Raw genomic sequence first — 112651 nt, 5'->3', positions numbered from 1 at the left:
GGGCGGGTCGACGGGGGCTCGCTGGGCCGCGCTGAGCTGGGCGAGCCAGGGCTTGGCCGCGTAGCTCGATCCGGTCATCGCGCGCCGCCTTCCCACTTCTGCTGGACGCGGTTCATCGTGGCCAGCCAGCGGTCCGGGTCGGCCGCGCGTGCCTGGTGGAAGCCGGCCACCTCGGGGTGCGGCAGGACGAGGAACCGGTCCTCGGCCATGGCGGCGAACAGGGCGTCGGCGACGGCCGCCGGCTCGATGGCGGTGGAGCTGAGCACCAGCTCGCCGGCGCTGCCGGAGGCGGTGAGCATGTCCGTACGGACACCCTGCGGGCAGATGGCGTGGACCTTGAGGCCGCGATGGCGGTAGGTCAGCGAGAGCCACTCCGCGTAGGCCAGTGCGCCGTGCTTGGTGACGCTGTACGGGGCCGCGCCGATCATGGTGAGCAGACCGGCGGCGGAGACGGTCGAGACGAACCGGCCGCTGCCGCGCTCCAGCCAGTCGGGCAGCAGGGCGCGGACCGCCCGGACATGCGCCATGACATTGACGTCCCAGGCGTCCGCCCAGACGTCCTCGCCCGACAGGGCGTCGCCGGGAGCGCCGAGGCCGGCGTTGGCGCAGTAGATGTCGACGGCGCCGCCGAGCGCCTCGCGTGCGGTGTCCACGATCAGGGAGGCGTCGCCGGGGACCGCGAGGGCGCCGATCTCCGCGGCGACCGCGTTGGCCTTGGCCGCGTCGAGGTCGTTGACCACCACGCGGGCGCCCTCGGCGGCGAATCTGCGGGCGAGCGCGGCGCCGATGCCGCCGCCGGCTCCTGTGACCACAACCCCTGCGCCGTGCACCGTACTCATCGGGACCTGCCCTTCCGGCCTTCCGGTTTCTCGCCGGCCGCTCCGCCGACCTACGCAGACTAACCAGTCGGTATGTGGTGAGGGAAGGGGCCTGCCCGGACGGAGCGGGGTGCGCGCCGGGCGTCGGTCGCGAGGGGGCGGACGACGCGGGCCGGACCGCGAGGTGAGCGGTCCGGCCCGTGGATCACACCGTCACCGGTGTGACGGGAACTCCACGACCTGCTGATAGGTCGGCCTGTTCTGCCAGTTGACCGTGGGATGGCTGATGCCGCCCAGCGCCCGGTGGATGATCGCGTCCGTGCACCACTGGTCCCCGGCGGAGCAGTTGTCGTCCCCGGGATAGACCTCGGTGGCGGGCGCCGCCACGGCCGCCTTCAGGGTGGTGAGCAGCGTGTCCCGGCAGGCGCTCAGCCCGCCGTTGCCGCAGTACGTGGCGGCCGTCGGGGACTGTACCGGCTCGCCGAGGACCTGCCTGAGGTCCTTGTCGACAAATCCCCACCAGCCGTACTGGAAGGCGGAACCGCCGTGCGCGCCCGTCGCCCCATGGCTCGCGGCCGGTGATTCGTCGATCGCGAGCGAGGCGGTGAGCGCCTGGTACAGCCCGTCGCCGAGCCCCGGTTCGAACTCGGCCTCGACCAGCCGAGGCCACCAGGCGTCCATGATCCGTACGGCGGCGGAGTGGCCGTAGGTGTGCGAGCCCTGCGCGGTCTCCTTGCGCGGGGAACCGCCGGCCCGCCAGGACTCCAGCTGCTGCACGGCGGTGTTCAGCTGCGGATCGGTGACGGGCGCGGAGCGCACCACCTTCAGCAGCTCGGGCAGCACCTGCTCGCCGCGCAGATCGGTCACGGCGGCCTCGGCCATCGCCCGGGTGAGGGAGGCGCGGGTGACCCCGCCCTGCTTCACCAGCGCCTGGACCCGGTCGTCGAGCAGATCGGCGCGGTGCACCGCGCCGAAGCCGAACCCGGCCGCGTCGTACCCCTTGGCCTGCCGGTTGTTCCAGGAGATGTAGTAGTCCTGGCCGACGGACTGCGGATGCTGGGAGAAGGGCGTGTAGGCGGCGGTGTTGTACGCCGGGTCGTAGCCCCGCCATTCGTACGCCTGCTCGGCCTTGACCGGCAGCGCCGGGTCGACGCCGCCCGCCCGCACCGGGTTCATGCCGCTGTTGAAGTAGGCGGCGGTGCGGGAGTCCGCGTAGAACCAGTTGAAGGCGTAGTCGATGTTCTCGGCGGCCCGCTGGAAGGAGGCGGCGTTCTTGGTGTAGGCGGGGTCGTTGAGCATCTGGAAGCCGATGATCGAGTCGGCCTCGTGCCGGTAGGTGGTGCGCAGCGAGGTGTACGCCACGGGCTTGCCGCCGACCGTCGCGCGGTGCGTGACCATGCCGTACTTGGTACGGAAGACCTGGAGCCGGTACGAGCCCGCCGCGGTGGAGTCGGCGACGGTCGGCTTCCAGGAGTTTCTGCGTTCCATCTTCTCCATCGGGGTGCAGACGGAGCGGTAGAGGTAGTGCGTGGACGCCTTGGTGGCCGCCGAGCCGTCGGGCTCGCACAGCTCGATGGCGTACGTGTCGGTGATGTCCTGGCCCGCCGAGGTGGCGCTCCAGGCGTAGTCCTGGCCGCGGCCCATCTGGACATACATCCCGACGCCGGCGAAGGCGACACCGCGGGCGCTGATCCCGGGGCCCTGGAGTTCCTGGAGCATCATCAGCTGTGGCGCGAAATAGCCGGTCTGCGGGCCGAAGACGGCGACGGGGTTGCCGCTCGCGGTGTGCTCGCCGGAGACCAGCAGGGCGTTGGACATCCCGCGTTTGGCGTTGAGCGATCCCGAGGGGACGACGCCGTCGTCGAAGATGCCCTGGGCGGGCTTGAGTTTCGCCGGGGCGATGACCGGGGCCTTCGCGTTGGTGCCGGCCGAGCCGGTCTTGTCGTACACGAGCTGCTCGGCCTGGACCGAGCCCGCGTCGGGCAGGGCGGTGCCGCGGGGCTGCGCCGGCTTCTGCGCGTACGGGAAACTCGTGCCGTCGTGGACGGTGAGGACGGCCTCGGGGTCGTCGCGCTGGCGGAAGGACTCCCAGACCTCGGTGCCCTTGACGACGCCGTACTTCTGCTGCGCGGCGAGGAGCGAGAGGGCGGCCTGCACCTCGCCGCCGCCTCCGCCGCCGAACTGGCCGCCGACGACGGACGCGATGGAGATCAGGTCGGTGATCTTGAACGGCTGGATCTCGCCGATGTTGGTGATCGCGTCGATCTTGCCGGTGAGGACGTACTCGCCCGGGAAGTAGCGGCCGTCCTTGGCCTTCTGGCGGTAGGCGTTGATGCCGTCGATGTACGCCTGCGCGTCGGCCATGGCCAGCGCGCCGCGCTCGCCCTCGGTGGTCCTGATCCGTTCCACCTGGGCCTCGTAGTCGGCTTCGGTGTACGGCGCCGAGGGCCAGAACTGCTGCTCCAGGCCCTGGTTGCCGAGCGCGCCGCCCGCGAAGGAGGTCAGCTCGCCCCGGCCGATATGACGGAAGAGATCCATCATCCAGAGCCGGTCCTGTCCCGCGGCGTAGCCGGCGCCGAACTCGGTGCCGTAGCGGGTGGTGCCCTTGATGTGCGGGACGCCGGTCTTCTTGTCGCGGGTGATCGTGACGTCCTCGCGCGGGGCGGTGACGGATTCGATCTGGTTCCCGGGGACGCCGAAGGAGGAGTCGTTGAAGAAGTCGGTGAGCTTCTCGTCGGTGAGCCCGCCGTGGCCCGCCACCAGCGCGTCGTACCGGCCGAGTTGGTCGGAGGCATGCGCGGGATAGGTGCCCAGGAGTTGGTGGGCGAGGATGTCGGCGAGGGTGGCGTTTCCGTTCTGGCCGGGCGGCAGGATGTCGTCGCACTGGCCCTGGCAGTGGTCGGTGACCGGGTCGGCGGCCGCCCTGGCGCCGGACAGGGCGCCGGATCCGGTGGCGGGTGCGCGTGCGGGGTCGGCGGCCGCCTGCGGCAGGGGCGTCAGCAGGGCGGCGCCCAGCGCGAACACCGCGGCGGCGGTGGCGCTGGTAAGTCTTCCGGTGCGTCGTGGCATGGGTGCTCCTCGGGGAGGCCGGTGCGCCGGAGGTTACTGATGGTGTGACCGCTCAGTAAGGTGAACATCAGTCACCTTTTCCGAATCACCACAAGGGGATTCCTGAGAATCGCCTTCGAATTCTGCTCGATATCGGGCGGTATGCCGGACTCGTGGACGCGATCTGTTTTTTGATGGAGCCGAATGGGGCAGGCGTACGTCCATTCCACAACGCCGAAGTACCAGCGACGGAGGTGGCGGCGGTGGCCGGATTCCGGAGTCTTGCGAGACAGGTGCGTGACCCGCGGTGCGATCTGGCCTTGCGACGGTATTCACTGCGCAAGTGCCTGGAGCGGTTTGCCCCTTATGGGCACCGGGCGACCTGGGATCATCTGTGCGCGAGGCACAGCATCGAACCCGAGGACAGGGCGCCCGACCCGGCGCGGCTGATGGCCGCGCTGGATGAACTGGAGGAGGCGCGGGCCGTATGGCTCACGTACGAGATGGAGTTCGCGGAGCGGCGCAAGCGGGAGAAGCATGACGGGCTACGACGGCCCGGGAGCTTCGACGACTGGCACCGGCGGACTTGGGGCGGCAACGGTGTCGCCCGGTGCGACGATCCGGCGGTCCACCCGTCGGAGTCGCTCGCCGAGGTGCTGCGCCGGCTGATCGCCGGCCTGGAGACGGGGCCGGGAGCGAGCTGCCCGGTGTGCGCGGAGCGCGGAATCGTCTGGCGCCCCGACCTGTCCCACGAGCCGTGGTCGGGGCCGGTCTGTATGGGCTGCGGCATTGTCGTACCGCAGCCGGTTCTCACATCCGAGGCCCTGGACCGGGCGAAGCGGGTGCGTCTGAAGGAACTGGCATCAGTGGCATGAGACGTGTGGGGGCGGGCCCCGGAGCCGGTGCGCCCCCGCGGCGCCGGCGGTGACCGGGCGGCCGTCGCCGCTACCGCTACGGCCGCGCGCGGCCGTCAGGAGCCCCCCGGCTCCCGCGGTGCGCGGCGTTCCGGGAGGCGTTCCGGGAGGCGTTCCGGGAGGAGGCGGGAACCCGTCATACGGTCGCCGAAGACATCGTCCGGGTTGGAGAGGACGCAGGTCTCCAGGGAGAGGCAGCCGCAGCCGATGCAGTCCGTCAGATGGTCCCTGAGGCGGCCCAGCTGTCTGATCCGCTCGTCCAGCTCCGAGCGCCAGGCTTCGGAGAGCCGGGCCCAGTCATGGCGGTTCGGGGTGCGTTCCTCGGGGAGCTCGGCCAGGGCGTCCCTGATCGTCGCGAGCGGGATACCCACCCGCTGGGCGGCGCGCACGAACGCCACGCGGCGCAGCGCGTCCCGGCCGTAGCGGCGCTGGTTGCCGCTCGTCCGGCGGCTGCTGATCAGCCCCTTGGACTCGTAGAAGTGCAGGGCCGACACCGCGGCGCCACTGCGCGCGGACAGCTGGCCGACGGTGAGCTCATGGATCTTCTCCGGAATCTGCGGCACCCCTCGAAGCCTACTGTCAGGGCCCGCCGTCCAGGACTGTCAGGGTCCGCCGTCCAGGACTGTCAGGACCCGCCGTCCAGGACCGGTGTCCGCGTTGACAGGAGCGCGCCCGCCCACCCATGCTGAGCAAGCGCTTAGACATGCGCGGTGGACGCTTGACGGGCTTGAGAGGCAGGGAACAGGGACATGGCTGAGCCGAGGATCTTCACCTCCGCCGAGGAGCTGCGCGCCGGGGTCGGCGAGCAGCTGGGTCACAGCGACTGGCTGGAGATCGACCAGAAGCGGATCGACCTCTTCGCCGACGCCACCGGCGACCACCAGTGGATCCATGTGGACCCGGAGCGGGCCGCGGCGGGGCCGTTCGGCACCACGATCGCGCACGGCTATCTGACGCTGTCCCTGCTGCCGGTGCTCGTACCGCAGATCATGCGGGTCGAGAACGTGAAGATGGGCATCAACTACGGGACCAACAAGGTCCGTTTCCCCTCGCCCGTGCCCGTCGGCTCCCGGCTGCGCGCGTCGGCCGTCCTGAAGGGCGTCGAGGATGTCGGTGGCGGTGGCGTCCAGATCACCACGCTCGTCACGATCGAGCGCGAAGGCGGCGACAAGCCGGCCTGTGTGGCGGAGTCCGTGTCCCGCTTCTATCTCTGAGCCCTCGCTGAGCCATCTCCGAGCCGGGGCGCGGCCGCCTCCCGCCGGGCCGCTTGCGGCGCGAGGCTATGTCCGCACCGCGACCATGCGCAGGACGAGGTCGGCGTAGAGCGCGCCGACCTCGTCGGGCGTCCGCCGCCCCGCCGCGTTGAACCAGCGCGCCACATCGATGCAGAGCGACAGCACCGCGAGGGTGGTGCCCGGTACATCGGGGACGTCGAACTCCCCGTCCCGTACGCCGTCGCCCAGGATGCGCCGTACGACGGCGTCACTGCGCCGCCGCAGCTCGACGATCTCCACGCGGTGCTCGTCGCCGAGCGCGTCCAGCTCGTACTGGACGACCCGCGCCGTGGTGTGCCGCTCCGCGTGCCAGCGGACGAAGGAGCGTACGGCCTCGGCGAGCCGCTCCGCCGCCGTGCCCTCCCCGTCGGCCGCGGCCGTCAGGATCTCCAGGGCCTTGTCGTGGCCGATCCTGCTGATCCGGTGGAGCAGCTCTTCCTTGGTCTTGTAGTGGATATAGAGCGCCGCCGGGCTCATCCCCGCGCGTCCCGCGATATCGCGGGTGGTGGTGGCGTGATACCCGCGCTCGGCGAACGCCTCGACGGCGGCGACCAGCAGCTTTCTGGCCGCCTCCGGGGTGACCTCGCCCCACGGCGCGTTCTCACCGTCCGCCGTCTGCTCCGCCGTACGCATCGCTCGCCCCTTCCACTCGGCAGGACGGACACCATACCCCGAAGCTGAGCAAGCGCTTAGTGCCGGTGACGACGGACCTCCGGATCGGAGCCCCGGGGTCAGAGCTTCTCGCCTCGGGGGTCAGAGCTTCTGGAAGGGGTCGTGCTCGGCGAGCATCTTCTCCAGCCGGGCCTGGTCGACCCGGCTGACGATCTGTCCGGCCTCCTGCCGGTCCCTGACCACCTTGGCCAGCGTGAACGCCGAGGTCGTCAGATAGAGGACGGCGATGCCGAGGAAGCCCCGTACCCACGCGCTGGCGTCGAGCTTGAGGATGCCGATGGTCACGGCCGCCAGGGCGAGGGCGAAGGAGATGACGGCCTGTCCGTAGAACGCCGCCGTGTTCTGGTGTTTGACGGGAGAATCAGTCATAGCGGCAGCATCGGCCGCCGGGGCGCGGACCACATCCGCATCCGTACTCAGATCGTACTCAGAAGGCCGAAACCCCCGTCAGCGCCCGCCCGATGATCAGCTTCTGGATCTGGCTGGTGCCCTCGTACAGCGTCATCACCCGGGCGTCGCGCAGCAGTTTGCCGACCGGGTACTCGTCGATGTAGCCGTAGCCGCCGAAGACCTGGAGGGCGTTGTTGGCGGCGCGTACGGCGGCCTCGGAGGCGAAGAGCTTGGCCTTGGAGGCGGCCGTAGCGAACTCCTCGCCGCGGTCGATCAGATCCGCCACCCGCCAGGTCAGCAGCCTGGCCGCGTCCACATCGACCGCGATGTCGCTGATCAGTTCCTGGACCAGCTGGTAGTGGGCGATGGACTTGCCGAACTGCTCGCGCTCCGCCGCGTATCCCACGGCCGCTTCGAGGGCCGCCCGCGCGATCCCGACGCAGCCGGCGGCGACCGACATCCGGCCCTTGGCGAGCGCGGACATGGCGAGGGAGAAGCCCTTGCCCTCCGGGCCCAGCAGGGCGGTGGCCGGCACCCGGACCTCTTCGAGGACCAGCTCCGCGGTGGCCTGGCCGCGCAGACCGAGCTTGCCGTGCAGGGTGCGGCGGGTCAGCCCGGGGCTGTCGGCCGGCACGAGAAAGGCGGAGATGCCCTTGTGCCCGGGGGTGTCATTGGTCCGCGCGAAGAGCAGGACGACATCGGCCCAGGTGCCGTTGGTGATGAACATCTTGGAGCCGTTGACGACCCAGTCCCCGCCGTCCCGTACGGCTTTCGTCGTCAGGCTGCCCGCGTCGGAGCCCGTGCCGGGCTCGGTGAGCCCGAAGCAGCCGATGGCCTCGCCGGAGGCCAGCCGTGGCAGCCACGCGCGCTTCTGCTCCTCGTCCCCCCAGGCCAGGATGGTTTTCGCGACCAGACCGAGCGAGACGGAGACGATGCCCCGCACGGAGGAGTCGCCGCGCCCCAGCTCCTCCGTGACCAGGCAGTACGCGAAGTGGTCGCCGCCCGAGCCGCCGTACTCCTCGGGCACGGTCAGCCCGAGGAAGCCCAGCGCGCCCAGCTTCCCGACGATCGCCCGGTCGACGCTCTCGTCCCGGTCCCAGTCGACGGCGAACGGAGTGACCTCGCGGTCGACGAAGTCCTCGGCGAGCCTGCGTACGGCCTCCTGCTCCTCGCTCAGCCCCAGATCCACGGTCGGCACCCCGCCCTTCGGTCAGACCTTTAATTAGCACTGCTAGTTTCCAGTCGGCAGGCCCTACTATGTGCGCCATGGCCAGACCGCGCAAGCCCCTGCTCAGCAGAGAACGCATCGTCGTGACGGCGAGCGCGCTCGTGGACGCCGAGGGCCTCGAAGCGGTCTCCACCCGCCGGCTCGCCGCGGAGCTGGGGGTGAGCGGTCCGTCCCTCTACAACCACTTCCGCACCAAGGACGAGATCCTCGAAGCCGTCGCCGACGCGGTCAGCGCCCAGGTCGATCTGTCGATGTTCGAGGAGAGCGACGGCCGTGACTGGCACACCGCGCTGCACGACTGGGCCGTCTCCTACCGCGCGGCCCTCACCGCCCACCCGCACATCGTGCCGGTCCTCGCCCGGGGCCCCGGCCGCCGCCCGGCGGGCCTGCGGGTCGCTGACGCCGTGTTCGGCGCGATGGTCCGGGCCGGCTGGCCGGCCGCCCAGGCCACCCATATTGGCGCCCTGATGCGGTACTTCATCACCGGCTCCGCGCTCGGCTCGTTCGCCCTGGGCTTCGTCGACGACGCGGCGGCGTACGACCCGGCCGACTATCCGCACCTCGGCCAGGCCCATCTGCTCGCCGAACGGCAGCAGCAGGTGGACGAGGGCTCCTTCGAGACGGGTCTGCGGGCGCTGCTCGACGGCCTGTCCCTCCAGTACGACCGGTGCGAGCGGCCCGGCACCATGCCTGGGCCCACGCCGAACCATCCCTGACGCGTCCTGGGAGTACGGCACACCCGGAGCACGCGATATTGCGGTGAGGACCGAAGCTCCGTCCGCGTACGTTCACCCCATGACATCCTCCTCGCAGGCCGGCTCCCCGCCGCCGGCTTCCCCGTCCTCCCGCGCGACCTGGCTGCCCCTGGCCGCCGCCGGTGTGACGGTCGTGCTCTGGGCCTCGGCCTTCGTGTCGATCCGCAGCGCGGGCACCGCCTACTCCCCCGGCGCGCTGGCCCTCGGCCGGCTGCTCGCCGGCGCTCTCACCCTCGGTCTGGTCTGTCTGGTACGGCGCGAGGGACTGCCCCCGCGCGCCGCCTGGCGCGGTATCGCGATATCGGGGCTGCTCTGGTTCGGCGTCTACATGGTGGTGCTCAACTGGGGCGAGCAGGAGGTCGACGCGGGCACGGCGGCGATGGTGGTGAACATCGGACCGATCCTCATCGCCCTGCTCGGCGCACGGCTGCTGGGCGAGAGTCTGCCGCCACGGCTGCTCGCGGGCATGGCGGTGTCGTTCGCGGGCGCGGTGGCCGTGGGTCTCTCGATGTCGGGCGAGGGCCATGCCTCGGTGCTGGGGGTGCTGCTGTGCCTGCTGGCGGCGGTGGCGTACGCGGGCGGAGTGGTGGCGCAGAAGCCCGCGCTGGCGCGGGCGAGCGCGCTCCAGGTGACGACCTTCGGCTGTCTGATCGGCGCGGCCGGCTGTCTGCCGTTCGCGGGACAGCTGGTCCACGAGGCCGGCAGTGCCCCGCTGTCGGCCACGCTCAACATGGTGTATCTCGGCGTGTTCCCGACCGCGCTGGCATTCACGACCTGGGCCTACGCCCTGGCCCGTACGACGGCGGGGCGGATGGGCGCGACGACGTACGCGGTCCCCGCGCTGGTCGTCCTGATGGCCTGGCTGGCCCTCGACGAGATCCCCGGCGCGCTCACGCTCGGGGGCGGCGCGCTGTGCCTGGCCGGGGTGGCGGTGGCCCGGTCGCGTCCCCGCCGGTCCACCGTCGTGGCGCGCAACGACGGCGGTACGGCGGCGGGAAGCGCGGCGGAAGGGAACGCCGAGGCCGGCCGGCCGAGCGCCTAGACCGGCTCCAGACCGGCTCAGGCCCTGAGCGGCACTAGAACACGACCAGGGCGCGGCCTCCCCGGCCGGCCAGCATGTTCTCGAAGGCGGCGGGGATGCCGTCGAGACCGATCCGTTCGGTGACCATGGCGCCCAGGTCGAACCGTCCGGCCCTGATGTGTTCCGCGAGCACCGGCAGGTCCTTGGCGGGGTCGCTGTTGCCGTAGACGCAGCCGGAGAGCGTACGGCCCCAGTGGAACAGCTCCAGGGCGTTGAAGGTGACCTGCTGGTCCTTGCCGCCGATGCCGACGACCGTCGTACGGCCGCCGCGCCGGGTGGCGTCCCAGGCGGTACGGATGGTGGCGGCGCGGCCGACGCACTCGACGGCCACATCGGCGCCCCGGCCGCCGGTCAGCCCGCGGACCTCCTTGGCGGTGGTGCCGGAGGCGACCAGATACTCGGTGGCCCCCGCCGCACGCGCCAGGGCCTCCTTCTCCGGGGAGACATCGACGGCGATGACGGTCGAGGCCCCGGCGATCCTGGCGGACTGGAGGACGGCCAGGCCGACCCCGCCGACGCCGAGGACCACCACGGACTCGCCCGCGCGGACCCGTGCGGAGTGGTGGACGGCGCCGTAGCCGGTGAGGACCGCGCAGCCGAGCAGGGCGGCGTCGGTCAGCGGAATGCCGTCCGGCAGCGGCAGGACGCAGTTCGCGGCGACGACGGTCTCCTCGGCGAACGCCCCGACATTCAGGCCGGGGTGGAGTTCCGTGCCGTCGGCCGTACGGGCATGGATGCCCGCCGCGCCCACGAGCGCGTCGGCGCAGAGCCAGACCTCACCGATCGAGCACGGGTGGCAGATCCCGCAGGACGGGGCCCAGTTGAGGACGACGCCGTCGCCGGGCGCCACATGGGTGACGCCCTCGCCCACGGAGACGACCGTGCCGGCTCCCTCGTGGCCGAGGACGGCGGGTACCGGCACCCGCATCGTGCCGTTGGACAGGGACAGATCGGAGTGACAGACACCGGCGGCGGCGAGGCGTACCCGTACCCGGCCGGGACCGGGCTCGGGAAGCTCGATCCCGGCGATCTCCAGCGGGGCTCCGACGGCGGGCAGGATGGCGGCGCGGACCATGGGTTTCTCTTCCCGGCTCAGAACTGGAGGGACTTGGTCTGGAGGTACTCGGCGAGCCCGTGCGCGCCCAGTTCGCGGCCGACGCCCGACTGTTTGTAGCCGCCGAAGGGCGCGAGCGGGTTGAAGCGGCCGCCGTTGATGTCGACCTGTCCGGTGTCCATCCGGCGTGCGAAGGCCACGGCCTCGCTCTCGTCCCCGGCCCAGACCGCGCCCGCGAGGCCGTAGACGGTGCCGTTGGCGATACGGAGCGCGTCTGCCTCGTCCTCGTACCGCAGGAGGGAGAGGACCGGTCCGAAGATCTCCTCCTGCGCGATGGTCATCTCGGGCGTGACCTCGGCGAAGACGGTCGGCGCGATGTAGTAGCCGGTCGCGTGCGGGGCCTCGGGGCCGCCGGTGACGAGCGTGGCGCCTTCCTTGATGCCCTTTTCTATGTAGCCACGTACCCGTGCCCGCTGTTTCGCGTTGACGACCGGGCCGAGGCGGTTCGCGGTGTCGTGGGGGTCGCCCGCGAGGTAGCCGCCGGCCGCGGTCCTCGCCAGCTCCACGGCCTCGTCGTACTGGTCGGTGTGGACCAGCATCCGGGTCCAGGCGCTGCATGTCTGGCCCGAGTTGGACATCACATTGGCGACGCCGACCTTGACGGCCTTGGCGAGATCGGCGCTCGGCAGGATCACATTGGCGGACTTGCCGCCCAGCTCCAGGGCGACCCGCTTGACGGCGGCGCCCGCGGTGGCGCCGATCCGCTTGCCGACCGCGGTGGAGCCGGTGAAGGAGACCAGGTCGACGCCCTCGTGCTCGGCGAGGGCCTGCCCGGCGACCGGGCCGAGGCCGGTGACGAGATTGAAGACACCGGCGGGCAGGCCGGCTTCATGGACCAGCTCGGCGAAGAGCCGCGCGACCAGCGGGGTGTCCTCGGCGGGCTTGACGACGACCGTGCAGCCCGCCGCCAGGGCGGGGCCGACCTTCGCCACGATCTGGTGCAGCGGGTAGTTCCACGGCGTGATCGCGCCGACGACCCCCACCGGCTCCAGCAGCACGGTGGAGTTGCCGACCTTCTCCTCGAAGGGGTACGTGGCGGCCAGCTCCGCGTAGGAACCCGCGACCGCGATCGGCGCGCCCGCGTGCACCTTGCGGGACAGGCCGATGGGCGAGCCGAGCTCGGCCGTGACGGTCTCGGCGATCTCGTCCGCGCGGGCCGCCATGGCGTCGCGCAGGGCGGCGATGTACGCCGCGCGCTCGGCCGGCGGGGTGGCGGCCCAGCCGGGGAAGGCCGCCCTGGCCGCCCGTACGGCGGCGTCGATGTCCTCCGCCGTACCGGCCGGGACGGTGGCGATGACCCGCTCGTTCGCCGGGTTCACGACATCGATCGTGTCCGTCCCCGCCGCGGGCCGCCACCGTCCGCCGATGTACATCCCGTCGTATGCCTTCATCGCCATTCCCTCCGGGCCTGCCGAGCCGCCGTCGCCGTACGCGACCACACTGCCGTCGCACCCAAACTAGCGGTGTTAGTTTTTCGGCGCCAGAGCGGCCCGGCTGACGGCGTACGCGGCTCAGCTGACGGCATACGCGGCTCAGCTGTCGAAGCCCGGCAGGTCCCTGGGTGCGGGGCAGATCCGGCGGCCGTAGTGGTCGAAGACGTACAGATGCGCGAGATCGACCAGCAGCGGCACCTGGGCGCCCGTCCGCAGCCGCATGTCGGGGCCGGTGCGGACGACCAGATCGCTCGCCGCGATGGCGGGCCGGTCGGGGCTGTGGGTGGCCGGCCTCTCCGGCTCGTCGAGCACCACGACCGGTCCGCTGACATGCCCGCCCGCGCGCTCCCTGAGCCGTTCCAGCACGCTGGGTCCGCTTCTGCGGCGGCGCGGAGCGGGCTTGGGCCGGGGGGATTCGAGATCGGTCACCACCGCGGGCCGGGAGCCGGTGTTGAGATGCACCAGCGCCTCATGACCCTGGTACTCCACGTGCTCGACGATGCCGCTCAGCGCCACCTCACCGGGCCGGGCCTGGCTCGGCGGTGCGATACGGGCCGCCTCGGACCGCAGACCGACGATGACCTGCCGGCCCTGCTGGATACGGAGCAACTGGTGGTCGGAGCTGAGGGGTTCCGGCAGCGGAAGCCGCTGCCTGCCGAGGTCGATCGACATCCGTCCCTCCAGCGGCGCGTACACCACGGCCTGGAGCAGATTGATACGCGGCGTGCCGATGAACGCGGCGACGAACACGTTCTCCGGCAGCGCGTACACCTCGCGCGGCGCGCTGACCTGCTGGAGCACTCCGCCGCGCATCACGGCGACCCGGTCGCCGAGCGACATCGCCTCGGCCTGATCGTGCGTCACATAGACGGTGGTGACGCCCATTTCCTGGGTGAGCTGGGCGATCTCGGCGCGCAGATGGTTGCGCAGCTTCGCGTCGAGATTGGACAGCGGCTCATCCATCAGGAAGACCGAGGGCCGCCGGGAGATGGCCCGCCCCATCGCGACCCGCTGGCGCTCGCCCCCGGAGAGCTGGCTCGGATAGCGGTCGAGCACGCTCTCGATGCCGAGCATTCTGGCGGTGGCCTCGACGCGCTCCGTGTTGTCCTCGCGCGGGTTCTCCAGCCGGAGCGGAAACCCGATGTTGTCGCGGTTGGTCATGCTCGGATAGAGCGCGAAGTTCTGGAACACCATGGCCATGCCGCGTTCTCGCGGTGGCATGAGGTTGGAGTACTCGCCGTCGAGGAGCAGTTCGCCGTCGGTGATGTCCTCAAGACCGGCGATCATTCTGAGCACCGTCGACTTGCCGCAGCCCGAGGGGCCGAGCAGCACCACGAACTCGCCCGGCGCTATGTCGAGCGAGAATCTGTCGACGGCGCGGGTGGCCCGTCCGTACACCTTGCTGACGCTGTTCAGAGATATGGCGCGAGTCATGTTGGTTCCGCCCGGGAAGGAGAGGTGGAGCGACTGCGACGCCTGAAGCTAGCCGACTAGTCGCGGTCAGGGAATGACTCGCGCGAAGGTTGCGCCGCGCGACGCCACCGCTTCCGGCGGCGCCGTCGCCTCCGACCGGGGGTAACGGGCGCCGCGGGCTGTCGCCGTGACACGGCGCGGACGGTCGACGGAAGACACTTCCGTCCACTCCCTCGACTCCGTCCGCTCCCTCCGCTCCCTCCACAAGCGCATCGTCATGAACGCGGCGTGCGGCGGTGCCCGGAGCGCGGGCAGGAACCGATACCCTTCTCCACCCGGAGAGCGCCGCTGGGCGTAGCGCGAGGTTCACCACCGACCACAGGAGCCACCGCCTAGATGATCTCCCTTCGTGAAGTGCGCGACAGTGACCTCTCCGCCTTCTGGGAACACCTTTCCGACCCTGCGGCGCAGCACGTGGCCGCCGTCACCCGGAAGTACCACTACGACCGGGGGCACTTCGACGACCACTGGGCGAGGATGCGTGCCAACCCTGCCGTCCTGGTGCGCACCGTGCTGGCCGACGACGAGGTGGTGGGCCACGCCGCTGTGTACGGACCGCCGGATGAGCGCGAGGTCACGTACTGGATCGGCCGAGCACACTGGGGCCGCGGAATCGCCACGGCAGCGCTTGCGGCCCTGGTCGAACTCGTCAGCACCCGGCCGTTGCACGCCCACGCGGCAGCCGACAACGCGGGCTCGATCCGTGTACTGGAAAAGCGCGGCTTCGTCGTTACCGGGCACGACAGGGGTTTCGCTCAAGCCCGCGACGGCGAGATCGACGAAGTACTCCTCACTCTGAGCTGAATCCCGGATCGGATACCCCGGGCGCGGAACTTCTGGGCCCCGCGGGTTACCAGGGGCCGTGGTAGACCAGGCCCAGTGCCAGGGCGGCCGCCGCGGTGGCGAGGAACGCGATCCCGCCTACGATGTTGCGGGAGCCCACCCGCAGGTGGGCGATGATTGCGCCGATGAAGTACAGCACGAGGCCGGCGGCGGCGAGGGTTCCCAGGAGCGGCACGGCGAGCCCGGCCAGCAGCCCCACCGCGCCCGCCGCCAGCAGCATTCCCAGCACCGGTACCCACTTCCGGGGCACGCCCTTCATGTCCGCCTGGGTCTTGGGGTATTCGTGGCCGATCAGGTAGGTGACGGCGGCGGCACCGTTGAAGACCGCGCCGAGGATGGTGACCGTGACGTAGGCGGCGAACACGATTTCTCCGTCTCTGTGGGGCAGTAGCGTTGCTGGGCACTCCGTCGTGGGATGCCGTTCTCCTGAATGACGAGTCGGCGATTCGATTTGTGACATCGCTTGGCAGCCGGGCGTGCCAGTGGTCTCGAACGCCTGCTAACCGTTGAGCAACTGGCCGTTCACCCACCGGAAGGCTGAGCAGCGCGGAAGGTACCGCTCGGCCCCATACCGCGGAAGCGTTCTCACCTGCACGTGTCGCCGGACTGGGCACCAAGCATTTCCGTTCTACGCTGTCAGCGTTGCCCATTGCGTTCAACGGCCCAGCGTCCTGGGAGGAAGCCTCGAAGCGTTCGCAGGTCCCGGATCGCTCCGGCCGCCTGCAGAAGGGACCATGCGATGGATCCTGATATCCGGACCAGGGCCGCACTCGAGGAACACTGGCGGGCATCGGAACGTGGGGATACCGAAGCCGAGCACGCCATCTACGCTGCGGACGCGATCCTCGACTACCCCCAGTCCGGTGAACGCTTCCGGGGCCGCGCGACGATTTCGGCGCAACGTGGCGGGCACCCTGCCAGTCGGCACTTCACCGTCCACCGAATTGTCGGCAGCGGGGATCTGTGGGTGAGCGAGTGTGTCATCACGTACGACGGGGTGCCCACCTACTCAGTGAGCATGATGGAATTCGCCCACGGGCATGTGACGCACGAGACGCAGTACTTCGCGGACGCCTTCGGCGCACCTGAATGGCGGACAGCACTCGCGGAGCCGATGCCGGGCAGGAATATCGCCAGGGCCTGACCCAGGGCTAAGAGATCATCTCAATTGGCTTGATCACTAAGCTGACTGCATCGAGTCCTCCGACCGTGGAACAGACGGTGGCCCGGCTGGCCCTGGAAAGCCGCGTCGCCGCGCTGATCGGTGTCTTCCGAGAGCGCGGCCTGCTGCCGCGGCTGGAATTCGCACCAGAAGCCGCGCCCGGTGCGGCACCAGCTCTGAGGGCCGTGGGCTTCGGCACCGAGGCCGTGCACGAATACCTCGTCTGCACCCCCCACACACTGACGACGCCTCAGTCCGCCGACTCCCCGCGCGTGGAAACCCCGACCACCGACGTGGAGTACGCCGCCCTCGCCGAGGCATTCGGTGGCGTCTTCCCTCCCTCTGCGTAGGGGGCGGCCCGGCTGCGCCGAACCCAGCAACGCGGCGGAGCGGTGCGGTTCGTCCGTACCCCGCAGGGCTTACTGCGCCGGCGGGGCCTCCTGCTCGCCGCCGGCCGAGGACACCGCCGAGCTGTCCGGCGTCGGCACTCGCCCCGCCTACCGCAGCCGTGGCATCGCTCGCCGCAGTGACCGCCACGCTGACCGGAGCGATGTTCGCTCAGGGGGCCGGATCGGTCTGGCTGGAGTACTCCGGAGCGGGATCCCGACGCGTCTACGAGCGCGTGGGCTACCAGCCGCAAGGCACCCGCCTCTATCTCTCGCTACCCCCGGAGCAGCAGCCCTGACAGCACAAACCCGCTCGGCGGCAGCTGATGACTGCCGCCCCCGAGCTCGCCGTGCCCACAGGATTACTGTGAGCACGGCAGCCCTGACTGAACCCCGTGCCGGGGCTCACTTACGAGAGATGGTGAACATTGACGTTCTACTGGGTCTGGATCGCGGCGTCCACGGCGGTCCTGGTTCCCCTCGTCATCGCGTCGCTGCGCGGTTGGTCTCCCCGCTGGGCCGGCATCAGCAGCCCCCGACTCGCTACCGCTCGCGGGGCCGCCGCATTCGCGCTCTACATGAGCTGCCTCACACCGGCGATCATGGGGCTTGCGGGAGTCCCTGGTGACGAACTGCTCGCACTCCGGATCGTAGCCGGACCCCTCCTCATCCTCGGGGCCCTCGCCCTGGTCGTGGGAGCGGCGACAGCCGAACGCCGCACACGTCGTACCGCCAACAACGACTGAGGAACCCCGGCTCCACCCGCCCGCTGCCCTCGGAGAACAGCGACTGTCCACCCGGACTCCTCCGCTCATGAGAGCCCACACCGATGCCGGTACGGGCTCTCATGCCTTGTCACCTCGCGTGCCTTCGATCCAGGGGGTGGATGCGGCGCACCCGGCCCTTACCGATTTTGGCCTGTCCCCGTGCCTGCTCACCGGGGTTGTCCACATGGATCAGCTGCGCCTAGAGGGGCAGGTGCCCTTCGCCCAGGTGCCGACTGGTACTCACCTCCCTGGGCAGCGGTGTTCGACCCCGCCCGCCCGGGCCGCAGGGCGGCATCGTTGTCGATGGCGACCGCGCCGTCGGCCCGAACACTCCGGGCTCGGCCCGCAGCACGGCGAGGCAGTCGCCGCCGGGCGCCACCGCGAGCGCCAGGTCCAGCACCGAAGGTTCTTCAGATGCGCTGACGCTGCGGCAGTCGGCGTATCGGAACACCCGCGCCTGGCCCTCCCCGACCACAGTAGGGTTGCCGTGATCACTACAAATGGGGGGCTCATGCAGATTCGGCGTGTCCAGGGTATGGCGATCGTCACCGCGGCGCTCGCGGCCTGTCTGCTGTCCTGTTCCGGAGGCGCGGACGACAGCTCCGGGGGCGCTGGGGCGCGGGACAGCTCCCGTTCCTCGTCCGTCCCGGCGCCGGCGGACGCCGCGGTGCGGGAGACTGCCGCCGCCGACCCCAAGCCCGCGGGGTCTCCGGGGCCGGAACTGGTCCGCGACGCCTTCGCCGGGCTCCAGGCCACGCTCAACGACACCTGCACATCAGGCTCGGGAGACTGCGCGTACTTCCTGGGCAGGGTCCACGAAGAAGTGATGGGTCTCGATGCGGCGATGAAGGCGGACCCGAAGGGCCCGGGCCACTTCCCTGAGCCCGTCGCGTGGATCGCCGGCCTCCGTACGACGCTCGACGGCGACACCTCCACGGAGAACCTGGAGACCCACCGCACCGAGCTGATCGGCGTCCGCGACCGGATCAACGTCTGGATGCAGGACCACCCCGACGACTACCAATGAGCACATGATCAATCTCAGCTGAACGGAGGTCAGGGGCGGTCGTGGGCCGGGGTGGTTCCGCGCGGTTGCGGGACCGTGCCGGGGGTCTTCGGCGGCGGGGTGTCCGTCGACGTCCGCAGGCCGAGGCCGGCCGCCGCCACCAGCAGCGCGCCGAGCATCACGAACGGCGCCGCCGTGCCGGCCACTCCCGCGACCAGACCGGCGGAGGCCGGGGCGGCGACCTGGCCGAGGCGGTTGCCGGTGAGCCGCAGCGCGAGGGCGGTGGAGCGCGCCTCGTCGGGAGCGGCCCGTACGACGGTCGTCATCGACAGCGGCTGGCCGACGCCCAGACAGAACCCGAGCGCGGCCAGCATCACGGCGAGCGCCCACACCGGTACGGGCAACGCGATGCCCGCGCACAGGAGTCCGCCGAGCAGGCAGGTCACCGTGAGCAGGACCGAACGGCCGAGCCGGCGGATCATCGGAGTCATCACCAGGCGGCAGGCGATGGTGGCGGCCGCGCGCAGGCTCAGCAGCAGGCCGATCGTGGCGGGCGCGATCCCCCGCTGTTCGCCGAGCACCGGCAGATAGGCCGTCAGGATGTCGGTCGCGGAGAGCACGGACAGGCTGATGAAGATACCGGCGGGCACCCCGCGCGTGCGCAGGATGCGGTGGACGGGGACCTTGGCGGACCGGGTGGCCGCCGGAGCGCGTACCGTCCGCTGCTCGATGCGCCAGAGCGAGGTGAAGGAGACCGCGGCGGCGGCCGCCGAGACGAGCAGGGCGAGGGCGCTCGTACGGGCCATCTCGCCGTTCTGCCCGGAGACCAGCAGGCCGGCCGCGACCGGTCCCGCGAGCTGGCCGAGGGAGGCGCCGATGGTGAAGTGGCCGAAGTTGCGGTCCTGTTCGGCCGGGGTGCTGCGGCGGGCGACGATCGACTGGGCGCCGATGACGAAGCAGAGATGGCCGAGGCCCATCACGCCGCTCCAGGCGGCCAGGGCCGCCAGTGAGCCCGCCGTACCGCTGAGGGCGCACCCGCCGGAGATGAGGACGACACCGGCCACCAGCAGCGGGACGCAGCGTCCGTGGTCGGTCCTGCGGCCCAGTGGTACGGCGGCGAAGAGCGGCAGCAGAGCGTACGCCGCGGTGATCACACCGATCGCGCGTTCGTCCGCGCCGACGGCGAGCGCCCGGTAGGAGACGGCGGGCCGCGCCATCGACACCGCGCCCTGCGCGAAGCAGAAGGCGATGACGAGACGCAGAAGCCAGCTTCTCCCGCCGGGCGCTCGCTCGGGGACCATCAGATGATGCCGAAGAGGATCCCGGCGGCGAGTACCACCAGCGAGGTGAGCGCGGCCCACTTGACGGTGAACTTGGTGTGGTCGCCGAACTCGACCTTGGCCATGCCGACGAGGACATAGACGGCGGGCACGAGCGGGCTCGACATGTGCAGCGGCTGACCGACCAGCGAGGCGCGGGCGATCTCCAGCGGGGAGACGCCGTGCGCGGCGCCGGCCTCGGCGAGCACGGGCAGAACTCCGAAGTAGAAACCGTCGTTGGACATGAAGTACGTGAGCGGCAGGCTCAGCACACCGGTGACGATGGCCATGTGCGGGCCCATCCCCTCGGGAATGGCGCCGACGAGCCAGTCGGCCATGTGCTCGACCATACCGGTACCGGTGAGGACGCCGGTGAAGACGGCGGCGGCGAAGACCATCCCGGAGACGTTGAGGACGTTGTCGGCGTGGGCCGCGATACGGGCCTTCTGCTCGGCCATGTTCGGGTAGTTGACGGTGAGGGCGAGGGCCGCGCCGATGAGGAAGAGGACGGGGATCGGCAGCAGTTCGAGGATCATCGAGGTGAGCAGGGCGACGGTGAGCCCGGCGTTGAACCAGTAGAGGCGGGGGCGCAGGGTGGGGCGGTTGGGGTCGAGGCCCTGGAAGCCCTCGTCGTCGGCCTCCTCTCCGGCCTCCTCTCCGGACTTCTCTCCGGACTTCGCTCCGGACTCCTCTCCGGGGGCCGTACCGGTACCGCCGCCAACGCTCGCGCCGGTGCCGGAGCCCGTACCCTTGCCGCTTCCCGCGCCCGGGCCGCCGACCGCCGTGGAGCCGCCAACCGCCGTTGAGCTGCCGCCGCCCGCCTTCACCAGGACCTGCTCGGTCCCGGACCCGGTCCCGGTCTCCAGCGCCTCGTCGAGGGTGAGCATGCCGAGACGCTTGCGCTCCCGGCGGCCCAGCACATAGGCGAGGACGAGCACAGCGGCCATGCCGACGGCGAGCGCGGGGATCATCGGGACGAACACATCGCCCGCGTCCACCTTGAGCGCGGTGGCCGCGCGGGCCGTCGGACCGCCCCAGGGCAGGGTGTTCATCACACCGTTCGCGGTGGCCGCGACCCCGGTCATCACGACCAGGCTCATCCCGAGCCGCTTGTAGAGCGGGTACATCGCGGACACGGTGATCATGAACGTCGTGGAGCCGTCGCCGTCCAGCGAGACGATCGCGGCGAGCAGCGCCGTACCGACCACGATCCGCAACGGGTCGGCCTTGCAGAAGCGCAGGATGCCCCGGACGATCGGGTCGAAGAGACCGACGTCGATCATCACCCCGAAGTAGACGATGGCGAACATCAGCATCGCCGCGGTGGGCGCGAGATCGCCGACGCCCTTGAGGACGTACTCACCCAGCTGCCCGCCCTGCCCGACAAACACACAGAAGAGTGCGGGGATGAGCACCAGCGCCGCGATCGGCGACATCTTCTTCATCATGATCAGCACCAGGAAGGTGGCGATCATGACGAAGCCGAGGATGGTCAGCATAGAAGGCCTCTCACGTTCACCCTTGAACTCCCGCCGGGGGCGGCGGTCCGGATGACGTTAGGGTCCGTTTCCTCGCGTTAACAAGATGTTGACAAGCGAGCAATACGAGCAAAACACCAGGTCACGGCAGGGGAGCCAGCTCGACGGGGAAGCCGTTGAGCACGGCGGTGCCGGAGAGCGGGTCGAGCCGGGAGCCGTCCAGCAGCTGGTTGACATTGACTCCGGGGCGGGCGCTCGCCACCGACGTCCGGGTGCCTGGACGGTCGTGTCCCCAGCCGTGCGGCAGGCTCACCACCCCGGTCCGCACGGTGTCGGTGATCTCCACCGGCGCCTCCAGTACTCCCCCGTCGGCGGTGATCCTGGCCGGGCGGCCGTCCTCAAGACCGAGCCGGGCCGCGTCGTCCGGGTGGACCTGGAGGGTGCAGCGGTTGGAGCCGCCGCCCAGCGCGGGGACGTTGTGCATCCAGCTGTTGTTGGAGCGCAGATGACGGCGGCCGACCAGGACGAGCGAGGCGGGCCGCTCGTCGAGGGCGCCGCGCAGCCTGGGCAGATCGGCGGCGATGGGCGCGGGCAGCAGTTCGATCCGTCCGCTCCGGGTTTTCAGGACCTCGGGGACACGGGGGCGTAGTGGTCCGAGGTCGACGCCGTGCGGGTGGTCCAGCAGCCGCTGGAGGCTGAGGCCCGCCCCGTCCGCGCCGCCTTCCCCGTCCGCGCCGAAGCCCTCCCCGTCCGCCCCGAAGCCGTCGCCGTACGGGCCCAGACGCAGCTTCAGGTCGAGCCTCCGCTCGGGTCCGGTCCGGCCGGTGAGCAGGGCGGACAGTTCCGACGGATCGCGGCCGTGTACGGGTGAGTGCGGGTCGGCGACGGCCTTGCCGAGCGTACGGCCGATCACCCCGTCGTCCACGGCGGAGGGGGCCGCGCCGTGCATCCCGCTCACCGCGAGGATCAGCCGGGCCAGGATCTCGCTCTCGTCGAGCCGGCCCTCCTCCAGCGGGACGGCGGCCGGGGTGTGGCGCGCCTGGTTCCGTACGGCGAGGGCGTTGAACGCGAAGTCGAAGTGCGCGCTCTGCGCGGGCGGCGGCGGAGGCAGTACGACGTCCGCGTGGCGTGAGGTCTCGTTGAGATACGGATCGACGCTGACCATGAAGTCCAGGCCGGCCAGGGCCCGGTCGAGGCGGTCGCCGTCGGGCGCGGACAGCACGGGATTGGCGGCGAGGGCGATCACCGCGCGGATCCGCCCCTCCCCCGGGGTCTCGATCTCCTCGGCGAGGGCCGCGAGGGGCAGCTCGCCCTTCGCCTCCGGATGCCCCGCGACCCTGCTGGCCCAGCGGCCGAGCACAAAGCCCTTGCCCGGGGCGGGGGTCCGGGGCGCGCGGTCGCTGGCGGAGAGCGGGAAGAGCGCGCCGCCCGGCCGGTCGAGATTGCCGGTGAGGATGTTCAGGATGTCGACGAGCCAGCTGGCGAGCGTGCCGTACTCGACGGTGCAGCTGCCGACCCGCCCGTAGACGGCGGCGGTGGGGGCGGCGGCGAGCTCGCGGGCGATCGTACGGATCTCCCCGGCGTCCATGTCGCAGGCCCTGGCGACGGCCTCAGGGGTGAAGTCCCGTACCGCTTCCTGCACTTCATCGACGCCTTCGACATGGTCGGCGAGCGGCCCGAGGCGGGTGAGCTTCTCCTCGAAGAGGACCTGGGCGAGGGCGGCGAGCAGCAGGGCGTCCGTACCGGGCCGGATGGCGATGTGCCGGTCGGCGAGGCGCGCCGTGCGGGTCCTGCGGGGGTCGACGACGGTGAGCGTGCCACCGCGCCGGCGCAGCGCCTTGAGCTTGCCGGGGAAGTCGGGTGCGGTGCAGAGACTGCCGTTGGAGTCCAGCGGGTTGGCGCCCAGGAGCAGCAGATGGTCCGTACGGTCCAGGTCGGGTACGGGGATGGCGAGCGGGTCGCCGAAGAGCAGTCCGCTGGAGACATGCTTGGGCATCTGGTCGAGCGTGCTGGCCGTGAAGAGATTGCGGGTGCCGAGCGCGCCCAGCAGCACCGGCGGATAGAGGGCCCCGGCCATGGTGTGGACATTGGGGTTGCCGAGGACGACGCCGGTGGCGTGCGGTCCGTGCTCCTTGATCAGGGGGCGCAGCCGGGCGGCGATCAGGTCGAACGCCTCTTCCCAGCTCGCCTCCCTCAGCTCTCCGTCCCGGCGGACGAGCGGGGCGCGCAGCCGGTCGGGGTCGGCGTCCAGCTCGCCGAAGGCCGCTCCCTTGGGGCAGATGAAGCCCCGGCTGAAGACATCGTCACGGTCTCCCCTGGCGCCGGTGACCCTGGTCCCCTCGATGGTGAGGGTCAGCCCGCAGGTGGCCTCACAGAGGGGACAGATACGCGGCGCGGTACGGGTGACGGGGGCGGGGGCGGGGCGGGCTGCGTCTTCGGGAAGCATGGGTCCTCCGGGGCGGCGGCAGCGGTGGCGCGCGAGCAAGGCGAGCATACCGACCGGTACGGACAACGGAAGGGCCCACCGCCCACCGGGTGAAGAATTCGGCCGCGACACCTCAGGACACTCGACCGCGACGCCTCAGGACACCGCGGGCGGGTCTCAGTCGAGACACCGCGGGCCAGTCTCGGACGAGACACCGCGGGCCAGTCTCAGTCCAGACACCGCGGGCCGGTCTCAGTCGAGCGTCCTGGCGAGATAGGCGCCGAGCAGTTCCCGGGTCTCGGCGACGATCCCGGGATCACCGGACGCGTGCGTACGGAACGCGAGCTGGAGCAGCGCGTCGGTGGCTTCGACGGCGACCAGCACCGTGCGGTGCAGGAAGGCGTCCGGGGTCCGGCCGAGATGGGCCGCGAGCAGAGCGGTGAGGCGGCCGGCGATCCGGTGGTTGGGGTCCGACGCCGGGTCGGCCGGGGCCGGGTCGCCGGGCAAGGGCCGCTTGCCCAGCGGGATCTGCGCGCCGAAGTCGACCAGGGCGAAGCCGGGCACGCTGCGCTTCATGGCGAGGTATTCGTCCAGGACCGCGTCGATGACGCCCCGCCAGTCACTCGCGTCCAGCGCCGCGAGCCGGTGGGTGACCCGCTCGACGAAGCTGTCCAGATTGCGCCGGGCGAGGGCGTCCGCCATGGCGCGTTTGTTGCCGAAGAAGCGGTAGACGGAACCGATGGGGACGCCGGCGCGGGCGGCGACGGCGCGGGTCGACAGCTGCTCGTAGCCCGTCTCGTCGAGGAGTTCGCCGCAGGCGTCGAGAATCCGGGCGAGCCGCTCCGTGCTGCGCTGCTGCACCGGGGCTCTGCGCAGGCCGCTGCCGCCGCCTGCGGCCGTCCCGGGATCGGCTCCGGCGGCCGTCCCGGGATCGGCGCCGGGGCCTGCGTCGGCGCCGGCATCGGGCTTCGCGTTCGTACGGTCGTGTGGCACGGGCTCCATGATGCCGCGCGGCGCCGTTGACGTGCCGCGCCAGCAATCCTACGGTTGACCATAGGATTCGAGGATTCCTTGGACAGGGGAGCGGATGATGAGCGGCATCGAGCAGGCGCGGAAGACGGCCGAGGATCTAGTCCATTCCCCCGGCTTCGGCAACGAACACAGTTCGGAGGCCGTTCCCGGCGCGCTGCCCCATGGCCGTAACGCGCCCCAGCGCGCGCCGCTCGGTCTCTACGCGGAACAGCTGAGCGGCAGCGCCTTCACCGAGCCCCGCGCCCACAACCGGCGGTCCTGGCTGTACCGCGTCCGCCCGTCGGCCGCGCATCCGCCGTTCAGCCGGATCGACAACGGCGCGCTCCGGTCCGCCCCGTTCACCGAGTCCGTCCCCGACCCCAACCGGCTGCGCTGGAACCCCCTGCCGGAGCCCGCCCCCGGCACCGACTTCCTGGCCGGCCTCTGGACGCTGGGCGGCAACGGGGACGCGGCGCAGCGCACGGGCATGGCGGTGCACCTCTACCACGCCAACGCCCCCATGACCGACCGGGTGTTCAGCGACGCCGACGGCGAGCTGCTGATCGTTCCCGAGCGCGGCGGCCTGCTGATCCGTACCGAACTCGGCCTGCTCGCTGCCCAGCCCGGCCAGGTGGCGCTGATCCCGCGCGGTGTGCGCTTCCGGGTCGAGCTGCTGGACGAGACCGCCCGCGGCTATGTCTGCGAGAACTACGGCCGGCCGTTCGTCCTCCCCGACCTCGGCCCGATCGGCGCCAACGGCCTCGCCAACGCCCGCGACTTCCTCGCGCCGGTCGCCGCGTACGAGGACATCGAGCAGCCCACGCAGGTCGTCAACAAGTTCTGCGGAAATCTCTGGGCCGCCACCTACGACCACTCCCCGCTCGATGTCGTCGCCTGGCACGGCAACCATGTGCCGTACGTCTACGACCTGCGCCGCTTCAATGTCATCGGGTCCATCAGCTACGACCACCCCGACCCGTCGATCTTCACGGTGCTGACCTCGCCCTCCGACACCCCGGGCCTGGCCGGGGTCGACTTCGTCGTCTTCGCACCGCGCTGGCTGGTCGGCGAGGACACATTCCGGCCGCCGTACTTCCACCGGAACGTGATGAGTGAGTACATGGGCCTGATCGAGGGCGCGTACGACGCCAAGGCGGAGGGATTCGTCCCCGGCGGCGGCTCGCTGCACAACATGATGTCGGCGCACGGCCCCGACCGGGAGACCTTCGACCGGGCGAGCGCCGCCGAGCTGAAGCCGCAGAAGATCGACGACGGGCTGGCCTTCATGTTCGAGACCCGCTGGCCGGTCACGGCCACCGGACAGGCGGCCGGAGCCACCCACCTGCAGCAGGGGTACGACGACGTGTGGCAGGGTCTTGAGCGCCACTTCAGGCCCTGATACGGAGCTGCCGTGACCGCCTTCGCCCCCGACTCGCTGGTCCTGAACCGCAAACTGCCGCTCTGGTATCAGGTCTCGCAGTCGCTGCGCGCCTCGATACTGGGCCGCCGGCCGCACGATCCGCTGCGGCTGCCCACCGAGGAGCGGCTCGCCGCGCACTACGGCGTCAGCGTGCTGACGATGCGTCAGGCGCTCAAGGAGCTGGAGGAGGAGGGCCTGATCAGCCGGCACCGGCGGCGCGGCACCTTCATCGAGCCGGGCGCGCGGCGCGGCGCCCCGCGCAGGCTGCTCGGTTCGATCGACGCGATCGTGGCCCAGCAGTCCGGCGAGCTGACGACGGTCCTCAGCCATGGTCCGGCCCCGGTCCCCGGCGAACTCGCCGAGTACTTCCCCGGTCTGGACGAGGTGGTCTCGTACCGGCGGCTGCGTTGCGACGGCGAGAGCGGTGAGCCGGTCAACTGGGCGGAGAACGCGGTCCGCCCCGACGTGGCGGCGGGTATCGAGGTCACCGATCTGGAGCGCTGGCCGATGACGAAGGTACTGCGCGACTCGGTGGGGGTACGGATCAGCCGTATCACCGACACCGTTGAGGCGCGGCTCGCCGACCCGGCCACGGCGGAGCTGCTGCGGGTGCCGCTGCTCAGCCCGATCCTGCACTACACGGGGGTGACCTACGACGAGGCCGGCCGGGTCGTGGACGTGGCCAGGATCCGCTATCGGGGGGACCGTTTCTCCTTCTCGGTCACGGTCGAGGCGGACCTCACGGGCGAAGCTCCGGCGCCCTGACCCCGGGGCCGGGAGCGCCGGTTACGATGCCGCCGACGGCCCGTAGGGACATAAAGGGCGACGGGAGGATGCCCCCATGACGGCGACGCGGTCCGGCGCGGCCGGTGACGCTCGGCTCTCCGAGGCCCCGCTGCTGGGTGATCTCATGCCGTGGTCGACGGCCCCGCTGCGGTTCGGCAGGGCGTGGATCCTGGCCCCGGACCCGCCGTCCCTCACGGCCCGCTGGGACCGGCTCGTACGGGCCGGGGGCGCCGAGCGCGAGGCGCTGTTCGGGCCGACCCGGGCCCGTACGCCGCACAGCGCGGTCACCGCGCTGCCCGGGCAGGCCACCGGCACCGGGAGGTTCGCCCGGGAGTCGGGCCGCTGTCCCCGGCCGCTGCGGGTGCTCCACGGCCCGTTCGACGAGCAGTGGCTGATCCCCGACCACCGGCTGATCGACGCGGCCCGCCCCGAACTGTGGCGGGTCGCCGACGACCATCAGCTCTTCGCCGTCGAACAGGGATACGTGCCACAGGCCGACGGCCCCGCGCTGCTGGTGAGCGGCCTGCTCCCGGACGGCCGTTCGCCGGCGGGCCGTCCCGGCCGGATCCGCCCGCTCTACCGCCGCCCGGGCGGCGCGGAACCCAATCTCGCCCCGGGGCTGACGGCCCTGCTGACGGCACGCTACGGGCACGAGGTCACCGCCGGCCAGGTGCTCGCCTGGGCCGTGGCCGCCGCCGCGCCCTCCCCCGAGGGGTGCGCGGTACCCCTGACCGCCGATCCCGGCGTCTGGGCCTCCGGCGTGGAGCTGGGGCAGCGGATGATCGATGTGCAGCTGCGCGGAGCGCGGGGCGGCGAACGGCCCCGGCTGCCCGGCGGCCGCCGCCCCTATGTGCGCGCCGCCGTGCCGGCCCGGCCGGAGACGATCGCGTACGACGCCGGGGAGGAGGCCCTCCTTCTCGGTACGGGCCGCATCTCGCCCGTACCGGCGGGGGCATGGGACTTCCTGGTCGGCGGGGTACGGATGCTGGAGCTCTGGTTCGAGCGCCGCACCGCCCGCCCGGAACCGGGCACGCTGGCGGCGATCGGGCCCTCGGCCTGGCCGCGGGAGTGGACCTCGGAGCTGCTGGAGCTGATCACGGTCCTGGCGCTCCTCGCGGAACTCCGCCCACGGCAGCGGGAATTGCGCGAGCGGCCGTGGATCGGCCGCGCCGAACTGCGCGCCGCGGGCGTTCTCCCGGTCCCGGCGGCGGCCCGCAGGCCGGCGTCGGTCCTGGACCACCACGAGGATGGCCCGGAAGGCCAGTTCGCGCTGATCTAAGTCCTGTTCCGTCCGGGCCTAGGACGCCCCCGGCGGTCGTGTGAACGAGTCCAGGACGCGGGCGAGCGCCCGGTCGAAGACGGCGTCCAGATCGATCGGCCCCGCGTCCTCCGTGAACGCCGCCGCCAGCCGCGGATAGCGGCCCGAGCTGATCTCACGCCCCAGATAGGCGATGCGGACGGCCTGTTCCCGCTCCTCGGACCAGGGCAGGGACCGGGTGCGCTCGGCGGTGGAGAGTTCATTGGCGACATAGGTGGTGACCACGCCGTTGACCATCGCCACCATCTCCATCTTCTGGCCGTAGGGCAGATCGAGCCCGTCCAGGCAGCTGAGGCTGTATTCGAGATAGCGCATGGCGCTCGGGCTGAATCCGTAGACCGGTGACATCAGCCGGGGCATCCAGGGGTGCCTGTGCATGATCGCCCGCGCCTGGTGCGCCAGACCGAGCATGTCGGCCCGCCAGTCGCCCGACGGTTTCTCGGGCAGCTCGTACTCCGCGCCGGCCGCGTCGACCATCAGTTCGTACAGGTCCTCCTTGCGCGGCACGTAGTTGTACAGCGACATCGTGCCGCAGCCCAGCTCGCCGGCCACCTGCCGCATGGTGACGGCGTCGATGCCGCCCGCGTCGGCGATACGGACGGCGGCGGCCGCGATATCGGCGCGGCTGTACGCCGGCCTGGGACCGCGGCCGGCCCGCTCCGGACGTGCCCAGATCACTTCGGGTTCAGCAGGTCTCCCCGCCATTGATCATCACCTCGTCCACCATCGTAGTTACGTACGACGTACGTAGTGCGCTACGGTGGGCCGCATGACAACTACGTACGCTGTACTTAGTGAAGGTCTGGAGAAGCGGTTCGGCGATGTGCGTGCCCTGCGCGGGCTGGATCTGGCCGTCGCCGAGGGCACGGTCTGCGGGGTGCTCGGGCCGAACGGGGCGGGCAAGACCACCGCCGTACGGGTGCTGACCACGCTCACCGCCCCGGACGCGGGCACCGCCCTGGTCGCCGGGATCGACGTCAGCCGCGATCCGGCGGCGGTGCGCCGGATGATCGGGGTCACCGGCCAGTTCGCCTCCGTCGACAGCGAGCTGACGGGCCGGGAGAACCTCCGGCTCTTCGCCAGGCTGCTCCGCCTCAGGGGCGCGGCCGGCCGGGCACGCGCCGATGAACTCCTGGAGCGCTTCGAACTGACGGACGCCGCCGACCGGGTGGCGCGGACCTACTCCGGCGGTATGCGGCGGCGGCTCGATCTGGCCGCCAGTCTGCTGACCCGCCCCCGGGTGCTCTTCCTCGACGAGCCGACCAGCGGTCTCGACCCGCACAGCCGCAATCAGATCTGGGACGCCGCGCGCGAACTCGCCGCCCGGGGCACCACGATCCTGCTCACCACGCAGTACCTGGAGGAAGCCGACCAGCTGGCCGACGACATCGTGCTGATCGACCAGGGCCGGGCCGCCCACCGCGGCACCCCGGCCGAACTCAAGGCGCGCATCGGCTCGTACGCCGAGGTGGTCCTCGCCGAGGAGCCGACGGAGGCGGCCATGGAGACGGCGCTCATCGCGGCGGCGGGTGTGCTGGACCGGCTGACCGGCGCCGAGCCGGTGCTCGACCGGGAGCGCCGTACCGCGGGAGCCGTGGCGACGGACCCCGCGCTGACCCTGCCCCGGATCGTCCGGGAGCTGGACGCGGCGGGCGTGCCGGTGGTCGACGCGAGCCTGCGGCCGCCGACGCTCGACGAGGTCTTCCTCCGGCTGACCGACCGCACCACCGGACGCGCGGCGGACCGGGTGGGCGCCGGCGCGCCCCGCCGACACGACAAGGAGTACACCGCATGAGCACGATCGCGTACGACAGCGGAGCCGTCCTGGGACGTCATCTCCAGCGGATCAGGCACGCCCCCGGCGTGGTGATCCTCACCCAGACCATGCCGATCACCATGCTGCTGTTCTTCGGCTATGTCTTCGGCAGCGCGCTGGCGATGCCGGGCGAGGAGTACCGTGCCTTCCTGGTGCCCGGGCTGCTGGCCGCGACGGCCACGGGCGGCATCATGACCGGGATGTTCCAGGCATCCCAGGACGTTCAGCGCGGGGTCATGGACCGTTTCCGGACGATGCCGATGAGCAGGGTCGCCGTGCCGCTCGGCCAGACCCTGGCGGATCTGCTGACCACGGCGATCGGGATGGTGCCGCTGCTGCTGGTGGGGCTCGCGGTGGGCTGGCGACTCGACGGCGGGGTGCTCGACGCGCTCGCCGCTTTCGGACTGCTGCTGCTCTTCCGCTTCGCGAGCACCTGGGTGGGCACATATCTGGGGCTTCTCATCCGCAACGAGGAGGCGGCGGGCCAGCTGGGCAGCGTGACGTTCGTCCTGCCGCTGCTCTCGAACGCGTACATCCCGACGGACGGAATGCCGGGCTGGCTGCGTACGGTCGCCGAGTGGAACCCGATCAGCGCGCTCGCCACGGCGGTCCGCGAGCTCTTCGGTCAGGCCGCCCCGGCCGCGAATAACGCCTGGCCGGTGGCACATCCGGTGGCCGGTTCTGTGCTCTGGTCGCTCGCACTTCTCGTACTGTTCGTACCGCTCGCGGTGAGGACGTACGCCACCAGCGGGAAGTGACGGAAAACGGCGGTCCTGCGGAACGCCTGAACGGAAAGACAGGGCACGGGGGTTGAACGAGCGCGACGCGACCGGCCGGAGCCGGCGGCGGGGAGTGGTCCGCCGGCTGGGCCGTCGCGTCGAGGGGCGAGGAGTTCCCGCGCTCGGCGACTGCGCCGACGCACTGCTGCAGGCCGTGGGGATGACGGACGAGCGGAGAGCAGCACTGCGTCGGACGGAGTGATCGGCCGAGCGCGCTTCAGAACGCGTTGAGGGTCAGCCGCGGCTGCCGAACAGCGAGCGGCGCAGACGTCGCAGCGGCGCGAAGAGCGATACCCGCGCACTCCTGCTCCTGCGGGTGCGCGACGCGTCACGTGAGGTCAGCTCGCGCATCAGAAGCGTCGCCTCGGCCGTCTCACGCTGGGGCACGGCGGGACCGCCGAGCACCGAGAGATGGCGGTCGAGGCGCGAACTGGTCGCGCTGCTCCCGCATGTGATCGCAGGGACTCGTGCCCTGCTGTGCATCGTTATCTGTTCCATGTCACTCCCCACCCGTACGAGGGCACCCGACCCGGGCAGGTTAACCCTATCGCTCCCCCACGACACCCGTGTATCCCGTCCTGACGATTAACCACACCCGTACGGGGATTGACAGCCACTGCCCGATCCATCTGATTTCAGGGCGAGTTGGACAGATCGCCACAACGAGGCCGGCGCCGTTCCCGGCGGCCCGGAGCCGGCCTCGCGCGGACGCCGACGGCCTGGAGCGGCCGGCGGCGACTTCTACGCGGCCGAGGCGAAGGCCGGCAGATAGCCGCCCACCTGCCCACCGGAGGTGGGGTGGTACGACTCGGTGAGGTTGAACAGGTTCACGCTGTGCAGCCAGGGCGAGCCCGAGCAGATCTCGTGACCGGTGAAGCCCCCGGCCACACTGGCGAAGGTGAAGCCGTGATCGGCCGCCCGCTTGGCGGTCGCCGCGTTGAGATAGTCGGAGGCGCCGTTGATCGCGGCGCGCTCGTTCTCGCTGAGCCCCGCTATGCAGGTGCCGTTGAGCTTGTAGAAGCGCGGGTAGCCGAGGACGACGACCCGGGCCGACGGCGCCTTGGATCTGATCGCCGTGTACACCGAGTCGAGGTTCCCCGGCAAGGTGCTGTCGACGAAGGCGCGCGCCGTGGCGACCCGGCTGAGACAGGTGGCCTCGGACTGGAGGACACAGGTGGTCATGACGTCGGCGAAGCCCGCGTCATTGCCCCCGATGCTGATGCTGACAAGGTCGGTGGCCGAGGTGAGCGGGCCCAGCTGACCGGCGGTCACATCACCCGTACGGGCGCCGGAGCACGCGGTGAAGGCAAAGCTCGACGGCGAGTTCGCCGCAGCCCAGAGGGCGGGGTACGCCTTGGGAGTGCGCAAGCAGTTGCCACTGGCGCTGTCGTAGCTGCCGGATCCGACTCCCGAGGAGTACGAGTCACCGAGAGCCACATAGTCGACAGCGGCGGCCGAGGGCGCCGCCTGGGCCGAGGCCGCTCCGGTAAGAGCGAGCACGGCGCCGAGGAGCAGCGAGGACGAGAATGCCGTAATTCGGGACAGTTTCATGGACCCTCTCCTTGGCAGGATTTCTGCCTCAACTTTGTTACCAGGCAGCACAGTTCACTGGAAGTGTTCATGCCAAGGACGTTCGGTGCGGTCTTCTGACGGACCGTCAGAACCGCGTCGGTTCGTGCCAGATCGGGTGGATCCGATCAGGGAAGTTCCGGAAGTGACCGTCGAAGTACGGCCAAAGAAGTAAAAAGGTGAGTCCCCGTACCAGGTCTTGCCATACGGTCCAAATCATCAATAACGTCGTATATCCACCCGTATCGGACCATCATGAAAACGGCTCAGGGGAGGGCTCGAACGTCGCGATGGCTCCGGGTGTGAGTAGTTGAGGTACAGGAGCGGTTCACGTACCGGGACTTCACCGACCGGAAGTGGGAGCGGGAGTTCCGCGGCTTCCTTTACGGGCGGGCGTGGACGCACGCCGAGGGACCGGTGGCGCTGTTCAACCACGCGGTGACGTGGCTGCGGAAGAACCGGGTGCTGCTGTCCGGAGTCTCGGTGTTGGCCCGCCAGATCTCGGAAGCCCGCACGGCGGCTGAGAGGCGCGTGTACGAGGCAGTGGCCCGTGCCGCGCGCCGGGCCGATCCCGCGCTCGCGCCAGCGCTGGCCGAACTGCTGGTGGCGCCAGAGGGCAAGCGGGTCTCGGAGCTGGAACGGCTGCGTACGCCGCCTGTGAAGTCGACGGGCACCGCGATGGTGCGGGCCATGGAACGGGTGGAGGAGATCTCGGCGTTCGCATGGGGCCGGGTGAACCTGTCACGGGTGCCGGTGAACCGGCTGTCCACGCCGACCCGGTACGGGCAGCTGAGCAAGGTGCAGACGATCGAGAGGGCGCCGGAGCCGCGGCGGACCGCGCTGCGCGGGCGGCGCCGGCGACGAAGCCTCAATCGAGCGGCGAGTAGACAACGAACCCGATGCCGAGCTGCTTCATTCCATCTCTCGTTCGAGGAGAGCGTGGAATGTGCGCGCGGGTTGACCCGCGAGGCGCTGGACGGTGTCGGTGATGCGGTCCTCCGCCCCCTCGGCGATGGCACGGTCCATGCTGGCCAGCATCGAGGCGAACTCCAGCGGCACTTGCGCCGCGAGGCGGTCGCGCATCTGTTCGTAGGACAGGCGGTGGTGGTCCACGGGTCGGCCGGTGACCTGGGTGATGGTGGTGGCGATGTCGTCGTAGCTGAGCGCCTCCGGCCCGGTGAGGACGAGATCGGCGTTGGGGGCATGTGCGTCGGTCAGAGCATGGACAGCGACGGCCGCGATGTCCTCAACGTCGACGAAGCCGACCCGGCCACTCCCGGCCGCGGTCCAGATGGTGCCTTCTTCACGGATGCTCACGGCATGCGCGTGTGTGCCGGTGAAGTTCTGCATGAACCACGAGGGCCGCAGCACCGCCCACTGTTCGAACAGATCGGGCAGCACCTGGTGCACCGCTCCCACCGCGGGGCCGCCCGCGGGGATGGCCGAGGAGCTGAGCAGCACCGCACGGTGCACGCCGGCCGCGCGGGCCCGCCGGAGGAACGGCACCATGACCGCCGCCGGGTCGGCGTCGCCTACGGGCGGTATCAGGTAGACGCGGTCGGCTCCGTCGAGGGCGGCGGCGTGAGTGGCGGGTTCGTACCAGTCGAATGCGACCGACTCCGCGCCGGGGACGTTGACGGCGCGACGGCTGGCGGCTTTGACGCGGTGGCCGAAGGCTGACAGCTGCGCCGCGGTACGGCTGCCGGTGGTGCCGGTGGCGCCGATGACCAAGGTGGTGCCGGTGGTTGTCATCGGCTGCTCCCGGTGAAATCGGTGCCGGGTTCGAGGACCGCGAGGGGGTTCCAGTAGTCGCGGTAGGAGGTGATGTGCCCGTCCCGGACTGTTACGACGGCGATGTAGGTCATGTCGAAGGGGCGGTCGGACTCCACCAGGCGGCCGACGCCACGCATCTCGACCACGATGGTCTCAGGATCGGTGGTCTGGTGGATCCGCAACTCGGGGAAGTCATGCAGATCGATGTGATCCGGGTAATGGCGCATGTACGCGGCGATGGCCTCCCTGCTCTCCAGACGCTTCGGCCAGCCGTCAGGGGCGAAGGGGAACTCCATGAAGCCGTCCTCGGCCCACAAGGCGACCCACGCGGGAATGTCCTTGTCCAGCAACAGCCGCAGGCTGTGGCGGAAGAGGTCCACCGGAGAAGTCGGTGCAGACATGGGTATCCTCCATCTCATAGAATACGGACCATGGGTCCGCTTTGAAGATACGGACCCGGGGTCCGCTTTGCAAATGGAGGACGCCCCATGCCCGAGCGCAAGCCCCGCAAGGATGCCGCCCGTAACCGGCAGGCCGTCCTCGCGGCCGCCGACGCTCTCTTCGCCCGCGGCGAGAGCCCGGAAGGCATCACCATGGCCGCCGTCGCAGCAGCGGCCGACGTCGGCAAAGGAACACTCTTCCGGGCCTTCGGCGACCGCCCCGGCCTGCTGCGCGCGCTGTGCGAAGCGCGGCTGGAACCGGTCAGGGAGGCCGTTGAAGCCGGACCGCCGCCCTTGGGCCCCGCGACCCCGCCGCGGCAGCGCGTACCCGCGCTGCTCGACGCCCTGCTGTGCTTCAAGCTCGACAACCGCCCCCTCATGCTGGCCCTGGAGGAGAGCGGGAGCGGGAGCCCGTACCAGGCGGAGCATTACGGGCGTTGGCACGGCCTGCTGGACACCATGCTGGAGCAGATCCCCGGCCTGACCGACAGCGACTTCACCGCTCACGCCCTGCTCGCAGCCACCCGAGCCGACCTTGTCGAGCATCTGGCCGGGCATGAGCGTGTGCCGCGCGAAAGGATGCGGGCGCAATTGGCCAACTTCACTGCCAGAGTCCTGGACTCCGGCCCTGTGCGAGGCCCGGCGAACGAGGGCTGACCGCTTGAGCTCGCCTTCGTTTTCGCTCGGGTTCGAGACCCTGCGCTTCCGGGAGATCCGCGCCGTGGAGTTGGGCGACGCGTCCGTCTCCTTCGCCCATCCGGACGGCCACTCCAGTCGGCGGAGGGGTAAGCCCCGGTCCGCCGCGCCCGGCGGGCCGCCCGCGTGGCCGGCCGGACGGAGGGCGCTGGCCGCATCTGACCGGGCGGAATCAACCGCCCCACGACGGTCCCGGCCGCCCGCCCCGGCGGCCGGGACCGTTGGACAGCACGCCGCCACAGGGCAAAACACCGTGCATCGGCCGTCCCTGTGCCGGATCATGGGCGGCATGTCTGCCAAGCCTCAGGACGCACTGCCGATCCGGCTCAACGTCGACGACAGCGACTCGCCGTCAGATGTGGTCGACGCGCTGTTCCTCGGCCGCTTCGCGACGGGCGAGCAGCCGTACTCCCACAGTTCTACGATCGACCGGGTCAAAACGGGCGTGACGCTGCTGCCGCCCGGAGCCTCGGTGCTGCGCTCCGCCCGGGACGACGACCGCAGCGCGACCCTCGCCGAGGGCAGCGGCTGGACGCTGCTGGTGTCCCGCTGGAACCGCGGCGCCGATGTCACGGTGACCGCCGTCAGCTCCGAGCTCGCCGAGAAGATCCATCAGCAGGCGACGGACGGCGCGCAGGACGAACCGGAGCCGCAGCCCGAGAACGTGACCATGGGCTTCTGGTACGTCTCACCGCGGCGCGGCCCGCACCGCACCACCCGGCAGATCGCCGCCGGCACCTGGGACGAGGTCAGGCCCAACTACACCGCGCCGGTGGCCGACGCGATGGACCGGCTGATGAAGGTGACCCCGGACGACATCGCGGGCCGACTGCTGCTGCTGCACGGCCCGCCGGGCACCGGCAAGACGTCCGCGCTGCGCACGCTGGCGCGCTCCTGGCGCGACTGGTGCCAGGTCGACTGCGTCCTCGACCCGGAGCGGCTCTTCAACGACGTCGGCTATCTGATGGACATCGCGATCGGCGAGGACGACGGCTCGGCCAAGGGCCGGTGGCGGCTGCTCCTGCTGGAGGACTGCGACGAACTGATCCGCGGCGAGGCCAAGCACACGGCGGGTCAGGCGCTGTCCCGGCTGCTCAATCTCACCGACGGTCTGCTCGGCCAGGGCAGGAACGTACTGGTGGGGGTGACGACCAATGAGGATCTGGAACGGCTGCACCCGGCGGTGGTGCGTCCCGGCCGCTGTCTGGCCAGGATCGAGGTCGGATCGCTGACCCGTTCGGAGGCGCTGTCCTGGCTGAAGAGGGAGGACGGCGACTGGGAGGCGACGGTCGGCCGTGAGGGCGCGACGCTGGCGGAGCTGTACGCGCTGCGCCGGGGCAGCGGTCCTGCGGCGGTCCCGGCCCAGCAGTCGGTGGCGGACGCCGGCCTCTATCTCTGAACCCCGGCCCGGGGACTTACGACCTGGTGCACGATAGCCAGCGGGCTCCCGACGCCCTGCGACTCCGCCTCCGACGTTGTCGTCAGTCGACGACGCTCCGCGTCGCCTCCCTCCTCCGCCTTGGATGCGAAGCCGCAAGACGCCGCTCGCTGATCCACTGGCTATCGTGCACCAGGTCGTTACCCGGACCGGTCCCCCGGGGCCCGTGGGGGCGCTGTCACTTCGTGTAGACGGCCCGGACCGCGTCCTCGGCGGCCGCGAGCGCGGCGGCCCTGTTCAGTCCCAGGCGCTGCGCGCGCTCCGCGTACGCCCGCGCGGCGGCCGCGGCCTCGCGCTCGGCGGCATCGCCGGCGGCGGCGATGAAGGTGCCGTTCCTGCCGCGGGTCTCGATCACCCCGTCGGTCTCCAGCGCGCGGTAGGCCTTCGCGACGGTGTTGGCGGCCAGCCCCAGGTCCTCGGCGAGCCCCCGTACGGTCGGGAGTTTGTACCCCACGGGCAGCGCGCCCGAGCGGGCCTTCGCGGAGATCTGGGTACGGAGCTGCTCGTACGGAGCCGTCGCGGCGGCCGGGTCGATCACGATCTTCAAGGTCACGGAGTGATTCTCCCTCACGGCCGGCCGGGTCAGGGCGGCGCGCGACCGGTGAGCGCGACCGGTAAATGGGAGGCGCTCCGGAGGAACGGACCCGTAGCGTGCCGCCCCATGACTGTGATTGTCCGTGATTTCCGCACCGAGGACGCCGGGGCCGTGGTCGGTCTGCGGCGTGCCTGCCTTCCGTTCCACGTAATCACCGAGGAGGCGATCCTGTTCGAGGTGGCGACCGCTCATCCGGCCAAGAAGTACCGGCTGCTGGTCGCCGAGGAGGACGGGGAGATAGTCGGTACGGCGCACGTCGGCATCGTGTACGACAGCAGTGAGCCCGGCCAGTCGTCCGTCACCCCCCATGTCCACCCGGAACGCCGGGGCCGGGGTACGGGGACGTTGATCCTCCGTGCCGCCGAGGAGCATCTCGCGGCCGAGGGCGCGACCAGCGTCTATTCCTGGGTGATGGACGAACCGGCGAGCCTGGCCTTCGCCGAGCACCGCGGCTACCGGCCGAGGCGCCCGGCGCACTTCCAGCGGCTGGACCTGGCGCACGGCACCCTGCCGGACCTGCCGCCGCTGCCCGCGGGGGTCGAACTGCGCACGGCGGCCGACTACGCCGACGATCCGCGGCCGCTGTTCAAGGCGGACGCGGAGGCCACGTCCGACGAACCGGGCGACATCAGCATGTCCTTCGACGACTACGAGGACTGGCTGAACCACACCTGGCGCGATCCCGGCCTGGACCGCGAGCTCACCACTGTGGTGGTGGTCGACGGCCAAGTCGCCGCGTTCACGGCGGCCCAGACGGATCGACGCACCCGCTACGCGTCCGGCATGACCGGCACCCTGCGCGCCTTCCGCGGCCGGGGCCTGGCGAAGCTCGCCAAGACCGACTCCCTGCGCCGCGCCCGCGCGGCCGGCTACACGGAGGCCTTCACCAGCAACGACGCGGACAACGGCCCGATGCTGGCGATCAACCGATGGTTCGGCTACAAGATCTGCGCAACAGAAGTCCGCCACGTCCGCACCCTGCCCTAGCGCCGCGTTCCGGCCGGGGTTCCGCCAGTGGTGGTGGCGGGTAGGGGGGTCGCGCGGTCGGGGCCGTTGGGGGTGTGGGCGATCGGGTCGTCGTTCTTGTGCCAGTGGATGACGAAGCGTTCGCCGGCGCGGTAGGCGTCGATGGCCGCCCGGCAGTAGGCGACCATGTCGTCCGGGAGGGCGGAGAGGGGATGCCAGGAGAGCCCCGAGCACTTGTGCGGCTCGCGGTTGTACGGCTCGCCTCCCGCGCCGTACTCCGCCTCGAAGAACCAGCCGATCCGCGGCTGTCCCGCCGGGCCGCGGTGCTGCATGACCAGTGCGACGCGCAGATCGTCCGGGGTCAGCCGGACGCCGATCTCCTCGAACGCCTCGCGGATCATGGCCGTACGGACATCCTCGCCCGACTCCACATGCCCGGAGGGGCCGTTCAGCAGGCCGTCGGCGTATCCCGTCCCCGCGCGGCGGGCGAGCAGCACCTCCTCGCCCCTGCGCAGGATCAGATGGACATCGACCACCTCGGTATGGCGCCGGGGCTCGGCCGTCCGGGCGATCAGTGCGTACCGCTCGTCGTCGACAGCGCGGCCCCAGAGGGCCGGGTCCGCGGAGAGGCGCTCGTGGTGGACCCGCTCGGTGAGCGGGGCCAGGGCCGTGATGAGACGGGACGCGGGCAGACCTGAGCCGGACCAGACGCCCTCGACGAGCACCAGCCGGCCGCCCGGCCGCAGCAGCGACGACCAGTGGCGCAGCGTCTCTTCGGGATCCGGCAGCAGCCACAGCACATGCCGGGCCAGGACGACATCGAAGGTCCGCTCCCCCACCGGCGGCCGGCCCGCCTCACCCACCAGGACCTCGGCGCCGGTCCCCGCCAGCTTGGTCCCGGCCAGCGCGGCCATGCGCGGGGAGAGGTCGACGGCCGTCACCTGATGGCCCTGTTCCGCGGCGAGCAGGGAGAGGCTGCCCGTACCGCAGCCGAGGTCGAGCACTCTGGACGGCTCCCCGGGCAGCCAGTCCGTCAGCCGGCCCGCCCAGGCCGCGCGGACGGCGGGGTCGAGCAGCCCGTGATCGGGCTCCAGGTCGAAGGAGTCGGCGGTCGCGTCCCAGTCGATCGTGGTCATGTCCCGATGGTGCCAGGCACCACTGACAACTCCGGCCCGGTTATCACCGGGTCACGCCGGGACAGCTGCCTGCCGGCGATTCGCCCGCTGAAACAAGAGCGTCCGGGGGGTGAAAGCCGCGACCGACGCGGCCTTCACCCCCCCGGACGTCCTCAGAGGAACATCACGGCGCCGATACCTCACGGCGACGGCGTACGGCAATCAGCTTCTTCACTCCCGGCCAGGCCAGCAGCAGCACGATCACGATGTACACCGCCACCGAGAACGGCGTGTTGACCAGGCCGGTCACGCTTCCGTCGCTGATCTGCAGGGCGCGGCGCAGCTGCTGTTCCGCGGCCGGGCCGAGGATGACGCCGATCACGGCCGGCAGCACCGGCAGTCCGTAGCGCCGCATTCCGAAACCGATCAGACCGATGATCAGCAGGATGATCAGGTCCAGCGCCTCCCCGCCGACCGCGTACGCGCCGACGGCCGCGAAGAAGAGGATTCCCGCGTAGAGATACGGGCGCGGGATGCGCAGCAGCTTCGCCCAGACCGGCGCGAGCGGCAGGTTGAGCGCGAGCAGCAGGACCATGCCGACGAAGAGCGAGGCGATCAGGCCCCAGACCAGGTCCGGTTCGCGTTCGAAGAGCAGCGGTCCCGGCTGGATGCCGTACTGCTGGAAGGCGGCCAGCATCACGGCGGCGACGGCCGTCGTGGGCAGTCCGAGGGTCAGCATCGAGACCAGTGTCCCGGCCGCCGAGGCCGAGGCCGCCGACTCCGGTCCCGCCACGCCCTCGATGGCGCCCTTGCCGAACTCGTCCTTGTGCTTGGAGAGCCGCTTCTCGGTGACGTACGAGAGGAAGGTGGGTATCTCCGCGCCGCCGGCCGGGATCGCGCCGAACGGGAAGCCGATGACCGGTCCGCGCAGCCAGGGCTTCCAGGTGCGCCGGACATCCTCCTTGCCGAGCCAGGGGCGGCCGACGGGAATCGCCTCGCCCGTGGAGCGCCGCAGATGGGCGGCGACCCACAGGGCCTCGCCGATCGCGAAGAGACCGACCGCGACGATCACCACATCGATGCCGTCGGCGAGTTGGAGCGTGCCGAAGGTCAGCCGCTGCTGGCCGGTCATCTGGTCCAGGCCGACGAGGCCGAGAGTGAGACCGATGAGCAGCGAGGCGAGACCGCGGATACGGGACGAGCCGAGCACCGAGGTGACGGCGATGAACGCCAGCACCATGATCGCGAAGTAGTCGGGAGCACCGATGTCCACCGCCAGTGAGGCGACGGTCGGGGCGAGGACCACCAGCAGGATCGTGCCGATCATGCCGCCGGCGAAGTGACCGCCCGCGGCCGCCGCCAGTGCCTGGGCTCCCCGTCCGGCTTTCGCCATCGGGTTGCCTTCTATCGCGGCCACGACGGCCGCGCTCTCACCCGGCGTGTTGAGCAGGATGGAGGTGGTGGAGCCGCCGAACATCGCGCCGTAGTAGATACCGGCGAACATGATGAACGCACCGGTCGGTTCGAGTCCGTACGTCACCGGGAGCAGCAGGGCGACCGCCATGGCGGGGCCGATGCCGGGGAGTACCCCGATCGCCGTGCCCAGCAGCACACCGATCGCGGCCCAGAGCAGATTGACCGGCGTGAGCGCCGTGCCGAAGCCGTCGAGGAGGGAGTTGAGGGAGTCCATCGGTTACAGCACCCCCATCAGCGGGCCACCGGGGAGGGGGACACCGAGCAGGTTGTTGAAGACGAAGTAGGTGACGAGCGCGAGGCCCGCGGCGATCAGCGGGTCACGGTCGTAGTGACGGCTGCCGAGCGCGTACGCCGAGCCCCAGAAGAGCAGGGCGCCGGAGATCGGGAAGCCGAGCGGGCCGATGAGGACGGCGTTGGCGAGGAAAACACCGGCGAGCAGCAGCACGGTGCGCCAGTCGCTGGGCTCGCTCAGGTCGATGTCCTCGCCGCCTTCCGCCTCGCCGCGGCCGCCGCGCAGGACGTCGAGGGTGAGGAGGACGGCGACGACCAGCAGGCCGATTCCGACGACGATCGGGACGGTCTTGGGGCCGACGGGACCGCGCTGGGCGATCTCGACGTTCATGGTGAGGGCGTCGGTGAGGACGAGGACGCCGATGGCGAACAGCAGCAGGCTGACGCCGATCTCGGAGTGCTCGCGGAGCCACGACCGGGGGGCGGGGGGTGGTGTTTCGGGGACACCGGGGGTGTCGGGGGTATTGGTCTGCGTCGTCACAGTCCCAGCTCCTTCAGGACGGAGTCCACGCGCTGGTCTTCATCGGCGAGGAAGTCGCCGAACTTGTCGCCGGGGAGGAAGGCGTCGGCCCAGCCGTTCTTCTTGAGGGACGCCTTCCACTCGGGCGAGTCGTGCAGCTTCTCGAAGAAGGCGAGCAGCTTGGCGCGCTGGGCGTCGGATATGCCGGGCGGTGCCACGATGCCGCGCCAGTTGGTGAAGTCGGTGTCGAGTCCCGACTCGCGCAGGGTGGGCGCGTCCAGGCCGGCCACCCGCTCGGGGCCGGTGACCGCGAGGACCCGCAGCTCGCCCGATTCGATCTGGTCGAGATATTCGCCGAGACCGGAGACGCCGAAGGAGACCTTGTTGCCGAGGATCGAGGCGAGGAGTTCACCGCCGCCGTCGAAGGGGATGTAGTTGACCGACTTCGGCACCACATCGGCGGCCTTCGCCGTCAGCATGGCGGCGAGATGGTCGGGTCCGCCGGGCGAGGAGCCACCGCCGACGGGCACCTTGGCGGGGTTGGCCTGCCAGGCCTTGACCAGGTCGTCCATCGTCCGGAACGGGGAGTCCTTCCCGACGACGACGATGTCCGACTCTTCGGTGATCCGGGCGATCGGAGTCGTGTCGGCGAGGGTTTTGGGCGTTTTGTTGGTGTGTACGGCTCCGACGACACCGAGGCCCATGGACATGGCGAGCTTGCCGTTGCCGTGCTCACCCACGAGCCTGGTGAGGCCGACGGTGCCACCGGCACCGGGCAGGTTGAACACCTCGATGTTGTGCGTGAGCTCGGCGTCCTCGGCGTTCTTGGCCAACGTGCGCGCGGTGATGTCGTAGCCGCCGCCGGGAGTGTTCGGGACCATGAAACGCAGGCCGGGGATCTGCGTACCGGTGTCGGCGCCGCTGCCCGAGGTGAGCAGCGGTGGCCCCACCAGCACCAGCAGCGCTGACCCGAGCAGGGCCAGGGGGGTGCGCAATCGCACGTGTGCCGCCTTTCGAAAAGCTATGTGAAGTGGCCCACATGTTGCCTGCGTGTTAAGAAGCTGTCTCTCTTCCGCAATCAACGGACGTTGTGGTCGTTACGGTCGCGGCTTAGCGTGTCGGCGTGACGAAAGTGCTGGTGGTGGACGACGACTTCATGGTCGCGAAGCTGCACAGCCGCTATGTGTCCGCTATGGACGGGTTTACGGTCGTCGGGGTGGCGCACAACGGCGCCGAGGCGCTGCGCGCGGCCGAGCGGCTGTGGCCCGACCTCGTGCTGCTCGACATCTATCTGCCCGACATGGACGGGATCGCCGTGCTGCGCGAGCTGCGGGCGGCGGAGGAGCGGGACCGGAGCCGTATCAGCGTCGACGCGCTGTTCATCACGGCGGCGAGGGACGCGGGAGTCATCCGCGCGGCGCTGCGGGCGGGCGCGCTGCACTATCTGATCAAGCCCTTCAGCCAGGCGGCGCTCCAGGAACAGCTGCGCCATGTCGCCTCTCTGCGCACCCGCCTGGCCGGTCTGGGCGAGGCCCGCCAGGAGGACGTCGACCAGATCTTCGGCACCCGTCCGCCCGGCAGCCGCGAACTCCCCAAGGGCCTGGCGGCCCACACGGCCGACCTGGTCGAACGCACCCTGCGCAAGCACTCCGACGGGCTCTCGGCCACGGAGTGCGCGGACGCGGGGGCCCTCTCCCGGGTGAGCGCGCGCCGGTACCTGGAGTACTTCGCGGACACGGGCCGGGCGGAGGTGACCCTCCGCTACGGCGGCACGGGCCGCCCCGAACGCCGCTACCGCTGGATCGGCTGAGGAGCGCTCGCGGACTCGCGGGGGGCGTGGCGGTGGTGCGCTCCCTGCCGACAAAGCGCCGCGCGCGCTGGGCCGTTCGGGTGACACCGCGTCGGGTCCATTGTCGGGGCTTTTCGTGGGTGGGTTACTGGGTGGAGTCGAACCGACAGCCGCGCCACCGTCGCCGCGCGCCGGGCGCGACCAGTCGAGTGCCGGGCGCGACCAGTCGAGTAGGGAGCACCCTCATGTCGCTTGCACCGAACCAGGGTTCCACCGGGGGCGGCGACGAGGTGATCCTCTCCGGCCATCACTTCACCGGCACCACCGACGTACGCTTCGGCCCCCGCCGGGCCACCAGCTTCGCGGTCGTCAACGACACCACCACCGACGCCACCACCCCCGCCGGCAACGGCGCCGTGCCGGTCGCCGTCACCACGCCCGGAGGAACCGGCGTCATCGGCACCTTCTACTACCTGCCGCCGCCGTCCATCCGCGTCATCACGCCCCCCGCGGGCCCGGTGGCAGGTGGTAACACCGTCCTCATCACCGGCGTCGGCCTCTACACCACGAGCGAGGTCCACTTCGGCGCCCAGAGCGCCACGTTCGTCGTCGTCTCCGACGGCGAACTCCTCGTGACCGTCCCCTCGGTGGTCGCGGCGGGGTCGGTGGCCGTGACCGTCGTCGCCCGGGGCGGTGTCGGCAGCGGACTGACCTACACCTACCTCAACGCGCCTGCCATCACTGCCGTCACCTTCGATTCCGGACCGGTGGCCGGCGGCAATCTCGTCGTCATCACCGGCACCGCCTTCCTCTACACCACCGGCGTGACCTTCGACGGCGTACCCGTCATCTCCTACCGGATCGCCTCGGACACCGAGATCGACGCCGTGGTACCCGCCGGAACGGTAGGACCCGTCGATGTGTCCGTCACCACCCTCGGTGGCACCACCACCGCCCTGAACGCCTATACCTATCTGACGAGCTTCGCCGTGCTGGCCGGCACGACGGTCACCAATACCGGTCCTTCCGTGGTCACCGGAGACCTCGGCGTGAGCCCGGGGACGGCGATCACCGGCTTCCCGCCCGGCGTGGTGAACGGGGCCACCCACGCCGGGGATGCCACCGCCGCGCAGGCCCAGGCCGACCTGACCGTGACGTACAACCGCGCCGCCGCACTGCCTCCGGATTCCACCATTTCCGGCGATCTCGGTGGTCTGACACTGGCTCCGGGCGTCTACAACGCCGCCTCGTCCCTCGCGCTCACCGGCACCGTCACCCTGGACGCCGCGGGCGATGCCAACGCCGCCTGGGTGTTCCAGATCGGCTCGACGCTGACGACGGCGTCCGCCAGCAGCGTGCTCCTCGTCAACGGCGCCGCGGCGCGCAATGTCTCCTGGCAGGTCGGGAGTTCCGCCACGCTCGGCACCGGCACCGCCTTCGTGGGCACCATCCTGGCCCTGACCTCGATCACGGTGACCACGGGGGTGACGATCGACGGCCAGGTACTGGCCCGCAACGGCGCCGTGACGCTGGACACCAACACCATCACCCGGTCGAACTGATCCGGGCGGGCGCATCCTCAGCGGCCTCTTAGCGTCGGCTTAACAGGACCATAAGGATCGCCATCACCCCCTGCTCGCAGGCGATTTCGGGGTGTGGAGCGGCTAGCTTGCTGATCGCCGGGGCGGCGTGGGAACGGGGAGGTTTCCCGCCGCTCCGGCGGCTTCACCCGTGCCGCCCCGAAGGAGAACCAGTTCATGACCGCTCGTCGTACGGCCACCGGGATCGTCGTCCTCGGCTTCGCTCCGCTCGCGCTGGCCGGGCTCGCCGCCGCGCCGGCCGCCGCTCATGGGTCGATGACGGATCCGGTGAGCCGGGTGGCCGCCTGCTTCGCCGAGGGGCCCGAGAACCCGCGGTCGGCGGCGTGCAAGGCGGCGGTCGCGGCCGGCGGTACGCAGGCGCTCTACGACTGGAACGGCCTCAATATCGCCAACGCCGCGGGGAAGCATCAGCAGTTGATCCCGGACGGAAAGCTGTGCAGCGCGGGCAACGACAAGTACAAGGGGCTCGATCTGGCGCGCGGCGACTGGCCGTCGTCCGAGATGACCGCGGGCAATCGCACCTTCCGCTACAAGGGCACCGCGCCGCACAGGGGTTCCTTCGAGCTGTACATCACCAAGGACGGCTACGACCCCGGCAAGCCGCTGGCCTGGTCGGACCTGGAGGAGAAGCCCTTCCTCACGGTCACGGACCCGAAGCTGGTGAACGGCGACTATGTCTTCACCGGCATCGTCCCGAACAGGTCGGGCCGTCATCTGATCTACTCCGTCTGGCAGCGCTCGGACAGCCCCGAGGCGTTCTACACCTGCTCCGACGTGGTCTTCGGCCGGGACAACGGCAGCGCGGGCGGCGCCGTTCCGGCCGCCTCCGCGCCCACCGACGAGGAGCTCGCCGACGGTGCGGACAAGTCCTCCGTCGAGCACGACGGCCACGGTGACAACGATGCCGGTACGGGCGCCGAGGTGACGGAGGCCGCATCGGACACCGCCTCGGCCGACCGGCCGGAGGACTCCGCCTACGCCAACGCGCCCGAGGCGAAGGGCGCCGCCGGCCCGGCCGAGGAGCGGGAACAGCAGCCCGCCGGCGGTCAGGAGAACCTCGCCGAGACCGGTGGCAGCGCCGCCACCCCGTACCTCGCGATCGGTGGCTCGGCCACGCTGGCGTTCGGCGCCGCGGTGCTGTTCGGCGCGGCCCGGCGCAGGGCCGTACCGTCCGGACGTCACAGCCGCTGACCCACCGGCCGTACGCCCACGGACAGCCGCCCGCTCCGGTCCCTCCACCGGAGCGGGCGGCTGTCGCCGTGCTGTGCGGGGCCCTGCGGCGCCGTGTCCGTCAGCTGAACACCGAGGCGCAGGTGGTCGGGGTGGCGCGGGCCGGATCGAGGGCGTTGGCCACCTCGTGGAAGGCGATCCTGTCGATCGTCCCGATCGCCACATGCTCGGAGATGTCGACCGGGCACAGGTCCTGGAGCAGCACATTGCGTACGTCGGGACCGGTCAGGAACTGCGTGCGGTACGGGGTGACCACCTCGTCGTAGCGCGTGGCGATGACGGTGTAGCGGACCCCGGGCACCGTGTCGCCGCCCGCGTTGAGCTTGGTGAGGAAGGCTGATCCGGCCACCTGGTCGGTGAGCGCGGGGGTCTTCTCGTTCAGCAGGTCCGCCGCTCCGGGGAAGTACGGCAGCAGTTCGGTCAGCCCGAGCAGGGTCGTACCGTGGTTGCTCGGGGCCAGGCCGACCAGGGCGTTCACCTTCGCCGCCCCGCCCAGGAACTTCAGGTAGTAGCGCGGCATCATGCCGCCCTGGGAGTGGCCGACGAGATCGGCCTTCGCGGCACCGGTGGCGGCGAGCACCCGGTCCACATAGGCGGCAAGCTGTCCGGCCGAGGCGTCGATGGGGCCGAGGCCGTAGAAGAACGGCACCCCGGGGAGCTGCCCGTAGTCGAGGGAGAAGACGCAGTATCCGCGGCTCACCAGGTACGGGGCGAGGGAGAGCCAGTTGTCGACGGCGTTCCCGAGGGTGCCGTGGACGAGGACGACGGGCCGGGGGTGGGCGGCGGAGGGCTTGCAGGAGTAGTTGTTCCAGCCGCTGCTCGGCGCGGCCGCGCTGTGCGCGGCGGCGGAGGTGGTGGCTGGGGCGGAGGTGGTGGCGGCAACGGCGGGGGTGACGGTGACCGTGGCGGCCAACAGCAGCGCGGTCAGTGGTCCGAGCGCGCGTTTCCAGGGCAGCATCGGGCGATCTCCTTGCGGCTCAAGGGAAATGGCGAGGCTGTCAGCCCTGTGGCCCGGACCACCAAGATGGCTGTGCTCATGACAAGTTACGCACGAGTAAGCGTGCGGAGGGAAGTTACGCGTCGGTAAAAACTCGCGGCGGCGGTACCGGCCTCCAGCGGTCAGAGCCTGTCGGGTGACCTCCGATCAGAGGTCACCCGACAGGCTTTCAGGCGGCGCCACGAGCCGGACCGGCGAGCGTCGCGGGCCTGACCGCCCCGGGCCACCGGGAGTTGAGCCGGTCGATCACCGGCTCCAGCGTGCGCGCGCGAGTCGCCCGCTGGTCAAAAGTGAGCTGATGGCCGGCGAATTCGACATCGGTCAGCCTCTCGGCCCGGAGGGAAACAGCGCGCACCCGAGCACGCTGCAGACCCAGCGCGTCATGCAACGCGTAGGCGGCGGCCGCCAGCGCCGGGGTATGGGCGGTCGGCTCCACGAGAGCGCGCGTACGCGTGGTCGTGGACCGGTCGGCGTACCGCACGGTGAGCGCCAGTGAGCGGCACACCTGGTCCGTTCCCCGCATTCGTACGCCCAGCTCCCCGGCGATCGAGAGCAGTGCGCGCCGCTGCGCCCCCCGGTCCAGCTCGTCATGGGAGAAGGCGCGTTCAGCGGCCAGTGAGCGGGCGGCGGCGTTCGGGGCGACCGCCGTACGGTCGACGCCGTGCGCCTTCTCGTGCAGCTCGCGCCCCATGCGTACCCCGGCGATCCGCTGGAGCGTCGACAGCGGCACGGCCGCGGCCTTCCCGACCGTGTCGAGTCCGTACGAGCGGAGCACACGGGCCGTCGCGGCGCCGATCCCCGGCAGCGCGGCGACCGGCCTGGGCTCCAGGAACCGCCTCACCGCGCGTTCGTCGTCGGCCACCACGAAGGTCGCTCCCGGCTCGGCCTGCTGGACGGCCATCCGGGCCAGCATCGGGGTGCCGGCCACCCCGATCGTGCAGCCGGCGCCGAGATGCGCGAGGGCCCGCACCCGCAGTACGGAGGCGATCCCGGCCGCGTCCTGCCCGAAGTACCGTTCCGCGCCGCGTACATCGACGAGCGCGGCGTCCGGCGGCAGCGCCTGGACGGCAGGACTGATGTCCTCGATCAGCCCGAGCAGGGCGGGCAGCGCCGCCTCGGCCCCGCTCGTCGCCCGCCCCGAGGCGTGCTCGACCGGGGCGGAATGGAACCGGACGCAGAGGATCATCCCGCGCTCCCCGGGCTGGAGTGCCACAGCTTCCGTCCGGTCGGCATGCCTTCGCCCGGCGGCTGGAGGTCCGCCCAGGGATTCATCTCATAGCCCGTGGGCAGGTGGATGCGCCGGCCGTTGTCACCGGAGGAGCCCGGGGAACCCGACGGGCCCGAACCCGCCGAGCCCGGGGAATCCGCCGAGCCCCGGCCGTTGTCGGAATCCGCCGGGCCCCGGCCGTCGTCGGAACCCGCCGGCCCCGGAGCGTCCAGCGCGGCCGCGACCGCGTCCAGCCCGCCGGCCTTCCGCAGCTCCACCAGCTCCGCCAGATTCCAGGCCGCGGCGCCCACCACACTCAGACTCCGCGGGCCGCGCCGCTGCACCACCCCGCGCACCAGCAGCAGCCAGGAGTGGAAGACGGTGTGCGCGCACGCCTCGTGGCTGTCGTCGAAGAAGGCGAGGTCGACCAGGCCCGTACCGTCGTCCAGCGTTGTGAAGATGACCCGCTTGCCGGAGCGGATCGGCGGGGTCTGGGTCGCCGCCTTGGCACCCGCGACCAGTACGGTCCTGCCGTGCGGCACCTCGCGCAGCCGCCTGGCCGACATCACTCCCAGCTCCTTCAGGAACGCGTGGTGATCCTCCATCAGGTGACGGGAGGCATCCATGCCGAGTACGCCCAGCTCGGCGCTGAGACGTTCCGCGTCACCCAGGTCGGGCAGTCCGGCGGGGGCGGTCCGCCGCCCGCCGCCGAGCGGAAGCTGATCCCCGTAGGAGCCGGTCTTCCGCTGGGCTCCGTGCAGTTCGGACAGATGCAGCAGGAGATCGCGCCGGTTGGCGCCGAATCCGTCCAACGCGCCCACCTGGGCGAGCCGTTCGGCGACGGGCCGGCCGGGCCTGGCCCGCTGCCAGAAGTCCAGCAGCGAGGAGTAGGGCTGTCCGGCCGCGATCCGCGCCGTCTCCGCCTCGCTGATGCCATGGACGTCACCGAGCGCCAGCCGCAGCCCCCACACCTCGCCCGCACCCCTGCTATCAGACACCAGTTCGATTTTATGTGCGGCCGCCGACCGGTTCACATCCAACGGCAGCACCGGCACGCCGCGCCGCCTGGCGTCCGCGAGCAGCAGCCGCTTCGGATACATCCCCGGGTCATGGGTGAGCAGCCCGGCGTAGAAAGCAGCCGGATGATGCGCCTTGAGCCAGGCCGACTGGTAGGTCGGTACGGCGAAGGCGACGGCGTGCGCCTTGCAGAAGCCGTACGAGCCGAAGGCCTCGACGATCTCCCAGGCGCGCGCGACGACCTCGGGCGCGTACCCCTTCCGCCGCGTCCGCTGCTCGAACCAGGCACGGATCCTGCCCTGCGACTCGGGGTCGGACAGACCTCGCCGTACCTTGTCCGCCTCCTCCCGGCCGCAGCCGGTCATGATGTCGACCATCTGGATGATCTGCTCGTGGAAGACGACCACGCCATAGGTCTCGCGCAGCGGTTCCTCCAGATCCGGGTGTGGATAACGGATGGGCGCCCGGCCGTGCCTGGCCTCGATGAACGGCCGCACCATATCGGCCGCCACCGGTCCCGGCCGGAAGAGCGAGATGTCGACCACCAGATCGTGGAAGGTGGCCGGCTGGAGCCTGCCGACCAGATCGCGCTGGCCCGGCGACTCGATCTGGAAGCAGCCCAGCGTCTCGGCCGAGCGGATCAGCCGGTAGGTCTCAGGATCGCCCTCCGGGACCTGCTCCGGATCGTCGAGGTCCACCGTCTCGCCCGTGGCACGTTCGATCTCCGCGACCGCGTGCGCCATCGCCGACTGCATCCGTACGCCCAGCACATCGAGCTTGAGCAGCCCCAGCTCCTCGACATCCTCCTTGTCGAACTGGGACATGGGGAAGCTCTCGCCGCTGGTCGGCACCACCGGGGTACGGCGCAGCAGCGAGGCGTCCGAGAGCAGCACTCCGCACGGGTGCATGGCGATCCCGCGCGGCAGCGCGTCCAGCGCCTCCACCAGGTCCCACAGCCGTCCGTACTTCTCCTTCTCCCCCGCCACGGCCCGCAGCTCCGGCAGCTCCTCCATCGCGGCGCGCGCGTCACGGGCCCGGATGTGCGGGAAGGACTTGGCGATCCGGTCGATCTCGGCCGGATCCATGGAGAGGGCCGCGCCCACGTCCCGTACGGCATGGCGCACCCGGTAGGTCTCCGGCATGGCGACGGCCGCGACCCGCTCGGGGCCGAAGCGGCCGAGGATGGCGCGGTAGACCTCCAGCCGCCGCGCGGACTCGACGTCGATGTCGATGTCGGGCAGTCCGGGCCGCCGGGTCGAGAGGAACCGTTCCATCAGCAGTCCGTGCGCGACCGGGTCGGCGTGTGCGATCCCCAGCAGATGGTTGACCAGGGAGCCGGCGCCCGAGCCGCGCGCGGCGACCCGGATGCCCATCCCCCGTACATCGTCGACGACCTGGGCGACGGTGAGGAAGTACGAGGCGAAGCCGAACCGGTCGATCGTGCGCAGCTCGGTGTCCATCCGCGCCCAGTACTCCCGGTCCCGGTCGTAGCCGCGCAGCACCATCCCGGCGGCGCAGCGCGAGCGCAGCACCCGCGCGGCGGTACGGCGGTCCGCGCCGACCAGCCGCGGTTCGGGGAAGTGGACGGTACCGATCCCCAGATCGTCCTCGGGGTCGACCAGACAGCCGGCGGCGGTCTCCTCGGTCAGGGCCAGCAGCCGGTGCGCGGTGTCACGCCGGAATCCGGCGGCCTCGGCGACCAGCTCGGCGGTACGGACCATCCCCGCCGGGTCCTTGAGCCAGCGTTCCCCGCTGTCCAGGCCCCTGCGCGGGTCGATGGGGACCAGCCGGCGGGCCGCGTCGAGGACATCGGCGACCGAGCCCTGTCCGGCGTCGGCGTAGCGCACGGCGTTGCTGAGCACGGCCCGTACGCCCTGCTCGGTGGCGAAGCCGAGGGTACGGGCGGCATGCCGCAGCGAGCCCGCCCCGGTGCCCCGGCGCCCGTGGTGCACGACCTCCAGACGCAGCGCGTCACCGTAGATCTCGCGCCAGGGCGCGAGCAGCCGGGCGGCCCGGTCGGGGCGTCCCGCCGCGAGGGCCAGGCCGATCTCGGAGCCGGGTCCGAGCAGCACGGTCAGGCCGGCGCCGTGATTGTCCTGCCAGGGCAGCAGCGGGCCGCCGTCCCCCGAGGCGTGCGCGGTGGAGACCAGCCGGCACAGCTCCGCCCAGCCCGCCGCGCCGTCCCTGGCGAGGAAGACCGCGCGGGGCGCGGACTCGTCGATGAAGGCGCCGCCGCGCACCGGGGTGCGCCGTCGCTCGGTGGGCCCCTCTTTGCGCGCTCGCTCACCCACCGCGAGCTCCACCCCGAAGAGCGGCCGCACCCCCTCCTTGGCGCATGCCTTGGCGAAGCGGACCGCGCCCGCGAGGGTGTCGCGGTCGGTCAGGGCGAGGGCGTCCATGCCGCGCCCGGCGGCGCGCTCGGCCAGCCGCTCCGGATGAGAGGCCCCGTACCGCAGGGAGAACCCGGAGACGGTGTGCAGATGCGTGAAACCGGGCATCGCACCTCCTGGATCATTCCGTTCTCACCTCCCCGTCCTCCACCATAGACCAAGTTTCGAACGTTCGTGCGATAGCCGGGGGCTCGGCCACTCAGCCCCTTCCCACCTGCGCGGATACCGGAAGAGCCCGGCCCACCAGTGGTGGGCCGGGCTCCGTGAAGCGATTGCGCGCCGGCCGGTCTTCGCGGCCGGTCTTCGGTCAGCCGGTCAGCCGATCTGGGCACCGTACGCGGCGAGCGCCTCCGGCACCGGCTGGAAGAACGTCTCACCGCCCGAGGAGCAGTCGCCGCTGCCGCCCGAGGTCAGCCCGAGCGCGGTGCTGCCCGCGAAGAGCGCGCCGCCACTGTCGCCCGGCTCGGCGCAGACCGTGGTCTGGATGAGCCCCTCGACAATGTCGCCGCCGCCGTAGTTCACGGTGGCGTTGAGCCCGGTGACCTGACCGTCGTGCACCTGGGTGGTGGAGCCACTGCGGGTCACGGTCTGGCCGACGGTCGCGTCGCCCGCACCGGTGATCGCCTGCGTGCTGCCGTCGTAGAGGTCGACCTCACTCGGGTGCGCCACGTCGGCGGTGTACTTGACCAGGCCGTAGTCGTTGCCCGGGAAGCTGGAGCCCTCGTTCGCCCCGATCTCGCCGCCGCCCTGCGAGTCGGACCAGCTCTGGACGGCCTCCGTGCAGTGCCCGGCGGTCAGGAAGTACGGCTCGCCGCCCTTGACCACGTTGAAGCCGAGCGAGCAGCGCGAGCCCGCGCCCCAGATGGCGTCGCCGCCGGCGATGAGGGGCTTGAACTCCCCCGCCGTCCTCTTGAGTTCGGCCTTGCCGCCCAGCCCCTTGACCACGCCGCTGAGCTTGCTCCACGCCTCGCCCTTGACCGTACGGTCGGCCGTGACGACCACCTTGTTGGTCACCGGGTCGACGACCCAGGACGTACCCGGGATGGTCGCCTTGTCGGTGAGGGTCTGCCGGGCGCTCTTGAGCTCGGCGAGGGTGTTCTCGACCAGCTTGGCCTTGCCGCCCGACTGGCGAACGGTCTCGGCCGCCTGCTCGTTGACGACATTCACCACGAGCGCCTTCGACGTGGCGTCGTAGTACGAGCCGGCCGCGTCGCCGCCCAGGCTCTCATCGAGGGTGGATGCGAGGTTTCCGGCCGCCGTCGCCGTCAGCGACTTCACCGTGAACTCAGGAGTAGCCTCACTGGCGTTCGCAGTCTGGAAGGTAACGCCCGCCATCACCAGAGCGACAACGGCACTGCCCGCCATGGTCGCCCGCTTCTTGGAAACACGCAGATGCTTCAACTCTGACCTCCTGTGGGGGCCGCGCCAGGGCATGTGGGGTGTCCTGACACGGAGGTTGACGTGCCCACTATTTCGAGACTGGCCGGTAACACACAAGGTCGACTTCAGGACGCACGTTCGACAAACCCACCGCACCCCCGACCACTCGCCACCTCGGGCTGCCCAGGGACGGTCCCGTTTGCGAACACCCGGTGCAATCACCGCTTCATCAGCGGGTGAGGACTAGTCCTGTCTTGAAATCGCCGCTACCGGATGTACGGATCGGACCGGTGCTACCGCCCCCTGCCCAGGACGATCATCGCGAACCAGGCCGCGCGGCACGCCGGGCAGCCGGTCGGGCCGCCCCCGCCAGGGTGAGATCCGGAGGGCTACGCGGAGCGGGGCGAGATCCTCGCCGCCTTCAGACAGTCCACGATCCGCTCATGGCTGTCGCCCACGGCATCCGTGACACGCACCCGCAGATACAGCGCCTCAACCTCGTCGACGAAGCGCTTCGAGAAGGTCCCCGCCGTCACGGTCTCGTAGTTTCCCGTGCTGACCAGAGGGAACCCCGCACCGAAGTTGACGATCAGGAAGTCTTCCCTGACCGTCAGTCCCGCCGCGGTCAGTACGGCCGTGGTGTCGGCTGTGTCTGTCCACTGTGCGTCGGCGCTGTCGCTCTGCCCCGCCAGAACCACTCGGCAGTCGCAGCTCTCGATCACCGCGGCGTGCTGCCCGCCATTGAGGATGCCCACGTGCCACGCCGCGGCGTCCGACTTCAGGTGCCCCTTCTCCCAGGCCGCCCGCCACCCCAGATAGGGCCTGACCGTACGGGCGTACTGGGCCCTGCCGAAGACCACACCGGCGCCGACCGCCAGCAGACTTCCCAGCGGATCCGCGTCGAGCAGCCGCAGCCGCCAGGGCCACTCGATCTGTGCTTCCGCCGTCATATTGGACCGGACTATCTCCCACAGGAGGATCACGACGAGTATCCCGAGCAGCACGATGGGCGCCGTGAACAGCAACGGGCTGCGGCGGATCCGCCGTTGGGTGTCGGACGCGGGTGTCGACGGGCGGGGCCGCGTGGTACTCAATCTCTCTCCTCCACCAAGAAGCGAGCCCCCGCTCGGAGTTCGGCCGGGGGCTCACCTGCTGTTGACCGCGATCTATCAGTATGCGGGTGGGTCCGCGTGGGTCAGAGGATGGTGACGCCGTAGGCGCTCAGGGCCTCGGTGACCGGCTGGAAGTAGGTCGTGCCGCCGGAGGAGCAGTTGCCGCTGCCGCCGGAGGTCAGGCCGATGGCGAGGGTGCGGGAGTAGAGGGGGCCGCCGCTGTCGCCGGGCTCGGCGCAGACGTTGGTGCGGATCAGGCCGGACACGACATCGCCGCCGCCGTAGTTGACCGTGGCGTTGAGGCCGGTCACGGAGCCGCTGTGGATGCCGGTGGTGGAGCCGCGGCGGGTGACGGCCATACCGACCGTGGCGTTGGCCGCGCCCGTGATGTCGACGCTGCCGACCGTGCCCGGGTGGGCGAGCGAGGTGTTGGAGTACCGCACGATGCCGTAGTCGTTGCCCGGGAAGCTGGTTCCGGCCGTGGGGCCGATGCTCGTGGTGTGCGTGGAGTTGGTGTACCAGGGCGGGTTGCCCTCGGTGCAGTGGCCCGCGGTCAGGAAGTAGTAGGTGCTGCCGCTGACGACATTGAATCCGGCCGAGCAGCGCCAGCTGGTGGCGTAGACGGCGTCGCCGCCGGAGATGAGCTTCGAGAGCGTGCCCGGGGTGCGCTCGACGCGCAGCGCCCCGGCGTTGGCTCCGGCGGCCTGCTTGATCCCGGCGATCTCCGCCTGGGACACGGTGCTGTCGGCCGTGACGACCAGGGCGTTGCTCGCCTTGTCGATGTACCAGGCGGTGCCGGCCACATCGGCGTTCAGTACGGCGTCGCTCGCCGCGGTGAGCTGGTTGGCGCTGAACGTGCCGGCCGTGCCGGCGTTCGCGGCGGGTACCGCGAACGCCGCCGCGGCGACGAGTCCGGTGGTGACGGCGAGCAGACGCGTGCGTCTGGCTATGCCACTGCGAGGGGTGGTGCGCTTGATCCTCACTTGTCGTTCCTCCCGAGGGGAATCGGGGGCCGCGGAGGGGTGCCGGGCCCGTGAGGCGCAGCCGGGGGCGTCCGTCCGGAGTCCGGCGGGACCGTGCCTCTGGCAAGCGCTGATCGGGAGTATCGGGTGACGCAACTCGCCGCGCAAGGGCGCCTTTTGGCCGCCCGTGAACGGTGGTGTCCACGGTGCGGAAGGGCTTCCTGCGACGGCTTTCACCAGGAGAAACGGCAGTGGTGTCAGCCGGCGACGAGGTGGCGTTCGCCCGCCGGGACGGCGATCGGGAGGGTGTTGCCCGGCGGCGGGAACGGGCAGATGAAGTGGTCCGCGAAAGCGCAGGGCGGCAGCAGCGCGCGGTTGAAGTCGACGGTCACCGTTCCGTCCTCGGCCGGCACACCGGGGCGCAGGAAGCGGAAGCGGTAGCTGTCCTTTGTGCTGGTGGTGTCGGCGAAGACCACCCAGAGGGAGCCGTCCGTCTCCACCGCGGCCTGGAGGGTGTGCTCCGTACCCCCGACGGTGAAGGCGATCTCGCCGCCGAGTCCGAGGCCCCGTTCGCGTCCGTCGGCGTTCTCGACCTGGACGGTGCGGCTCTCGTCGTACGGGCGGAAGCGGCCGGGCAGCTCCCAGCCGGCGTCGTACGGCGTGGCCTCGATGCCCAGGAACGCGCGCCGCGCGTCGGACCTGGGATCGAAGTCGCGCACGGCCCAGAGCCCTTCGCGGCGCAGCACGACCAGCCTGCGCTCACCGGCCGCGATCCGGGACTCCTCGAACGGGCCGAGGTCGGCGCTCAGCCGGATCTCGCCGTCCAGTGACGCGCCGTCGGCGGTCAGGCCGTCCCCGGCCGCCGCGGTCAGCACCACCTCGTCGCCGTCCTCGCGCCACACCCCGGGGAGCGCGGGAAGGCGCCCCTCGGGATGGTCGGCGAGCCAGTGGGTGCCGGTGAGCGAGAGCGGTCCGTACGGCGCCGAGACGGTGAAGACACGCTGTTCGTGCCAGCCCCTCCAGTCCTGGACGGGGTCCGTGGGCGCGGCGTGCGCGGCAGGCGCTTCGGTGGTCATGCTGATCAACCTTTCCATACGGGGCAGGGAAGCCCGAGATGCGACCGCAGGGTGGCACCCGCGTAGTCGGTGCGGAAGGCCCCGCGCTCCTGGAGGAGCGGTACGACCCGGTCGACGAAGTCGTCGAGTCCGCCGGGGGTGAGATGGGGTACGAGGATGAAGCCGTCCGCCGCGTCCGTCCTGACGAAGGTGTCCAGCGCCCCGGCGACGGTCTCGGGGGTGCCGATGAAGGACTGGCGTGCGGTGGTCTCGATGACGGTTGCCCGGATGGACAGACCCTTGGCCTCGGACAGCGCCCGCCACCTGGCCGCGACGGCGAGCGGATCACTGACCCTCACCCGGCCCTGGACCAGGCCGGAGTCCGGGTCCGGGTCGATGTCGGGCAGTGGTCCTTCCGGGTCGTACGCCGAGAGGTCGCGGCCCCAGACCCGCTCCAGGGCGAGGATCGCGTTCTGCGGGGAGACCTGCTGCCTGCGGATCTCGGCGGCCCGCTCCTGCGCCTCGGCGTCACTGTCGCCGAGCACGCAGGTGATCCCCGGCATGATCTTGAGGTCGGAGGGGTTCCTGCCGTACTTCGCCATCCGGGCCTTGGTGTCGGCGTAGAAGGCGCGGCCCGCCTCCAGCGTGCCGTGGCGGGTGAAGACGACATCGGCCGTGGCGGCGGCGAACTCCCGGCCCCCCTCGGAGTCGCCCGCCTGGATGACCACAGGGTGGCCCTGCGGGGAGCGGGGGACGGTGAACTCCCCCTCGATCCCGAAGTGCCGGCCGGAGTGGGCGAAGGGCCGGGGAGCGCCGTGCGGGGAGCCGGGGCCCGCGGGGGTCCAGGAGTCCCACAGCTCCCGGGCGGTCGCGACGAACTCGGCGGCCCGGGTGTAGCGGTCGGCGCGGTCGAGATAGCCGCCGCGCCGGAAGTTCTCCCCGGTGAAGGCTTCGGAGGAGGTGACGACGTTCCAGGCGGCCCGTCCTGCGCTGAGATGGTCGAGGGTGGCGAGCCTGCGGGCCAGTTCGTACGGCTCGTTGAAGGTGGCGTTCACGGTGGCGGCGAGGCCCAGCCGGCCGGTGACGGCGGCCAGCGCGCTCAGCACGGTGAGGGACTCGGGCCGGCCGACCACGTCCAGGTCGTGGATCAGCCCGTTGTGTTCCCGCAGCCGCAGCCCCTCGGCGAGGAAGAAGAAGTCGAACTTCCCGCGCTCGGCGGTACGGGCCAGCCGCTCGAAGGAGGAGAAGTCGATCTGCGACCCGGAGCGGGGGTCGGTCCAGACGGTGGTGCTGTTGACCCCGGGGAAGTGGGCGGCGAGATGGATCTGCTTACGGCCGGCGGTGGTGCCGGCGCCGGTCGGTTCCGTGGTCATGAGGTCCCCGCGGCGGGCGCGTACCGGTTGGCCGGACGGCCGAGGCCGAGATGCTCGCGGAGCGTGCCGCCCGGATGGAAGGTGCGGAACCGGCTGCGGTGCTGGAGCAGCGCCACGGTGCCGTTGACGAGCCGTTCGAGATCGCGCCAGGGCTCGGCGGGCGTGAGATGGAAGCCGTCCACGGCGCCGGCGCCGTGCCAGCCGGCGATCAGTTCGGCGAGGTCGACGGGACCACCGCGGTAGTGCGCTCCGCCGGCGCCGGCCGTGGTGCGTGGGGCGCTGTCCAGGCCGGGTTCCAGCGGGCGTTCGCCGTCGCCGAGGTCGACGGTGAGCGCGGCCAGCACCCGCAGGGTGTCCGGGTCGCGGCCGTGCTCGGCGGCGCGTGACCGGAGCTTCTCGCGGAGCGCGCCCGCCTCCTCCGCCCGGCCGGCCCTGACCAGCACGACGTCCGCGTGGCGCGCGGCGGTCTCCCTGCTGTGCCCGTCGGTCGCGTCGACCACGGTGACCGGGTGGCCCTGCGGCGGCCTGGGCACGATGGACGGGCCACGGACGGTGAACGTGGCCCCCTCGAAGTCGACGTAGTGCAGCTTGTCGCGGTCGACGAAGCGTCCGGTCGCGACCTCACGGATCTCGGCGTCGTCCTCCCAGCTGTCCCACAGCCGGGCGCTCACCTCGGCCACCTCGCGCGCCTCCTGCCACAGGGCCGCGGCGGGCGCGGCCGGACGGCGGCCGAAGAGCCGGGCCTCGGCCGGGGTCGCCGACACGTCGACGAGCCAGCCGGCCCGGCCGCGGCTCACCCAGTCCAGGGTGGCGACGGCGGCGGAGACATGGAAGGGCTCGGTGTGGGTGGTGGTGACCGTGGGCACCAGACCGACGCGTTCGGTGGCGGGAGCGACCCGCGAGAGTACGGCGAGCGCGTCGAGCCCCGGGCGCGCGAAGGAGTCCTGGAGGGTGACGAAGTCGAGGGCGCCGCGCTCGGCGAGCTGGGCGAGCTCGACGTACCACGCGGCGTCGTACCGCGGTGGACCGCCGATCTCGGCGGCCAGATGCAGGGGGCGGGTGGCGGACATGGGGGCCTTCCAGCTTCGGTTCGGGACGGTCGGGGAGGCTGCGGCAGCTCAGAGCCTGTCGGGTGACCTGCCCTCAGGCGCTGAGGCTCGTGCGACAGGAGAGCTCACGCAGGAGGGTGAGCGCGCTCCGCGCGGTGGCGTCGTTCTGCCGGAAGGCCGGGCCGCCTGTGCGCGGCCGGGTGAAGGCTCCGCTGGACCGCGCGGTGGTGTACGGGCCGAGCGCGAAGCGCCGGGGATGGGGGCGTCCGTCGCTCTCCAGGAGCCGTCCGTCGCCCGGATCGACCCGGACCAGCCCCGCCGAGGTGGTGGCGGCCCCCTCCTCGTACAGCGCGCGCAGCAGCGGGCTGCGGGTGCGTTCCGGTGCGGGGTCGGGCAGCCGGGCCTCGACCAGGGCGCGCGCCTCGACGTGCTCCCCCGGTACGACGGCGCTTGTGGCCCGGAAGAGTCCGCGCCGCTCGTCGGCCTCCACCGTCACACCCGCGCCGAGGAAGCGGACGACGCCGGCCCGGGAGAGGGCGAGCAGCTGGCGCAGCCGGGGGCCCGGCGGGCCCGAGGCGAGATAGCTGAAGAAGCCGTGCCACCGTCCGCCCGTGTCCCCGAGGTCGCCGAGGCGGATCAGCTGGCCGTAGACCGAGAGCAGTCCGAGGAAGACAGCGAGATCCGGGCTGTGGGACGGATCGTGCCGGCGGGCGAGGTCGGCGTCGATGTAGTCGCGCAGCCCGTCCTGGAGGGCGTCGTACGAGGGGAAGCGCAGCCCGTCCAGCGGGCGGTCGAGCGCGTCGAGGTCGAGCCGGTCGGCGAGGTCGGGGACGGCGGCGGCGACAAGGGTGTCCAGCTCGGGGCTGCCGGGGTCGGCGGCAGCGTACTTCTCCTCGAAGTCGGTCCAGCCGACGCGGGTGCGCTCGGGGTGGGCGGTGAAGAGCCGGTGGTAGTGGGCGTAGCCCAGCTCCTTGTCGATGAGGGGAGCGACATCGCGCCGGAAGTCGAGCGGGGCCTGTCTGCTCAGCAGTTCGTCGGTCTGCGCGGGGCCGAGGAAGCGGGGCAGCGGGGGCCGTTCGCCGTCCAGGGCGTAACCGATCTTGGAGTGGTACGGGACACCGCGCCGCGATCCGACGTGCAGGACCGGTTCGCGCCCCGACGGGTGGTAGACCAGCTCCCCGCCGTCGTCTGCGGCGTCTGTGGCGTAGCGGCCGCCGCGTCCTTCGGTGAGGAGCACCATCAGATCGACGAAGGCGAGTCCGAAGCCGCGGACGATGACCGGTTCACCGGCGGGCAGGGCGGACAGATCGCTGTCCGCGGTGAAGTCGGGCGGCAGGTGGACCAGTCCGTGCCGCCGGGCGAACTCGCTCAACTCCCGCTGCTCCACGTCCGGTTCGCCGTCGAGATGGCCGAGGGTCAGCACGACGAGATCGGCGAGCAGCGGTTCGGTGCGGTCCTCCAGCCATACCCGCTGGCGACCGCCGCGCGGACCGCTGACGCGCAGGGCGCGGGTGGGGTGCCGGTGGACGGTGACGCCGGGCGGCAGGGCGGCCACGGTCTGTTCGTACACCCAGCTCAGATAGGCGCTCTGCACCCGCCGGCTGGGAAAGGTCTGGCCGGTCAGGGCGGCTATCTCGGCGCGGAGTCCGGGCCCGGCGGTCTCGTGCGCGTACCCGGACCGATGCGACTCTGCGCGCTGCGACTCGGCGCGCTCCGACTCGGCGGAGATCCGCGAGCGGCCCTCCCTGATGTCCCGTGCCCATTCGTGCAGCGCGGGCCCCTGCCGTACCGGCCCGGCCAGGGCCACCGAGTCGTCGGTGAACATGGTGACGTCCTCGGCCATGGAGTTCATCCAGAGCAGCGGCGACTGGTCGCGGCGCCAGATCCGGCCGCCGCCGGGCGGATGCGGGTCCACGAGATGGATGTCCAGCGGCAGACCGCCGTACAGGGAGGGCGCGTTGGCGGCGAGCCGCTCCAGGAAGCCCGTGCCGCGCGGACCTGCCCCGACCACGACAACAGACGGGGTCACGGGCGGGTTGCGGACGGAATGCGAAGACACAGGCATGCGAAGGCTCCGTGGATACCGGGATCGAACACGGGAAGTGCCTTCACAGACAGCGCAGGCGGATCGAGCCCCTCAGCACGAACCGCTTGTCAGGGCGAGGCTACGGCGTGTGCACGGCCGGTTGTCAAGCTTGTCCGCACTGTGAGCGGCCGTCCGGGGCCGGTTGACGCGGAAACGGATGCCTGTTCCACTTGGCCCATGTATTCGCAGCAGTGGCTGGTCACCCGCTCCCACATCGACTTCGGTCGAGTGTGGTCCTCTTCCTGTTGAGCTGACGCCCTGCACGGCCTCCGGTATGTCCGGCGCTCGCGCGCCGTCCCCGCGTGCCTTCACACGCAGAGAACCACGTCTTTTCCCCCTCGCACACACCTCCGTCGCGGCTGCCCGCGGCCGCGTCAGCAGCTGCAGTCACAGCAGTCGGGACAGGGGTCGCAGTCGCACTCCCGGCAGCAGCCCTCCCGCTTCTTGCGCGACCACGGGCCCTCGTACTCCTTCGCACAACAGAGCTTGCAGGTGCAGCAGAGTCCGACGAAGACCGCGCAGCCGGCCCAGAAGCCGCGTCGGCCCGGCTTCGGCGGCTCCTGCTGGAAGCCGGGCGGCGGCAGACCGGGACCGCCCGGTGCGCCCGGCCCGCCCGGGTTCCCGCCGCCGTAAGGATTGTTCGAGCCGTAGGGACCGTAGGGTCCGGCGGCCTGGCGACCCTGCGGTCCCGCGCCATGCTGCCCGCCGTACTGCCCACCGTGCTGGTCGCCGTACTGCCCGCCGTGCGCCTGGTGCGCGCAGGCCGACGTACCGAACACGCGGTCCACCGAGGTGCGCAGTTCGTGCGCCAGCAGCACATGCGCCAGCGCGTGGTCGGTGAACTCCGCGTCCCGCAGCGCGAGCCGGATTCCGTGCACCGCGTCATCGGCGAGCCGCCGGGCCTCCGCCCGTGAGGTGCCGGTCGCGGTGAGCGGGTTCCACGCACCCGACGCCGCGTCAGTTCCCTGGTCCTCCACGGCATCCAGCAGATGCGCGAGCCGTCCGAAGAGCCGCCCGGCCTCGGCCAGCGGCTCCCGGTTGCCCGGCCGGCCCGCCAGTACGGCCGTGTGCGCGAAGGCGGCCGCGGTGGCCGTCTCGGTCGGTTCCGTGACGGTGAGCAGCGAGCTGCCGGGACCGGCGAGCGCCTCGATCTCCTGCTGCCGGTCGACCGCGTCGACCAGGACGGCCGTGTCGAAGCCCAGCTCCGCGCCGGTACGGGCGCCTGCCCGGTCCCAGCCGGTGGCGACCCGGCGCGCGGCGGCCGCCAGCGGCCGGCGGCCCAACAGGCCGTCGCGGTCGGCGACGTGGTCCCGCACCTTCGCCGAGGCCAGCACCAGCGACACGGCGGCCGCGAGACGCGCCCCCTCGCCCCGGGCGACCGGAGCGGTGCGCATCCCGCGCAGCGGACAGGGGCCGGCCGTGCGCCGCTGTCCGGTGGCGCCTTCGGTCTGAGCCTCCGTCAGAACCGAGACGATCAGGCCGTCGTAGTTGGTGACGACCCGGGAGAACTGCCCGTGGTCGGAGCGAAGGGCCAGGCACAGCCCGCAGAGATGGGCCATCCACTCGGCCTTGAGACCGCCCGTGAGGCGGTGGCTGCACGGTCTGACGATTCCGAACATGACGGTCCCCCGAGAGTCGTTCAGCTGGGCGCGACGCATCGTACCGAGTGACCCCGTTCACCCGTACGCCCCCCGCGTCACCCTTCTGGCCCGAAGTTCATATTTTGATCCGATTCAAGGCCCCTACGCAGGAAGAACCTTGACGAACCGCCACATCCTCTGCACCAGTACCGTCACGAATCGCCTGCGCGCCGACTATCCCCTTGGCGCGCAATCCGCATCATGGACGACGATAGGGATAGGGAACGAGAAGTGACCGCGGTGAAAGGAGGCGTCCATGGGATCGGTGCGCAAGGCGAGTGCCTGGCTGGGCCTCGTTGAGGACAACGACGAGCGGTACTACGACGACGAGTACGCCGAGGGTGCGGAGAACGGCGACACCTGGAAGACCGACCCCCGGGTACGGGTCGCCTCCGAGGTCGCCCATGAGCAGGACCGCAGAATCGCCACCGTCTCCCCGGACGGGTTCCGGGACGCCCGGGGCATCGGCGAGCTCTTCCGGGCCGGGACGCCGGTCATCATGAACCTCACCGCCATGGAGCCCGCCGACGCCAAGCGCGTGGTGGACTTCGCCGCCGGACTGGCCTTCGGGCTGCGTGGCTCGATCGAGCGCGTGGCCACCCGGGTCTTCCTGCTGACCCCCGCCGACACCGAGATCGTCACGGGCGCCGCCGCGAGCCGCTCCCAGGACGGCTTCTTCAACCAGAGCTGAGCAGGGCGCTCACCGGTTCACCGGACGGAGCGGTTCACCGGAAGGCGTCGAGGCCGGTGAGCGCCTTGCCCAGCACAAGCTGATGCATCTCGACGGTGCCCTCGTAAGTGAGCACCGACTCGAGGTTCGTCGCATGCCGCATCACGGGATATTCCAGCGAGATCCCGTTGGCGCCGAGGATGGTCCGCGAGGTGCGGCAGATCTCGATCGCCTCCCGCACGTTGTTGAGCTTGCCGAAGCTGATCTGCTCGGCGCGGATCCGGCCCGCGTCCATGCGCCTGCCGAGATGGTGGGCGAGCAGGATGCCTTTGTGCAGTTCGACGGCCATGTCGGCGAGCTTGGCCTGCGTGAGCTGGAAGCCGCCGATCGGCCGGCCGAACTGCTCGCGCGTCCTGGCGTACTGGAGCGCCGACTCGAAGCTGGCGCGCGCCGCGCCCATGGAGCCCCACACGATTCCGTAGCGGGCGTGGCTCAGACAGCTGAGCGGTCCGCGCAGTCCGGTGACCTCCGGGAGGACGGCGTCGGCGGGCAGCCGTACGCCGTCGAGGACCAGTTCACTGGTGACCGACGCTCGCAGGGACCACTTATGGGTGATTTCCGGGGCCGAGAAACCGGGGGTGCCCGCCGGGACGAGAAAACCGCGGATGCCCTCGTCGGTCTGCGCCCAGACGACGGCGACGCCCGCCACCGAACCATTGGTGATCCACATCTTGCGGCCGGTGAGCACCCAGTCGCTGCCGTCCCGCGCGGCATGGGTGCGCATGCCGGCCGGGTCGGAGCCGTGGTCGGGCTCGGTGAGGCCGAAGCAGCCGATGATCTCGCCGGCCGCCATGCCGGGCAGCCAGCGCTGCTTCTGCTCCTCGGAGCCGTAGCGGTGGATCGCGTACATGGCGAGCGAGCCCTGTACGGAGACGAGGGAGCGGATACCGGAGTCGGCCGCCTCCAGCTCCAGACAGGCGAGTCCGTACTGAACGGCGGTGGCGCCCGCGCAGCCGTAGCCCGTCAGGGACATGCCCAGCGCACCAAGGCCGCCGAGTTCCCGGGCCAGCTCACGGATGTTGGGCAGCTCGCCGCGTTCGTACCACTCGGCGATATGCGGCAGAACCCGGTCGGCGGCCCAGGCGCGCACGGTGTCCCGGATCGCCAGGTCCTCCGGATCGAGCAGATCGTCCAGGCCGAGCGGGTCACCGGGGTCGAAGGGCGGGGGCTTCACGGCGGACGGTGCGGACATGAGGTGGCCTCCGGCGGCTCGCACGGGCTCGACCGGCCGGGGCCGGTCTAAAACTAGCACTGTTAGTTACGCTCGGTGCTGACGTTACGGCTCAGCGTGGACCGCGTCCAGACCCGGCCCGCTCGGCGGGCCCCCGGCTGCGCACGAGGGCGGCATCGGCGGTCTCCCGCGGACCCGGCGCCTCGGCGGGCTCCCGCCGCTCCGGCGCTCTGCGCGGCCGGGGCGGCCGCTTCTCCGGCGGCTCGGGCGGCTTCGCCGCGCCCCGCACGGCCGGCGCCCGTTCCACCGACCGGTGCTTCGGCGGCGGTACGTCACGCGCCTCCCGCGCCACGTCACGCGCCTCTCGCGGTACGTCCCGCGCCTCCCGCGCCTCTCGCGGCGCGTCTTCGCCGAGCGTCTGGCAGTCCATGAGCTTCGGCAGCCGCAGCGCGGCCAGCGCGCCGAGCAGCAGCAGAACCGCGCTGACCAGGAGCGTGACATGCAGGCCGTGCACGAAGGAGTCGCGGGCGGCGGTCCGCAGGGTCTCCCCCGCGGTCCCGCCGAGACGGGAGGCGACCTGGTAGGCCTCACCGAGCGATTCGCCCGCCGCCGATCCCGCGGCCGCGGGGACGCCCTTCACCGAGGACATGGCCGGCGCGTACGCCGCGTTCATCACGCTGCCGAGCAGGGCGATCCCCATGCCGGCGCCCAGCTGGTAGGACGTCTCGCCTATGGCCGCCGCCCCGCCCGCCTGTTCGGGAGGAGCCTCGCTGAGCATCGATTCGTACGCGCCGAAGAGCGTGGTCTGCAGCCCGAAGCCGAGCAGCACGAAGGCCGAGGTCAGCAGGGCGGGACGGTCGTGCTGCCCCATCAGGACCAGCAGCAGTACGGCGCCGGCGGTGAGGACGAAGCCCCAGGCCACCATCCGGCGCGGGCCGACCCGGCGCAGCGTGACCGATCCTGTGGCGCCCGCGGCCATGGCGGCGAAGGTGAGCGGCAGCAGCCGCAGTCCGGTCTCCAGTGGGCTGAGTCCCAGCACGAGCTGGAGGTACTGGACGGCGATCAGCTCCAGGCCGACCAGGGCCAGCATGGCGAGGACGATGCAGCCCACGGAGGTGGAGAAGGCGGGCCTGGCGAACATCCGCATGTCGATCAGCGGATGCGTCCTGCGGCGCTGTCTGCGGACGAAGAGGACCAGCAGGGCGGCGCCGAGACAGAGCGGGCCCAGCGTCGCGAGGTCGAGCGGTCCCTCTCCGGCGCCGAGCCGCTTCACCCCGAAGACCACCCCGAGCACCCCGGCCGCCGCCATCAGCGCGCCGAGCACGTCCCAGGGCCCGTCGCCGCAGCCCTTCGACTCGGGCAGCACCAGGCGGCCGAGCGGCAGGATGACCGCGAGCAGCGGGATATTGATCAGGAAGACCGATCCCCACCAGAAGTGCTCGACGAGAAAGCCGCCGAGGACCGGCCCCACGGCGGCGCCGACGGCCGCGACCGCGGTCCAGATGCCGATGGCCATGGCGCGCTCGCGCCGGTCGGGGAAGACCGCGCGCAGTATGGAGAGGGTCGCCGGCATGATCATCGCGCCGCCGACGCCGAGCAGGGCGCGCGCCCCGATCAGCACCATGGGCGTGCCGGCGAAGGCCGCGACAGCCGAGGCGGCCCCGAAGAGGGCATAGCCGAGCAGCAGCACCCGCCGTCGTCCGATGCGGTCGCCGAGCGTGCCGAAGAGGATCAGCAGGGAGGCGCAGACCAGCGGATACGCGTCCACGATCCAGAGCAGCTCGACCCCGCTGGGGCCGAGGTCGGCGGTCACGGCCGGGACGGCGACATGCAGCACGGTCGCGTCGAGCGCGACCAGCAGCAGACTGATGCAGAGGACGACCAGGACGACCCAGCGGTTGGCACCGCCGCCGGCGGCCGCGCGCAGCCGTGTTCCGGCCGTGGTGGTCCCGGACATCTGAGTACCTCCCAATGCGTCCCTCGCGCTCGGCGGGCCGGACGGGTCCATGAGGCCCTCGGGGCGGCCCGGCATCGACGGGCGAGTGAAGCCGCCAGCGTACGCGAGTGAACGCGTGTGGCGCGTGGTGCATCTCTCACCGCTCCGACCAGGCAGTGTGGCGTACGCCACTCCGGCCGGCCGGCACCGGGGCCCCCGCCGCGCGCGAGCAAGAGGGAAATTCCACGCGACGCCACGGTGAACTAATTCCGTTCCGCACAAAGACGGCTCCCGGAACGGCGTGTCGATTAATAGGGCCCAAGGTCACTTGGTTTTCGGGAACCGCCTTGAATAAGCCGCGACCTGAGACGTACTCCACATCACATCGTCATCACAAAGAGACCTGAACGACCTGTTCGGTCACTCACTCGCTGTAACGTCGATTGGGTGCGTACCGACATCTTCGCCCGCCTGGACCGGGAGCCGGAACCGCCGAAGATAGAGATCCCGCGGATGAGCCGCACCCGCAAGGCTCTCTTCGGCGGGACGTTGGCGTTCTATCTCGCCATCGTCGTTGCCGTGCTCGTCTCGGCCTCGCTGGTGACCCTCGACTGGAAGGTCATGCTCTTCCGGCCCTATCAGCAGTGGCCCGGCCTGCATGCCTTCCTCGACTACTTCGTGGTGCTCGGCCAGCGCGGGCCGACCGCCGTGATGATCGCTGCCTGGCTGGGCTGGCGCTCCTGGCGCCAGCACACGCTGCGGCCGCTGCTGGCCCTCGGCGCCGCCCTGCTGCTGCTCAACGTGACCGTCGGAGCGGTCAAAATCGGCCTCGGGCGGCTCGGCCCCCACTACGCGACACAGATCGGCTCGGCCGAGCTCTTCGCGGGCGGCGATATATTTCCTTCGGGACACACCGCCAACGCCGTTGTGACCTGGGGAATCCTGGCCTATCTGGCCACCACCCCGCGGGCCAGGCGCTATCTGTCCGTCCTGTCGGCCGTGGTGGCCCTGGGCGTCGGCGCGACGACCGTCTACCTCGGCACGCACTGGCTGAGCGATGTGCTGCTCGGCTGGGCCGCCGGTCTGCTGATCCTGCTGGCGCTGCCCTGGTTCGAGCCGCTGATCGGCCGGTCCGAGCTGGCGGTCTTCGCGGTGCGCGAGCGGTGGCGTGCGCGCCGCAGGGCCGTCCCCTCCACCCCGGTCGCGGCCGGGGGCAGGCGCCCCGCACCGGTGCTCCAGGGGGCCGGGGTGAACGGCGAGGCCGTGGGGCGCGAGCCGATCGCCGCCGGTCACAGCGGCCGCACCACTGCCAACCGGAGCACCGGACAGCTCACCCAGCCCCGGCCGCACGCGGTGCGCTCGGAGCGGACTCCGATCACTCCGGCCGGCAGCCGTCGCCCGCCGCGATCGAGGCCGGTGACGGGCGGCTGACCAGCACCGGAAGACGGCGGGGACGGTACGCACAGCCTCTTCCCCGCATACGGAAGCCCCGGCTCCGGCCGGGGCTTCCGTAGGTCAGCGGGTCAGAAGGTCAGCGGGTCCGCCTCCGCATGCCCCGTGCAGGTCCGTCCGGGCGCTCAGCCGTGCCAGCAGCGGATGACCGTGCCGTGGTCGACCTCGAAGTTCAGCCGCCCCACCACGTACTCCATGGTGATGATCGAGCCCGGCGGCAGCCCTCTGACCGTGGTCCAGCCACGCTCACGGGCGCGCTGCTCGGCGGTCTCGGCATCGAGGCCGACGTACGACTCGAGGTCGTCGACGGGTTCTGCGGGAGGGGTCGGTATGGGTGCCATACCACTCACCGTAGGCGCCCGGGGCCGGTGAAGGAAGCCGGGCGGATACCGGGGAGAACGCTTCCCTTCCGTCACCGGTCACACTTCTGTCACGGGACCACGACACGCTTCGGAGCCGAACGGCATCACTCCAATGGGCGGTTCCTGCCCCACTCTCGTGTAATTGCTCGACAGCGAAGATCACACAAATTCTCTCTTCTGAATTCCCTTCTCCAGCGGCCCGCCGAACTTCGTCGGCAATTGACGGCCCGTAGGAGAATTCACGAATTCCCCGCATAATCCGCCGATGGACGACACGTTCGATCCGTTCGTATCCCGCTTCGTACCCACCCCGTCAGCCCGAGGCCGCGCCAGGACGCTCCCCTGCTCACCGGGCGGGATCCGTGGCGGGCGCGGGATCCAGCCGTACGCAGAAGTCGTTGTCGCCCGTGTAGCACGGGGCGGCCAGCCAGCCGTCCGCTCCATGCCCCGGATAGACGTAGATGCCCCGCTTGTCCCAGACGTCGTCGAGGATGCGGGAGATCCGTATCCCGGCGGCGTCGCGCGTGGGGAGCAGCCACAGGTCCCACCACTGCCGCTCCTCGACGGGCTTCGCGGCGAGCGGACCGTACGGGAGGGTGAAGGTGAAGACCTCGCCCCGGCCGGTCACGGCGACCCGGTGGGTCCGGTCGCCGCCGCGCAGCCGCGCCTCCGCCTGCGCGTCCTGCCCCAGCTCCGCGCCGTACAGCACGCCCTCGACCGTGGTCGTGTCCTGCTCGCAGCGGACCGTCCCGGCCTCGGCGTGCGGCGCGCGGACCCAGGAGCGGACGGCGAGCCGGCCGTCGCCGGTCGGGTACGGGACACGGGCGGCGACCCGGCCCGCCCCGGGGATCCGGTCGACCAGCGCCCGTACGTCCCGGACGCCGGGCCGTACGGGCTGATCGCCGGAGACTCCCGTACGGACGTCCCAGTGCCCCTCGGCCAGCTCGACCGTGCTGGGCAGCACCGCGCGCAGCCGGGACTTCCCCGCCCCCGTCAGGGGCAGCCGTACCTCGTCGTCCGCACCGTCCCCGGCCAGCGCGGCGGAGGCCCGGCCACTGCGGCGGCGCAGTACGAGCACCGCGTCGGGCCGTGCGTCCCCCGTGATGTCGAAGGTGATCCCGCCCGCGGAGTCGGCGATGCAGTCGGCGACACACACGGCGGACGACGCCCGGCGCCCGATGGGTCCGTTCATGCCTTTCTGCCCTTTCTGATCACGTCGACTGCCTTGTCGCGCACGGTGGCGGCGCCGCTCAGTGCCGCGCTGCCGCCCCGGTTCACCGCGTCGCGCAGCGTGCCCCGGTGGCCCCGGGCCAGGTCGGTGAAGAGCGCCTCGTGGCGCGAGGCGATCCGCGCCGGGTCGAAGCGGGCCGAGGCGGCGAGCGCCGCCTGCCCCATGCGCCGGCGTAATTCGTCGTCCTGGATCAGCCCGAGCAGTGCCCCGCCGATCGCGTCCACGTCCCCCGTCGGCACCAGCCGTCCGTCGACACCGTGCTCGATGATCTCGCCCGGTCCGTGCGGGCAGTCGGTGGCGACGACCGGGACGCCGCAGCGCATCGCCTCGACGATGGTCATGCCGAAAGCCTCGCGGCTGGAGGTGACGGCGGCGAGTGATCCCTTGACCCACTCCGCCTCCAGGGGGTCGGCGGGGCCCATCAGGAAGACGTGGTTGTACAGACCGCACTCCTCGACGAGCGCCCGGAGCGCCGCCTTCTCGTCACCGGTCGCGTCGCCGCTGCCGTGGATCCGCAGCCGCCAGTCGGGACGGGCGGCCACCACCTGGGAGAAGGCCCGCACCAGCAGGTCGTACCGCTTGACCCGGGTGAGCCGGCCCGCGGCGACGACCCATTTGCCGGTGGAGTCGGCCGGGGCGACGGTGGGCACCGGCACGCCGTTGGGGACGGCGTCGATCCGCACGCCGGGCAGCCGCAGCCGGCTGCGGTAGGCGCGCGCGTCGGCCTCGGTGACCGTGGTGACCGCGTCGAGCAGCCGGTAGCGGTGGCCGATCTCGCGGCGGAGCCGGACGCCGTGGCTGTCGAGGGTCAGATGCTCCTGCCCGACGCGTACCGGGCCGCGCCTGGCCTGCCGGACGATATGGACATTGAGTCCCGGGCGGGTGCCGACGACGACATCGGCGTCCAGGGACCGCAGATGGGCGGCGATCCTGGCATCGGTGAGACGGCTGTACTGGCGGTACCGGCCGTCGCCGCGCGGGAAGACCCTGGCGGGCCGGCCGTACTCCGGTTCCTCGCCCTCGTAGCCGGGGCTCCCCCGCCGTAAGTCGACCAGGTGACGCAGGCGCACGCCGGCCGGGGCTCCCATGGTCGGCTCCTCCCGATGGCGGAAGACCGAGACGATCTCCACGTCGTGGTGCTCGGCCAGCGTCCCGGCGAGGGTGAACGTGGTCCGGATCGTGCCGCCGATGCCGTACGCGTTGTGGAGCAGAAATGAGATGTGCATGCCCTGCTGAGCCCCCTGGTCCTGACGGTCCTTGCGGTGCGGTCGGTGCGGTGCTCGCGGCGCTTCCCCACGGCGCGGTCTCCGCGGTCCCGGAGGACCAACTGGGTAGACGCGGAAATGACCCACATGGTGCCGACTTCCGGCGGATCCGTACGATCACGCGCCGACGCGGCCGCCTGCCGGTGCGCCGAAACCACCGGAAGGACCAACGAGATTCAGCCACCCCTTTGATTGGCCGATCTCCCGATTTGTCGACCTGTCGCTCTACTGACCTGCGGCTCGTCATACCGGGTCAACTTCCTGCTACTTACGAGGTGTTGAGATGGAATGACTCGTTCCGGCCGACGGCTCGCCCGGTGCGCCGGATGGTTCGATTCCATGCCCTCCGGCGCGTGACTCCGGCGACGGCTCACCCGTTGTCTCTTTACGAGCCGGGAACAGCCCGGCCCACGCACCGAGTTCGAGGAGCCACCCGTGCCGCGCATGCTCGACGTCAGCGAGGACGTACGCGCCGAGATCGGCGACGAAGAAGCCGACCGGCTGCTGGCCGGCGAGAACTCCCCGGGCAGCTACGACTGCACGTCCTGCCGGACCCCCGGCGACTCCGAACAGGAGCGGACCAGCACCGTGCTGTTCGTCGGTGAGGAGACCGCCGTTCTCGCCTTCGCCCACGCCACCTGCATTCCCTCCCAGGTCGTCCAGGTCGCCGAGGACCAGCTCCAGGGCGCGGTCCGGAGCATCACCGGCAACGAGCCGCAGGGGCAGGGGGCCCACTCCACCGGCGCCGGCCAGGCCGTCCTCGGTGTCACCAGCGGGCTGGTGCTGATCGGGGGCGATCTGCATCCCGCCCTGGTCGTCGAGCCGACCGTCGCCATCGCCAGGCCGGGGTCGAGGGGCAGCACCGACGAATTCCTCCCGCTCCTCGTCGAGCAGGGCTTCCAGCCGGTCACCGATCTGAACCGGCTGCCCGTCCTGCTGTCCGGCTGGTCGGTGCTGCTCGCCATGGGCCAGCTGCACGCCGTGCTGCAGCCCGGCACCACCGGCCCGGTCGCCTGGTGGCAGGCCCACCAGCCGCTCCAGGTCACCGAGGGCTGGCGGACCGCGGCCAACAGGTCGCACACCGTGCTGGTCTTCGCCGCGCCGGTCGGCTCCATCGGCCAGCAGCCCCGCGAGGACCTGCTGCGCGACGCCCTGGAGAAGGCCGTCGTCAACGGCAGGCTGGTCGCCGCCGCGATGCCGCTGGCCGGCACGTGACGGAGGCCCGGCGCCCCACCGCCCGGCTGTCCCGCCCCACGTCAGCAGCGAATTCCGGGGACAGCCCGCATCCGACGGACGACGGGGTCGTTGGCACGTATGTGCACTCATACGACCCCTCCCGCCACCAGTACCAGCGCCAGATCTCCTCCATGCGCCCCGCGCGGGACGTAGCGGACGGGTACTCGACGACGCCGATCTACGACGCGCTCTACTCCGAGTTCCGCCGGTCCTTCAGGGCGCTGCCCGGCGACCGGAGCAATGAGGAGAACCTCGGCTTCACGGCCTTCGGCACCGGGCTGCACGCGGCCCACGCCGGCGGCCACGGCGCGCTCGGTCACACGTCGTACGCAGGCTCCTGGCAGCGGGATCCCCGGCAGCACACCGGGCGGCACACTCCGGCGGCCCTCCCCCCGGCGGCCCTTCCGCCGGGCCCACGCCGCGGCGCCTGAGCGGCGCCCCGGGCTCCTCGGGGTCCTGGCAGCCCCTGACAGCCGGAAGCCGTGGGGCCCGGCGCGGAATCATCCGCGCCGGGCCCCACGGCTTCCGGCTTCTCGCGTGTCCCCGCTACCGGGTCACTTCTTGCGGCCGCGCTTCTCCCGCACGCGCACGGAGATATGGATCGGAGTGCCCACGAAGCCGAACTCCTCGCGCAGCCGGCGCTCGACGAAGCGCCGGTATCCGTGCTCGATGAAGCCGGAGGCGAAGAGCACGAAGCGCGGCGGCTTCGTCCCCGCCTGCGTACCGAACAGAATCCGGGGCTGCTTGCCACCCCGGATCGGGTGCGGGTGCGCGGCGACCAGCTCTCCGAGGAACGCGTTGAGCCTGCCGGTCGGAACCCGGGTCTCCCAGCCCGCCAGCGCCGTCTCGATCGCCGGGACCAGCTTCTCCATGTGGCGGCCGGTGCGCGCCGAGACGTTCACCCGCGGCGCCCAGGCGATCTGCGCCAGCTCCGTCTCGATCTCGCGCTCCAGGTAGTAACGGCGCTCCTCGTCGAGGGTGTCCCACTTGTTGTACGCGATGACCAGGGCGCGGCCCGCCTCGACGGCCATCGTGATGATCCGCTGGTCCTGGACGCTGATGGACTCGCTCGTGTCGATCAGTACGACCGCGACCTCGGCCTTCTCCACGGCGGCCGCCGTACGCAGCGACGCGTAGTAGTCCGCGCCCTCCTGGAGGTGGACCCGGCGGCGGATGCCCGCGGTGTCAATGAACTTCCACACCGTGCCGCCGAGCTCGATCAGCTCGTCGACCGGGTCACGGGTGGTGCCCGCGACCTCGTTGACGACGACGCGCTCCTGGCCGGCGACCCGGTTCAGCAGGGACGACTTGCCGACGTTCGGGCGCCCGATGAGCGCGATACGGCGGGGCCCGCCGACCGCGGTGCCGAAGGTCTGCGCCGGGGCCTCCGGCAGGGCTTCGAGCACCGCGTCCAGCATGTCGCCGGTGCCGCGGCCGTGCAGGGAGGAGACCGGGTGCGGCTCGCCGAGGCCGAGCGACCAGAGCGCGGTCGCGTCCGCCTCCCCGCTCTGTCCGTCCACCTTGTTGGCACAGAGCACGACGGGCTTGCCCGCCTTGCGCAGCAGCTTGACCACGGCCTCGTCGGTGTCGGTCGCGCCGACCGTGGAGTCCACGACGAAGACCACCGCGTCGGAGGCCTCGATCGCGTACTCGGCCTGGGCGGCGACGGAGGCGTCGATGCCCAGGACGTCCTGCTCCCAGCCGCCGGTGTCGACGACCTTGAAGCGGCGTCCCGCCCACTCGGCCTCGTAGGTCACCCGGTCGCGGGTGACGCCCGGCTTGTCCTCGACGACCGCCTCGCGACGGCCGATGATGCGGTTCACGAGGGTCGATTTACCGACATTCGGGCGGCCGACGACGGCGAGGACGGGCAGCGGGCCGTGACCGGCCTCACCGATCGCGCCCTCCACGTCCTCGGCTTCGAAGCCCTCCTGCGCGGCAAGCTCCATGAACTCCGCGTACTCGGCATCGCCAAGCTCCCCGTGCTCGTCGCCGGAGTCGATCTGGTCGTTCATGAAGTCCGTACCTCGTTCATCGTGATCGGTGCGCCGCGGCACGCGGCGCACTACTCAAGTCCTGCCCAGCGCCTTACGAGCGCTTGGCCTGGCGCCCGGTGAGGCGCCTGGCGTTCTCCAGGTGGGCGGTCAGCCGCTCCTGGATCCGCACGGTGGCGCCGTCCAGCGCCTTGCGGGTGCGCCGCCCGCTGCCGTCACCCGCCTCGAAGGCGTCGCCGAAGACGACGTCCACGCGGCTGCACAGCGCGGGCAGCGCGGGTATCAACCGTCCATGGCTCTCGGTGCTTCCCAGGACGGCCACCGGGACGATCGGCGCCCCGCTCCGTACAGCGAAGTATGCGAGCCCGGCGCGCAATGAGGCGAAATCGCCCTCACCCCGGGTGCCCTCGGGGAAGATCCCCAGCACCCCGCCGTCCCTGAGCACACCGAGCGCGTCGCTGATCGCGCCGCGGTCGGCGACCTCACGGTCCACCTTCAGCTGTCCGATGCCCCGCAGGAACGGGTCGAGCGGACCGATGAAGGCTTCCTTCTTGATCAGGAAGTGCACCGGGCGGGGCGCGGTGCCCATCAGCATCGGGCCGTCGATGTTGTGCGCGTGGTTGACGGCAAGTATGGCGGGGCCACTCGCCGGAACCCGCCAGGCGCCGAGCACCCGCGGCTTCCAGAGCCCGTACATCAGTCCGATACCGATGCCGCGCCCGATCGCCGCGCCCCTCCCGGACGGTGCGCTCACGTGGCGTCCCGCTTCTCCCCGACCAGGGTAACGATGCACTCGATGACCTGCTGGAGCGTGAGGTCCGTTGTGTCCACCTCGACCGCGTCCTCGGCCTTCGCGAGCGGGGACGTCTTACGGCTGGAGTCGGCCGTGTCCCGCTTGATCAGCGCTTCCCTGGTGGCGACGACATCCGTCGCCCCCTTGCCCTTCAGCTCCCCGCTGCGGCGGGCGGCGCGCGCCTCCGGCGAAGCGGTGAGGAAGATCTTGACGTCCGCGTCCGGCAGGACCGTCGTACCGATGTCGCGGCCCTCGACCACGATCCCCTTCCCGGCGGCCGCGGCGATGGACCGCTGCAGCTCGGTGATGACGGTCCGCACCTCGGGCACGGCGCTGACCGCGCTCACCTCGGAGGTGACCTCCTGGGTACGGATGGGGCCCGCGGCGTCCACCCCGTCGACGGTGATCGTGGGAGCGGCCGGATCGGTGCCGGAGACCAGGACGGGCTTGCCCGCGGCGGTCGCGACAGCGGCGGGATCCCGCACGTCGACGCCGTTGCTGAGCATCCACCAGGTCATCGCCCGGTACTGCGCGCCGGTGTCCAGGTAGCTCAGCCCGAGCTGGGCGGCCACGGCCTTGGAGGTGCTCGACTTGCCCGTGCCGGAGGGCCCGTCGATGGCGACGATCACAGCGGCCGAGGCCGTCCGGGCGGCGGTTGCTCCGTTTTCCACGGGGGCGGACACCTTTCCTGGTACACGGGATGAATGCGAGGGGACGTCCATACGCCCCCGCACAAGGTTACCGAGTACTCAGGGCCTCGAATGCACCCGTTCGGCGGGACGCTTCCCGGCGCACATCGCGCCCCGCGCCCCCGGGTGGCCCCCGTGTGATCTACTGCCGGACCGACCAGCCGCGTTCCCGCAGGGCCGCGGCGAGCACCGGGGCCGCCGCCGGCTCCACCATCACCTGGACCAGGCCCGCCTGCTGTCCGGTCGCGTGCTCGATCCGCACGTCCTCCACATTGACCCCGGCCCGGCCGGCGTCCGCGAAGATACGGGCCAGCTCGCCCGGCCGGTCGCTGATCAGCACCGCCACGATCTCGTACACCGCCGGGGCCGCGCCGTGCTTGCCCGGCACCCGCACCCGGCCCGCGTTGCCGCGCCGCAGGACGTCCTCGATGCCGGCCGCGCCGCCGCGCCGCTTGTCCTCGTCGGAGGACTGGAGCGCGCGCAGCGCCTCGACCGTCTCGCCGAGGTCCGCCGCCACGCCCGCCAGCACATCGGCGACAGGACCGGGGTTCGCGGTGAGGATCTCGACCCACATCCGGGGGTCGGAGGCCGCGATCCGGGTGACATCACGGATGCCCTGGCCGCAGAGGCGTACGGCGGTCTCGTCCGCCTCCTCCAGCCGCGCCGCGACCATCGACGAGATCAGCTGGGGGGTGTGCGAGACCAGGGCGACCGCCCGGTCGTGCGCGTCGGCGTCCATGACCACCGGCACGGCGCGGCACAGCGCGGCCAGCTCCAGGGCCAGGTTCAGTACCTCGGTGTCGGTGTCCCGGGTCGGGGTCAGCACCCAGGGGCGTCCCTCGAAGAGGTCGGCGGTGGCGGCCAGCGGCCCCGAGAGCTCCTTGCCCGCCATCGGGTGCGTGCCGATGTACGCGGTCAGATCGAGGCCGAGCGCCTCCAGCTCACGCCGGGGGCCGCCCTTGACGCTCGCCACGTCCAGATAGCCGCGGGCCACGCCGTCCCGCATCGCCGCGGCGAGCGTGCCGGCGGTGTGCGCGGGCGGTACGGCGATGATCGCGAGGTCGACGCGCCCCTCGGGCGCCTCGTCCGTCCCCGCGCCGAGCGCCGCGGCGGTGAGGGCCCGGGAGGGGTCGTGGTCGGTGAGATGGACGGTGACCCCGCGGCCGGCCAGGGCCAGCGCGGCCGAGGTGCCGATCAGGCCCGTTCCGATGACCAGGGCGCTTCTCACTGGGCGATGTCCTTGCGGAGGGCGGCCGCGGCGCCGAGGTAGACGTGCGCGATCTCGGACTTGGGGAGGTCGGACTCGATATGGGCGAGGATCCGGACGACGCGCGGCAGGGCGCCGGCGATGTCCAGTTCCTGGGCGCAGATCAGCGGCACGTCGACGATACCGAGGCCGCGGGCCGCCGCGGCCGGGAAGTCGCTGTGCAGATCGGGCGTGGCCGTGAACCAGATACTGATCAGATCGTCCGCGGTGAGCTCGTTGCGCTCCAGGATCGTGGTCAGGAGCTGCCTGACCTGGTCGTCCATGTGCCCGGACTCGTCCCGCTCCAGCTGGACGGCCCCGCGAACCGCTCGTACCGCCACGACGTTCTCCTCCATGGTCGAGTGCTCGCTTCAGCGTAGTCAGCCACGGGGAACCCAGCGTCCGCGACCGCTCTCCGAGACGGCGAGGGGCCAAGGGCCGCCGTCCCCCCTTCGTGCGGCCATTCGAAGGACCTCGCGCGGGGACTCCGCTGTCTCCGGGGCACGGAGCGCCAGGATGCTGGTGATAACCGGCGGATACGAGGTCACGACAGAGGGAGACACTCATGGATGGCGGTACGGTGCGGCGCACGGTACTCGCGGCGGGCGCCGTCGCGCTCGTCCCCGGCTGCGGCGGTAACGGCGACGGCAGCGGGGACGGAAGCGGGAACAGTGGCCGCAGGCCCCCGCAGCCGTCGGGCCCGCCGGCCGGGTCGCCGGCCGTGAAGACCACCCCGCCGTCGGCCGGGTCACCGGCCCAGTCACCGGCTCAGTCATCGGCCCCGCTCGCCAGGACCTCGGACATCCCGGTCGGCGGCGGCAAGATCTTCGCCGACCGGAAGGTCGTGGTGACCCAGCCGACGGAAGGGGAGTTCATGGCCTTCTCCGCCATCTGCACCCATGTGGGCTGCACGGTGGCGAACGTCGAGGAGGGCACCATCGACTGTCCCTGCCACGGCGCCAGATTCAGCGTCATGGACGCCGCCGTCGTGGCCGGTCCGGCCCCGCGCCCCCTCCCGGCCCGGGAGATCACCGTGTCCGGGGACAGGATCTTCCTCGCGTGACCCGGTGACCGTGCGCGCGTGATCCCGTGCCCGGCCCCCGTGATCCGCCGGCCACGAGGGGCCGGCGGGCCCTCCCGTACCCTCCCGTACCCTCTCGCCCATGACGCCGTCCGAAGCCCTTGTCCGCGACCACACCGTCTACTCCTGTGTGATGGGCTCCCGCGCCTTCGGTCTCGCGACGGACGACAGCGACACCGACCTCCGCGGGGTCTTCCTCGCCCCGACCTCGCTGTACTGGGGTTTCGAGAAGCCGCCGGCCCATGTCGAGGGGCCGGCGGCCGAGCAGTTCTCGTGGGAGCTGGAGCGCTTCTGCGCTCTCGCTCTGCGCACCAACCCCAATGTGCTGGAGTGTCTGCACTCCCCGCTCGTCGAGCACATCGACGACACCGGCCGTGAACTGCTCGCGCTGCGCGACGCGTTCCTGTCCCGCCAGGCCCATCAGACCTTCGTCCGCTACGCCGACGGCCAGCGCAAGAAGCTGGAGGCGGATGTCCGGCAGTACGGCGCCCCGCGCTGGAAGCACGCCATGCATCTGCTGCGACTGCTCGTCTCCTGCCGGGATCTGCTGCGTACGGGCCGGCTGGTCATCGACGTCGGTACCGACCGGGAGCCACTGCTGGCGGTCAAGCGGGGCGAGGTCCCCTGGCCCGAGGTCGAACGGCGGATGACCCGCCTCACCGCGGAGGCCGACGCGGCGACCCTCCACTCCCCCCTCCCACCCGAGCCCGACCACGCCCGAGTCGAGGACTTCCTCATCCGCACCCGCCGAGCCTCAGCGCTCCAAGCGGACCCGGACGACCAGGTCGTGGAGTGCCTCGTGGACGACGGGGGCGGGGGTGTCCGGTAGCGGTGAGATCGGCCGCGCCTCGTCCAGGGCCGTGCGCAGCGCCGTCATGTCCGTGTCCAGCCGGTCCCGCTCCACTCCCACGGCCGGCGCGTGTTCGGCGTCGGCCTTTGCCGCGATCAGCTCCGGCAGATAGTGCGGCGCTGCCACCTCCTCCAGCAGGGTGGGCAGATGGGCCCGCACCTCGCCGCTTCGCATCAGATGGATGCCTGTGAGGAGGGCGCGGAAGGTGTAGAGCAGTGGCTTGAGCTCGCCGGTCGACTCGAACAGCCGCCACTGTGTGCGGGCGAATCCCAGGTAGTGGTGCGCGTGATGGGAGGTCAGCACGCCGGGCGCGAGCGCCACCAGTTCCTGGTGCGCTTCGGTCGTGTGCACGACCAGCGGCGAGAGCAGCTGCTCCAGCACATAGCCGTTGCGCCGCAGCATGAGCCCGACGAACTTTCGCAGGTCGTGGGTGACGAGATCCATCTCCACGCCGTCCCGGTCCCACATCCGCGACCGCGTCTCGTCCGGCTCACGCAGCCCGATCAGCGCGGCGACCGGCAGCAGATGGGCACCCCGCAGATCGACGTCCGAGTCCCGGGACGGGAATCCGTACAGATGCGCCCCGGAGACCGTGGCGAACAGCAGGGGGTCGGTCTCCTCCGCGAGGACCGGGCCGAGGTCGGTGACCGGCAGCCCGGCCTCGTGGAGGCGTCGTTCGCGGCTCTGTTCTTCCGTACGCATGGGTCAAGCGTCCCAGAGGGCCGCCAGCGACAGCAGGTCGCTCCGGTACTCGATCCGCTCGGCCCACTCCTTGGGCCAGGCCCGCGCGCCCAGGTGCGCGCCGGCGAAGGCGCCCGCCAGGGAGGCGATGGAGTCCGAGTCGCCCTTGGTGCAGGCGGCCCGGCGCAGGGCGGTCACCGGCTCGGCGGGGAAGAGCAGGAAGCAGAGCAGGCCGGTGGCGAGCGCCTCCTCGGCGACCCAGCCGTCCCCGGTCGCCAGGCAGGGGTCGGTCTCCGGTGACGGCGTGCGCAGGGCGTGCTGGAGGCGTTCGAGGGCGCCCAGGCACTCGTCCCAGCCGCGCGCGATGAAGGCCTCGGGCGTGGGGTCGCCGGCGTGCGTCCAGAGGTCGCCGAGCCAGCGGTGGTAGTAGCGGTCCCGGTTCTCGTACGCGTACGAACGCAGCTGGCCCGCCAGCCCCAGCGGCTCGCCGCCCTGCGCCAGCAGGTACACCGCCCGCGCCGTGAGATCGGAGGCGGCCAGCGCCGTCGGATGACCGTGGGTGAGCGCCGCCTGCAACTGCGCGGCGCCCGCCCGCTGTTCGTCGCTCAGGCCCGGGACCAGCCCGATCGGCGCGACCCGCATATTGGCGCCGCAGCCCTTGGACCCGGTCTGGCTCGCCTGCTGCCAGGGCCGGTCGCTGTCGAGGAGCCGGCAGGCGGTCAGGCAGGTGTTGCCGGGGGCGCGGTTGTTGTCCGGGGAGTGGTACCAGTCGACGAACTCGTCGCGCACCGGCCGCTCGAGACGCAGCGGGCCCAGCACCCCCCGGTCCATCGCGGTCCGGATGCCCCGCGCGAACGCGAGGGTCATCTGCGTGTCGTCCGTGACGAACGCGGGATCCGGCAGGGCCATCTCCCGCCACGGACCGCACTTCGCGAGGATCGACGGCACATCGTTGAACTCGGTCGGGAAGCCCAGGGCGTCGCCGAGTGCGAGCCCGATCAGCGAGCCCGTGGCGGCTTGCTTGGTGATGGCCCGTGCGGTGATCATGCGGTCCGTCCTTCCGGTCGCAGAAGAGGTGGATGCAGTGTGGTGGCGGCGCCCGCGCGGTACAGGGCGGCCGGTTTTCCACGGCCGCCCGTCCTGCGGCGCGGTCCCTCCACCGCCTGGACGAACCCTGGCGTGGTGAGGACCTTGCGCCGGAAGTTGGGACTGTCGAGCACGACGCCCCAGACGGTCTCGTACACCTGCCGCAGCTCCCCGAGCGTGAACTCGGCCGGGCAGAAGGCCGTGGCGAGACAGGTGTATTCGAGCTTGGCGCCGACGCGGTCGTAGGCGTCGGCGAGGATGTGGTCGTGGTCGAAGGCGAGCGGGCCGCAGGCGCCGAACTCCATCCACCGGGCGCCGGCCGCGTCCCCGCCGCCGCGCGGCTCCGGCAGATCCGGTACGAGCGCGGTGTACGCCACGGACACGACCCGCATCCTGGGGTCGCGGTCCGGGTCGCTGTAGGTCCGCAGCTGTTCCAGATGGAGCGCGGTGGCGGTCCGTTCCGACAGGCCGGTCTCCTCGGCGAGTTCACGGCGGGCGGCCTGTCCGGCGGACTCCTTCGGCAGTACGAAGCCGCCCGGCAGCGCCCAGTCGCCCCGGTAGGGGTCCTGTCCGCGCTCGACGAGCAGGACGTGCAGCCGGCCCTCCCTGACCGTGAAGACGGCGAGGTCGACGGTGACCGCGAACGGCTCGAAGGCGGACGGGTCGTAGCCCTCCGGAGCGCGCGACCGCGGGGCGTTCACCGTCGCTCCGGAAGGGGCGGGGCGAAGTCCCATCCCCGGCCGAGCAGGGCGTCCACGGCGGCGACGGCGGTGGCGAGCCGCTCCTCGTGCGGTCCGCTCACGACGAGGAACTCGCGCCCGGTGCGGGTGAGTTCGGCGCGGAACCGGCCGGTCATCCAGGGCCGCAGCTCCTCGCCGTCCCGCAGCCCGTCGTCCTCGAAGGCGACGCCTTCGTGGTCGGTGAGCAGCCACAGCTGATGGGGAATCAGATCGGCGATCTCCTCGACGCGCGGGTTGCGTCCGCCCACATACCGTTCGTGCCAGACGGTGGTGGCGAAGGAGTCGGTGTCGCAGAACAGGACGGGTGAGCCGGCCCCGGCCGCCGCGTCCTCCAGTGCGTTCTGCCGCTCGGCGATCCGCGGGAAGTCCGCCGTGGTGAATTCGACGTCCTCCCACTGCGCCCGCGGGTGGTCGACGCGCAGGGCGGCCAGTTTGAGTTCGCTGAACTCCCGCCCGTACTCAGGGACGTACCCGGTCCGCGCCCAGGTCCCGCCGCGCCGCCGGTAGTGGCCGGCGAGCGCCCGCGCGAGCGTCGTGGTGCCGGTGGACTCGGCGCCGAGCACCACGACGCGCCGGGTGAGCGCCGCGCGTACGGGCGGCGCCAGGAAGTCCCAGCAGCCGACCGGGTCCTTGCGCACGGCCGTGCCGGAGACCGGGAAGACCGTACGGTCCGGGTCGACGCACACGGACGCGGCGCCGAACCGCCGCCCCAGCTCCGCTCCGTACGACTCCGAGCTGAAGACGGCGTCCACGCGCTCGGGCACGGCGCCGCGGAAGACCGCCATGTGCGCGTCCCAGACGGCGGGGTCGTTCAGGTCCATGACGACGTCGTCGACGGCCCCCACCACCCTGACGTCCGGGTGGACTTCACGCATCCAGCGGACGCGGTCGGCCAGCGGCACGGACTCCACGGAGGAGGCGCAGACCAGCACGGTCAGCCGCTCGCAGCGGCCCCGCGCGGTCCGTACGAGATGGTGGTGGCCGGCGTGCGGCGGATAGAACTTGCCGAGCACAAGACCGTGTTCGTAGCCGGTCATACGGCCGTCGCCTCCACCGTCCGCCGGGCTCCGGCCAGGTCCCGGGTCCAGTTGCGCAGCCCGGCCAGGCAGAGGGCCAGGAAGCCGGCGTAGAGCAGGGAGGTCAGGTAGAGGTCCTTGTACGCGTAGAGCGGGATGTACACGACGTCCGCCGCGATCCACAGCCACCACGACTCCAGCCGCTTGCGGCACTGGCCGTACGTCGCCATCAGGGAGAGCGCGGTGGTGAGCGCGTCCCAGAAGGGCACGGTCGAGTCGGTGGCGCGGCCGAGGAGGACGGTGAGCGCGAGTGTCCCCACCACCCCCGCCGCGAGCAGCCAGCCCCACTCGGTGCGGGTCGTGCGCCGCACCGGCAGGGACGAGCCCGGGCCACCCCCGTGGGTCCAGGTCCACCAGCCGTACGCGGCGAGGGTGATGAAGACGACCTGCAGCCCCGCGTCGGCGTACAGGCCGGCCTGGGTGAACAGCAGGATGAAGAAGACGTTGTTGGCGATGCCGATCGGCCAGTTGGCGAGGTGCTGGCGGGCCACGAGCCACACACAGAGCGCGCCACTGCCGAAACCGAGGACCTCGGTCCAGCTGACCGGGGTGTCCAGGACGGTCAGCAACGGCCGCTGCAAGGGATCGAGAATGTCCGCGAGACTCACGCCCGCCTCCTTAATGGTCACACTGACTATAAAGGTGAACGGACCTGCCCGACAAGCGAAAAAACCCGCGGCCGTGAGGGCGCGGGCTTTTCTTCCGTACCGCCGGCGCCAGGGGCACCAGCGGCAACAGGGGCGTACTCAGGGGCGGGTTACAGCCCCACTTCCTTCATCAGCATGCCGACCTCGGTGTTGGTGAGGCGGCGCAGCCAGCCGGACTTCTGGTCGCCCAGCGGGATCGGGCCGAACGACGTCCGGACCAGCCGGTCGACCGGGAAACCGGCCTCGGCGAGCATGCGGCGGACGATGTGCTTGCGGCCCTCGTGGAGGGTGACCTCGACCAGGTAGTTCTTGCCGGTGTTCTCCACGACCCGGAAGTGGTCGGCCTTGGCGTAGCCGTCCTCCAGCTGGATGCCGTCCTTGAGCCGCTTGCCCAGATCGCGCGGCAGCGGGCCCTGGATCGCGGCCAGGTAGATCTTCTTGACGCCGTACTTGGGGTGCGTGAGGCGGTGGGCCAGCTCGCCGTGGTTGGTGAGCAGGATGATGCCCTCGGTCTCCGTGTCGAGCCGGCCGACATGGAAGAGCCGGGTCTCGCGGTTGGTGACGTAGTCACCGAGGGACTGGCGGCCGTCCGGGTCCTCCATCGTGGAGACGACACCGGCGGGCTTGTTCAGCGCGAAGAAGAGATGCGACTGCGTGGCGACGGTCAGTCCGTCGACCTTGATCTCGTCCTTGTCCGTGTCGACGCGCATGCCCTGCTCAAGGACGATCTCGCCGTTGACCTCGACGCGGGACTGCTCGATCAGCTCCTCGCAGGCGCGGCGCGAGCCCATGCCGGCGCGGGCGAGGACCTTCTGCAGCCGCTCACCTTCCTGCTCGGCGCCGGGGTTGGTCCTGGGGGTCACGACCGAGGGCCGCTCTGCGTACCGGTCGCGGTTGCGCTGCTCGATCTTGGCGTCGAGCTCGCGGGGACGGGACTGGCCGCCGCGGCGCGGGCCGCCACCGCTCTGCGAGGACTTGGGACCGCCCTTGGCACCGCCACGGGCCGCCGCGCCGCGGGCGCCGCCCTGGCGCGCGCCCTCGCCGGAGGAATCGCCGGAGCCGGCGGAACGGCGGGTGCCACCGGGCGCACCGGAGGCACCGGAACCACCGGTGGGGCCTGAGCGGCCGACATCGTAACGGCGCTCCTCGGGACGGGGACGGGACGGCCGCTTCGGCTGCTCGTCACGCCCGGCGCCGGCGCCCCGGGTGTCCCGGCTGTCCCGGGCGTCCCGGTTGCCGCCGGCGCCCCGGCTGTCCCGATTGCCGCTGCCGCCCCGGCTGTCCCGGCTACCGCTGCCGCCCCGGCCGTCCCGGTTACCACCGGCGCCCCGGCTGTCCCGGTTACCGCCGCCGCTCCCGCCTCCGCTGTTCCTGTTGCCGCTTCCGCTGTTCCTGTTGCCGCTTCGCATTAAATGTCCGTCTTGTCGTCTGCGTCGGTGTCCGGTGCGTCCGGATCGAACGACGGAACGCCTTCGAGGGTCTCGGCCTCGATCGCGTCCGCCTCGGGGAGGAAGGGCGCGAGCTCCGGAAGCTCGTCCAGGCCGCGCAGGCCCATCCGCTCCAGAAAGTAGTTCGTCGTCCTGTACAGGATCGCACCTGTTTCGGGTTCCGCGCCCGCCTCCTCCACCAGCCCGCGCTGGAGGAGGGTGCGCATGACGCCGTCACAGTTCACTCCGCGTACCGCGGAGACCCGGGAACGGCTCACCGGCTGGCGGTACGCGACGACCGCGAGGGTCTCCAGCGCGGCCTGGGTCAGCCGGGCATGCTGGCCGTCGAGCACGAAGCCCTCGACGGCCTCGGCGTACTCGGGCCGCGTGTAGAACCGCCAGCCGCCGGCGATCAGCCGCAGCTCGAAGCCGCGGCGCTGGACGGTGTACTCGTCGGCCAGCTCGCGCAGCGCCTCCGCGACGGCCCGCCGGGGGCGGTCGAGGACCTTGGCGAGATGCTCCTCGGTGGCGGGCTCGTCGACGACCATGAGGACCGCTTCGAGAGCCGGCTTGAGGTCCAGCTCCGCGACCGTCCTCGTACTGGTGCTCGCGCTCGCACTCGTGCGCGTACTCCGCTGCTCGCCGCTCACGCGTTCTCCTCGCTCGGCTCATCGGCCGTCTCGTCGGCCGTATCGTCGGTCGTCTCGTCGGTCGGGCCGGGCTCGCGGTCGAATTCGTCGGTCACGGCCGGCTCCGCGTCGCCGTCCCCGCCCGTCCAGCGGACCATCAGGGTGCCGAGGGCCTCCTCCTGGTCCAGGGCGACGGCCCGCTCCCGGTAGAGCTCCAGCAGCGCCAGGAAGCGCGCCACGACCGTGAGGGAGTCGGCGGCGTCCGCGGTGAGCGCCTGGAAGCTGGCCTCCCCGCGCTCCCGCAGCAGCGCGACGACGATCCCCGCCTGTTCCCGTACGGACACGAGCGGCGCGTGGATGTGATCGACGTACACCTGCGGCTTCGGCTTCGGCTGCATCGCCTTCACCGCGAGCCGCGCGAAACCCTCGGGCCCGATACGGATCACGACCTCGGGGAGCAGCTCGGCGTGATGGGGTTCGAGGCCGACCGTGCGGGGATAGCGCCGCGCCTCCCTGTCCAGGCGCTCGCTGAAGATCTCCGCGACGTGTTTGTACGCGCGGTACTGCAGGAGCCGCGCGAAGAGCAGGTCCCGTGCTTCGAGCAGCGCGAGATCCGCCTCGTCCTCCACCTCGGCGGTGGGCAGCAGCCGGGCGGCCTTCAGATCCAGCAGGGTCGCCGCGACCACCAGGAACTCGGTGGTCTGGTCGAGGTCCCAGTCCGGGCCCATGCCCCGGATATGCACCATGAACTCATCGGTGACCTTGGAGAGCGCGACCTCGGTCACATCCATCTTGTGCTTCGAGATGAGCTGCAGCAGCAGATCGAACGGCCCCTCGAAATTCGCGAGCCGCACGGTGAAGCGCCCGTCACCCGCGTCAGGCCCCTCCGTCGCGTCCGTCGCGTCGCCATCGGCCGGAGAGCCGGGTGCCACGTCCGGGACGGCCGCGGGCACCTCTTCCACCGGCGCGGTCACCACCGCGGGCACAGCCGTGGGCACAGCCACCGGCGCAGCCGCTTCCGGCGCGGCAGGAGGCGGCTCGGGAGCCGGCGCGGGAGCCGGCGTGGCGGCCGTCGCCGGTGGCGCGTGGCCCGCGGTCGCGGGCGGCGACGCTCCCGGGCCGCGGCCCAGGCTGCGGCGGGGCGGCCGGGTGGGATCGGGGGGCGGGGGCATCGTGGTCCTGGGGGCTGGAGCAGGGGCTGCCCGCGCAGGCTACCGTCAGCGCCCGCGCAGGCGCCGTACGAGAATGCTCGCGTCGCCGCGTGATTCGAGGTCCGCGAGGACCACGGCGACCGCCTCACGGACGATCCGCCCCCGGTCCACGGCGAGTCCGTGCTCACCGCGCAGGACCAGCCGTGCGTGTTCGAGGTCCATCAGTTCCTCGGCCGAGACATAGACCGTGATCTTCTCGTCGTGCCGCTCACGCCCGCTGGGGCGGCGGTTCGCGCCGCGGCCCCGGCGGCGCTGCTGCCCGCCCTGGGGCCCCGCGGCAGATGCCGCGCCCGGAGAACCGGCCTCCTGCGGCCGCCGCCCCTTGACCGAGGAGGCGGCCTGCTCCGCGTCGGCGGTACGGCTCCTGGACGACGCCGCGGAGTCCGCCGTCGCGGCGCCGTGTTCCTCCACCGGGGCGGACGAGGACGAGTTCCCCGCCGGACCCGCCGGGGCTCCGGCCGCCGGGTCGCCGGCCGGATCGCTCTCCCCCGCCGGCGCCGGCACCCGTGGCTCACCGTTCGCGTTGCGACGCTGGGAGGCGGGCGAGGAGGACTGCAGCGCCATGCCCCCGGTCGTACGGAACAGCTCGTCGGCCCCGGGCAGACTCACTCGGCGTGACACCGGGCGAGCACCTCCCTGGCGAGCTGGCGATACGCGGCGGCGCCCACGGAGTTCGAGGCGTACGTGGTGATCGGCTCTCCGGCCACCGTGGTCTCCGGGAAGCGCACCGTCCGCCCGATCACCGTGTGGTAGACGTGATCGTCGAAGGCCTCGACGACACGGGCGAGGACCTCGCGGCTGTGCACCGTACGGGAGTCGTACATCGTCGCCAGGATGCCGTCGAGCTCCAGGTCCGGGTTGAGCCGCTCCTGGACCTTCTCGATGGTCTCCGTCAGTAGGGCCACCCCGCGCAGCGCGAAGAACTCGCACTCCAGCGGCACGATCACCTTGTGCGCGGCGGTCAGCGCGTTCACGGTCAGCAGACCGAGCGACGGCTGACAGTCGATCACGATGTAGTCGTAGTCCTGCAGCAGCGGCTTCAGCGCCCGCTGGAGCGTGGACTCGCGCGCGACCTCGCTCACCAGCTGCACTTCGGCGGCCGAGAGGTCGATATTGCTCGGCAGCAGGTCCATGTTGGGCACCGCGGTCTTCAGGAGGACCTCGTCGGCCGCCATGCCCCGCTCCATGAGCAGGTTGTAGACGGTGAGGTCCAGCTCCATCGGGTTCACGCCGAGACCGACCGACAGGGCTCCCTGCGGGTCGAAGTCGACGAGCAGCACGCGCCGTCCGTACTCCGCGAGCGCGGCACCCAGGTTGATGGTCGACGTGGTCTTGCCGACGCCGCCCTTCTGGTTGCACATCGCGATGATCGTCGCGGGGCCGTGATCGGTGAGCGGGCCCGGGATCGGGAAGTACGGCAGGGGACGCCCGGTCGGGCCGATCCGCTCGCGGCGCTGGCGGGCAGCGTCGGGGGCGAGGGTGGCCGCGTACTCGGGGTCGGGCTCGTACTCGGCGTCGGGGTCGTAGAAGTGCCCCTCGGGCACTTCGTCGTAGACGGCGAATGGAGTGGACTCTCGGCCACCCTCGTTGCCGGCCATGGCGTTCACGTGTAGGCCGTCCATCATCTGGTGGGCTGTCGTCATGTGCTGGTGGTTGGCGAAGGTGCGGACAGCGACGGAGCCGACAGCCTCGAATCCCGACGACCGGCTCTGGCCCGTCGCAGGCATTCCTGGTTGACCACCCCCGGGAGTAAATGTCGACTTATTCACAAGTCGTCTTACCTCCTTGGACGTGACCAGGAAACTTATCGATAGGTCAGCGTGGCACTATGCCGACGGTTGGCGACTCTATGGCGTGTCACCGGTCCGCAGCAACACAATCCGCCGGACCCGGCCCGATGTGTCGGCAACCGAACACCTCCCTGTCAAGGGCGCACGAGCCTCTCACCAAGGCATGGCGGGCACCTTTCACGGGTGTGCGAATCGGTGAAAAGGTTACGTTCGACGTGAGTTGAGCGGGGGTCGGGAAACGGCGGGGCACGCGTCCGGCCGGACCTCGCTGAGCAAGATCCGGCCGTTGGCGTGATGTTGACGATGCGCGTTGACGCATCAGCCCAGAAGCATGCTCAATTCGGCGTGATCCAGCCCATGGGCCTCGGCCACCTCACGGTAAACGACCTGGCCCTCATGGGTGTTGAGGCCCTTGGCGAGCGCCGGGTCACGGCGCAGCGCCTCGACCCAGCCGCGGTTCGCGAGCTCCACGATGTACGGCAGCGTGGCGTTGGTCAGCGCATACGTGGAGGTGTGCGGAACCGCGCCCGGCATGTTGGCGACGCAGTAGAACACCGAGTCATGGATCTGGAAGGTCGGCTCGGCGTGCGTCGTGGGGTGGGAATCCTCGAAGCAGCCACCCTGATCGATTGCAATGTCGACAAGTACACTTCCGGGCTTCATCTTGGCGACCAGCTCGTTGGTGACCAGCTTCGGCGCCTTCGCGCCGGGGATGAGAACGGCGCCGATGACGAGGTCCGCGTCGACGACCGCCTTCTCCAGCTCGAAGGCGTTGGAGACGATCGTCTGGACCTTGGTGCCGAAGATCTTGTCGGCCTCGCGCAGCTTGTTGATGTCCCGGTCGAGCAGGGTCACGTGGAAGCCCATGCCGACGGCGATCTGTGTGGCGCTCCAGCCGGAGACACCGCCGCCGATGACGACGGCCCGGCCGGCCGCCGTACCCGGGACGCCGCCCGGCAGGACGCCGCGGCCGCCGGCCGAGCGCATCAGGTGGTACGCGCCGACCTGCGGGGCCAGCCGGCCCGCGACCTCGGACATCGGGGCGAGCAGCGGCAGCGCGCGGTTCACGGTCTCGACCGTCTCGTACGCGATGGCGGTGGTGCCGGAGTCGAGCAGGGCGTCCGTGCACTCACGGGACGCGGCCAGGTGCAGATACGTGAAGAGCGTCTGGCCCTTGCGCAGCCGGTGGTACTCCTCGGCTATGGGCTCCTTGACCTTCAGCAGCAGGTCGGCGGCGGCCCAGACCTCGTCGGCGGTGGGCAGGATCCGCGCCCCGGCGGCGATGAACTCGTCGTCCGTGATCGAGGAGCCGACGCCGGCGTTCCGCTCGATGACGACCTGATGACCGTGGCTCACCAGCTCGTGCACACCGGCGGGGGTGATGGCCACCCGGAACTCGTTGTTCTTGACCTCGCGGGGGATACCGACCAACACGGCAGATCACGGTCCTTGACTCAGGGGATTCCGGGGGCAATCCCATACATACCCGGGCGCGCACGGCGCACGGGAAGTCACCGCAGGAAGGTGCGGCAGAGCCAGTCTAATGAAGGATTTCCCGCTGTCTAGCCTTGCAAAGCTTTAATCCTCAGCCGAAGTGCTACGGATTTCGTAGGCAGATCCTTCCGTTCCCAAGAGAAGGTCGGCCGCGCTGCGGTGCAGCCTGGCCGCGGTCGGGTCGCCGAGCCGGTCCAGCGTGTCCGCCAGCCGGAGCTGGAGCGCGGCCTGCAGCCGTACGTCGCCGGCCAGCCGGGCCCATTCCACCGCCTCCTGACAGGTACGCAGCGACTCGTGCGGGCGGCCCGCGTACTCCTGCACCCTGGCCGCCTCGCTCAACGCCCGTGCCTGCCCCGGCAGATCGCGCAGCCGGCGATAGCCGGCCACGGCGGCCCGCCAGTTGCGCAGCGCCTCGCCGTAACGGCCCGCGTAGGTGTGCACGGTGCCGAGCCGGCCGTAGAGCCTGGCCGCGTCGGCCCGCTCACCGCGGCTCAGCCGCTGCGAGAGCGCCCGTCCGTACCAGTCGGCCGCCCGCTGCCAGTCCTGGAGATCCTGGTGAGCGCCGCCTACGGATTCCATCGCGCGGCCGGTCGCGTAGAGATCGTTCGCGGCCCGTCCGGCGTCCAGCGCGGCCCGGTAGCGGGCGAGCGCGTCGTGTGTACGGCCGGTCTGGGCGTCCAGATCGCCGATGTTCAGCAGCGCGGCGGCCTGCTCGCGGTACAGCTTGCGCCGCTCGGCGATGTCGAGGACCAGTTGGTGCAGCCCGTACAGCTCGGGCGCCGCGGCCTCGGTGCCCCGGTGCGCGGCCAGCGCCCTGACCAGCGCGGCCACCAGCCGGCGGGCCAGGGTGTCCAGCTCACCGTCGGCGACCGCGAGCCGGGCGGACGCCAGCAGGGCGCGCTGGCGTGACCGCAGCCACTCGTCGGCCGCGGCGGCGTTCGGGAAGCGCAGCGCGCGAGGCAGTCCCGCCAGCCTCTTGCGGGCCGGGGAGCCGTCGGGGTCGGTGACGGCGCGGCAGGAGTGGAGCAGCCGTACGGTCCGCTCCAGCATCCGCGCGCGGGCCAGCTGTACCTCGGCCGGCCGGTCCTTCTCCTCCATGAGCGCGCGCAGCAGCGGGACCAGACAGCCAGGCACCAGGTACTGGCCGTCCACGGCCCGGTCGGCGGGGCCCCGGAGCAGTCCCATGGCGGTGAAGTCGTCCAGCGTCTTCCGGGCGGCCGACACCGAGCAGCCGGCCAGCGCCGACGCGGTGTGCGCGTCGGCCAGACCCGCGGGCGCGAGGGCGAGCAGTCGCAGTATCCGGGCGGAGGACCCCGGCAGCGCCTCGTACACCAGCTGGAAGGCGCGGGCGAGCGGCCGGTCACCGACGGGCCGTACGCCGTCGTGCGGCAGGGAGCGCAGCCGCTTGGCCACATCGGCGACCGACGCGGTGGGGCGGGCCGCGAGCCATCCCCCGGCCAGGACCAGGGCGGCGGGCTGGCCGCCGCACTCCTCCGCGAGGGACTCGGCGGCCTGCGGATCGACGGTGATCCGGACGGCGCCGGTGAAGGTCGCGAGCAGTTCGATGGCGGACTTCGCGTCCATTCCGCCGAGGGTGCAGGGGCGGACGTCGGGAATCCCGGTGAGCGGACCCTGCGCGACCGCGACCACCAGGCAGTCGGGGTTGTCGGGGACCAGCGGGTCGACCTGCTCGGCGTCCACGGCGTCGTCCAGGAGCAGCAGCACCCGGCGTGCCGACAGCGCCGTGCGCACCATCTCGGACAGCTCGTCCTCCCCGGCGCCGGGCGGCGTGGGGATGCCGAACACGTCGAGGATCTCGCGGGCGGTGCGCTCGGTGGGCACGGGCTCGCCCCCGGCCTCGGTCAGCCGGGCCCTTACAACCCCGTCCGGATAGCCGTCCCGCAGCTGCCCGGTGAGCTCCTCGGCCAGCGCGGTACGCCCGGCGCCGGGCCGCCCGGCGATCAGCAGGACCCGGGCGCGGGGCTCCTTGCGCCCGGAGATCGTATTGAGCCCGGCGCGCTCGACGTCTCCGCGCAACGCCTTGAGTTCCCGCTCCCGCCCGAAGAACTGTCCCTCGTGAGCGGGGTGCGCCCGGCCGGGAACGTACGCGGGCCGGGGGGCGCCACGCCGCAGCACCGCAGGACCGGGCGGCAGCGCCGTCGAGGGCCGTCGCGGGGCGCCCCGGCCGGTCACCTTCGGGTCCGCGTGAGCGCCCCGGGCCGTCCCGTCCGTCCCGTCCTCGGCGTCCTTGGCGCCGTCGCGCGCCGCGAGCGAGGCGGCTGCCCCGCTCTTCCCGGCCGGGAGGCCGGGCCGGGACTCGCTCGCGGCGGGCGCCGCGGAGCCGCCCGTGTCCGTCGTGTCCCCCGTACCGCCTCGCGAGGTGTCCGGCCCGGCGGGCCCCGGCGCGGAGCCGGACTCCTCTCCGCCCGCACCCGCACCGCGTGCCACCGACCCGCCCATGTCCTCGGCATCTCCCAACGACGCGCCCGCGTCCCGCACCTCTGCCCGCGCGGCGGTCGCGTCGTCCGCCGCGCCGCCACCCTCCGTCACCCGGTCCGGCGCGGGTCCGGCCGCGTCGGCCGCCTGCGCGGCCGCGCCCCGCGGGCCCTGCGGCACATCCACCCGGGTCGCGCCTTCCCTCTCGGGACTTCTCTTCGGCGCCTTCGCGCCGGACGACTTGGCCCGGGCCCTGCGCTTCACCGACGGCCCGTCAGAATCGTTGCCCACCAGGTCGGTTGGCTTCGCACCGGATGAGCCGCGCTGTCCCGTCGCTCGCGCACGACCGGTGCCGTTCACGTCCACCGCCTGATCCGTCACGGGCCACGCTCCGTCCGCCTGCGCACGAGCCGAGCTCGCCGGGTCTCCGCACGAGCGATCCGAGCGTAGTTCACTCTCTGCGACGAAGCCGGTGGAGCGTGGCCGGTAAATCCCCCAATCGGATCAGTATTTCGTCAGACCAGAGGATCGCTGGACAACCACTGGAGCGGTACCGGAGAACCGCCGGAGAACCACTGGAGGATCGAGAATCCGTCTCAGGACTCGAACGGGCGGGCGGGCCAGGGCGCCTCGGCCGGCCGGAGAGCGTCGAGCCCGTCGCCCGCCAGCGCCGCGGTGAGCGCGAGAACGCCCACCGCGAGGCAGTTGTTGTGCAGCTCCCCGGCGAGCACTCCGCGCACCAGATCCGTCCGCTCCACCCGGGCCAGCTCCATGTCCGCCTCCTCCTCGGAGACCTCGAAGCGCACTCCCTCCGCCTCCGACAGATCGCGGGCGAGGAAGACCCGTACCGCCTCGTCGCAGCCGCCCGGCGTCGTGTAGACGTCCGCCAGGACCCGCCAGTCCTCCGCCTTGACGTGCGCCTCCTCGTACAGCTCGCGCTGCGCCGCGGACAGCGGATTCTCGCCCGGTACGTCGAGCAGACCGGCCGGGATCTCCCAGAGCTTCTGGCGCACGGGGTGCCGGTACTGGCGCAGTACGAGGACCCGGTCCGCGTCGTCGAGCGCGAGGATCGCCACGGATCCTGGGTGCACCTGGTAGTCGCGCGACACGACCCTGCCGTCGGGCATGACCACATCATCCGTACGGACACTGGTCTTGTTGCCGCGGAAGGGTGTCCTGGTCGCGGTGACCCGCCACTCCTCGGGGGCGTCCTTGATCGTCATGAAAGCGTCCTCCCACACAGCAGCGCACACGCGGAAACCGGGGCAAGGATCCCGAAAGACCCGTACCCCGGCTTCCACCGTATCGCCTGTGCGAGGGCGGCTTCCCGCCCCGCCCGGGGCTGGTTACTCGCCCCGCCGGCGCTCCACCGCGGCCTTCACCAGACCCGCGAAGAGCGGATGCGGCCGGGTCGGCCGGGAGCGCAGCTCCGGGTGCGCCTGGGTGGCGACCAGATAGGGGTGCGTGGTGCGCGGGTACTCCACGTACTCGACCAGCTTGTTGTCCGGGGACGTGCCCGAGAAGCTCAGGCCGGCCTTCTTCTCCAGCTCCGCGCGGTAGGCGTTGTTGACCTCGTAGCGGTGGCGGTGGCGCTCCTCCACGTACGGCTGGTTGTCGTAGACCTCACGGACGATCGAGCCCTCGGCGAGCTTCGCCGGGTAGAGGCCGAGCCGCATCGTGCCGCCCAGGTCACCGGCGCCCTCGACGTAGGCGAGCTGCTCCTCCATCGTGGAGATCACCGGGTGCGCGGTGCCCGAGTCGAACTCGGTGGAGTTGGCGTCGGGGATCTCGGCGAGATTCCGCGCGGCCTCGATGACGATGCACTGCAGGCCGAGACAGAGGCCGAGCAGCGGGATCATGTTCTCCCGGGCGTACTGGATCGCGCCGACCTTGCCGGTCACCCCGCGCTCGCCGAAGCCGCCGGGGATACAGATGGCGTCGACGTCACCGAGCTGCTTCGCGGCGTCCGCCTGGGTCTTGCAGTCGTCCGACGTGACCCACTTGACCTTGACGCGGGCCTTGTTGGCGAAGCCGCCCGCGCGGATCGCCTCGGTGACCGAGAGATACGCGTCCGGCAGGTCGATGTACTTGCCGACCAGCGCGACGGTGACCTCGTGGTCGGGGTTGTGGACCCGGTCCAGCAGATCGTCCCAGACCGTCCAGTCGACGTCGCGGAACGGCAGGTCCAGCTTCCGTACGACATAGGCGTCCAGGCCCTCGGTGTGCAGCACCTTGGGGATGTCGTAGATCGACTTGGCGTCCACACAGGCCACCACCGCGTCCTCGTCGACGTCACACATCAACGAGATCTTGCGCTTGATGGAGAGAGGCACATCACGGTCGGCGCGCAGCACGATCGCATCCGGCTGAATACCGATGTTGCGCAGGGCCGCCACCGAGTGCTGGGTCGGCTTGGTCTTCAGCTCGCCGGACGGTCCGATGTACGGCAGCAGCGAGATGTGCACCACAAAGACGTTGTCGCGGCCGACCTCGTGGCGCACCTGGCGGACGGTCTCCAGGAACGGCAGCGACTCGATGTCGCCGACCGTGCCGCCGACCTCGGTGATGACGACATCGACGTCGTCGGTCGCCATCCGCCGGATGCGGTGCTTGATCTCGTTGGTGATGTGCGGGATGACCTGGACCGTGTCGCCCAGGTACTCGCCGCGCCGCTCCTTGGCGATGACCTGCGAGTAGATCTGGCCGGTGGTGACATTGGCCGAGCCGTCGAGGTCCACGTCAAGGAAGCGCTCGTAGTGGCCGATGTCCAGGTCGGTCTCGGCACCGTCGTTGGTGACGAATACCTCACCGTGCTGGAACGGGTTCATCGTGCCGGGGTCGACGTTCAGGTACGGGTCGAGCTTCTGCATGGTGACCCGCAGACCGCGTGCCTTGAGCAGCGCACCCAGACTGGAGGCGGTCAGGCCCTTGCCGAGGGAGGATGCGACACCCCCGGTGACGAAGATGTGCTTGGTCGTCGAGGATGTCGAGGATCGGGTCGGCATGGCCAAGAGGGGGCTCCCGTGGTCGCGGTCTGAGGTGCGTGCCGGTGTCCCTGTCGGTGAGTGAAGGGACTGCCGTCGCTGCGGGTTCGGGGCCCCATTGCGTCGCAGGGAGTCCACCGGTCCACGGGCTACCAGGGTATCAGCGCCGGGGGGAGGGTGCTTCCGGCCACGCGCCGCCACTCGTTTCCCCCGAGTCCGCCTTTGTCCCCCGAGTCACCCTTGGCTCAGCAGTTCGGCAGACTGATGTTGTCAGGAGCGTGGCGCGGATCTCCTGGGTGCGTCGTATCCTGCTCGGACATTCGCTGCCGAGTCCGGCCGGCAAACGGCATCTCACCGCCCGATTTCCCGGAAAAAGAGCTCGTCAACGACCCTTGACCGCAGTAAGCGCCCCGCGGGGCGGACGTGGCCGTTCGACTGGAGATGCACGTGGCCGGGCGCATCGAGGATTACGCACTTATCGGAGATATGCAGACCGCCGCCCTGGTCTGCCGGGACGGCACAGTCGACTGGCTGTGCCTGCCCCGCTTCGACTCGCACGCCGTGTTCGCGGCGCTGCTGGGAACCGATGAACACGGTTTCTGGCGGCTCGGACCCGCGTACCCCGCGGGCGCCGCGCCGCCCCGGGCCACCCGGCGCCGGTACCGGGGTGACTCCCTGATCCTGGAATCGGAGTGGGACACGCCGCGCGGCACGGTAAGAGTGACCGATTTCATGCCGCCGCGTGACGGCGCCCCGCAGGTGATCCGGATCGTGGAGGGCATCAGCGGACGGGTGCCGATGCGCTCCGCGCTGCGGATGCGCTTCAGCTACGGACGCGTGGTGCCGTGGGTCCACAAGGTCGACAACCGCACGGTCGCCGTGGCCGGACCCGACTCGGTCTGGCTCGACACCGAGGCGGAGACGTACGGCAAGGACCTCACGACGTACTCCGACTTCACCGTGGCGCCGGGCGACCGGATCGCCTTCACCATCAGCTGGCAGCCTTCGCACCGGCAGGCGCCCGCGCTGCCGGATCCCGAGGGCTCGCTCGAAGCGACCTCCGATTTCTGGCGCGAGTGGGTCGAGCACTGTACGTATCACGGCCCTTACCGAGAGGCAGTGATCCGTTCCCTGATCACGCTCAAGGCCCTGACGTACGCCCCGACGGGCGGGATCGTCGCGGCGCCGACGACCTCCCTGCCGGAGGAGATCGGCGGCGTACGGAACTGGGACTACCGCTACACCTGGCTGCGCGACGCCGCGATCACGCTCTCCTCGCTGCTGCGCACGGGCTATCGCGACGAGGCCCGCGCCTGGCGCGAGTGGCTGCTGCGCGCGGTCGCCGGCGACCCGGAGAATCTGCAGATCATGTACGGGATCGCGGGCGAGCGGGAGCTGGGTGAGGCGGAGCTCGACTGGCTGCCCGGCTATGAGCGCTCGGGCCCGGTCCGGGTCGGCAACGGCGCCGCGCACCAGCTTCAGCTGGATGTGTACGGCGAGGTCACCGAGGCGCTGCACCTGGCGCACATGACGGGTCTGGCCCGCAACGACTACGCCTCGGTGCTCCAGCTCAAGCTGATCCGCTACCTGGAGAAGCACTGGGACCAGCCGGACGAGGGCATCTGGGAGGTGCGCGGGCCGCGCAGGCACTTCGTGCACTCCAAGGTGATGGCCTGGGTCGCGGTCGACCGGACGATCAAGCTGATCGAGTCCGGGGACGCCGACGGGCCGCTGGAGCGCTGGCGCGAGATGCGGGATGACATTCATCACGATGTCTGCGAGAAGGGGTACGACAAGGAGCGGAACACCTTCACGCAGTCGTACGGCTCCAAGGAGCTGGACGCGTCGCTGCTGCTCATTCCGCAGATGGGCTTCCTGCCGCCGGACGACAAGCGGGTCATCGGCACGATCGAGGCGATCCAGCGGGAGCTGTCCACGGAGGACGGCTTCATCATGCGCTACCCGACCGCCGGCGCCGAGGCGGGCGTGGACGGACTGGCGGGCGACGAGGGTGCCTTCCTCGCCTGCTCGTTCTGGCTCGCCGACGACCTGGCGATGATCGGGCGGGTGGACGAGGCCCGCAAGCTCTTCGAGAAGCTGCTCGCGCTGCGGAACGACCTGGGGCTGCTGGCCGAGGAGTGGGACTCCCGGCTCCAGCGCCAGGTGGGTAACTTCCCGCAGGCGTTCAGCCATGTGCCGCTGATCGACACGGCGCTGCGGCTGACGGCGTCGGGGGCGTACGGCGGCTGACGGACCGGTCCCAGGAGGCTCGGACGACGGTGCTTCGCGCGCCGTGGTCCGGGCCTTCCCGGCTGTTCGGGAGCCGGTCCACGGCTCGGGAGGTGATCCGGAGATGTCCGCGGGAGGTATCCGCGGGTAGCCTCCGGCTTCATGGACAGTCAGGGCGGAATCACCGTGCGGCGGGCGCTTGAGCTGCCGGGACTGCGCGGTGGGCTGCCCGAGGTCGTCGCCTGCGCGGACCGGCTGGACCGTACGGTGCGCTGGGTGCACGCGGGCGAGGTCCCGAACATCGCCTCGCTGCTGAAGGGCGGCGAACTCCTCCTCACCACCGGTCTCGGCCTGGGCACCCGGCCCGCCGAGCAGCGTGCCTTCGTGCGCGGACTCGCCGACCGCGGGATCGCGGCGCTGGTGGTGGAGCTGGGGCCGCGGTTCGACCGGTTGCCGGCGACGCTCGTGGAGACCGCGCGGGCGGCCGGGCTGCCGGTGGTGCAGCTGCACCGCGAGGTGGCCTTCGTCTCGGTGACCGAAGAGGTCCACACCGAGATCGTGAACGGTCACTACGCGCTGCTGCGGCAGGCCGAGGAGGTCCACCGGCGGTGCACGGAAGCGCTGCTGGACGGGGGCGGGGTGCCGCAGGTGCTCCGGATCCTCGCGGATTTCGCGGGCAACCCGGTCTTCCTGGAGACGGCGGAGGGGCAGCTGCTCTACGCGGCGGCCCCCGGCGCCGCACCGGCCGCCGCGGACCCGTTGCAGATCTGGGAGGGGCTGCGCGGCCAGCGGGCCGCGCGGGCGGCGGGGCCGCCCGCGGGGACGGTGCTGGTCGATGTGGCGGGCGGCGGGCACGGTACGGCCGCGGTGCGCGCCCGGCTGGTGCTGCCCGCCGTGTCGGCGCCGCTGCTGCCGGTGCACCGGATGGCGGCCGAGCGCGCGGCGGGCATTCTGGCGGTCGTGCTGATGCAGGCCCGCCAGGAGGAGGAGCTGGCGGCGCGCGGCCGCGGCGACTTCCTGACCGATCTCGCGGCGGGCCGGATCCTCGCCGAGGACGCGCCCGCGCAGGCGAAGGTCCTGGGCTTCAAGCCGGGCGAGGGGCCGCTGCTGCCGGTGGTGATGCGCCTGGCGTCCGAACTGTCGCCGTCGGGCAGCTGGGCGCTGCTGGCGCGGGCGGTGCTGGAGGAGCTGTCGTCCGTGGGTGTGCCGGTGCTGCTGGGCGTACGTCCGGTGGAGGGCCGGGTGCCGCTGCTGCTCGGCCTGCGCTCCGAGTCCGAACGTACGGCGGTGGCCGACCGGGTCGCGACGGCGCTGCGGACGGGCGTGGAGCGGGCCGGGCTGGAGCGGGCGGGCGCGGAGCCGCCGGTGGTGGTCGTCGGGGTCGCGGGCGGCTGGGCGGCGGCGGGCGCGGGCCTGCGGCACGCGGCGGAGACCGCGACGGCGGCGCAGGGCCTGTCGGACCGGCCGTGGTACGACGCCCGTCGCCTCGATATCGACCTGCTGCTGTGGCGGCTGCGGGACCATCCCGATCTGGCGGCTTTCGTGGACCGTGCGATCGGCCCCCTGCGCGAGCACGACCGGGCGTCCAGGGCGGCGCTGCTGCCGACGCTGGAGGTCTATCTGGCCCACGCCGGCCGCAAGGCCGAGACGGCCCGCGAGCTTCATCTGAACCGCCAGACCCTCTACAACCGGCTGGCCAGAATCGCCGAGCTGCTCGGCACCGACCTGGACGACCCGCAGACGGTACTGGCCCTGAGCCTGGCCCTACGGGCCCGCCGTCACGCGCCCTGAGGGCCTGCCGTCATGCGCTCTGAGGCCCTGCGGCGGGGCGAGGGCGGCGCGCTCGGTCAGCGGGAGCCGCGCGGCTGCGTCAACTCGTCGTAGACGCTGAGGACCTGAGCGATCGTCTCGTCCTCCGTCGGCCAGGTCGCCGCCTGGGCGCGGCCCGCCACGGCGAGTCGCTGTCGGCGGTCCGGGTCGCCGAGGAGCCGTACCACCGCTTCGGAGAGGGCCGCCGCGTCGCCGTACGGGACGAGTTCCGCCGCGTCACCGACCAGTTCGGGGATGCCGCCGACCGCCGTGGCGATGAGAGGTACCCCGAGCCGCAGCGCCTCCTGCGCGAGAACGGAGCGGGCCTCCCAGCGGCTGGGCAGCAGCGCGAGATCGGCGGAGGCGAGGAGTTCGGTGATGTCGTTGCGGCTGCCGACAAGGCGTACGGGCAGCTCGCCGTTCTCGATACGGCGCTGCAGTCTGCCGCGTTCCCGGCCCTCGCCGGCGATGACGAGCAGCGGCGTGGGGTCGAGGCCGCGCCAGGTCCTGGCCGCGTCCAGCAGCGTGTCGTACCCCTGGTTCAGCGCCAGGCCGCCGACGGCCATCAGCAACGGACGGTCGACCGCGCCGAGTTCGGCGCGGGCCTTGTCCCGGGGGCCGTCGGCCGGCCGACGGGGTCCTGGCACCGCGACCGGCGCGAGCCGGGCGTCGCGGGCGCCTCTGCTGCGGGCCCGGTCGACCAGTTCCGAGGAGGTGCCGAGCACAACGGCCGCCGCTCTGGCGGCCCTTCGTTCCAGCAGCCGCATCAGATGACCCCGCGCTCCCTCGGCGTGCCCACGGGTGTGCCATGTGACGACGAGCGGTACGCGCTGGCCGCCGAGCGCCATCACGGTCCGTACCGCGGCGTGCAGTCCGTGCGCGTGCACCACGTCCGCGTCGGCGCAGGCCGCCCGCAGGGCCGCGACGGCGGCCGGGTCGCTGCGCCGGGGTACGGGGACGTGCCGCGCCCCGGACCCGCGGAAGTCGTAGGCGCGGTCGAGTTCGGTGGGGGCGCACACCGTCACGCGCACTCCCCTGGCGACCAGACCGGCCGCCAGCGATCGGACGTGCGCGCTGCTGCCCGCACTGCCACCGCCCAGCACCTGGACCGTACGCAGCTGTGTCACGTGGTCAAGGCTCCTGGATCGGGATCGGGATCGGGGATTGCGGGACTGCGGGACCGGGGGGCGCTGTCGGGGGACTTGGGGCCGGGCGGCCACGCCCCGGCGGCCCTGCGTCAAGGATGCCAGTCCGTACGCACGTTCCGGCACCGCCGAGGCGTCGTTCTTGTGTCCGGCGCCGCAACTCCGCGCCGGGGACCACTCACATGGGTGAGCGCGCGAACCGTATCGACCGAGCAGCCCATCTCGGCGGTCACGGGGGCGACGGCCCCGGTCCGGCCCCGACCCGCACCGACACCCGCACCCGCACCCGCCGGAGGCGTTACGCGTCGGCGCGGGCCGTGGCCAGCAGTTCTTCCGCGTGGGCGCGGGCCGTCTCGGAGTCTTCCTGGCCCGCCAGCATCCGCGACAGCTCCCGCACCCGGTCCTCGCCCTCCAGGACCGTCACCCCGGAGCGCGTCACCGAGCCGTCGTTCGTCTTCTCGACCAGCAGCTGGCGGTCGGCGAAGGCCGCGACCTGGGGAAGGTGGGTCACCACCACCACCTGCGCCGACTTGGCGAGCTTCGCGAGCCGGCGGCCGACCTCGACCGCCGCCTTGCCGCCGACACCCGCGTCCACCTCGTCGAAGAGATACGTCGGCACCGGATCGGATCCCGCGAAGACCACCTCCACGGCGAGCATCACCCGGGACAGCTCACCGCCCGACGCGCCCTTGGCGATCGGCCGGGGCTGGGCGCCCGGATGAGGGGCGAGCAGCAGCTCGACCTCGTCGACGCCGTGCGGCCCGTACGTCACGGAGCGGCCGCCCACCTCGACGCCGGACGTGGCGTCGGCGGACTCGGTCTGCCGGATGTCGAACGAGACCCGTGCGTGCGGCATCGCCAGCGAGGCCAGCTCCGCCGTGACGGCGTCCGCGAAGCGCGCCGCGGCCTCCGTGCGGGCGTCGGTCAACGCCTGCGCGAGACCGGACAATTCGGACCGGAGGTCGTTGTGCTCGACTGTCAGCTCACCGATCCGGTCGTCGTCGCCCTCCAGCTCGGTCAGCCGCGCCGTACTCTCCTCGGCCCAGGCCAGCACGGCGGCGACGTCCGGGCCGTACTTACGCGTCAGTCCGGTGAGCGCGGCCCGCCGCTCCTCCACCGCGGCCAGCCGCAGCGGATCGGCGTCCAGGTTGTCGGCGTATCCGGCGAGCTCCCCCGCCACGTCCGCCAGCAGGATGGAGATCTCCCCCATCCGGTCGCCCAGCCCGGCGAGCGCCGGATCGTGGGACCGTACGGCCTCCAGAGCCCGTCCCGCGCCCCCGACGAGCGTCGTCGCGTCGATGCCCTCCGGGTCCTCGGGGTTGCCGGCGAGCGCCGCGTGCGCGACGGCGGCGGCGGACGCCAGGGCCTCCGCATGGCCGAGCCGCTCGGCCTCGGCGGCGAGTTCGGTGTCCTCCCCCGCCCTCGGCTCGACGGCCGCGACCTCGTCCAGCCCGAAGCGCAGCAGATCGGCTTCCTGCGCGCGCTCACGGGCCCGTGTGGTCAGGGTGTCCAGTTCCGAGGCGACGGCCCGCAGCCTGCGGTAGGCGGCCGCGTAGGCGGTATGGGGCACGACGACCGCGTCGCCCGCGTACCGGTCGAGGGCCTTCCGCTGCCTGGCGGGCCGCAGCAGCCCCTGCTGGTCGGTCTGGCCGTGTACGGCGACAAGGTCGTCCGCCAGTTCGGCCAGCATGCCCACCGGGACGGACCGGCCGCCCAGATGGGCGCGCGAGCGCCCCTCCGCGGAGACGGTTCTGCTGATGAGCAGCGCGCCGTCGTCCAGCTCGGCCCCGGCCTCCTCGGCCCGTACGGCCGCGGGAGAACCGGCGGCCAGGGTGATCCGCCCCTCCACGACCGCCGATTTGGCGCCGATCCGCACAAGGGCGGGATCGGCGCGTCCGCCGAGCAGCAGCCCCAGGCTGGTGACGACCATGGTCTTGCCCGCGCCCGTCTCACCGGTCACCGCCGTGAAGCCGGGCGACAGCTCGACGACCGCATCGTCGATGACCCCGAGCGACCGTATCCGCATCTCCTCCAACACGGTCATGACCATACGAGGTCCTGGGCCGGCTGTGCGACGGACCCCACCCCCGGTTCGCTCGACCGGGCGGAGTTCCGTCGCTTCCCGCCCGGTCCCGCCGGGGCGGGCCGTCCGTACGCGAACCGCCCCGGACAGCGTCACTCCCGGTGCGGCGCCCCGCGCCAGCCGGACACCGGCAGCGCGAACTTGGCCACCAGCCGGTCGGTGAACGACGCGTGATGCAGCCGCGCCAGCCGTACGGGCACGGCCCCGCGCCGCACCTCCACCCGCGCCCCCGGAGGCAGCTCGACGGTCCTGCGCCCGTCGCACCACAGCACCCCGTTCGGGGTGTGCGCCTGCACCTCCACCGCCAGCACCGTGGTCGGCGACGTCACCAGCGGTTTCGCGAACAGGGCGTGCGCGCTGATCGGCACCATCAGCAGCGCCTCGACCTCCGGCCAGACGACCGGCCCGCCGGCCGAGAAGGCGTACGCCGTCGACCCGGTGGGGGTGGCGCAGACGATCCCGTCGCAGCCGAAGGCGGTGACCGGCCGGCCGTCGATCTCCAGGACGACTTCGAGCATCCGCTCGGGCGAGACCTTCTGCACCGCCGCCTCGTTGAGCGCCCAGTCCCTATGGACGACATCGCCGTTGCTGTGCACGACGACATCGATCGTCATCCGCTCCTCGACCTCATACGCACGAGTGACGACGCGGTTGACGACCTTGTCCAGATCGTCCCGTTCCGCCTCGGCGAGAAAGCCGACCCGGCCGAGATTGACCCCGAGCATGGGGACACCCGAGGCCCGCGCGAACGCGGCGCCGCGCAGCAGCGTGCCGTCCCCGCCGAGCACGATCAGCAGTTCGCAGCCGTCCAGCGCGCCGGGGGTGGCGTCGGGCACCGTCTCGACGGAGGGCGGCAGCGGCAGATCGACCGCCTCCGTGGCCAGGACCCGTACGCCGAGTCCGCTGCGCACCAGTCCGTTCACCACCAGTTCGGCGCTGCGGATCGCCGCGGGTCTGCCGGTGTGGGCCAGCAGGAACACGGTGCGTTCCGGGTTGGTGGGGGTCGTGAGGCTCGCGGGCTTCGTGGTCAACGGGGTCCTTCCGCCACTGCACGGTCGACATCCGCCGGATCGAGTGCGGGCGCTCCGGCGCGGAGCCACAGAAAATACTCGACATTTCCGGAGGGGCCCGGCAGCGGACTGGCGGTAACACCCCTTACCCCGAGGCCGAGTTCACCCGCCCGCCGCGCCACGGCCCGTACGGCCTCCGCGCGCAGTTCGGGACTGCGTACGACACCTCCGCTGCCCAGCCGCTCCTTGCCCACCTCGAACTGCGGTTTCACCATCAGTACGAGATCGGCGTCGGCGGCCGCGCAGCGCACCAGCGCGGGCAGCACGATCCCGAGCGGGATGAACGACAAATCCCCCACGATCAGATCCACGGGCTCACCTTCGATCGCGTCAAGCGTCAACTCACGTACGTTCGTACGGTCCTTGACGGTGACGCGTTCATCGCTCCGCAGCGACCAGGCGAGTTGTCCGTAGCCGACGTCCACCGCGACCACATGGCCGGCGCCGGCCCGCAGCAGGACATCCGTGAAGCCACCGGTGGACGCGCCCGCGTCGAGCGCCCGCCGGTCCCGGACCTCGAGTCCGAGCGGCGTGAAGGCCGCCAGGGCGCCCGCGAGTTTGTGTCCGCCGCGCGAGACGTAGTCGGGGTCGCCGTCGTCCTCGGTGACGACGAGGGCGGCGCTGGTCTCGACCTGGGTGGCGGGCTTGGTCGCGGTGGCGCCGCCGACGGTCACCCGGCCCGCGGCGATCAGCTGGCTCGCGTGCTCACGCGAGCGTGCGAGGTTACGGCGTACCAGCTCGGCATCGAGACGGCGGCGTGCCAGTCCAGCCACGTTCGGTTCAGCTCCTGTGGTCGTACGCGAGAGATGTCACCGGGGTGTCGGCTGTCCCTGGGGCCCGTGAGGCCCCTGGGGTGCCGGACGTGCGTCGAGCGCGGTCAGCGCGTCGCGCAGCCCCCGGTGTACATCCTCGTACACCTCGACATGGCCGTCCGCAGGGAGGTGGTCGGCGTCGGCGAGCCGCGCCAGCCGCTCGTCCACCTCGGCGTGGCCGGTCGGGACGCGTTCCACGCCGAGGGGCCGCGGCGCCGCCGGTTCGTGCGCGGGAGGGCCGGCCGCTCCGGGCTCCCGCTCGGCCGGGCCCGCCATCGAGTCGCTCATGCCCAGACGCTACCCCGAAGGCCTGCGGTACCGTCGGTCGCGATGGCGACGAAGGAGGAGTGCCTCAGCGCACTCGACAAGCTCTCTGACAATCTGGCGCGCGCGGACGGCAAGGCCCGCACCGCGGCCGGATTCAACCGTTCACTCAGCTGCCACATCACGGATCTGGACCTCACCTTCTCCGGCCGTCTGGTGGACGGCCGGATCGAGGTGGCGGACACCATGGAAGGACCGCCGCAGGACAAGACCCAGATCGGACTGGCGATGGCGGGCGACGACCTGGTCGCGCTGGTCGACGGCGAGCTGAACTTCGCGCGGGCCTGGGCCGCGGGACGGGTCAGGCTGGTCGCGGGCGTCCGCGACCTGCTGCGCCTGAAGTCACTTCTTTAGCGCGCCCGGCAGCGCGCCCAGCGACGGCTGCCCCGCCGCGGCACCGACACCGGCTCCGGGGACGGGGACGGGGACGGGGACGGAAACGGTCTTCCGGGCGCGGCGTCCCGCGGGAACGACCAGCGGCGTGCCGGTCTCCGGGTCGTCGATGACCTGACAGCGCAGGCCGAACACCCGTTCCACCAGATCCGCCGTGACGATGTCCGCGGGTGCGCCCTCCGCCACGATCCGCCCCTCGCGCATGGCGATGAGGTGGGTGGCGTAACGAGCCGCGTGGTTGAGGTCGTGCAGGACGGCGACGAGCGTACGGCCCTGGGTCTCGTGCAGCTCGGCGCAGAGGTCCAGCACATCGATCTGGTGCTGGATGTCGAGGAACGTGGTCGGCTCGTCCAGCAGCAGCAGCGGCGTCTGCTGGGCGAGGGCCATCGCGATCCAGACCCGCTGGCGCTGGCCGCCGGACAATTCGTCGACATAGCGATCGGCCAGTTCCCCGACGCCGGTCGCCGCCATGGACTCCTCGACCGTCCGCTCGTCCTCCTGCGACCACTGGCGCAGCAGCCCCTGGTGCGGGTAGCGGCCGCGCGCCACCAGATGCGCGACCGTGATGCCGTCGGGGGCGATGGACGACTGCGGCAACAGACCGAGGGTCCTGGCGACCTTCTTGGCGGGCATCGAGTGGATGGCCGTGCCGTCCAGCAGGACGCGCCCCTGCGAGGGCCTGAGCATCCGGGAGAGCGCCCGCAGCAAGGTCGACTTGCCGCAGGCGTTCGGACCGACGATCACCGTGAAGGAGTGATCGGGGATCTCCACCGACAGATCGCGGGCGATGACCCGCTGGTCGTAGCCGAGGGTCACCGATTCCGCGGTGAGGCGCTGCATGGTCGTACTCCTGGAGTTCACGGGGTTCATATGCGTCCTGCCTTGCGTTCGGTGACCAGCAGCCAGAGCAGATAGCAGCCGCCGAGCACGCCCGTCACCACACCGACGGGCAGTTGCCGGTCGCCGAACGCCGAGGTGGCGACCCAGTCCGCGACGAGCAGCAGCACCGCGCCCATGACGGCGGCCGGGCCGAGGTTGGGCCCCGGCGAGCGGGTCAGCCGACGGGCGAGCTGCGGGGCGCTCAGCGCCACGAAGGAGATGGGGCCCGCGGCGGCGGTCGCCACGGCGACGAGCAGCACGGCGGAGGCCATCAGGACCACCCTGGTCCGTTCGACCCGCACGCCGAGCGCGTACGCCGCGTCGTCGCCCATCTCCAGCATGCGCAGCGGCCGTCCGTAGCCGAGTGCCAGCGGGACGAGCACGGCGCAGACCGCGAGCAGCGGCCAGACCTGGGCCCAGTCGCGCCCGTCGAGCGAACCGGTCATCCAGAGCACGGCCCGGGTCGCGTCGATCAGATCGGCCTTGGTGATGAGGTAGTGATTGGCGGCGGTGAGCATCGCTGCCGCGCCGATACCGATGAGGACCAGCCGGTAGCCGTGCACACCGCGCTTCCAGGCCAGCACATAGACGCCGACCCCGGTCACCACGCCGCCGACGACCGCGCCGCCCGCGACGGCGACCGGGCCGCCGTGGAAGAGGACGATCACACTCAGCGCACCGACGGTCGCGCCCTGGCCGAAGCCGATCACATCGGGGCTGCCGAGCGGATTGCGGGTCATGGACTGGAAGACCGCTCCGCCGACACCGAGTGCCGCGCCGACGAGCAGGCCCACCAGGACCCGTGGCAGCCGCAGCTCCTGGACGATGAACTCCTGCCCCGGCGTGCCGTTTCCGGCCAGGGCCGTGACGACGTCACCGGGGGACATCGGGTAGTCGCCGCTGCCGATGAGGACGACTCCGGCCGCCAGCGCGGCCACGGCGAGCACCAGCACGACCAGGGCGGAGCGGCGGTCGATCCGTACGGACAGCCCGCCGGGCGTCCGGATGGCACGGATCGTGGAGCGCGTGGAACCTTCCGGGCGTACCGGGGCCTTCTCCCGGACGGACGCGGTCACAGCTGGGCCATCCTCTTGCGGCGTACGAGCTGGATGAAGACGGGCCCGCCGATCAGCGCGGTGACGATGCCGACCTGGAGCTCCGACGGCCTGGCGACGACCCGGCCGACCACATCGGCGCCCAGCAGCAGTACGGGCGAGAGCACCGCCGCGTACGGCAGGATCCACCGCATGTCGGGGCCCGTGAAGCCGCGTACCAGATGAGGCACCATCAGCCCGATGAAGACGATCGGCCCGCAGGCCGCGGTCGCGGCGCCGCACAGCAGGGTGACGGAGAGCATCGCGAGGACGCGGGTACGGGTCAGCCGCGCGCCCAGCGCGCGGGCGGTGTCGTCGCCCATCTCCATGGCGTTCAGCGGACGGGCGATCAGCAGCGCGAGCAGTACGCCGACGGCGATGAACGGCCACACCTTGCCGACGGTCGCCATATCGGCCGAGGCGAGGGAACCGACGGTCCAGAAGCGCAGCCGGTCGAGCGCGGCGGAGTCCAGCAGCTGAACCGCGTTGACATAGCCGAAGAGCGCGGCGCTCGCCGCCGTACCGGCGAGCGCGAGACGTACGGGCGTGGCGCCGCGGCTGCCGCCCAGGACGTACACGACGGCCGAGACGACCCCCGCGCCCAGGAAGGCGAACCACACATAGCCGGTGATCGAGGTGACGCCCAGAAAGCTGATGGCGGAGACGACCGCGGCGGCGGCTCCCGCGTTCACGCCCAGCAGTCCCGGCTCGGCGAGCGGGTTGCGGGTGAGCGCCTGCATCACAGCGCCGGCCAGCCCGAGCGCGATCCCGACGAGCAGCCCGAGGACGGTTCTCGGCAACCGCACATCGGCGACGATCACATCGTCGCCGGTGCCGGAGTCGTGAAACAGGCCGTGCCACACATCGTCGAGCGGCAGTGGTTTGGCGCCGATCGCGATGCTCGCGGTACAGACCAGCAGCAGGATGCCGAGGGAGAGGAGCAGCCCCGCGGCGCGCAGGGTGCGGCGCTTGCGGGGTGCGGCGGGAGGTATCGGCTCCGCGCTCTGTTCGGGGGGACTGTCGACCAACACGAGGTTAGGTTAGCCTACCCTCGCAACCGCCTCGCTGGGCCGTCTGCCCCAGCCGCACCACCCCGGCCGCACCGCCACCGACGCTCCACCACAGGCGGACCGCAGGACCCGGGCGGGCCTACAGACCGAGCCTCGCCAGCGCCTTGCCCGCGTCCAGCTCGCAGGAGCCGTCGCCCGCGTCCGTCCAGGCCGCCGCGCACAACGCGCGCAGCCCGTCCAGCGTCTCGCCGTCCCCGTCGAGCACCAGCGCCTTCCCCCGCACGGAAGCGGTCCACCCGCCGCAGCCGAACCCGCCGTCCGCCTCGGTCACTTCGGGCTGCCCGGTCAGCAACCCGCGCAGATCCGCGTCCACATACGTCGGCCGGTACTTGGGCTCGGCGGCGAGCAGCTGCGCCGCGTTCGTCACCCCGGTCAGCACGAGCAGCGAGTCCACACCGCCGTTGAACGCCCCCTCGATGTCGGTGTCCAGCCGGTCCCCGACGACCAGCGGCCGCTTCGCTCCCGTCCGCAGGATCGTCTCCCGGTGCATCGGCGGCAGCGGCTTGCCCGCGACCTGCGGCTCGGCGCCCGAGCCGATCCGTACCACCTCGACCGCCGCGCCATTGCCCGGCACGATCCCCCGGGGGCTCGGGATCGTCAGATCCGTGTTGGACGCGAACCACGGCACACCCCGGGCAATCGCGTAACAGGCCTCCGCGAACCGCCCCCAGGCCATGTCGGGACCGCCATATCCCTGCACCACGGCGGCCGGGTCGTCATCGGCGGACTCCACCGGCTCGAGCCCGCGCTCGCGCAGCGCGACCCGCAGCCCGTCCCCGCCGATCACCAGCACCCTGGCCCCCGCCGGGACCTGCTCGGCGATCAGCCGGGCCACCGCCTGCGCCGAGGTGATCACATCAGCGGCGTCGGCCGGCACACCGAGCTCCGTCAGATGCACGGCGACGGCGTCGGGCGGCCGCAGCGCGTTGTTGGTGACATACGCGAGATGCATCCCGGCGTCCCGCGCCGTACCGAGGGATTCGACCGCGTGTGCGATGGCCTCGCCGCCCGCGTACACCACCCCGTCGAGATCGAGCAGAGCCGTGTCGTACGCCTCGTTCAGCGCGGTCGCACTGCCGCCCGGCCTGGTCCTGCTCTGCTGGCTCATCCGTCTTACGCTCCTCGCTCGGGACTTCTCCCCCGATCATCGCGCATCGCCGCTCCGCACATACGATGCCCGGATGAACACAACAGGTCCTGCGGGCAAGGGGCTGCGACTGATTCCGTTCCGTGGACTCCGCTTCGTCCCCGACCGGGTCGGCAGTCTCTCCGCCGTGACCTCGCCGCCGTACGACGTGGTCGTCAGGCCCGACGGACTGCATCACCTGGAGTCGGCCGACCCGCACAACATCGTCCGGCTGATCCTGCCGCAGGCCGACACCCCCGAGGACCGGCACCGCCAGGCGGCGGCGACGCTGGGCCGCTGGCTGTCCGAGGGCGTCCTCGCCCCCGATCCCGAGCCCGCGCTCTACGTGTACGAGCAGCGCAAGGGAGCCCTGCTGCAGCGCGGCGTCATCGGGGCCCTGGCCCTCTCCGCCCCCGCCGACGGCGTCGTGCTGCCCCACGAGGACGTCATGCCGGACGTGGTGGCCGACCGCGCGGCCCTGATGCGTACGACCGCCGCGAATCTGGAGCCACTGCTGCTCACCTACCGCGGCGCGGACGACGTGACCGGCGAAGCCGGCCCGGCCGACGAAGCCGGCGCCGGTGGTGAGACCGGTACGGCCGCCGTCATCGAACGCAGCGTCCACCGGTCCCCGCTGCTGGCCACCACCACGGAGGACGGCTTCAGCCACCGTCTGTGGTCGGTCACGGACCCGGGCGACCTCGCGGAGATCTCCGGCGACCTCGCCCACCACCAGGCGCTGATCGCCGACGGCCATCACCGCTGGGCGACGTATCTGCGGCTGCGCGCCGAGCACCCCGCCACCGGACCGTGGGGGTACGGCCTGGTCCTGCTGATCGACACGGCCCGCTACCCCCTCCAGGTCCGCGCCATCCACCGGCTGCTGCACCAACTGCCCGTCGACCGGGCCGTCGCGGCGCTCTCGGGCTCTTTCCGGGTCCGTACGCTCGACGGTCCGCTCCCCGAGGCGCTGGACGCCCTGGCTGAAGCCACCACCACGGGCAACGCGTTCCTGCTCGCCGGGGACGGCCGCTTCCATCTGGTGGACCGCCCCGAGGAGGGGCTGCTGGCCCGTACGGTCCGCGCGGACCGGCCGGAGGCCTGGCGGGCACTGGACGCGACGGTCCTGCATTCCACGCTGCTGGACCACATCTGGCGGATCCCGGACGCCCCGGAGCACATCGCCTATATCCATGACACCGAGGCGGCCGTCACTCACGCGGAACGCAACGGCGGCACGGCGGTCCTGATGCATCCCGTACGCGAGGACGTCGTACGGGCACTGGCCCGCCAGGGCGTCACGATGCCGCGCAAGTCCACGTCCTTCGGCCCCAAGCCGGCGACGGGGCTCGTGCTGCGGAGCCTCACGCTCGGCTGAAACAGAAAATGCGAGTGGGCGGCACCCCGGCCGGGGTGCCGCCCACTCGCATTTTCACTCAGTCCTTGTCGCGCTTTCCGTCCTCGGCGTCGTCCTCGTCCGCCTCGTCGGCCTCGTCATCGTCGTCGAGGTCGTCCTCGACGTCGTCATCGAGATCGTTGTCCTCGACGTCGTCATCCGCGAGGTCGACATCGAGGTCATCGTCGTCTTCGGCGTCCAGGCCGTCCTGCGGCTCCGCGTCGGTCACGGACCCGGACTCCGCCTCGGTGTCGCTCTCGTCCTCGGCCATGGCGTCGACGAACTCGACCCCGTCCAGCTCGGCGAGACGGTCCGAGGCATCCGTCGCCCCGTCCTTGTCCGACTCGATCGTCTTGGCGAACCACTCCCGGGCCTCGTCCTCACGCCCGGCCGACAGCAGGGCGTCGGCATACGCGTAGCGCAGTCGAGCGGTCCACGGCTGTACGGAGTTGGACGCCAGCTCGGGGCTCTGCAGGGTCACGATGGCGGCATCGATCTGCCCCATGTCCCGGCGCGCGCCGGCCGCGACCAGCCGCATCTCGACCTGGCCCGCCTTGTCGAGCTTCAGCACCTCGGGCTCACCGGCCATCGCCATCGCACGCTCGGGACGGCCGAGCCCGCGCTCGCAGTCCGCCATGACGGGCCACAGGTCGACGCTTCCGGTCATCCGCCGCGCCGCCCGGAACTCGGCCAGCGCCTCGGCGTACTTCTGCGTGGCGTACGCGGCGAAGCCCGCGGCCTCGCGCACGGCGGCGACCCGGGAGGCGAGCCGCAGCGCGATACGGGAGTACGCGTACGCCTGCTCGGGATCCTCGTCGATCAGCTTGGCGACCATGACGAGGTTCCTGGCGACATCGTCGGCGAGCGTCTTGGGCAGGCTCATCAGCTCCTGACGCACACTCTTGTCGATCTCGTCGCCCGTGACATCGTCCGGGATCGGCAGCCGCTTGATGGGCTCCCGGTCACGGTCACGGTCGTCCCGGCGCGCAAAACCGCCACCGCGGCTGTCGTCCCGGCCGCGGTACCCGCCACGGTCTCCACCGCGGTCGCGGTCGTCGCGCCGGCCGTAGCCAGCGCCGCTTCCGCTGCCGCCGCCACTGGGACGGCCGCCACGGTCATCACGGCGTCCGCCGCCGCTGGAACCGCCACCGAAACTGGGCCGGCCACCACGGTCGTCATCCCGACGCGGACCGCTCGGACGGTCGTCACGACGCCCGTACCCACCACCGCTGCCGCCGGCCGGCCGGCCGCCACGGTCGTCATCACGACGGGGCCCGCTGGGCCGGTCGTCACGGCGCGGGCCACTGCTGGGCCGGTCGTCACGGCGGAAGCTCGGACGGTCATCACGACGGTCGTCGCGACGGAAGCCGCCACGGTCGTCGTCACGGCGCGGGGTACTCGGCCGGTCGTCACGACGCGCGAAGCCACCGCCACCGCGGTTGTCATCACGGCGGTTGTCGTCGCGGCGGAACCCACCACGATCGCTGTCTCGACGGGGAGCACTGCTCGGCCGGTCGTCACGACGGGGGCCGCTGCTGGGACGGTCGTCACGACGGGGACCACTGCTCGGACGGTCGTCCCTGCGCGGACCGCTGCTGGGCCGGTCATCACGGCGCGGACCACTGCTCGGGCGGTCGTCGCGGCGGAAGCCGCCACGGTCGTCATCGCGCCGGGGAGTGCTCGGGCGGTCGTCACGGCGCCCGTACCCGCCACCGCCACCGCTGCCGCCGGTCGGCCGGCCACCACGGTCGTCCCGACGACCGTAGCCACCACCGCTGGAACCACCACCGAAGCTGGGACGACCACCACGGTCGTCATCACGCCGGGGGCCACTGCTGGGACGGTCGTCCCTGCGCGGACCGCTGCTGGGGCGGTCATCACGGCGGAAGCTCGGACGGTCGTCACGCCGGTCGTCACGACGCGGACCACTACTCGGGCGGTCATCGCGGCGCGGACCGCTCGGACGGTCGTCACGACGCCCGTACCCACCACCAGTACCGCCACCGGCGCCGCCGCCGGTCGGCCGGCCACCACGGTCGTCCCGACGACCGTAACCGCCACCGCTGGAACCACCACTGGAACTGGGACGACCACCACGGTCGTCATCGCGACGCGGACCGCTGGGGCGGTCGTCGCGTCCACCGCGGAACCCGCCACCGCGGTTGTCATCACGGCGGTTGGTGTCATCACGACGGAAACCACCACGGTCCCGATCATCACGTCGCGGTCCGCGATCGCGATCGTCACGACCTCCGCGGAAGCCGCCCCGGTCGCCGCTGTCTCCGCGGCGCTGGTCGCGCTCGGGACGGTCGTCGGAGGAGTTGGGGGACATCGGTAAGGCTCCTGTCTTCGGGTACCGCAGTCATTCTCGCGCAGTCGACCTTCCGACGCGCTTCGGGTAATACATGGCAAAACAAAAAAAGACCCGTAGTCCAGCATGAACGCTGGACCACGGGTCCTTGAATAATTGTTCGGCGGCGTCCTACTCTCCCACAGGGTCCCCCCTGCAGTACCATCGGCGCTGTGAGGCTTAGCTTCCGGGTTCGGAATGTAACCGGGCG

At 71.5% G+C, this 112651-nt stretch carries 98 protein-coding genes, 1 rRNA gene and 4 pseudogenes (1 of these 103 cut by a window edge); 31 read left to right on the top strand and 72 right to left on the bottom strand.

Annotated elements, in window-relative coordinates:
• The 3 genes from ACZ6MZ_RS22520 to ACZ6MZ_RS22510 all read right to left on the bottom strand — a co-directional run.
• Positions 1 to 78, bottom strand: partial view of a class I adenylate-forming enzyme family protein gene (locus tag ACZ6MZ_RS22520; protein ID WP_469353866.1) — the start only. It extends 1578 nt beyond the left edge of the window; only the first 78 of its 1656 coding nucleotides appear in the window; it begins with the start codon at positions 76 to 78; its stop codon lies off the left edge, out of view.
• A complete protein-coding gene (locus tag ACZ6MZ_RS22515; protein WP_469353865.1) occupies positions 75 to 839 on the bottom strand; it encodes an SDR family oxidoreductase in 765 nt (254 codons plus the stop codon). The genes ACZ6MZ_RS22520 and ACZ6MZ_RS22515 overlap by 4 nt, the downstream gene beginning before the upstream one ends.
• A 192-nt stretch (positions 840 to 1031) precedes the next feature.
• Positions 1032 to 3887, bottom strand: a complete 2856-nt coding sequence (locus ACZ6MZ_RS22510; RefSeq protein WP_469353863.1) for a penicillin acylase family protein — start codon at positions 3885 to 3887, stop codon at positions 1032 to 1034.
• A 242-nt stretch (positions 3888 to 4129) separates the two neighbouring features.
• Here ACZ6MZ_RS22510 and ACZ6MZ_RS22505 point away from each other — a divergent pair, with 242 nt between their 5' ends.
• Positions 4130 to 4741, top strand: a complete 612-nt coding sequence (locus ACZ6MZ_RS22505; RefSeq protein WP_469353861.1) for a hypothetical protein — start codon at positions 4130 to 4132, stop codon at positions 4739 to 4741.
• A 95-nt stretch (positions 4742 to 4836) separates the two neighbouring features.
• Here ACZ6MZ_RS22505 and soxR read toward each other — a convergent pair whose 3' ends face one another.
• Entirely contained in the window at positions 4837 to 5343 is a 507-nt protein-coding gene (soxR, locus tag ACZ6MZ_RS22500; protein WP_469353859.1) for a redox-sensitive transcriptional activator SoxR, read from the bottom strand.
• Between the two features lie 186 nt (positions 5344 to 5529).
• Between soxR and ACZ6MZ_RS22495 the strand changes: the two genes are divergently transcribed.
• Positions 5530 to 5994 carry a MaoC family dehydratase gene (locus ACZ6MZ_RS22495; protein WP_384333985.1) on the top strand — a complete coding sequence of 155 codons (465 nt, stop codon included), beginning with the start codon at positions 5530 to 5532 and terminating at the stop codon, positions 5992 to 5994.
• Positions 5995 to 6060: 66 nt separating this feature from the next.
• Here ACZ6MZ_RS22495 and ACZ6MZ_RS22490 read toward each other — a convergent pair whose 3' ends face one another.
• The 3 genes from ACZ6MZ_RS22490 to ACZ6MZ_RS22480 all read right to left on the bottom strand — a co-directional run bounded on the left by ACZ6MZ_RS22490 (position 6061) and on the right by ACZ6MZ_RS22480 (position 8305).
• Positions 6061 to 6687, bottom strand: coding sequence for a TetR/AcrR family transcriptional regulator (locus ACZ6MZ_RS22490; RefSeq protein WP_389791657.1), 627 nt, complete (start codon positions 6685 to 6687; stop codon positions 6061 to 6063).
• A 120-nt stretch (positions 6688 to 6807) separates the two neighbouring features.
• Positions 6808 to 7095 (bottom strand): YiaA/YiaB family inner membrane protein, encoded by a 288-nt coding sequence (locus ACZ6MZ_RS22485; protein WP_384333982.1) that lies wholly within the window; start codon positions 7093 to 7095, stop codon positions 6808 to 6810.
• Between the two features lie 58 nt (positions 7096 to 7153).
• A complete protein-coding gene (locus ACZ6MZ_RS22480; RefSeq protein ID WP_469353856.1) occupies positions 7154 to 8305 on the bottom strand; it encodes an acyl-CoA dehydrogenase family protein in 1152 nt (383 codons plus the stop codon).
• 77 nt (positions 8306 to 8382) lie between these two features.
• On the opposite strand from ACZ6MZ_RS22480, the gene ACZ6MZ_RS22475 reads away from it, so the two are divergent.
• On the top strand, positions 8383 to 9060 hold the full coding sequence (locus ACZ6MZ_RS22475; RefSeq protein WP_469353854.1) for a TetR/AcrR family transcriptional regulator: 678 nt from the start codon (positions 8383 to 8385) through the stop codon (positions 9058 to 9060).
• Positions 9061 to 9139: 79 nt separating this feature from the next.
• A complete protein-coding gene (locus ACZ6MZ_RS22470; RefSeq protein WP_469353852.1) occupies positions 9140 to 10141 on the top strand; it encodes a DMT family transporter in 1002 nt (333 codons plus the stop codon).
• A 34-nt stretch (positions 10142 to 10175) separates the two neighbouring features.
• On the opposite strand, the gene ACZ6MZ_RS22465 is transcribed toward ACZ6MZ_RS22470, so the two are convergent.
• The 3 genes from ACZ6MZ_RS22465 to ACZ6MZ_RS22455 all read right to left on the bottom strand — a co-directional run bounded on the left by ACZ6MZ_RS22465 (position 10176) and on the right by ACZ6MZ_RS22455 (position 14161).
• Positions 10176 to 11255, bottom strand: a complete 1080-nt coding sequence (locus ACZ6MZ_RS22465; RefSeq protein WP_469353850.1) for a Zn-dependent alcohol dehydrogenase — start codon at positions 11253 to 11255, stop codon at positions 10176 to 10178.
• A gap of 17 nt (positions 11256 to 11272) precedes the next feature.
• Positions 11273 to 12685, bottom strand: a complete 1413-nt coding sequence (locus ACZ6MZ_RS22460; RefSeq protein WP_469353848.1) for an aldehyde dehydrogenase family protein — start codon at positions 12683 to 12685, stop codon at positions 11273 to 11275.
• Between the two features lie 141 nt (positions 12686 to 12826).
• The gene (locus ACZ6MZ_RS22455) at positions 12827 to 14161 is read right to left on the bottom strand and encodes an ABC transporter ATP-binding protein (protein ID WP_384182899.1); all 1335 of its coding nucleotides are present in this window, start codon (positions 14159 to 14161) and stop codon (positions 12827 to 12829) included.
• Positions 14162 to 14536: 375 nt separating this feature from the next.
• Here ACZ6MZ_RS22455 and ACZ6MZ_RS22450 point away from each other — a divergent pair, with 375 nt between their 5' ends.
• Positions 14537 to 15004, top strand: coding sequence for a GNAT family N-acetyltransferase (locus ACZ6MZ_RS22450; protein ID WP_469353847.1), 468 nt, complete (start codon positions 14537 to 14539; stop codon positions 15002 to 15004).
• A 46-nt stretch (positions 15005 to 15050) separates the two neighbouring features.
• Here ACZ6MZ_RS22450 and ACZ6MZ_RS22445 read toward each other — a convergent pair whose 3' ends face one another.
• Entirely contained in the window at positions 15051 to 15407 is a 357-nt protein-coding gene (locus ACZ6MZ_RS22445; RefSeq protein ID WP_469353845.1) for a DoxX family protein, read from the bottom strand.
• A 375-nt stretch (positions 15408 to 15782) separates the two neighbouring features.
• On the opposite strand from ACZ6MZ_RS22445, the gene ACZ6MZ_RS22440 reads away from it, so the two are divergent.
• The 4 genes and pseudogenes from ACZ6MZ_RS22440 (at position 15783) to ACZ6MZ_RS22425 (ending at position 18385) form a co-directional block, all read left to right on the top strand.
• Positions 15783 to 16187, top strand: coding sequence for a nuclear transport factor 2 family protein (locus ACZ6MZ_RS22440; protein WP_469353843.1), 405 nt, complete (start codon positions 15783 to 15785; stop codon positions 16185 to 16187).
• Positions 16188 to 16291: 104 nt separating this feature from the next.
• Positions 16292 to 16890: pseudogene (locus ACZ6MZ_RS22435) on the top strand (GNAT family N-acetyltransferase); the annotation flags it as partial.
• A 129-nt stretch (positions 16891 to 17019) separates the two neighbouring features.
• The gene (locus tag ACZ6MZ_RS22430; protein WP_469353841.1) at positions 17020 to 17337 is read left to right on the top strand and encodes a hypothetical protein; all 318 of its coding nucleotides are present in this window, start codon (positions 17020 to 17022) and stop codon (positions 17335 to 17337) included.
• Positions 17338 to 17869: 532 nt separating this feature from the next.
• Entirely contained in the window at positions 17870 to 18385 is a 516-nt protein-coding gene (locus tag ACZ6MZ_RS22425) for a hypothetical protein (protein ID WP_469353840.1), read from the top strand.
• Positions 18386 to 18414: 29 nt separating this feature from the next.
• Here the strand turns inward: ACZ6MZ_RS22425 and ACZ6MZ_RS22420 are convergent, their stop codons facing one another.
• The 4 genes from ACZ6MZ_RS22420 to ACZ6MZ_RS22405 form a co-directional block, all read right to left on the bottom strand.
• Positions 18415 to 19665 (bottom strand): MFS transporter, encoded by a 1251-nt coding sequence (locus ACZ6MZ_RS22420; protein ID WP_469353838.1) that lies wholly within the window; start codon positions 19663 to 19665, stop codon positions 18415 to 18417.
• Positions 19665 to 21182 (bottom strand): CitMHS family transporter, encoded by a 1518-nt coding sequence (locus ACZ6MZ_RS22415; RefSeq protein WP_469353836.1) that lies wholly within the window; start codon positions 21180 to 21182, stop codon positions 19665 to 19667. The genes ACZ6MZ_RS22420 and ACZ6MZ_RS22415 overlap by 1 nt, the downstream gene beginning before the upstream one ends.
• Positions 21183 to 21303: 121 nt before the next feature.
• Entirely contained in the window at positions 21304 to 23607 is a 2304-nt protein-coding gene (locus tag ACZ6MZ_RS22410) for a molybdopterin oxidoreductase family protein (RefSeq protein ID WP_469353835.1), read from the bottom strand.
• Between the two features lie 231 nt (positions 23608 to 23838).
• Positions 23839 to 24462 (bottom strand): TetR/AcrR family transcriptional regulator, encoded by a 624-nt coding sequence (locus ACZ6MZ_RS22405; RefSeq protein ID WP_469354077.1) that lies wholly within the window; start codon positions 24460 to 24462, stop codon positions 23839 to 23841.
• A gap of 214 nt (positions 24463 to 24676) precedes the next feature.
• On the opposite strand from ACZ6MZ_RS22405, the gene hmgA reads away from it, so the two are divergent.
• The 3 genes from hmgA to ACZ6MZ_RS22390 all read left to right on the top strand — a co-directional run bounded on the left by hmgA (position 24677) and on the right by ACZ6MZ_RS22390 (position 28082).
• Positions 24677 to 25996, top strand: coding sequence for a homogentisate 1,2-dioxygenase (gene hmgA / locus ACZ6MZ_RS22400; protein WP_469353833.1), 1320 nt, complete (start codon positions 24677 to 24679; stop codon positions 25994 to 25996).
• Positions 25997 to 26008: 12 nt separating this feature from the next.
• The gene (locus ACZ6MZ_RS22395; RefSeq protein ID WP_384182861.1) at positions 26009 to 26782 is read left to right on the top strand and encodes a GntR family transcriptional regulator; all 774 of its coding nucleotides are present in this window, start codon (positions 26009 to 26011) and stop codon (positions 26780 to 26782) included.
• A gap of 76 nt (positions 26783 to 26858) precedes the next feature.
• Positions 26859 to 28082, top strand: coding sequence for a type ISP restriction/modification enzyme (locus ACZ6MZ_RS22390; protein ID WP_469353830.1), 1224 nt, complete (start codon positions 26859 to 26861; stop codon positions 28080 to 28082).
• Positions 28083 to 28100: 18 nt separating this feature from the next.
• On the opposite strand, the gene ACZ6MZ_RS22385 is transcribed toward ACZ6MZ_RS22390, so the two are convergent.
• Positions 28101 to 28826 (bottom strand): TetR/AcrR family transcriptional regulator, encoded by a 726-nt coding sequence (locus ACZ6MZ_RS22385; RefSeq protein WP_469353829.1) that lies wholly within the window; start codon positions 28824 to 28826, stop codon positions 28101 to 28103.
• Positions 28827 to 28890: 64 nt separating this feature from the next.
• Between ACZ6MZ_RS22385 and ACZ6MZ_RS22380 the strand changes: the two genes are divergently transcribed.
• Both ACZ6MZ_RS22380 and ACZ6MZ_RS22375 read left to right on the top strand, forming a co-directional pair.
• On the top strand, positions 28891 to 29916 hold the full coding sequence (locus ACZ6MZ_RS22380) for an ATP-binding cassette domain-containing protein (protein ID WP_469353827.1): 1026 nt from the start codon (positions 28891 to 28893) through the stop codon (positions 29914 to 29916).
• On the top strand, positions 29913 to 30695 hold the full coding sequence (locus ACZ6MZ_RS22375) for an ABC transporter permease (RefSeq protein ID WP_469353825.1): 783 nt from the start codon (positions 29913 to 29915) through the stop codon (positions 30693 to 30695). Before ACZ6MZ_RS22380 ends, ACZ6MZ_RS22375 begins: the two co-directional genes overlap by 4 nt.
• A 255-nt stretch (positions 30696 to 30950) precedes the next feature.
• Here the strand turns inward: ACZ6MZ_RS22375 and ACZ6MZ_RS22370 are convergent, their stop codons facing one another.
• Together ACZ6MZ_RS22370 and ACZ6MZ_RS22365 are read right to left on the bottom strand one after the other, a co-directional pair.
• A complete protein-coding gene (locus tag ACZ6MZ_RS22370; RefSeq protein WP_384182848.1) occupies positions 30951 to 31214 on the bottom strand; it encodes a hypothetical protein in 264 nt (87 codons plus the stop codon).
• A 243-nt stretch (positions 31215 to 31457) separates the two neighbouring features.
• Positions 31458 to 32267 (bottom strand): SGNH/GDSL hydrolase family protein, encoded by an 810-nt coding sequence (locus ACZ6MZ_RS22365; protein ID WP_389789495.1) that lies wholly within the window; start codon positions 32265 to 32267, stop codon positions 31458 to 31460.
• Between the two features lie 390 nt (positions 32268 to 32657).
• Between ACZ6MZ_RS22365 and ACZ6MZ_RS22360 the strand changes: the two are divergent.
• Positions 32658 to 32735 (top strand): annotated as a pseudogene (locus ACZ6MZ_RS22360) (hypothetical protein); the annotation flags it as partial.
• Positions 32736 to 33197: 462 nt separating this feature from the next.
• On the opposite strand, the gene ACZ6MZ_RS22355 reads toward ACZ6MZ_RS22360, so the two are convergent.
• Both ACZ6MZ_RS22355 and ACZ6MZ_RS22350 read right to left on the bottom strand, forming a co-directional pair.
• A complete protein-coding gene (locus tag ACZ6MZ_RS22355; RefSeq protein WP_469353823.1) occupies positions 33198 to 34037 on the bottom strand; it encodes an NmrA family NAD(P)-binding protein in 840 nt (279 codons plus the stop codon).
• Complete coding sequence (locus ACZ6MZ_RS22350; RefSeq protein ID WP_389789491.1) at positions 34034 to 34459, bottom strand: nuclear transport factor 2 family protein; 426 nt, start codon at positions 34457 to 34459, stop codon at positions 34034 to 34036. The genes ACZ6MZ_RS22355 and ACZ6MZ_RS22350 overlap by 4 nt, the downstream gene beginning before the upstream one ends.
• An 87-nt stretch (positions 34460 to 34546) precedes the next feature.
• Between ACZ6MZ_RS22350 and ACZ6MZ_RS22345 the strand changes: the two genes are divergently transcribed.
• Both ACZ6MZ_RS22345 and ACZ6MZ_RS22340 read left to right on the top strand, forming a co-directional pair.
• A complete protein-coding gene (locus ACZ6MZ_RS22345; protein WP_389789488.1) occupies positions 34547 to 35155 on the top strand; it encodes a TetR/AcrR family transcriptional regulator in 609 nt (202 codons plus the stop codon).
• Positions 35156 to 35483: 328 nt separating this feature from the next.
• Positions 35484 to 36593, top strand: a complete 1110-nt coding sequence (locus ACZ6MZ_RS22340) for a DUF5925 domain-containing protein (protein ID WP_389789486.1) — start codon at positions 35484 to 35486, stop codon at positions 36591 to 36593.
• 217 nt (positions 36594 to 36810) lie between these two features.
• Here the strand turns inward: ACZ6MZ_RS22340 and ACZ6MZ_RS22335 are convergent, their stop codons facing one another.
• Complete coding sequence (locus tag ACZ6MZ_RS22335; protein WP_384182814.1) at positions 36811 to 37185, bottom strand: GntR family transcriptional regulator; 375 nt, start codon at positions 37183 to 37185, stop codon at positions 36811 to 36813.
• 108 nt (positions 37186 to 37293) lie between these two features.
• Between ACZ6MZ_RS22335 and ACZ6MZ_RS22330 the strand changes: the two genes are divergently transcribed.
• Complete coding sequence (locus ACZ6MZ_RS22330; RefSeq protein WP_389789484.1) at positions 37294 to 38214, top strand: GNAT family N-acetyltransferase; 921 nt, start codon at positions 37294 to 37296, stop codon at positions 38212 to 38214.
• A 23-nt stretch (positions 38215 to 38237) separates the two neighbouring features.
• Here the strand turns inward: ACZ6MZ_RS22330 and ACZ6MZ_RS22325 are convergent.
• The 4 genes and pseudogenes from ACZ6MZ_RS22325 to ACZ6MZ_RS22310 form a co-directional block, all read right to left on the bottom strand.
• Positions 38238 to 39329: pseudogene (locus ACZ6MZ_RS22325) on the bottom strand (methyltransferase domain-containing protein); the annotation flags it as partial.
• A gap of 163 nt (positions 39330 to 39492) precedes the next feature.
• Entirely contained in the window at positions 39493 to 40998 is a 1506-nt protein-coding gene (locus tag ACZ6MZ_RS22320) for a tripartite tricarboxylate transporter permease (RefSeq protein ID WP_389944126.1), read from the bottom strand.
• A 3-nt stretch (positions 40999 to 41001) separates the two neighbouring features.
• On the bottom strand, positions 41002 to 41556 hold the full coding sequence (locus tag ACZ6MZ_RS22315) for a tripartite tricarboxylate transporter TctB family protein (protein WP_384182807.1): 555 nt from the start codon (positions 41554 to 41556) through the stop codon (positions 41002 to 41004).
• Complete coding sequence (locus ACZ6MZ_RS22310) at positions 41553 to 42536, bottom strand: Bug family tripartite tricarboxylate transporter substrate binding protein (RefSeq protein ID WP_389789479.1); 984 nt, start codon at positions 42534 to 42536, stop codon at positions 41553 to 41555. The genes ACZ6MZ_RS22315 and ACZ6MZ_RS22310 overlap by 4 nt, the downstream gene beginning before the upstream one ends.
• A 155-nt stretch (positions 42537 to 42691) precedes the next feature.
• Between ACZ6MZ_RS22310 and ACZ6MZ_RS22305 the strand changes: the two genes are divergently transcribed.
• The 3 genes from ACZ6MZ_RS22305 (at position 42692) to ACZ6MZ_RS22295 (ending at position 46116) form a co-directional block, all read left to right on the top strand.
• The gene (locus tag ACZ6MZ_RS22305) at positions 42692 to 43345 is read left to right on the top strand and encodes a response regulator (RefSeq protein ID WP_384183053.1); all 654 of its coding nucleotides are present in this window, start codon (positions 42692 to 42694) and stop codon (positions 43343 to 43345) included.
• A gap of 224 nt (positions 43346 to 43569) precedes the next feature.
• Positions 43570 to 44886: an ice-binding family protein gene (locus tag ACZ6MZ_RS22300; protein ID WP_469353820.1), complete on the top strand. Its 1317-nt coding sequence runs from the start codon at positions 43570 to 43572 to the stop codon at positions 44884 to 44886.
• A gap of 195 nt (positions 44887 to 45081) precedes the next feature.
• Complete coding sequence (locus ACZ6MZ_RS22295; RefSeq protein WP_469353819.1) at positions 45082 to 46116, top strand: lytic polysaccharide monooxygenase auxiliary activity family 9 protein; 1035 nt, start codon at positions 45082 to 45084, stop codon at positions 46114 to 46116.
• A 100-nt stretch (positions 46117 to 46216) separates the two neighbouring features.
• Here the strand turns inward: ACZ6MZ_RS22295 and ACZ6MZ_RS22290 are convergent, their stop codons facing one another.
• The 11 genes from ACZ6MZ_RS22290 to ACZ6MZ_RS22240 all read right to left on the bottom strand — a co-directional run bounded on the left by ACZ6MZ_RS22290 (position 46217) and on the right by ACZ6MZ_RS22240 (position 62402).
• Positions 46217 to 47113, bottom strand: a complete 897-nt coding sequence (locus tag ACZ6MZ_RS22290) for an esterase/lipase family protein (RefSeq protein WP_469353817.1) — start codon at positions 47111 to 47113, stop codon at positions 46217 to 46219.
• A 208-nt stretch (positions 47114 to 47321) separates the two neighbouring features.
• Positions 47322 to 48338: a DNA polymerase Y family protein gene (locus tag ACZ6MZ_RS22285; RefSeq protein ID WP_469353816.1), complete on the bottom strand. Its 1017-nt coding sequence runs from the start codon at positions 48336 to 48338 to the stop codon at positions 47322 to 47324.
• Positions 48335 to 51874, bottom strand: coding sequence for a DNA polymerase III subunit alpha (locus ACZ6MZ_RS22280; RefSeq protein WP_469353814.1), 3540 nt, complete (start codon positions 51872 to 51874; stop codon positions 48335 to 48337). Before ACZ6MZ_RS22280 ends, ACZ6MZ_RS22285 begins: the two co-directional genes overlap by 4 nt.
• Before the next feature lie 207 nt (positions 51875 to 52081).
• Complete coding sequence (locus tag ACZ6MZ_RS22275) at positions 52082 to 53167, bottom strand: S1 family peptidase (RefSeq protein WP_469353812.1); 1086 nt, start codon at positions 53165 to 53167, stop codon at positions 52082 to 52084.
• Between the two features lie 368 nt (positions 53168 to 53535).
• Complete coding sequence (locus ACZ6MZ_RS22270) at positions 53536 to 54240, bottom strand: hypothetical protein (RefSeq protein ID WP_469353810.1); 705 nt, start codon at positions 54238 to 54240, stop codon at positions 53536 to 53538.
• Positions 54241 to 54341: 101 nt separating this feature from the next.
• Positions 54342 to 55241, bottom strand: coding sequence for a S1 family peptidase (locus tag ACZ6MZ_RS22265; RefSeq protein WP_384182782.1), 900 nt, complete (start codon positions 55239 to 55241; stop codon positions 54342 to 54344).
• A 236-nt stretch (positions 55242 to 55477) separates the two neighbouring features.
• A complete protein-coding gene (locus ACZ6MZ_RS22260; protein ID WP_389789461.1) occupies positions 55478 to 56296 on the bottom strand; it encodes a DUF1684 domain-containing protein in 819 nt (272 codons plus the stop codon).
• Between the two features lie 5 nt (positions 56297 to 56301).
• Positions 56302 to 57648, bottom strand: a complete 1347-nt coding sequence (locus tag ACZ6MZ_RS22255; protein ID WP_469353808.1) for an NtaA/DmoA family FMN-dependent monooxygenase — start codon at positions 57646 to 57648, stop codon at positions 56302 to 56304.
• Positions 57645 to 58718: an LLM class flavin-dependent oxidoreductase gene (locus tag ACZ6MZ_RS22250; protein ID WP_389789457.1), complete on the bottom strand. Its 1074-nt coding sequence runs from the start codon at positions 58716 to 58718 to the stop codon at positions 57645 to 57647. The genes ACZ6MZ_RS22255 and ACZ6MZ_RS22250 overlap by 4 nt, the downstream gene beginning before the upstream one ends.
• A 73-nt stretch (positions 58719 to 58791) precedes the next feature.
• The gene (locus ACZ6MZ_RS22245; protein ID WP_469353807.1) at positions 58792 to 60762 is read right to left on the bottom strand and encodes an FAD/NAD(P)-binding protein; all 1971 of its coding nucleotides are present in this window, start codon (positions 60760 to 60762) and stop codon (positions 58792 to 58794) included.
• Positions 60763 to 61157: 395 nt separating this feature from the next.
• Positions 61158 to 62402 carry a DUF5685 family protein gene (locus tag ACZ6MZ_RS22240; RefSeq protein ID WP_469353805.1) on the bottom strand — a complete coding sequence of 415 codons (1245 nt, stop codon included), beginning with the start codon at positions 62400 to 62402 and terminating at the stop codon, positions 61158 to 61160.
• 277 nt (positions 62403 to 62679) lie between these two features.
• Between ACZ6MZ_RS22240 and ACZ6MZ_RS22235 the strand changes: the two genes are divergently transcribed.
• Positions 62680 to 63114: a cell division protein SepF gene (locus ACZ6MZ_RS22235; RefSeq protein WP_386879107.1), complete on the top strand. Its 435-nt coding sequence runs from the start codon at positions 62680 to 62682 to the stop codon at positions 63112 to 63114.
• Positions 63115 to 63148: 34 nt separating this feature from the next.
• Here the strand turns inward: ACZ6MZ_RS22235 and ACZ6MZ_RS22230 are convergent, their stop codons facing one another.
• Complete coding sequence (locus ACZ6MZ_RS22230; protein ID WP_384182763.1) at positions 63149 to 64345, bottom strand: acyl-CoA dehydrogenase family protein; 1197 nt, start codon at positions 64343 to 64345, stop codon at positions 63149 to 63151.
• Between the two features lie 91 nt (positions 64346 to 64436).
• A complete protein-coding gene (locus ACZ6MZ_RS22225; protein ID WP_469353802.1) occupies positions 64437 to 66281 on the bottom strand; it encodes an MFS transporter in 1845 nt (614 codons plus the stop codon).
• A 426-nt stretch (positions 66282 to 66707) separates the two neighbouring features.
• Here ACZ6MZ_RS22225 and ACZ6MZ_RS22220 point away from each other — a divergent pair, with 426 nt between their 5' ends.
• Positions 66708 to 67691 (top strand): phosphatase PAP2 family protein, encoded by a 984-nt coding sequence (locus ACZ6MZ_RS22220; protein ID WP_469353800.1) that lies wholly within the window; start codon positions 66708 to 66710, stop codon positions 67689 to 67691.
• Between the two features lie 146 nt (positions 67692 to 67837).
• On the opposite strand, the gene ACZ6MZ_RS22215 is transcribed toward ACZ6MZ_RS22220, so the two are convergent.
• The 3 genes from ACZ6MZ_RS22215 to ACZ6MZ_RS22205 form a co-directional block, all read right to left on the bottom strand.
• The gene (locus ACZ6MZ_RS22215; RefSeq protein ID WP_389789446.1) at positions 67838 to 68053 is read right to left on the bottom strand and encodes an I78 family peptidase inhibitor; all 216 of its coding nucleotides are present in this window, start codon (positions 68051 to 68053) and stop codon (positions 67838 to 67840) included.
• A 367-nt stretch (positions 68054 to 68420) separates the two neighbouring features.
• Positions 68421 to 69266 (bottom strand): hypothetical protein, encoded by an 846-nt coding sequence (locus ACZ6MZ_RS22210; protein WP_469353798.1) that lies wholly within the window; start codon positions 69264 to 69266, stop codon positions 68421 to 68423.
• Positions 69263 to 70531: a glycosyltransferase family 4 protein gene (locus tag ACZ6MZ_RS22205; protein ID WP_469353797.1), complete on the bottom strand. Its 1269-nt coding sequence runs from the start codon at positions 70529 to 70531 to the stop codon at positions 69263 to 69265. The genes ACZ6MZ_RS22210 and ACZ6MZ_RS22205 overlap by 4 nt, the downstream gene beginning before the upstream one ends.
• A 474-nt stretch (positions 70532 to 71005) precedes the next feature.
• Here ACZ6MZ_RS22205 and ACZ6MZ_RS22200 point away from each other — a divergent pair, with 474 nt between their 5' ends.
• Both ACZ6MZ_RS22200 and ACZ6MZ_RS22195 read left to right on the top strand, forming a co-directional pair.
• A complete protein-coding gene (locus ACZ6MZ_RS22200; protein ID WP_389789443.1) occupies positions 71006 to 71785 on the top strand; it encodes a hypothetical protein in 780 nt (259 codons plus the stop codon).
• A 101-nt stretch (positions 71786 to 71886) separates the two neighbouring features.
• Complete coding sequence (locus ACZ6MZ_RS22195; protein WP_469353795.1) at positions 71887 to 72237, top strand: hypothetical protein; 351 nt, start codon at positions 71887 to 71889, stop codon at positions 72235 to 72237.
• 123 nt (positions 72238 to 72360) lie between these two features.
• Here the strand turns inward: ACZ6MZ_RS22195 and der are convergent, their stop codons facing one another.
• The 5 genes from der to aroH all read right to left on the bottom strand — a co-directional run bounded on the left by der (position 72361) and on the right by aroH (position 76869).
• On the bottom strand, positions 72361 to 73821 hold the full coding sequence (gene der / locus ACZ6MZ_RS22190) for a ribosome biogenesis GTPase Der (RefSeq protein WP_384193952.1): 1461 nt from the start codon (positions 73819 to 73821) through the stop codon (positions 72361 to 72363).
• Positions 73822 to 73894: 73 nt separating this feature from the next.
• On the bottom strand, positions 73895 to 74497 hold the full coding sequence (locus ACZ6MZ_RS22185; RefSeq protein ID WP_469354075.1) for a lysophospholipid acyltransferase family protein: 603 nt from the start codon (positions 74495 to 74497) through the stop codon (positions 73895 to 73897).
• Between the two features lie 53 nt (positions 74498 to 74550).
• Complete coding sequence (gene cmk, locus ACZ6MZ_RS22180; protein ID WP_469353793.1) at positions 74551 to 75264, bottom strand: (d)CMP kinase; 714 nt, start codon at positions 75262 to 75264, stop codon at positions 74551 to 74553.
• Positions 75265 to 75424: 160 nt separating this feature from the next.
• Positions 75425 to 76510, bottom strand: coding sequence for a prephenate dehydrogenase (locus tag ACZ6MZ_RS22175; protein ID WP_384191400.1), 1086 nt, complete (start codon positions 76508 to 76510; stop codon positions 75425 to 75427).
• Positions 76507 to 76869: a chorismate mutase gene (gene aroH, locus ACZ6MZ_RS22170; RefSeq protein ID WP_384191417.1), complete on the bottom strand. Its 363-nt coding sequence runs from the start codon at positions 76867 to 76869 to the stop codon at positions 76507 to 76509. Before aroH ends, ACZ6MZ_RS22175 begins: the two co-directional genes overlap by 4 nt.
• Before the next feature lie 224 nt (positions 76870 to 77093).
• On the opposite strand from aroH, the gene ACZ6MZ_RS22165 reads away from it, so the two are divergent.
• The gene (locus ACZ6MZ_RS22165) at positions 77094 to 77591 is read left to right on the top strand and encodes a QcrA and Rieske domain-containing protein (protein WP_469353791.1); all 498 of its coding nucleotides are present in this window, start codon (positions 77094 to 77096) and stop codon (positions 77589 to 77591) included.
• 100 nt (positions 77592 to 77691) lie between these two features.
• Positions 77692 to 78438 carry a nucleotidyltransferase domain-containing protein gene (locus tag ACZ6MZ_RS22160; protein WP_469353789.1) on the top strand — a complete coding sequence of 249 codons (747 nt, stop codon included), beginning with the start codon at positions 77692 to 77694 and terminating at the stop codon, positions 78436 to 78438.
• Here ACZ6MZ_RS22160 and ACZ6MZ_RS22155 read toward each other — a convergent pair.
• The 14 genes from ACZ6MZ_RS22155 to ACZ6MZ_RS22090 form a co-directional block, all read right to left on the bottom strand.
• Positions 78364 to 79161 carry a nucleotidyltransferase domain-containing protein gene (locus tag ACZ6MZ_RS22155; protein ID WP_469353787.1) on the bottom strand — a complete coding sequence of 266 codons (798 nt, stop codon included), beginning with the start codon at positions 79159 to 79161 and terminating at the stop codon, positions 78364 to 78366. The genes ACZ6MZ_RS22160 and ACZ6MZ_RS22155 overlap by 75 nt on opposite strands.
• A 3-nt stretch (positions 79162 to 79164) precedes the next feature.
• Positions 79165 to 80187 (bottom strand): ADP-ribosylglycohydrolase family protein, encoded by a 1023-nt coding sequence (locus tag ACZ6MZ_RS22150; protein ID WP_384337383.1) that lies wholly within the window; start codon positions 80185 to 80187, stop codon positions 79165 to 79167.
• Positions 80184 to 80960 (bottom strand): NUDIX hydrolase, encoded by a 777-nt coding sequence (locus ACZ6MZ_RS22145; RefSeq protein WP_469353785.1) that lies wholly within the window; start codon positions 80958 to 80960, stop codon positions 80184 to 80186. The genes ACZ6MZ_RS22150 and ACZ6MZ_RS22145 overlap by 4 nt, the downstream gene beginning before the upstream one ends.
• Entirely contained in the window at positions 80924 to 82003 is a 1080-nt protein-coding gene (locus ACZ6MZ_RS22140; protein WP_469353783.1) for an AAA family ATPase, read from the bottom strand. Before ACZ6MZ_RS22140 ends, ACZ6MZ_RS22145 begins: the two co-directional genes overlap by 37 nt.
• Positions 82000 to 82650 (bottom strand): nicotinamide riboside transporter PnuC, encoded by a 651-nt coding sequence (pnuC, locus tag ACZ6MZ_RS22135; RefSeq protein ID WP_389791872.1) that lies wholly within the window; start codon positions 82648 to 82650, stop codon positions 82000 to 82002. The genes ACZ6MZ_RS22140 and pnuC overlap by 4 nt, the downstream gene beginning before the upstream one ends.
• A gap of 149 nt (positions 82651 to 82799) precedes the next feature.
• Positions 82800 to 84098 carry a pseudouridine synthase gene (locus ACZ6MZ_RS22130; protein WP_469353781.1) on the bottom strand — a complete coding sequence of 433 codons (1299 nt, stop codon included), beginning with the start codon at positions 84096 to 84098 and terminating at the stop codon, positions 82800 to 82802.
• Positions 84098 to 84664, bottom strand: a complete 567-nt coding sequence (scpB, locus tag ACZ6MZ_RS22125; RefSeq protein ID WP_469354074.1) for an SMC-Scp complex subunit ScpB — start codon at positions 84662 to 84664, stop codon at positions 84098 to 84100. Before scpB ends, ACZ6MZ_RS22130 begins: the two co-directional genes overlap by 1 nt.
• Before the next feature lie 98 nt (positions 84665 to 84762).
• Positions 84763 to 85917: a segregation and condensation protein A gene (locus ACZ6MZ_RS22120; RefSeq protein ID WP_469353779.1), complete on the bottom strand. Its 1155-nt coding sequence runs from the start codon at positions 85915 to 85917 to the stop codon at positions 84763 to 84765.
• Between the two features lie 45 nt (positions 85918 to 85962).
• Positions 85963 to 86565 carry a hypothetical protein gene (locus ACZ6MZ_RS22115; protein WP_384191408.1) on the bottom strand — a complete coding sequence of 201 codons (603 nt, stop codon included), beginning with the start codon at positions 86563 to 86565 and terminating at the stop codon, positions 85963 to 85965.
• Positions 86562 to 87683, bottom strand: a complete 1122-nt coding sequence (locus ACZ6MZ_RS22110) for a ParA family protein (protein ID WP_384191363.1) — start codon at positions 87681 to 87683, stop codon at positions 86562 to 86564. The genes ACZ6MZ_RS22115 and ACZ6MZ_RS22110 overlap by 4 nt, the downstream gene beginning before the upstream one ends.
• Positions 87684 to 88064: 381 nt before the next feature.
• Complete coding sequence (gene ald / locus ACZ6MZ_RS22105) at positions 88065 to 89180, bottom strand: alanine dehydrogenase (RefSeq protein WP_389791865.1); 1116 nt, start codon at positions 89178 to 89180, stop codon at positions 88065 to 88067.
• A 144-nt stretch (positions 89181 to 89324) separates the two neighbouring features.
• A complete protein-coding gene (locus ACZ6MZ_RS22100) occupies positions 89325 to 91373 on the bottom strand; it encodes a tetratricopeptide repeat protein (protein WP_469354072.1) in 2049 nt (682 codons plus the stop codon).
• Between the two features lie 899 nt (positions 91374 to 92272).
• On the bottom strand, positions 92273 to 92899 hold the full coding sequence (locus ACZ6MZ_RS22095; protein ID WP_389791863.1) for an NUDIX domain-containing protein: 627 nt from the start codon (positions 92897 to 92899) through the stop codon (positions 92273 to 92275).
• A 123-nt stretch (positions 92900 to 93022) separates the two neighbouring features.
• Positions 93023 to 94681: a CTP synthase gene (locus tag ACZ6MZ_RS22090; protein ID WP_389791861.1), complete on the bottom strand. Its 1659-nt coding sequence runs from the start codon at positions 94679 to 94681 to the stop codon at positions 93023 to 93025.
• Between the two features lie 420 nt (positions 94682 to 95101).
• On the opposite strand from ACZ6MZ_RS22090, the gene ACZ6MZ_RS22085 reads away from it, so the two are divergent.
• Together ACZ6MZ_RS22085 and ACZ6MZ_RS22080 are read left to right on the top strand one after the other, a co-directional pair.
• Positions 95102 to 96910: a glycoside hydrolase family 15 protein gene (locus tag ACZ6MZ_RS22085; RefSeq protein WP_469354070.1), complete on the top strand. Its 1809-nt coding sequence runs from the start codon at positions 95102 to 95104 to the stop codon at positions 96908 to 96910.
• Between the two features lie 141 nt (positions 96911 to 97051).
• Positions 97052 to 98680: a PucR family transcriptional regulator gene (locus ACZ6MZ_RS22080; RefSeq protein WP_386879450.1), complete on the top strand. Its 1629-nt coding sequence runs from the start codon at positions 97052 to 97054 to the stop codon at positions 98678 to 98680.
• 56 nt (positions 98681 to 98736) lie between these two features.
• On the opposite strand, the gene ACZ6MZ_RS22075 is transcribed toward ACZ6MZ_RS22080, so the two are convergent.
• The 5 genes from ACZ6MZ_RS22075 to ACZ6MZ_RS22055 all read right to left on the bottom strand — a co-directional run bounded on the left by ACZ6MZ_RS22075 (position 98737) and on the right by ACZ6MZ_RS22055 (position 104096).
• The gene (locus tag ACZ6MZ_RS22075; RefSeq protein WP_469353775.1) at positions 98737 to 99825 is read right to left on the bottom strand and encodes a glycosyltransferase family 4 protein; all 1089 of its coding nucleotides are present in this window, start codon (positions 99823 to 99825) and stop codon (positions 98737 to 98739) included.
• Between the two features lie 316 nt (positions 99826 to 100141).
• Complete coding sequence (gene recN, locus ACZ6MZ_RS22070) at positions 100142 to 101893, bottom strand: DNA repair protein RecN (protein WP_469353774.1); 1752 nt, start codon at positions 101891 to 101893, stop codon at positions 100142 to 100144.
• 125 nt (positions 101894 to 102018) lie between these two features.
• Positions 102019 to 102957, bottom strand: coding sequence for an NAD kinase (locus ACZ6MZ_RS22065; RefSeq protein ID WP_384191336.1), 939 nt, complete (start codon positions 102955 to 102957; stop codon positions 102019 to 102021).
• Entirely contained in the window at positions 102954 to 103769 is an 816-nt protein-coding gene (locus tag ACZ6MZ_RS22060) for a TlyA family RNA methyltransferase (protein WP_469353771.1), read from the bottom strand. The genes ACZ6MZ_RS22065 and ACZ6MZ_RS22060 overlap by 4 nt, the downstream gene beginning before the upstream one ends.
• Positions 103770 to 103805: 36 nt before the next feature.
• Complete coding sequence (locus ACZ6MZ_RS22055) at positions 103806 to 104096, bottom strand: hypothetical protein (protein WP_469353770.1); 291 nt, start codon at positions 104094 to 104096, stop codon at positions 103806 to 103808.
• Positions 104097 to 104138: 42 nt separating this feature from the next.
• Here ACZ6MZ_RS22055 and ACZ6MZ_RS22050 point away from each other — a divergent pair, with 42 nt between their 5' ends.
• On the top strand, positions 104139 to 104486 hold the full coding sequence (locus ACZ6MZ_RS22050) for a sterol-binding protein (RefSeq protein WP_469353768.1): 348 nt from the start codon (positions 104139 to 104141) through the stop codon (positions 104484 to 104486).
• On the opposite strand, the gene ACZ6MZ_RS22045 is transcribed toward ACZ6MZ_RS22050, so the two are convergent.
• The 4 genes from ACZ6MZ_RS22045 to ACZ6MZ_RS22030 form a co-directional block, all read right to left on the bottom strand.
• Positions 104475 to 105365 (bottom strand): ABC transporter ATP-binding protein, encoded by an 891-nt coding sequence (locus tag ACZ6MZ_RS22045; RefSeq protein ID WP_469353766.1) that lies wholly within the window; start codon positions 105363 to 105365, stop codon positions 104475 to 104477. The genes ACZ6MZ_RS22050 and ACZ6MZ_RS22045 overlap by 12 nt on opposite strands.
• Before the next feature lie 26 nt (positions 105366 to 105391).
• The gene (locus ACZ6MZ_RS22040) at positions 105392 to 106480 is read right to left on the bottom strand and encodes a FecCD family ABC transporter permease (protein ID WP_469353764.1); all 1089 of its coding nucleotides are present in this window, start codon (positions 106478 to 106480) and stop codon (positions 105392 to 105394) included.
• On the bottom strand, positions 106477 to 107529 hold the full coding sequence (locus tag ACZ6MZ_RS22035) for a FecCD family ABC transporter permease (RefSeq protein WP_469353762.1): 1053 nt from the start codon (positions 107527 to 107529) through the stop codon (positions 106477 to 106479). The genes ACZ6MZ_RS22040 and ACZ6MZ_RS22035 overlap by 4 nt, the downstream gene beginning before the upstream one ends.
• Before the next feature lie 118 nt (positions 107530 to 107647).
• Positions 107648 to 108676 carry an HAD-IIA family hydrolase gene (locus ACZ6MZ_RS22030; RefSeq protein ID WP_384191319.1) on the bottom strand — a complete coding sequence of 343 codons (1029 nt, stop codon included), beginning with the start codon at positions 108674 to 108676 and terminating at the stop codon, positions 107648 to 107650.
• Between the two features lie 73 nt (positions 108677 to 108749).
• Between ACZ6MZ_RS22030 and ACZ6MZ_RS22025 the strand changes: the two genes are divergently transcribed.
• The gene (locus tag ACZ6MZ_RS22025; protein WP_469353759.1) at positions 108750 to 110072 is read left to right on the top strand and encodes a DUF1015 family protein; all 1323 of its coding nucleotides are present in this window, start codon (positions 108750 to 108752) and stop codon (positions 110070 to 110072) included.
• 58 nt (positions 110073 to 110130) lie between these two features.
• Here the strand turns inward: ACZ6MZ_RS22025 and ACZ6MZ_RS22020 are convergent, their stop codons facing one another.
• The 3 genes and pseudogenes from ACZ6MZ_RS22020 to rrf form a co-directional block, all read right to left on the bottom strand.
• Entirely contained in the window at positions 110131 to 110988 is an 858-nt protein-coding gene (locus ACZ6MZ_RS22020) for a tetratricopeptide repeat protein (protein ID WP_469354069.1), read from the bottom strand.
• 489 nt (positions 110989 to 111477) lie between these two features.
• Positions 111478 to 112065: pseudogene (locus tag ACZ6MZ_RS22015) on the bottom strand (DEAD/DEAH box helicase); the annotation flags it as partial.
• A 494-nt stretch (positions 112066 to 112559) separates the two neighbouring features.
• Positions 112560 to 112651, bottom strand: a 5S ribosomal RNA gene (gene rrf, locus ACZ6MZ_RS22010); the annotation flags it as partial.

This window comes from Streptomyces sp. NPDC042201, from assembly GCF_055582185.1.
Note: the sequence above shows the minus strand (reverse complement) of the source record. Positions and strands in the feature narration are given on the sequence as shown.

Coding starts and splice junctions, on each gene's coding strand:
- ACZ6MZ_RS22340 (WP_389789486.1), top strand. CDS start 35,484: ATGTCTGCCAAGCCTCAGGACGCACTGCCGATCCGGCTCAACGTCGAC.
- ACZ6MZ_RS22240 (WP_469353805.1), bottom strand. CDS start 62,402: ATGTTCGGAATCGTCAGACCGTGCAGCCACCGCCTCACGGGCGGTCTC.
- ACZ6MZ_RS22080 (WP_386879450.1), top strand. CDS start 97,052: ATGGACAGTCAGGGCGGAATCACCGTGCGGCGGGCGCTTGAGCTGCCG.
- ACZ6MZ_RS22290 (WP_469353817.1), bottom strand. CDS start 47,113: ATGCTGCCCTGGAAACGCGCGCTCGGACCACTGACCGCGCTGCTGTTG.
- ACZ6MZ_RS22495 (WP_384333985.1), top strand. CDS start 5,530: ATGGCTGAGCCGAGGATCTTCACCTCCGCCGAGGAGCTGCGCGCCGGG.
- ACZ6MZ_RS22455 (WP_384182899.1), bottom strand. CDS start 14,161: ATGACTCGCGCCATATCTCTGAACAGCGTCAGCAAGGTGTACGGACGG.
- ACZ6MZ_RS22380 (WP_469353827.1), top strand. CDS start 28,891: ATGACAACTACGTACGCTGTACTTAGTGAAGGTCTGGAGAAGCGGTTC.
- ACZ6MZ_RS22285 (WP_469353816.1), bottom strand. CDS start 48,338: ATGATCCTCTGCGTCCGGTTCCATTCCGCCCCGGTCGAGCACGCCTCG.
- ACZ6MZ_RS22425 (WP_469353840.1), top strand. CDS start 17,870: ATGCAGATTCGGCGTGTCCAGGGTATGGCGATCGTCACCGCGGCGCTC.
- ACZ6MZ_RS22420 (WP_469353838.1), bottom strand. CDS start 19,665: ATGGTCCCCGAGCGAGCGCCCGGCGGGAGAAGCTGGCTTCTGCGTCTC.
- ACZ6MZ_RS22150 (WP_384337383.1), bottom strand. CDS start 80,187: ATGATCACCGCACGGGCCATCACCAAGCAAGCCGCCACGGGCTCGCTG.
- ACZ6MZ_RS22345 (WP_389789488.1), top strand. CDS start 34,547: ATGCCCGAGCGCAAGCCCCGCAAGGATGCCGCCCGTAACCGGCAGGCC.
- hmgA (WP_469353833.1), top strand. CDS start 24,677: ATGAGCGGCATCGAGCAGGCGCGGAAGACGGCCGAGGATCTAGTCCAT.
- ACZ6MZ_RS22255 (WP_469353808.1), bottom strand. CDS start 57,648: ATGACCACGGAACCGACCGGCGCCGGCACCACCGCCGGCCGTAAGCAG.
- ACZ6MZ_RS22185 (WP_469354075.1), bottom strand. CDS start 74,497: ATGTACGGGCTCTGGAAGCCGCGGGTGCTCGGCGCCTGGCGGGTTCCG.
- ACZ6MZ_RS22155 (WP_469353787.1), bottom strand. CDS start 79,161: ATGCGTACGGAAGAACAGAGCCGCGAACGACGCCTCCACGAGGCCGGG.
- ACZ6MZ_RS22410 (WP_469353835.1), bottom strand. CDS start 23,607: ATGCTTCCCGAAGACGCAGCCCGCCCCGCCCCCGCCCCCGTCACCCGT.
- ACZ6MZ_RS22450 (WP_469353847.1), top strand. CDS start 14,537: ATGATCTCCCTTCGTGAAGTGCGCGACAGTGACCTCTCCGCCTTCTGG.
- ACZ6MZ_RS22390 (WP_469353830.1), top strand. CDS start 26,859: ATGACGGCGACGCGGTCCGGCGCGGCCGGTGACGCTCGGCTCTCCGAG.
- ACZ6MZ_RS22350 (WP_389789491.1), bottom strand. CDS start 34,459: ATGTCTGCACCGACTTCTCCGGTGGACCTCTTCCGCCACAGCCTGCGG.
- ACZ6MZ_RS22300 (WP_469353820.1), top strand. CDS start 43,570: ATGTCGCTTGCACCGAACCAGGGTTCCACCGGGGGCGGCGACGAGGTG.
- scpB (WP_469354074.1), bottom strand. CDS start 84,664: ATGGTCGTCGACGAGCCCGCCACCGAGGAGCATCTCGCCAAGGTCCTC.
- ACZ6MZ_RS22205 (WP_469353797.1), bottom strand. CDS start 70,531: ATGCACATCTCATTTCTGCTCCACAACGCGTACGGCATCGGCGGCACG.
- ACZ6MZ_RS22235 (WP_386879107.1), top strand. CDS start 62,680: ATGGGATCGGTGCGCAAGGCGAGTGCCTGGCTGGGCCTCGTTGAGGAC.
- ACZ6MZ_RS22120 (WP_469353779.1), bottom strand. CDS start 85,917: ATGCCCCCGCCCCCCGATCCCACCCGGCCGCCCCGCCGCAGCCTGGGC.
- ACZ6MZ_RS22230 (WP_384182763.1), bottom strand. CDS start 64,345: ATGTCCGCACCGTCCGCCGTGAAGCCCCCGCCCTTCGACCCCGGTGAC.
- ACZ6MZ_RS22085 (WP_469354070.1), top strand. CDS start 95,102: ATGCACGTGGCCGGGCGCATCGAGGATTACGCACTTATCGGAGATATG.
- ACZ6MZ_RS22160 (WP_469353789.1), top strand. CDS start 77,692: ATGACGCCGTCCGAAGCCCTTGTCCGCGACCACACCGTCTACTCCTGT.
- ACZ6MZ_RS22375 (WP_469353825.1), top strand. CDS start 29,913: ATGAGCACGATCGCGTACGACAGCGGAGCCGTCCTGGGACGTCATCTC.
- ACZ6MZ_RS22485 (WP_384333982.1), bottom strand. CDS start 7,095: ATGACTGATTCTCCCGTCAAACACCAGAACACGGCGGCGTTCTACGGA.
- ACZ6MZ_RS22515 (WP_469353865.1), bottom strand. CDS start 839: ATGAGTACGGTGCACGGCGCAGGGGTTGTGGTCACAGGAGCCGGCGGC.
- ACZ6MZ_RS22470 (WP_469353852.1), top strand. CDS start 9,140: ATGACATCCTCCTCGCAGGCCGGCTCCCCGCCGCCGGCTTCCCCGTCC.
- ACZ6MZ_RS22440 (WP_469353843.1), top strand. CDS start 15,783: ATGGATCCTGATATCCGGACCAGGGCCGCACTCGAGGAACACTGGCGG.
- ACZ6MZ_RS22250 (WP_389789457.1), bottom strand. CDS start 58,718: ATGTCCGCCACCCGCCCCCTGCATCTGGCCGCCGAGATCGGCGGTCCA.
- ACZ6MZ_RS22260 (WP_389789461.1), bottom strand. CDS start 56,296: ATGACCACCGAAGCGCCTGCCGCGCACGCCGCGCCCACGGACCCCGTC.
- ACZ6MZ_RS22355 (WP_469353823.1), bottom strand. CDS start 34,037: ATGACAACCACCGGCACCACCTTGGTCATCGGCGCCACCGGCACCACC.
- ACZ6MZ_RS22280 (WP_469353814.1), bottom strand. CDS start 51,874: ATGCCCGGTTTCACGCATCTGCACACCGTCTCCGGGTTCTCCCTGCGG.
- ACZ6MZ_RS22055 (WP_469353770.1), bottom strand. CDS start 104,096: ATGAGCGACTCGATGGCGGGCCCGGCCGAGCGGGAGCCCGGAGCGGCC.
- ACZ6MZ_RS22215 (WP_389789446.1), bottom strand. CDS start 68,053: ATGGCACCCATACCGACCCCTCCCGCAGAACCCGTCGACGACCTCGAG.
- ACZ6MZ_RS22490 (WP_389791657.1), bottom strand. CDS start 6,687: ATGCGTACGGCGGAGCAGACGGCGGACGGTGAGAACGCGCCGTGGGGC.
- ACZ6MZ_RS22110 (WP_384191363.1), bottom strand. CDS start 87,683: ATGCCTGCGACGGGCCAGAGCCGGTCGTCGGGATTCGAGGCTGTCGGC.
- ACZ6MZ_RS22305 (WP_384183053.1), top strand. CDS start 42,692: ATGGTCGCGAAGCTGCACAGCCGCTATGTGTCCGCTATGGACGGGTTT.
- ACZ6MZ_RS22165 (WP_469353791.1), top strand. CDS start 77,094: ATGGATGGCGGTACGGTGCGGCGCACGGTACTCGCGGCGGGCGCCGTC.
- ACZ6MZ_RS22295 (WP_469353819.1), top strand. CDS start 45,082: ATGACCGCTCGTCGTACGGCCACCGGGATCGTCGTCCTCGGCTTCGCT.
- der (WP_384193952.1), bottom strand. CDS start 73,821: ATGAACGACCAGATCGACTCCGGCGACGAGCACGGGGAGCTTGGCGAT.
- ACZ6MZ_RS22385 (WP_469353829.1), bottom strand. CDS start 28,826: ATGGCGGGGAGACCTGCTGAACCCGAAGTGATCTGGGCACGTCCGGAG.
- ACZ6MZ_RS22225 (WP_469353802.1), bottom strand. CDS start 66,281: ATGTCCGGGACCACCACGGCCGGAACACGGCTGCGCGCGGCCGCCGGC.
- ACZ6MZ_RS22330 (WP_389789484.1), top strand. CDS start 37,294: ATGACTGTGATTGTCCGTGATTTCCGCACCGAGGACGCCGGGGCCGTG.
- ACZ6MZ_RS22460 (WP_469353848.1), bottom strand. CDS start 12,685: ATGAAGGCATACGACGGGATGTACATCGGCGGACGGTGGCGGCCCGCG.
- ACZ6MZ_RS22465 (WP_469353850.1), bottom strand. CDS start 11,255: ATGGTCCGCGCCGCCATCCTGCCCGCCGTCGGAGCCCCGCTGGAGATC.
- ACZ6MZ_RS22095 (WP_389791863.1), bottom strand. CDS start 92,899: ATGACGATCAAGGACGCCCCCGAGGAGTGGCGGGTCACCGCGACCAGG.
- ACZ6MZ_RS22045 (WP_469353766.1), bottom strand. CDS start 105,365: ATGCAGCGCCTCACCGCGGAATCGGTGACCCTCGGCTACGACCAGCGG.
- ACZ6MZ_RS22090 (WP_389791861.1), bottom strand. CDS start 94,681: ATGCCGACCCGATCCTCGACATCCTCGACGACCAAGCACATCTTCGTC.
- ACZ6MZ_RS22140 (WP_469353783.1), bottom strand. CDS start 82,003: ATGACCGGCTACGAACACGGTCTTGTGCTCGGCAAGTTCTATCCGCCG.
- ACZ6MZ_RS22030 (WP_384191319.1), bottom strand. CDS start 108,676: ATGAGCCAGCAGAGCAGGACCAGGCCGGGCGGCAGTGCGACCGCGCTG.
- ACZ6MZ_RS22210 (WP_469353798.1), bottom strand. CDS start 69,266: ATGAACGGACCCATCGGGCGCCGGGCGTCGTCCGCCGTGTGTGTCGCC.
- ACZ6MZ_RS22050 (WP_469353768.1), top strand. CDS start 104,139: ATGGCGACGAAGGAGGAGTGCCTCAGCGCACTCGACAAGCTCTCTGAC.
- ACZ6MZ_RS22365 (WP_389789495.1), bottom strand. CDS start 32,267: ATGAAACTGTCCCGAATTACGGCATTCTCGTCCTCGCTGCTCCTCGGC.
- ACZ6MZ_RS22145 (WP_469353785.1), bottom strand. CDS start 80,960: ATGGGACTTCGCCCCGCCCCTTCCGGAGCGACGGTGAACGCCCCGCGG.
- ACZ6MZ_RS22130 (WP_469353781.1), bottom strand. CDS start 84,098: ATGCGAAGCGGCAACAGGAACAGCGGAAGCGGCAACAGGAACAGCGGA.
- ACZ6MZ_RS22245 (WP_469353807.1), bottom strand. CDS start 60,762: ATGCCTGTGTCTTCGCATTCCGTCCGCAACCCGCCCGTGACCCCGTCT.
- ACZ6MZ_RS22510 (WP_469353863.1), bottom strand. CDS start 3,887: ATGCCACGACGCACCGGAAGACTTACCAGCGCCACCGCCGCCGCGGTG.
- ACZ6MZ_RS22475 (WP_469353854.1), top strand. CDS start 8,383: ATGGCCAGACCGCGCAAGCCCCTGCTCAGCAGAGAACGCATCGTCGTG.
- recN (WP_469353774.1), bottom strand. CDS start 101,893: ATGGTCATGACCGTGTTGGAGGAGATGCGGATACGGTCGCTCGGGGTC.
- ACZ6MZ_RS22370 (WP_384182848.1), bottom strand. CDS start 31,214: ATGGAACAGATAACGATGCACAGCAGGGCACGAGTCCCTGCGATCACA.
- ACZ6MZ_RS22025 (WP_469353759.1), top strand. CDS start 108,750: ATGAACACAACAGGTCCTGCGGGCAAGGGGCTGCGACTGATTCCGTTC.
- ACZ6MZ_RS22320 (WP_389944126.1), bottom strand. CDS start 40,998: ATGGACTCCCTCAACTCCCTCCTCGACGGCTTCGGCACGGCGCTCACG.
- ACZ6MZ_RS22415 (WP_469353836.1), bottom strand. CDS start 21,182: ATGCTGACCATCCTCGGCTTCGTCATGATCGCCACCTTCCTGGTGCTG.